The organism is Leifsonia sp. GW821-FHT13C09 (assembly GCF_058806435.1).
In genome coordinates, this window is the sequence record NZ_JBXAPS010000007.1 from 1 (window position 1) to 112,341 (window position 112,341).

A 112,341-nucleotide genomic window follows, 5' to 3' on the forward strand; every position below is an offset into this window, starting at 1 on the left:
TGGGGGGGTTGGGTTTGGGCGCCTAGGGGGTGGCGGGTTTGAGGGTGGTGCAGGGCGGGGTGGTGTGCCCCGCCGTGTCGGCGGCCCCCCCGTGCCGCCGGGTCAGGCGGGGATGAGCGTGTACTTCGTGCTCAGGTACTCGTGGATGCCTTCGAGTCCGCCCTCGCGGCCGAGGCCGGACTGCTTGACGCCGCCGAACGGTGCTGCGGCGTTGGAGACGAGCCCGGTGTTGAGGCCCATCATCCCGGTGTCCACGCGGTCGATCATGCGCTGGCCGCGCGCGAGGTCCTGGGTGAACACGTAACCGACCAGACCGTACTCGGTCTCGTTCGCGCGCGCCACGGCCTCCTCCTCGGTGGAGAAGGTCGTGATCGCCAGGATCGGGCCGAAGATCTCCTCGCGGAGGATCTCGCTGCCGGGCTGCACGTCGACGAGCACGGTCGGCTCGAAGAAGAAGCCGTCGCCCTCTGGGGCCTTTCCGCCGCTCAGGACGCGGGCGCCGCGGGACACGGCGTCCTCCACGAGCGCCGTCATCGAGGCGACCGCGCGGTCGTCGATGAGCGGGCCGATGGTGACGCCGGGCTCGCTGCCAGGGCCGATCTTCAGGGCGTCCACCTTCTCGGCGACGCGACGGGCGAACTCGTCCGCGACGTCCTCGTGGACGATGAAGCGGTTGGCCGCGGTGCAGGCCTGGCCGATGTTGCGGAACTTCGCGAGCATCGCGCCCTCGACGGCCTTGTCCAGGTCGGCGTCCTCGAAGACGACGAACGGGGCGTTGCCGCCGAGTTCCATCGACGTGCGCAGCACGTTCTGACCGGCCTGCGCGAGCAGGGCGCGGCCGACCGGCGTCGAGCCGGTGAACGACAGCTTGCGCAGGCGCGGGTCGGCGATGATCGGGGCGGAGACCGCACCCGACGTGTTCGTCTGCACGACGTTCACCACACCGGCGGGGACGCCGGCGTCGGCGAGCAGCTGCGCGAAGAACAGCGTGGTCAGCGGTGTCAGCTCGGCCGGCTTGACGACCACGGTGCAGCCCGCGGCGAGCGCCGGCGCGATCTTGCGCGTCGCCATCGCCAGTGGGAAGTTCCACGGCGTGATGAAGAACGACGGCCCGACGGGTCGCTGCGAGACGACCATCGTGCCGGTGCCCTCCGGGTTCTGGCCGTAGCGGCCGGCGATGCGCACGGCCTCCTCGGAGAACCAGCGCAGGAACTCGCCGCCGTAGGTGACCTCGCCGTTGGCCTCGGCCAGCGGCTTGCCCATCTCCAGCGTCATGAGCAGCGCGAAGTCCTCGCGGCGCTCCTGCAGCAGGTCGAACGCGCGGCGCAGGATCTCGGCGCGGGTGCGCGGCGGTGTCGCGGCCCAGGCGTCCTGCGCGGCCACGGCGGCGTCGAGGGCGCGGATGCCGTCCTCGGGGGTCGCGTTGGCGATGCGCTTGATGACGCGGCCGGTGGCCGGGTCCTGCACCTGGATCTGCTCGCGGGTGCCTGCCTCCCAGGCGCCGCCGATGAACAGGCCGTCGGGGACGCGGGCGAGAAGGTCGGCCTCGGCCGCGGTGAACTCGGCAGTGGTCACGGTGTCGACGGCGCTCATGCGTTGGCCACCGCCTCCGCGACGACGTCCAGCCCCTCGATGAGGAGGTGGTCCGGGATGCTCAGCGGCGGGAGGAAGCGGATCACGTTGCCGTAGGTGCCGCAGGTGAGCAGCACGACGCCGGCCGCGTGCGCGGCGGCGGCGACCTTCGCGGTCAGCGCGGCGTCCGGCTCGCCGGTCTCCGCGTCGACCAACTCGATGGCGACCATGGCGCCCTTGCCGCGCACCTCGGCGACGCGCGGGTCGGCGGCACGGAGGGCGCCGAGCTTCTCGAAGAGGATCTCGCCGATGGCGCGGGCGCGTGCGGCCAGGTCCTCCTGCTCGTAGGTCTCGATCGCGGCGAGCGCCGCGACACAGGCGAGCGGGTTGCCGCCGTAGGTGCCGCCGAGGCCGCCGACCTGCGGCGCGTCCATGATCTCGGCGCGGCCGGTGACCGCCGAGAGCGGGAGGCCGCCGGCGATGCCCTTGGCGGTGACGATCAGGTCGGGCACGATGCCGAACTGCTCGGAGGCGAACATGGTGCCGGTGCGGGCGAACCCGGTCTGCACCTCGTCGGCGATGAAGACGACGCCGTTCTCGTTCGCCCAGGCCTGGAGGGCCGGGAGGAAGCCGTCGGCCGGGACGATGAAGCCGCCCTCGCCCTGGATCGGCTCGATGATGATCGCGGCCAGGTTGGCCGCGCCGATCTGCTTCTCGATCATCGTGATGGCGCGCTTGGCCGCCTCGGCGCCGGTCAGGCCGCCGTCGCGCAGCGGGTAGCTGAGCGGGGCGCGGTAGATCTCGGGCGCGAACGGGCCGAAGCCGTTCTTGTACGGCTGGTTCTTGGCGGTGAGGCCCATCGTGAGGTTGGTGCGGCCGTGGTAGGCGTGGTCGAACGCGACGACGGCCTGCTTGCCGGTGTAGTGCCGCGCGATCTTGACCGCGTTCTCCACGGCCTCCGCACCGGAGTTGAACAGGGCGCTGCGCTTGGCGAAGTCGCCGGGGGTGAGGCGGTTGAGGGCCTCGGCGACGTCCACGTAGGAGTCGTACGGCGCGACGGTGAAGCAGGTGTGCGTGAAGGCGGCGACCTGGGCGGTCACGGCCTCGACGATGCGCGGGGCGGCGTTGCCCACGCCGGTGACGGCGATGCCGGAGCCGAAGTCGATCAGGGAATTGCCGTCGACGTCGACGAGCACACCCCCGCCGGCGGCGACGGTGTAGACGGGGATGGTGGCGCCGACGCCGGCCGCGACGGCCTGCGCCTTGCGCTCGGCGCGCTTGCGCGACTCGGGGCCGGGGATGGGGGTGACGAGCCGGCGCTCCTGCGGGAGCGAGGGTCCGCCGACGAGGGTTGCGGAGGCGGGGGAAACGATGGTCATGGCGGCATCGTAGGCAGCAGGGCGTTTCCCGCGCCTGGACGGGCCGTACAATTCGAACGTCAGGAATCGACACCCTGGCAGATGGAGTGCCCCGATGCCCGCGACCCTCGCCCAGCTGCTCGCCCGGCCCGAACTCGGCCTCCGCCTGGTCACCCCGGGCGACGTCGGCGAGCTGGACACCCCGCTGTCCTGGGCGCACAGCTCCGACCTCCCCGACCCGACGCCGTTCCTCTCGCCCGGCCAGGTGCTGCTCGTGACGGGGACGCCGGAGGATGTCGATCCGTACGTGTCCCGGCTGGTCGAGCACGGGATCGCCGGGCTGGGGTTCGGGACGGAGGTGGTGCGCGACACCCCGGAGCCGCTGGTGGAGGCGTGCGCGCGGCACGGCCTCCCGCTGTTCGAGGTGCCGTACCGGACGCCGTTCATCGCGGTGGCGCGCTTCGTCGCCGACCGGCTCGCCGCGGACGCCTACGCACGCAACACCTGGGCGCTGCGGGCCTCCCGGGCGATCTCGCTCGCGGCGCTGCGGCCGGACGCGCTCGGCGCGGTGCTCGCCGAGCTGGCCCGCCAGATCGACCGGCCGGTCGCGCTGATCGGGGCCGACGGTACGCTCGACCGGCTCGCGCCGGCGGGGGCGCTGGACGTGGCGGCGCGCGCGGTGCTGACGGGCGCGGCCGAGCCACTGCTGCGCAGCCGGCGCAGGGCGGCCGGCACGGCCGTGACGGACGCCGGGCCCTTCTCCCTGCAGACGCTGGGCGCGGCCGGGCGGCTCCGCGGGGTGCTCGCTGTCGGGTCGGAGGGGCTCGACCAGGCGGCCCAGCAGGTGGTGACGGGCGTCGTCGCGCTCGCCGGGCTGGCGCTGGAGCAGAGCAGGGCGACCGATGCGGCGCGGGCCCGGCTCCGCACGGCGGTGTGGCGGGCGCTCCTGGCCGGGGATGTCGCGCTGGCGGAGGCGGTGGCCGAGCCGGTGCTCGGTGCCTTGCCCGAGCAGCCGGCCCGCGTGACCGTGCTGCACGGGGCCGCGGGCGCCGCGGCGGCGGACTGGCTGGAGGCCGGCGGCGACGGGTTCTTCGCCCGCGACGGTCAGGAGCTCGTCGTCCTCGGGGCGACGCCGGAGGCGATCGCGGAACTGGCCGAGCGCTTCGAACTGCGCGGCGGGTCGTCCGCCCCCGTGGCGTTCGGGGCGCTGGCGGCGGGAGTGACGCAGGCTGGCGTGGCGGCACGCCGATCCACGCGGGACGAGCGCGTGCCGTCATTCGACGACGTGGCGGCGGCCGGGATGCTCGCGCTGCTGCAGACCCCGGACGCTCGCGCGGTCGCGGCGACCGCCCTCGCGCCGCTGTCGAAGGCCGACCCGGCGCTGCCCGGCATCCTCCGCACCTGGCTCGACGCGGACGGGGTGTACGACGTGGCCGCGCGGCGCCTCGGGATGCACCGGCACACGCTGCGGGCGCGGGTCGCAGACGCGGAGCGGCTGCTGGGTCGCGACCTCGGCGGGTTCGCGGCGCGCGCCGACCTGTACGCGGCCCTGCGCGCGGCGGAGTAACGCTCCGTTCGACAGCGGCTCGTGCTCGTCAGCGCCCAGTGCTCGACCGGGCTCAGTGCTCGACAGTGCCTAGTTCTCGACCGGGACGAGCGCGTCGGCGCCCAGCGTATTCGGCGCCAGCACGGCGTCCGTTGTGATGCGCCTGGCGGCGCGGAGGCGGGTCACGATGAGCGCTCCGGCGGCCGCCGCGGCGGCGATGAAGAACAGGGCCGCGATCGCCAGGTCCACCCACTGGCGCTTGGTGAAGCCCATGTGGTGGCCGACCGCCACCGTGGCCAGTCCGTGGTCGACGGCCGGGGTGGTCAGGGCCCCCAGCGCGACGGCAGCCACGACGAAAGCGAACCCGAACAACGACCAACCGATACTGCGCATAGTCCCATTCAAACCCACTGGATGTCCGGGACAACCCCGCCAGGCGGATCGTTATCGGTCGTTCAGGTAAGCACGGCTCGGCCCGGGTACGCGCGGAAACTCAGCGCAGCGCCAGGTCGCAGATCCGCCGGCAGAGCTCTGCATAGCCGATCCCGACGGCCGCGGCCGACTGCGGCAGGAGGCTGGTCGCGGTCAGGCCGGGCAGCGAATTGACCTCGATCGTCCACAGCACGCCGTGCCGGTCGAGCCGGAAATCGGTGCGGCTGTAGCCGGAGAGGCGCAGCGCCCGGTGCGCGGTCAGCGCGGCCGCCCTGGCCTCCGCCGCGATCTCGGCGGGCACGTCGGCCGGGAAGGTCTCCGCCACCGCGCCCGGCTGGTACTTGTCGCCGTACGAGAAGGCCGAGTCCGGGTCGACCGCGATCTCCCCCACGGCGAGCGCCTCGTCTCCGAGCACGCCGACCGTCAGCTCGCGGCCGGGCACGAAGCGTTCGAAGAGCACGGAGCCGAACGCCGCCGCACGCGTGACCGCGGCCTCCAGCTCGTCCGGGTCGCGCACGATGCTCAGCCCGACCGTGGAGCCCTGCGCGTTCGGCTTCACAACGACCGGGAGCCCGAGCTCCGCGGCTGCGGGGCCGGGCTCGAGCGGGTCCAGGACCCAGTCCGGTGTGCGGATCCCGGCCTGGAGCAGGACGCGCTTGGTGAGCTCCTTGTCCATCGCCAGCCCGCTGCCGAGCGGACCCGACCCGGTGTACGGGACGCCGGCGAGCTGGAGGAGCGCCTGCAGCTCCCCGTTCTCCCCGGAGCCGCCGTGCAGCGCGAGGAACACCAGGTCGACGCCGGCGACCTCCGCGGGCAGCCGCAGCGCGCTCCCGGCCCCGGCCAGCCGGGCGAGCGCCGTCGACTCGGGGGGCGCGACGCCCACCGCGCCGGTCAGGACGCGCCCCTCGGCCGCCGCGTCGAGGGCGCCGGAGGCCGTGTCCACGGCCAGCACCTCGTGACCGAGGCCGCGGAGCGCGCGCACCACCGGCGCCGCGCTCGCGATCGAGACATCCCGCTCCTCGCTGGAGCCTCCGAACAGCACTGCGATCCGCATCCCGCCACGCTACCCCGCACGCGCCCGGGCCGCCTCAGGCCTCGCGGGTGATGGAGACGGAGACGAAGAGCTCGGAGCCGGCCGCACCCGAGTAGACGCCGCGCAGCGGCGCGACGTCGGCGTAGTCGCGGCCGTGGCCGACGCGCACGTGCCGGTCGCCGATGTCGACGCCGTTGGTCGGGTCGTAGCCGTGCCAGCCGCCGCAGAACCACTCGACCCAGGCGTGCGACTCGCCGACCACCGTCTCGCCCACCGCCGCGTCGGCCTTCGGGTGCAGGTAGCCGGACACGTACCGGGCGGGGATGCCCTCCGAGCGCAGCGCCCCGATCGCGACGTGCGCGATGTCCTGGCAGACGCCGCTGCGCGACTCCCAGGCCTCCCGCGCGGTCGTGCGCACGCCGGTGACTCCGCTCTCGTACGTCATCGCCTCCCCGACCGCGACGGCGATGGCGTGCGCGACGGAGCACGGATCGGCGGCCGCTGACGCCGACGCCGCCGACGCCGCCGACGCCGCCAGGGCGGCCAGCGACGCGGGCGGCTCGGTCAGCGGCGTCTGCCTGAGCTGCTGCGCGCACTCCCCCGACCGTGCGACCGCCTCGGCCAGGGCCTCCCAGCCGAGCGGCTCCGGCGCATGCTCCGGGTCCAGGACCTCCACCAGGCTGGTCGCCGTGATCGTCAGCTCGCGGTGCGGGTTGAGCGCGTCGAACGCCAGGACGCGCGTGCCCCAGTAGTCGGTGTACTGGTGATGCGACGACACCGGCTGGACGTCGAGCGCGGAGTGCAGCACGAGCTGGCGGTCGCCGGAGGCCGGGAGCATCCGCGCCTCGTTGTAGGACGCCGACACCTCCGCTCCGTACCGGTAACCGGTCGAGTGGGTCACCCGCAGCCGCTTCATCCGCGCTCCCCCGTCCAGCTCGGCGCCGCGCTCTCCGGGAAGTAACGCCGGGTGATCGCGGACGTCGCCGCGCTGGTCGCCTCCTGGACGACGGACATGTGCGCGGGGAGGTCGTCCAGCACCTCCGCGACGGGCCGGAACTCCAGCTCGCTCTGCACCTGGCCGAGCAGCCGGACGGCACGGTCGGACACTCCCGCACGCTCGTGCCGCGGCTCGATGTCGCGCAGGCTCTCCACGGCGCGCGTGATCGCGTAGAGGATCGACCGCGGGAACAGCCGGTCGTGCAGCAGGAACTCCGCGGCGTTGCGCGTGGAGGGCACGCCGCGGTACGTGCGCAGGTACGCCTCGTACGCGCCGCAGGAGCGCAGGATGGTCGTCCAGCTCGGCCCGCTGGCCTCCGTCAGCGAGCGCGTCGCGAGCAGCCGGGCGGTCATGTCCGCGCGCTCCAGGCTGCGGCCGAGCGTGAAGAAGTGCCAGGCCTCGTCGCGGCTGGCGCCGGAGTCCATGATGCCGACGGCGAGCGCCGTGCGGTCGCGCACCCAGGTGAAGAACTCGTGCACCTTGTCGCTGCTCACCCGGCGCGGCACCCGCGCGGCCGTGGTGTTGAGGCATTCCCACAGCTCGGTCGAGACGATCTCCCTGGCGCGGCGGGCGTTCTCCCGGGCGGCGCCCAGCGAGTAGGCGATGGAGGCCGGGGTGCTCCGATCGACGGCGAGGAGACGCAGCACGTCCTCCCGGGCGATCGGCCCGGGCGTGGCGTCCGAGCCCATCACGCCGAGCAGCGACCGGCACGCGGTGTCCTCGTCGATCCAGGGGTCCTCCAGCAGCAGCTGGAGGTGAACGTCGAGGATGCGCGCTGTGCCGTCGCTGCGCTCGACGTAGCGGCCGATCCAGAACAGGGAGGAGGCGATCCGGCTGAGCATCACTGCGCCTCCGTCCGGAAGGGCTCGGCCTGCTGCTGTTGCTGCTGCTGGTCGGTGCGCGGCGCGTCCTCCCGCGAGTGGTCGGGCGCGGGCAGCGGAGGGGCCGCGGCCTGGTCGGCGACCAGGCCGGACACCCTCCGGGAGTCGACCGCCTGGACCGCGCCGATGGCGGGCACCCCCACCACCCAGGTGTCCTTCGAGCCGCCGCCCTGGCTGCTGTTCACCACGAGCTGCCCCTCCGCGAGCGCCACGCGCGTCAGGCCGCCGGGCAGCACCCAGACATCGCGCCCGTCGTTCACCGCGAACGGCCGCAGGTCGACGTGCCGCGGCCGCATCCCGTCGTCCACGAGCGTCGGGATGGTGGAGAGCTGCACGACAGGCTGGGCGATCCAGCCGCGCGGGTCGGCGATGAGCTGGGCCCGGAGCCGGGCCAGCTCCTTGCGGTCGGCGTCCGGCCCGATCACGAGCCCTTTGCCGCCCGAGCCGTCGACGGGCTTCACGACCAGCTCGTCCAGCCGGTCGAGCACCTCGGCCAGCGCCTCCGGCTCCTCCAGCCGCCAGGTGTCGACGTTCGGGAGGATCGGGTCCTCGGCCAGGTAGTAGCGGATCAGGTCGGGCAGGTAGGTGTAGACGAGCTTGTCGTCGGCGACGCCGTTGCCGACCGCGTTGGCGATCGTCACCGTGCCGAGCCGGGCGGCGAGCATCAGCCCGGGCGTCCCGAGCACGGAGTCGACCCGGAACTGCAGCGGGTCGAGGAAGTCGTCGTCGATCCGGCGGTAGATCACGTCGACGCGCTGCGGGCCGGAGGTGGTGCGCATCCACACCGAGCCGCCGGAGCAGAACAGGTCACGGCCCTCCACCAGCTCCACCCCCATCAGCCGGGCCAGGAGGGTGTGCTCGAAGTAGGCGGAGTTGTAGACGCCAGGGGTGAGCACGACGACGTTCGGGTTCTCCATGCCGCCCGGCGCGCTCGCCTTGAGCGCCTGGAGCAGCCGGTAGGGGTAGTCGCCGACCGGCCGCACGCGCATCGAGGTGAACAGCTCGGGCAGGGTCTGCGCCATGACGCGGCGGTTGGAGATCACGTAGGAGACGCCGCTCGGCACCCGGACGTTGTCCTCCAGCACCCGCCAGCCGCCCTGCTCGTCGCGGATCAGGTCGATGCCCGACACGTGGATGCGCACCCCGTTGGCGCTCTCCACCCCGGCGGCAGCACGGTGGAAGTGCGCGGATGAGGTGATCAGCCCGGCCGGGACGACGCCGTCGCGAACCGCGTTCTGGGCGCCGTAGACGTCGCTGAGGAACGCCTCCAGCGCGCGGACGCGCTGCTTCACGCCGCTCTCGATCCGCGACCACTCGGCCTGCTCGATGACGCGCGGGACCGCGTCGAGCGGGAAGGGCCGCTCCTCCCCGGCGAAGTCGAAGGTGACCCCCTGCGCGAGGTAGGAGCTGGCGAGCGCGTCGGTGCGGCCGCGGAGCTCCTCCTGCGTCAGTGCGGCCAGCGCCGCGAACAGCTCCCGGTAGGCGGGCCGGGTCCGCTCGGCGACGCTGCCGCGGACGTCGGCGAACATCTCGTCGAACGGCGTGGCCCGGCCGCGCCGGCGCCGCGCGGCCTGCGTGCCGTAGCCGCCGAACAGATCACCCATGGCAGGACGCTACCGAGCGCCCGTTACCCGCAGATTTCGCCACGTTTCGCCCACGTCACAACCTCGCGGTTCGAAGGCGGGGCCGGATTGCCGACAGAATGGGCGGATGAGCATTCCGATCTCCGGCACCCACTTCGGCCTGACCGCGGGCGACTACCACGCGACCATCGCGTCGGTGGGCGCCTCCCTGCGCACGCTGGAGTTCGACGGCAGGCCTCTGGTGGTCCCCTTCGACGCCGACGAGGTGCGGCCGGCGTTCCGCGGCGCGACCCTGGCGCCGTGGCCCAACCGGGTCGTCGACGGCCGGTATACGTTCGAGGGCGTCGAGCAGCAGCTCGCACTCACGGAGCCGACGCGTGGCCACGCCCTGCACGGCCTCGCCGCCTGGCTCGACTTCGCGGCCATCGACCGCTCCGCCGACAGCGTGACGCTCGCCGCGACGATCGAGGCGCAGGACGGCTACCCGCACCGGGTCGAGGTCGTCGTCGCGTTCGCTCTGGACGAGGACGGCCTGCACACCACCGTCACGGGCACCAACACGGGCACCTCCGCAGCGCCGTGGGGCACCGGCCCGCACCCGTACCTGGTCGCGGGCGAGGGCCGGGTGGACGACTGGACGCTCACGCTCCCCGCGGACCGGGTGCTCACGGTGACCGAGGACCGGCTGATCCCGGTGGGCCTCGCCGACGTGATGAACGGCCCCTTCGACTTCCGCGCGGCGCGCCCGATCGCCGACACGTTCATCGACCACGCCTTCACCGGGCTCCGCCGCGACGCCGACGGCACCGCGACGGTCGCACTGATCGCCCCGGAGGGCACCGGCGTCGCGATGACGTGGGATGCGGCGTGCCCGTGGGTGCAGGTGCACACGGCGGACCGTGAGATCCCGGAGCTGAACCGCCTCGGCCTGGCGGTCGAGCCGATGACCTGCCCGCCCGACGCGTACAACTCTGGGACGGACCTCATTGTGCTGGCGCCCGGGGAGTCGTCGGCGGCGGGGTGGACGATCCGGGCGCTCTAGCCCGCGGAGACGGCCGGCGCCTCCAGCTCGCGCGGGGAGCGCAGCCCTTGGACGACGAAGAGGACGCCGGTCAGCAGCAGCCCGGACGGGACCGCGACGAGCCCCCAGAGCCAGAGTCCGGGCATAGCGGGGAGCGGGATCCGGCTCACCACCATCACGACCGCCAGCATCAGCGCGACGGCCGGAAGCGCCCAGCGCGCCGGTCCCGTGACGACTCCGGCCCGGAACACGCTGACCGCGGAGACGACCAGCGCGGCCACCCGGACCAGCCCCACTGTCCAGAGCAGGATGCTCAGCACGGCGAGCAATCCGGTGTTCACGCCGACCGCGGTCAGGTTCAGCGAGACGTAGCCCGCAGACACGACGGTGGTCAGGGCGAAGAGGACGAGAGCGGCCCGTCCCGCGCGGGACGACCCGGCGATGCCACGCTCGCCGCGGACGCCGAAGCCCAGCAGGACGAACGCGATGACGAGAATCGCCGCAGACGCCGTCCCGAAGAAGGGCGTTCTGGCGAAGTACAGCCAGGAGCTGCCCGGCGGAGGGAAGACCCAGCCCACCTCCGCCACGATCGGCACCACCGTACCGAGGACGAGCCCCGCTCCGCCCCACGTCAGCGTGGTGCGCGACGCGCCCACCGGCTCATCCGTCACGATCCACTCCTTCGTCGATCCGAGCCGCGCGCAACGGCCCAGCGGACGCCCCACCCGCGGCACCCACCGAAGAGACTCTGCTTCAGCGCTCCCGAAACGTCAAGCACCATCACTTCTTTCGGCCCGAGCTGCGTGAGTTCCTTGGAAGACGGGCGATGCCCCCAGCGGAACCCGACCCGGCTGGGGGCATCGAAATGGCTGCACTAGGAGCAGCGTGGCGTCACGACGGAGGCGAGTACCCGTTCCCACCTTCCGTCAGCCACTGAGCCACCGGATCTTCACGGTGCTCGTGACTAGACGATACATGCTCGATGAGAGATTTCACAGACTCTGGCGATGCTATGCATGCATTAGAGGTGTCCCGGCGGCCGGGGCGCGCATCCCACGACGGTGCGCGTCCCGGCCGGCCGGTGGTGCGCGCGGCCATCCACGACTGGCCGCACGCGGTCTGAGGGGGCTGCGAGCAGCCCGCCGCCCGCTAGCTGTCTGCCGGCTGGAGCGCCGCCACGATCGCCGCGGCGGTCTCGCGGCCGACGCGGATCGCGCCGTCCACGTGCTGGTAGCCCTTGCCCGCCAGGTCGCTGCAGGAGAAGTGGATGGGCCCGACCGGCGTGCGCAGGTCCGCGCCGTAGCGCGCCAGGCCGCCCATGTCGAAGCTCGCCGCGTAGGCGCCGCGGGTCCACTCCTCGCTGCCCCAGTCGCTCTCGTAGTACACGACGGGGCTCAGCGCCTGCACGCCGTAGTAGTGCGACAGCGACTCCAGGATGCGCGCCTTGCGCTCCTCGGGGCTCAGCCGGAAGACGTCGTCGGCGGACTCGTCGGAGACGAAGCCGACCAGGGTGCCGCGCGGGTCGCCGTCGTAGCTGTTGTCGTAGGCCTCGTGCACCAGCTCGTACGGGCTGAAGGCGGTGCCGCTGTAGCCGAGGTCGCGCCAGAACGGCGTCTCGTAGACGGCGTGCACCTTGATGACGAAGCCCATCGACAGGTGCTGGTGCAGCTGCTGCTGGCGGCGCGGGAGCGGTGGCTCGTAGGAGATCCGGCTGATCAGCACGGGCGGCACGGCCAGGATCGCGAACCGGGCGTGCACCTCCAGGTCGTCGGTGATCGCGGTGACGCCGGAGCCCGTGCCCTCGGAGTCCCAGCGGAGGGTGCGCACCGGCGAGTTCAGGTGGACGTCGTCGCCCAGGCGGTCGGCGAGCAGCAGCGGCACCTGCTGGAGGCCGCCCTTCACCCGCTTGTCGAGGATGAAGTCGGCGTCCACCAGGTGGCTGAAGCTGCCGGCGCTGGCGGCCATGAGCAGGGCCTGCAGCGCGGAGAAGGCGTGCGCGGGCTTGGTGAGCATGGCGCCCGCGATGAACATGCCGATGTTGAGGCGGGCCTCCTCGTCGTCGGTCTGCGTCTCCAGCCAGCGGCGGAAGGAGATCTCGTCCAGCTCCTTGGCCTGCGGGTGCTCCCACGGCCGGTCGGGGTCGATCTCGGCGACGAGCGCGTCGAGGCGATCGATGAGGCCGACGATCTCCTGCTCGGTCGCCGGGGCGACGGGGAAGATCTCGCCCTCGAACGTGCGGCGGGCGCCGTTCTCGCCGAGGTAGATGTTGATGCCCTCGCGGTAGCGGGAGTAGGTCTCGAGTCCCAGTTCCTCCAGCGTGCCGATCAGGGCGTCCTGGTCGGGCGAGACCCACTGGCCGCCGATCTCCAGCGTCGCGCCGTCGATCTCGTCCGTCCAGAGCCGGCCGCCCACGCGGTCGCGGGCCTCCAGCACGGCGACGCTCAGGCCGGCCTTCGTCAGTTCCGTCGCGGCCGTGAGGCCGGAGGCTCCAGCGCCGACGATGACGACGTCACGTTCGATGCTGTTCATGGCTATCACTCCTCCATCGGGGTTCACGAGGATGCTAGGCGGGCGCGCCACCCCGCATGATGTACACGCTGGCGAAGGAGGGCGTCAACCCTCGACGAGATGTATGTTCTGCTCTGCGGCGCTCGCCTCCGCCGTGGCGGCGCCGGTCATCCGCAGGTAGACGATGAGCCAGCTGAAGACCAGGACGCCCGCCACGAGTTCGGCCGCCGTCAGCACGTAGTAGCCCACAGCGAAGAACACCAGCACGACCACGATCGTGGCGAAGAACACGTAGCCGAGCACGAAGAACGCGGCGGGCGCGGCCGGAAGGGCGGCGCGCACCCAGAACACGACGAGCGCGAAGACGACGACCATCCCGACCGCGGACACGTTGTGCAGGACGATCGAGACGTTCAGCGGGAAGATCCCCACGCAGGCCAGCAGCACGCCGATCAGGATGAGGCCGACCCGCACGCGCACGACCGCGGCCTTCCGCTTCGGGTCGGCGATGCCGCGCGCGTCCGTGGCGTACCGGGCGATGGCGGTCACGATCACGCCCGCGACGATGAGCGTCAGATTGAAGGTGAGCGAGGAGACGCTCTGCGACATCCCGAGCGCGCTCAGGTGCTTCATCCACCAGTGCGGGTCGGGCGCGCTGAGCATGGAGGCCAGGATCCCGACCACGGCGAACGCGGCGAGGACCGTGGACAGCCGCATCAGATCCATCCCGGCGGCCGAGAGGAAGACGGCGTACGCGGTCACCCCGGCGGCCGCGCCCGCTAGCGCCGTGGCGGAGAGGAAATAGACGGTCGCGTCCTGGAAGCCGTCCGCGAGCACGGCGCCGAGCACGAGCCAGCCGAGCAGGGCCAGGATGCCGTGGGCCAGCGCGATCGCGAACGTGTCGAAGATGTCGACGCCCGCGGCCCGGTGCGGCGGGCCGGCCGTCTGGAAGGGGGTGAGTCCTTCCCGCCGCCAGAGCCGGCCGACCACGTAGGCGACGAAGGCGATCACGCCGCCCGCGATCGCGACGAACTGCCCGACCGAGGCCGGCCCGGCGATCGGGAGGCTGCGCCCCCAGAACACGAGGAGCGCCACGAGGCCGGCGAGCACGAAGGCTGCGGCGCCGACCACGATCCCGGCCCCCTCGACCGTGAGCCGCGCGGGCGCGCTCAGGCCGCCGAACGTCGGCCGGACCCGATCCCTGGTGCTCATGACGATCACCTTCCGCACTCCCGCGCGCGACCCGGCCGGTCGACGTCGCGCACAATGTAACGCCGGAGCGCACCCCTCGGCTACAGCATCGTCGAGGGCGCGATTCGTGCCGAATGTGGGTTATCGCGGCGCCATTCACAACATTCGTGCGGAATCGCGGGGGCGCGATTCCCGTCAGCGCAGCAGGCCGAGGGTGCGGGCGGCGCTCACTGCGGCGGTGCGGGAGCCGACGTCGAGCTTGGTGAAGATGTGGACGAGGTGCGATTTCACTGTGGCCTCGGTGATGTGGAGGCGGGCGGCGATGTCGGTGTTGGACGCGCCCTCGGCGACGAGCTCCAGCACCTCCAGCTCGCGTGCGGAGAGGCTGGTCAACGGGGCGCGCATCCGGGCCATCAGGCGGCCCGCGATCACCGGGGCGAGCGCGCTCTCCCCCGCCGCGGCCGCGCGCACGGCGGCCACCAGCTCGTCGGGCGGGGCGTCCTTGAGCAGGTAGCCGCTCGCTCCGGCCTCGATGGCGTTGAGGATGTCGGCGTCGGTGTCGTAGTTGGTCAGCACCAGCACGTGCGGCGCGCGATCGAGCGCGCGGATGCGGCGGGTGGCGTCGGCGCCGCGCGGGCCGTCGGCGAACTGGAGGTCCATGAGCACCAGGTCGGGCGCGAGCTGTTCCGCGAGCAGCACGGCGTCGGCGGCGGTGGCGGCCTCCCGGATCACCTCCAGGTCGTCCTCGGCGTCCAGCAGCGCCCGGATGCCGGCGCGCACGACCGGGTGGTCGTCGGCGATGACGATGCGGATCATGCCTCGCCTCCCGTCGCACGCGTCGGCACGGTCACGGTCAGCCGGGTCCCGCGCCCCGGCGCGCTGTCGACGTCGAGGGCGCCGTCGAGTTGGGCGACCCGTTCGGCGATCGCGCGGAGGCCGAACGAGTCCGCACCGCCGGGGCCGGCCGCGACCGTTTCGGGGTCGAACCCCACTCCGTCGTCGGCGACGACCAGGACGGTGGCGTCACCGTCCGCCCGCACCGTCAACGACGCCCGGTCGGCGCGCGCGTGCTGCCGGACGTTCGCGATGGCGCCCTGGGCGATGCGCAGCAGGGCGGTCTGCAGGTCCATCGGCAGGTCGAGCGACGGCGGCGCGTCGACCTCCACGCGGAGGCCGCCGGGCGTCGACTGCGCCTCCCCCAGCCGGCGCAGGGCCTCGCCCAGGCCGGCGTCGAGCGCGGGCGGCGTCAGCGCGCGGATGAAGGCGCGGGTCTCGGCCAGGCTGTCGGCGGCGGTCTCCCGCGCCAGGCGGATGTGCTCGATGCCGGGGCGGCCGGGGTCGGCGCGCTCGGCCGCGTGCAGCAGGAGCTGGATGCTGGACAGCCCCTGCGCGACGGTGTCGTGGATCTCGCGGGCGAGCCGGGCGCGCTCGGCGAGGGCTCCCTGCTCGCGCTCGGTCTCGGCGAGGCGGTCGCGGGTGGAGAGCAGTTCGGAGAGAAGGGCCTCCCGCTCGGCGGCCTCCTGGGCGAGGGCGCGGTAGCCGAGGCCGAGCAGGATGGCGACGCCTGCGCCGATCACCGGGCCGATGACCACGCCGGCAGAGAAGCCCTGGTGGAGGCCGAGCGCGAGGATCGCGACCGCGGTCGTGGCCACGACGGCGACGGGTCCGAGCCGGCGCGGCAGCAGGTGCAGGAAGAGGAAGAACAGCGGGAACGACAGGTAGGCGGCCTCCGGCACCAGGATCACGAGGCCGACCCAGAGCAGCGCCAGCGTCGTCACCCAGATCGTCGCGGCGAGCCGGCGCCGCGGCTCCGGCACCCTGCGGACGAAGGCGCTCGAGACGTACACGGCGGCGAAGAGCACGACCAGGACGACACCGGCGACGGCGTCGGGAGGCGGCAGCGCGGGCAGCCGTACGAGCACGAGGACCAGCAGCCCCGCGATGAGCACGTGCAGCCCGACGCGCAGCCCGACGAAGACCGGGGTGAGGGCGCTGTGGGACATGACACGCCCAGCCTACGAAGCCTGCACCGGCTTCGGCATCAATGGAAAGTCGGAGAGCAGGTTCGACCGCATCGACGATGTGCGGGGCGACCGCCGCGAGAAGGCTGGAGTGGCCAGGGCGGAACCGCTCCGCCCCGCAGAAAGGACCCCTCGTGTTCGTCGCCTGGCGCGACCTCCGGCACGCCCGCGGCCGGTTCATCCTCATCGGCGGCGTCGTCGCCCTCATCACCGTGCTGGTCGGCTTCCTCGCCGGTCTCACCGGCGGCCTCGCCGCGCAGAACGTCTCCGCCGTGCTCGGCCTCCCCGGCGATCGGCTGGTGCTGCAGAAGCCCGCGGGAGGCGCGGCGGGCTTCAGCGAGTCCGCGCTGCCGCCGTCGACCCTCGACGCCTGGCGACGGGCCGACGGCGTGCAGGCCGCCGTGCCGGTCGGGATCGCGCAGTCGCGGGCGGCGAGCGACGGCGTGTCCGCGGGCGTCGCGCTCTTCGGCCTCACGGCCGACGCGGGCACCATGGGAGCGACCGCCCTCACCCGACTCGCACCCACCTCGGACGACGAGGTCGGACTCTCCGCCGGCGCCGCGAAAGACCTCCATGTCGCCGTCGGTGACACCGTCTCGATCCTCGGCGCCGACTACCGCGTCGCGACCGTCGGGGGCGACGCCTGGTACAGCCACACGCCCGTGGTCGCGCTGACCCCGGACGCCTGGACCGCGGCCGACAAGCGGATGGGCGGCGCCGGCGAGCCGACCGTCCTGGCCGTGTCCGGCAGCCCGCAGTGGGATGCCGTCGCGAGCCGCACCGGCACCTCCGCCCAGCCCGCCCTCCTGAGCCTCACCGCGCTGGAGACCTTCAAAAGCGAGATCGGCTCCCTCGGCCTCATGGTCGCGATGCTGTTCGGCATCTCGGCCCTGGTGGTCGGCGCCTTCTTCACGGTCTGGACGATGCAGCGCTCCGGCGACATCGCGGTGCTCAAGGCGCTCGGCGCCACGCGGCGGTCGCTCGTGGCCGACGCCCTGGGTCAGGCGCTGGTCGTGCTCGTCGCGGGGATCGGCGCGGGGATGCTCGTCGTCCTGGGCCTCGGCGCGCTCGCCTCCGGCGTGCTCCCCTTCCTCGTGTCGCCGCTCACCACGGCCGTCCCGGCCGTAGCCATGATCCTGCTGGGCCTCGCCGGGGCGGCCTTCGCGCTCCGCACCGTCACCTCCGCCGACCCCCTCACCGCACTCGGGAGCAACCGATGATCACCCTCGACGACGTCACCCTCACCTTCCCCGACGGAGCCTCCCGCGTCACCGCGGTCGATCACGTCACGCTGCACGGCCGCGCCGGTGTGGTCACCGGGATCACCGGGCCCTCCGGCTCCGGCAAGTCCAGCATCCTGGCGCTCGCCGCGACACTCATCCGCCCGGACTCGGGCCGGGTGCTGATCGGCGGGGAGGACGCGGCGACGCTGACGGCGGACGAGGCCACAAGCCTGCGCCGGGAGCGGATCGGGATCGTGTTCCAACAGTCGAACCTGCTGGCCTCCCTGACCGCACGCGAACAGCTGCAGGTGATGGGCGAGCTCGGCGGATCGCTGCGGCGGACCGCGCGCCAACAGGTGCGCAGGCGCGTGGACGAGCTGCTCGACGCGGTGGGACTGGGCGCGCACGCGGACAAGCGTCCCGCGCAGCTCTCCGGGGGCCAGCGCCAGCGGGTCGCCCTGGCGCGCGCACTGGTCCGCAGCCCGCAGGTGCTGCTGGTGGACGAGCCGACGAGCGCGCTCGACCAGGAGAGCGGCGCCGCCGTGATGGAGCTGATCGCGCGGCTGACCCACGAGCGCGGGACCGCCACCCTGTTGGTCACGCACGACCTCGTCCACTCGCCCGCGCTGGACGAGCTGGTGACGGTCGTGGACGGACGGGTGAGCGAGGTCGCGGGAACCCGTTGAGGCTCGTCGTCTACACTGCATGACCGTGCAGGTGGAGACGTGAGCGAGGTCAAGGGGCGGCACTCGGCCGATCCGGTGGTCGCGGCGCCCGTCCGCCGCAGGCGTCGCCGGAAGTCCCGGGCCAACGGCGGTGTCGTCGTCGGCGCGCTCGCGTTGTGCGTCGGGCTCGGGCTCACGCTGTTCGCGACCGGGCCGCACGTCGACGTGCTCGCCCTCCTGAGCACGCCGCAGGATACCGCCGGGCATACCCCGGGCGCGCGTCCCACGCAGACGGGCACGTCGTCCCGGCCGACTCCGGACACGGTGCCGGCCCCGGCGCCGACGATGGTCCCGCCGGACCCGGCAGTCGCGGTTCCGCCGGTGGCCGCCGTCACGCCCGCGCCGGCGGCTCCGCCGCCCGCCGCTGACGTTCAGGCCCCGGCGCCCGCTCCGGCTCCCGCTCCGGCTCCCGCCGCGCCCGCTGCGGGCAAGAGCGGCTCGGCTCCCGGGCACACGAAGTCACCGCATCCGTGAGCCGGGGCTGCGCCTCCCCGCGACCAGTTCGTCGCCCAGCGCGTCCACCGGCCCCACGATCACCGATTCCAGGCGTCGCACGACGTCGAGGTAGTCGCCCGTCCAGATGATCCGGACGGCCTGCGCGACGATCGGACCGGACCCGTCGCCCAGGTCGTCCGCGACGACGTCGGCCAGCCGGCGCCGGTCCTCCGGGTCCGGCGGCGTGGGTGCGGGGAGCGGCTCGCGCGCGACCAGGCTCGACGCCAGCTGCTCGTACCAGCCGTCGAGCCGGCCGAGGGAGTCCTCCAGCGACCGGCGGGCGCCCTCCCGACGTCGTCCTCGATCCTCGGCGCCGGCGACCTCCTGCCGCCGCCAGAGGTCGAGGATCGCGTCACTCGCCAGCCGGACGCCCGCGACGCCGCCGACCGACGCCGACACCTCGGCGAGCGGACGCTGCTTGCTGCCACGCTCGCCCAGGTAGGTGCGGAACGCGTCGTCGAGGCGGCGTGCGGCGGCGGCCGCCCGGAGCGCTTGCTGCTGGGGCTCGGGATGCCCGGGATGCTCGGCCGTGCTCGTGTCCCCGCGCCCGAGCCCGTAGGCGACCGTCGCGCCGAGGTAGCGCACGCTCTCCCGGTACGCGTCCGCCAGCGCCTGCCGGAGCGACGCCGCCGCTCCCCGCGGCCAGAAGAGCAGCCCGACGATCAGGCTGACCGCGCAGCCGAGCGCGATGTCCTCGATGCGGATCAGGCCGACCGTCCAGCCGGACGGCGCGATGAGGTTGAACAGCAGCACCAGCAGGATCGTGAACGCCGCCTGACCCGCGGCGAACGAGATCGCGGCGGGCGCGATGCCGGCCACCAGGACGGCGATCGGGAGCAGTATCCAGATCACGACGCGGTTGTCGCCGATCGCGAGCATCGCGAGCGCGCCGAGCAGCACACCGACCGCGGTGCCCACCACGCCGCGCAGCACGGTCTGGCCGGTGCTCAGCGCGTTCGAGCGGAGCACGGAGAGCGTGCCGAGCACGACCCAGAACGAGTGCTGCACGCCGGTCAGGTTGGCGAGCAGCACGGCGAGGCCGAGCGCGATCGCGCCGCGGACGCTGTTGCGCAGCCACACCGAGTTCCAGCCGAGGAACCCGCTCGCGCGCTCGGCTGCGGCTGCCACCGGCCCGGCCAGGTCGCCGGGCTGCCGGCCCATCAGGCGCTGCCACCAGGTGCGCCGCTCCGCGCGCGCCGTGAGCGCGATGTTCCCGGCCACCGTCTCGACCGCCTGGGCGAGCTCCTGCGCGCGGAAGCCCGGGTCGAGCCCGGTCACGACCTCCTCGGCGACCCGGCGGCCGCCGTCCGGGCCGGGCCCGACCGGCAGTGCCATGGTCGCCGCCTCCACGCCCGCGCGCGCCTCCACCAGCAGGGTGAGGGCGGCGTCCAGGGCGGCGGGATCGCCGGCGTGCTGCCCGAGCAGCCGCGCACCCTCTTCCAGCACCGCCGCAGACGTGCTCTTCACCTCGAACGCAGCGATATGCACGGGTCCGGGAGTCGCGGCCGTGATCTTGACGTGGTCGAACTGGGCGATCACCGAGTTCAGCCAGTTCAGCTCGTCCACCAGCCGCACGATCGTGCGCGCCGACGTGCTCAGGCCGGTCGGCCGGTACGGGGTGCGCAGGAACGCGGTGTGCAGGGCGTCGACGGCGGCGTCGGCCTCCGCGATGGCGCGATCGCGCTCGGCGGCGAGGTCCGGGCTGCCGGCGCGGAGCATCGCAGCGGCCTCGGCGCGCAACCGCGTCGCGAGCGCCCGGCAGGCGTCCACCGCGGGGGCACGCAACGGCTCACGTGCGGGCGCGGGCCAGAGCGCGACGATCGCGACGACCGCGACGACAGCCGCGATCCCCCAGCCGAGCAGGCGCGGCCCGATCGAGGCGACCGTCCCGGGGAGCGTCACCGGAAGGATGAACGCCAGCAGCAGCGAGGTGCCGGCCGACGCCGTGACCGAACTCACCGAGCCGGCGAAGAGCACGGCGACCGCCACGACAGCCATCGCGACGGCGGAGAGCCAGACCGGGCGCGACGCGAGGGTCCCGAGGCAGACGAGCACCGCACCGGCCACCGCGAGCGCGAGCTGGGCCTGGACGCGATCGACCAGCGGTCCGCTGAAGTCGACCAGCAGCAGCATCGCGAACGAGCCGAACGCGGCGAAGGTCGCGACCTGCCCGTCGTGGAGGACGAGGCTCCCGAACGCGAACAACACCGGCATGACGATCGCGGCACGGCCGGCGCGGCGCAGCGCCGCGAAGTCGGGGTCGTGCCGCTTCAGCCAGTCCGCCGCGCGCATCCGCCCTCCTCGCTCGTCACCGCACACCCTAGCCCGGCGCCCGCCGCCCGGCGGAGAGGGAGGTCAGCGGCCGGAGCCGCTCTGCTCTCGGGAGTCCGACGGGTCGCCCTGCGTGACCGGCGAACCGGCCGCCGACGGCGCGGGCGACGGCATCGGCTCGAAATGCGCGGGGGCCTTCTTCTGCGTCGACGACCCTGACGTGCCCTGGTCATCGCCCTTTCCCGCGCTCTGGCCGACGCTCTTGCCCGATTCGCCGGTGGTCGCGTCCTCGCCGACCGGTGCGAGCGTCCCGGACTGCGTCCCTGCGCCGCTCTGGGCTCCGGCGGCGGACGGTCTCTCCGCGCCGTCGTCCTTCCGGCCGCTCGACGACGGGGAGGCGGGGGTGCCCTGCGCGTCGCCGGCCTCGGAGGTCCCGGGGCGCTCCGTCGAGCCGGCGCGCCCTCCCGTGGGCTGCGTCGACCCGGTCCCACCGGCCGACGCGTGCTCCGGCTCGGCGGGCTCGGGGTGCGCCGCGGGCCCCGGGTGCGCCGGTAGCCGGACGAGCGTCGCCAGGCTCGAGAAGGCGTCGTCGACGACGGCGTGGAACGCCGGGCTCGCCGCCGCGGCGGACGCCCCTCCGGCGAGTGCCGCGGCCAGGAGGACCACCGTGGTCGTCCTCGCGCCTCGGCTGGCGAACCAGGACGAGCGGACCGGGCGGCGACCGGACATCAGCCGCGCGACGTCGCGCGACGGTGCAGGCGGCTCGGCGGCGGCCGTCGCCTGCAACTCCGTGAGGACGGCGGCAAGCGCGGGGTCCTCGCCCAGGCCCGCCTCCTCCAGAAGGCGCAGCACCGGGTCGTCGGCAGGATTCACGGTCATCGCACCTCCTCCCGTTCCCGGCCGGAGGGAACCCCGGCGTCGACCAGTGCGGCCGCCTCGTCGTCGCCCGCGACCTCCCGGCGCAGCGCGAGCAGGGCCCTCCGCTGGAGCTGCTTGATCGCCCCGGGACTGCGGCCCATGATCCGGGCGACCTCCTCGATGGTGAGATCCGCGAGGATGCGCAACGCGATGACCTCGCGGTACTCGGGGGTCAGCCGGCCGAGGAGTTCGGCGACCCCCGTCTCGCCGCGCACGACCTCGTCCTCGGCCGAGGGGGTGCTGCGCGTGTCGGAGAGCGGGTCGTAGGCGACGGCGAGAGGGACGCGCGCGCGGCGACGATGATGGTCGACCACCCGGGCATGCGCGATGGTGAAGAGCAGTGCGCGCAAGCCCTCCAGGCCGCCCGAGAGCGACTCCAGCTTCGGGTAGAGCGCGACGAAGACATCCTGCGTCACGGCCTCCGGGTCGTCCACCCCCTGCGAGCGGAGGTACGCCCGTACGGACGCCGCGTGCGTGCGGTAGGCGTCGGCGAACAGCGCAGCGGTACCGCCGGTGTCGCGGTGCGCGTGATCCTTCACGGGCGGGCCCTCACGCGGCCACTCTAGCGGTACCGGCCACTCCGACGGGAAGGGCCCGATCCCGGGGCTCAGCGCGACCCCGCCATCACCACCGCCCGCCGCGAGAACCCGAGCCCGCGGCAGGCGGCGGTCCATCGTCTACGCCTTCCGCCGACCCGCCGACGCCCCAGCCGGGCCGGTCGGGATCCGCGCGCCCCGGGGGGTCGGCGCTGCGGTTCCCTCCGGCCCGGCCGGGACTTCCGCGAAGCGGTCGCCGGTCGGAGCGGTGGTGCGGAGGAGATGGGCGGCGGACTTCACGGGGACGACCGAAGTCGCACAGCACGCCGCGATGGCACCCGTCCCGCGCGCCGTCGTCGCGGGGGAGGCGATGACGGCGGAGGTGGGGACGGGGGCCATGAGGGGCATCCAGGTCCTTCCTGAAGGGGGGTGCAGTCGGGGCCGGGGCCCCTCGCTGACTTAATCGCCGGGAGGGCGGAAAGGTTACGCGCCGGCGGAAGATTTTTCCCGCGAGCTGACCTGACCTGACCGGGCAGGGCTGGTCTACCGGGCGTCGCTCGCCGCCCGGTCGGCGTCCGCGTCCGCGCGGCGGGCGAACGCGAGGAGCCGCTGCTGCGACTCCGCGTACGAGGTCGCCACCGGAATGTCGCGCCCCTCGCGCACGGCTTCGGCGGCGTCCACCGCCGCGTCGATCGCCACCCGGTACGGCAGCGAGCCGGTGCTGACCCGGCGGACGCCGAGCACCTGGAGGTCGTCCAGCCCGAGGCCGGGCACGACCAGCACGTTCAGCGGCAGCGGGACGGCGGCGGCGAGCCGCTCGATGGTGGCCGGGTCGGTGACACCGGGGACGAAGATCCCGTCGGCGCCGGCGTCCGCGTACGCCGCGGCTCGCGACGCGACCGCCTCCACGGTGTCGTCCTCGTGGAACCAGTACGAGTCGACGCGGGCGTTGACGAACACGCCGGGCGCCTCCCGCTTGACCGCGGCGATCTTGGCCGCGGGGAGGCCCGGGTCGACCAGGTGACCGTCCCTGGAGTCCTCCAGGTTCACCCCGACCACGCCGTCCGCGGCGAGCGCGGCGACGAAGGCGGCCACCTCCGCGGGGTCGTCGCTGTAGCCGTCCTCGACGTCGGCGGTGACGAAGACGTCGAGCGTGGCGATCCGGCGGACGAGCGCGACGGTGGCGTCACGGCTGCCGCTGCCCGCGTCGGGACGCCCGGCTGACGCGTTCACGCCGAAGCTGGTCGTGCCGACGGCCGGAAACCCGGCGGCGGCGAAGGCGATGGCGGAGCCGGCGTCCCACGCGTTCGGCAGCAGGAGCGGCGGGTCGCCGTGGTGCAGGTCCCGGAACGCGACGAGGTCACGGACGGTCATGGGTGGGGCTCCCCTCGTTGGGTGGGAGGGTACTCCGGTGGGCCGGGGCTGCGATACCGGCCGCCCACGCAGTTCAGGATGACGTCGTCGACAGCTGCACAGCCGCCGCGGGATCCGCCGCCGCGGGTTCCGACACCTCCGAGCCGTCCACCGTGGCGAACGTCTCCGCGATCCAGTCCGCGATGATCCCCGCCACGTACGGCATGTTGTCGATGGAGATGTGCTCGGTGCCGCCCTCCGGGTCGTCGAAGACGCGCAGCTCGCGGCGCGGGCTGTTCACCGCCTGGTCGTAGGTCTCGTGGGCGTAGCGCACCGGGATCTGGCGGTCGCCGGCGCCGTGGGTGATCAGCAGGGGCACGGTGATCCGCTCGGCCACGCCGTTGAGGTGCATTCCTGCGGTCTTCTCGATGAAGGCCTCCATCGAGTCGACGCCCCAGACCCAGAACACGTGGTCCCAGTAGTGCGGGACCGGGTTCTCGCCCTCGCGGTTGCGGCGGGCCTCCTGCACGGCCGCCCAGTCGTGGTTGGCGCCCCAGGCGACGGCGAGCTTCAGCCGCTTCTCGAAGGCCGCGGCGCGCGGGGCGTAGTAGCCGCCGAGCGACCAGCCGACGATGCCGACGCGGTCGGTGTCGGCGCCGAGCTCGCCGGCGTTCGCCTCGATCCAGTCCACGATCGCCGCCGCCCACACCTCGGTGTCGTGCCGGGCGGTGAGACCGCGCAGGCGGAGCGCCTCCCCGGAGCCGGGGGTGTCGATCATCAGGGTGGAGATGCCGCGCTCCGCGAGCATGCGCGGGAAGCCGGAGTAGTACATCATCTCCTTGGTCGAGTCGAGACCGTTCCACTGGATGACCACGGGGTGCGGCCCGTCGCCGGGGGCGCGGTGGAAGTAGCCGGGCAGGGAGGAGCCCTCGTAGGGGACCTCGACCCGGGTGAGCGGGATCCGGCTCAGCTCGACGTGCTTCAGCAGGAGGTCGATCGACTTCTGGTACGCGGCGTTGCGGCCCTCCCAGCGCGGCGACTGCAGGCGCTCGGCCTGGGACGTGTAGAGCGACGCCCGGTAGTAGGTCTCCCCCGCGCCGATCCGGCGGCCGGCGGCCTCGTCGTCGGCCGCCTTCGCCACCAGACGGTCGGCGACGGCGGCCCAGGCGGCGTAGAGCTCGGCCGTTCCGGCGTCGTCGCCGTTCTGGGAGGCGAGCAGCACCGGCTTGCACGCCCGGTCCACCTCGTCGATGAAGCCGCCGTTGTTGAGGGTCGCGACGACGGCGAGGCTCCACACGTAGTTGGTGGGGAAGTACATGAACACGGGAGGACTCCTTACGTCGTCGTGATCGTGGCGCCGGCCGCGATGCGGTCGGCGAGGTGTTTGGCCCCGGCGGAGGAGACGAACCCTCCGTCGACGGGCAGGTCGACGCCGGTCAGGTAGGCCGCCGCGTCCGAAAGCAGGAACACGGCGACGCCGGCGACGTCCGCAGGCCGGCCGAGCCGCTCCAGGGGCGTCAGGTCGAGCTGGGCCGCGCGCATGGCGTCCGGCGCGTTCGCGGTCATGGGGGTCTCGATGAAACCGGGATGGATGGTGTTCACCCGGATGCCGCGCGGGCCGAACTCGGCGGCGGCGACCCGGGAGAGCCCGCGCAGGCCCCACTTGGAGGCGGTGTAGGCGGCGGTGTAGTGCCCGGTCAGCCCGGCGACCGAGCCGACGTTGACGATGGCCGACCCCGCGCCCATGAGCGGCGCGAGCGCGCGCATCCCGAGCATGGGGCCGGTGAGGTTGATCGCCAGGACGCGATCCCAATCGGCGCGCTCGGTCGCCGCGATGCCCGCACGGTGAGTGACGCCGGCGTTGTTGATCAGGCCGCGCAGGGGCGCCCCCGCGAGCGAGCGCGCGAGGTCTCCCGCGAGTTCCGTCCAGGCGTCCTCGTCGGTCACGTCCAGGCGGCGGAAGTCGATCCCCGCCGCGAGCGGGCCGTCGGGGTCGACCACATCGGTCGCGACGACGTTCGCGCCGAGCCCGGCCAGCAGGTCGGCCTCCGCCGCGCCCTGACCGCGGGCCGCGCCGGTGACGACGACCGTCGTGCCGTCGAGACCCGCGCCCCAACCGGCGGCGGACGTCATAGCGCGACCGGTTCTTCGCGCGTCCGGGCACGCGAGCGGACGCGCGCGGCCGGAAGCTCGGGCGCGGCCTCGGCGCCGCCGACCGCGCCGACCAGCTCGCCGATGCCCTCCACGACCATCCGCACGGTGTCGCCCTCGGCCAGCGGCGCCGGAGTGAGCTCGCCGCGGCGCCCCCAGAGCTCGGCCAGGCAGCCGCCGTTGCCGGTCGTCCCCGAGCCGAGGACGTCGCCGGGCACCACGCGCGAGTTGCGCGAGGCGTAGGCGATCAGCTCGGGGAACGGCCAGCCCATGTTCGACACCAGGTCGTGGCCGATCCGCTCGTCGTTCACGAAGACCTCCGCGCGGATCGCAAGGAAGCCGTCGCCGTCGAAGTATGGCTCGAGCTCGTCCGCGGTCACGATCCACGGGCCGAGGCTGGTGCCGAAGTCCTTGCCCTTGGCCGGGCCGAGGCGCACCTTCATCTCGCGGGACTGGAGGTCGCGGGCCGACCAGTCGTTCATGATCGTGTAGCCGAAGATGACCGACGCGGCGTCTGCGGGGGTCAGGTTCGCTCCACCCGCGCCGCCGACGACCGCGGCGACCTCCAGCTCGAAGTCGAGGCGGGCCGTGACGGGAGGCCGCACGGACTCACCGGGGCCGAGCACGGTGTGCGGGTTGGTGAAGTAGAACGTCGGCGCCTGGTACCACTCGGGCACCACCTCGCTCTTCCCGTCGACCGACGCGCTGACGCCCTCCACGTGCTCCTCGAAGGCCACGAAGTCCCGGATCGCGGCGGGAACGAGCGGCGCGAGCAGACGCACCTCGGCGAGCGCGATCCCGTCCTCGTCGCGCACGCGGGCGGAGACACGGTGCGCCTCGTCCAGCCCGCGCGCGAGCACGTCGGCGACGGTCAGGCCGTCGGGGAACGGGACGACCCGCACACCGATGACGAACCCCTCGCCCACGACTCCCTGCGGCGTGCTCCACCGTGCGATCCTCATGCCGGCTCCGCCATCCGATGGGCGATCCCGAAGATGAGCCCGGGGGCGTCGGCCTCCCGGTCGTGGTCGATCTGCCACTGGCCGAGCTGCACGGAGGCCTCCACGACGGCCTGGGCGCGGGCGACCCGGCGGGCGTGGAAGGCGTCCCACAGCGCGTCGTCGACGGTGTCGGCGGCGATCAGCAGCTCGGTCAGCACGAGCGCGTCCTCCAGGGCCTGCGCCGCGCCCTGCGCGATCGTGGGAGGGCAGCTGTGCGCGGCGTCGCCGATCACGACCGAGCGGCCGCGGTTCCACGGGGCGGGGACGACGTGCTGGGTGAACCAGGTGTAGTTGACGTGCGCGCCCGCCTGCAGGTCGGCGCGGATGTCGTTCCAGGGGCCGCCGTAGGCCTGCGACTCCTCCAGCATGATCGTCACCGCCTCCTCGTCGGTGAGCCCGACCCGCTCCTGCGCGGGCTCGACCAGGAAGGCGTACATGGTGTCCTCGCCGGTGGGGGTGTAGCCCGCGATGTAGACGGGGCCGCCGTAGTACAGCTCGCTGCGCTCGACGGACGCCGGGCGGGAGACGAACGAGCGCCAGATGCCCATGCCGGTCGGCTGGGGCTTGGTCTCGATGCCGATCAGCTCGCGCACGGCCGAGTTGAGGCCGTCCGCGCCGACCAGGAGGTCGTAGGTCCCGGCGGGGCTGCCGTCGACCTCCACGGCGACGCCGTCGGCGCTCTCCGAGACGCCGGTGACCTTCGCGCCGAACTGGACGGTCGCGCCCGCGGTCTCCGCGTGATCGAGCAGGATGCGCGCGAGGTCGGGACGGTACATGCCGCCGGTCGCCGGGTAGTCCGGTCCGCCGGTCTTCACCTCCGGCAGTTCGGCGACGACCGGCGCGTCCGGCCCGGGCGCCCGCAGCGTCAGGCCCTCGAAGAAGTAGCCCTTCGCCTGCACGTCGTCCCAGACGCCGAGCGTCCCGAACGCGCGCAGGGCGTTGCCCTGAAGCGTGATGCCCGAGCCGAGGGCGCTGAGCTCGGGCTTCGCCTCGAAGACGTCGACCTGGACTCCGGCCTTGGCGAGCTGGATGGCGGTGGCCAGACCGGCGACACCGCTTCCGGCGATCGCGACCTTGCTGACGGCGGTCATGTGGGAGAACCTCTCTGTTCTGCGGGATGCGTACTGCGCGCGACGCTACAGCAGCGCGATGGGGTTGACCGGCGAGCCGACGGCCCCCGTGATCGGGAGCGGCGGCGCCGAGAGGAGGAACTCGTAGCGCCCGAGCCGCAGGCACTCGTCCGCCAGCTGCTCCAGGTCCCACATCTCACCGATGGTGAGCCCGAGGTTCGGGATGACGACCTGGTGCAGCGGCTGGAAGGCCGGGACGTCGAACTCGTTCGGGCGCACCTCGAAGCCCCAGGTGTCGGTGGCGATCGCGGCGATCTCGGTGTCGTGCAGCCAGCCGGCGGTGGTCAGCGAAAGCCCGGGGGCGGGGCCGCCCGCGTACTCGCCCCAGCCGTCGCGGCGGGCGCGTGCGTACTGGCCGGTGCGCACCAGGACGATGTCTCCGGTGCGCACCGCGCTTGTCGCGCCCTGCGCCTCCACGCAGGAGCGGAGGTCGTCCGCGGTGATCGCGTAGCCGTCCTCGAGCTCGCCCGTCTCCGGTCGCAGGTGGCGGCCGACGTCGAGCAGCACGCCGCGCGACACGATGGCGTCCGCGGCGTTCTCGATGCCGGTGACCAGGTCGCCGTCGCTCGTCACCACGTCGCCCGCGCGGCGGCCGTTCCAGGCGTAGCCGTGGTCGAAGATGTGGCCGAGGCCGTCCCACTGGGTGGAGCACTGCAGCGGCATCGCGATCACGTCGTCCGCGCCGCCGATGCCGTGCGGGAAGCCCTGGTTGGCGCGCTCGGCGTCGGTGCCGGTGTCCAGCATCGTGTGCACCGGGTTGGTGCGCCGCCGCCAGCCCTTCTGCGGCCCGTTCATGTCGAACGGCTGCGACAGCGACACGGCGATGCCCTCGCGGACGAGGGCGGCCGCCCTCGTCCGCGTGGACGCGTCGATGAGGTTGAGCGTGCCCAGCACGTCGTCCTCACCCCAGCGTCCCCAGTTGCGGTAGGCCTCGGCCCGTGCGGCGATCTCCGCCTCCGGGTCCTGACGGTCCAGGTCGGCCGGGTCCTCGCTCGGTGCGGCCATGCTCGGTGCGGCCGTGTTCGGTGCGGCCATGCTCGGTGCGGCCCCGCTCGGCGCGGCCATCGTCAGCCGCGCCCCTGCACGGCGTACGGGTTGAGCAGCGCCTCCTTGATCTCGTCCGGCACGCCCTCCTCCGTCGCGCTCGGGCCGTCCGCGGGCGGGAAGGACTCCGTCATCGACATCGGCATGGCGCCGTTTCGGTAGAAGTTGCTCGACCCCAGCGACGGCTTCCAGGTGTTCGGCTGCCAGTCCGGCACATAGTTGCGGTAGCCGCCGGTGTTCAGCTCGATGCGGAGGCTCGAGGGCTCGCGATAGTAGAGGAAGGTCTGCTCGCCGATGCCGTGGATGGAGGGGCCGTACTCGATCGGGACGCCGTTCTCCATCAGAGTGTCGGCCGCGATCAGGAGCTCCTCGTAGGTGTCGACCCAGAACGCGTAGTGGTTGACCCGGCCCGCGGCGGTGGAGCCGTCGAGGACGACGCCCAGGTCGTGCGACTTCTCGTTGGTGGTGAGCACGGAGAAGATCGAGATCGGCGCCTCGTCGAGGACGGTGCGCGCCATGATGCGGAAGCCGAGCACGTCGTTGTACCACTGCGCGAAGGCGTCCACGTCGCTGGTCGCGATGGTCACGTGGTCGAGCTGGCGCGGGGCGCCGGCGACCTTGCTGCGCTTCTCCGGGCGGTCCGGGTAGATCGATGCGACGTGGCCGGGGGCCTGGTGGCGGGTGACGTCCCAGTGCAGGGTCATCGAGTGCCCCCACGGGCCGGTGAACCGGTAGGCCCGGCCGATCGCGTGCAGGTCCTCGATCCACTCGCCCTGGACGCCGGCGGCCTCCACGCGGGCCGCGGCCTCCTCGAGCGCTTCCGGGCTGGAGGTGCGCCACGCCATCGTCACGAGCGACGGCTGCGGGCCGGGTGACACGACGAGCGAGTAGGCGTAGTAGTCGCCCCAGCAGCGGAGGTACACCGAGCCGTCGATGCGGCCGACGACGGTGAGGCCGACGTGTTCCTCGTAGAACTTCACGGACGCCTCGACATCCGGGGACGTGATCTCCACATACGACAGGTGGGAGAGAAGCTTGATCATCCTTGATCCTTTCCAGACAGGGCGAATGTGATTGCCCGGTCTCTACTATCGAGATCGCGTCGGCATCAGGGAACCGCGTATCGGCTATGCCGGGAATCGATGAGACTGATTTCCTAGGTCGGCATCGTTCTTTCTTTCGTCGTAGTGCGGCGCAAGGTGGCCGTGCACGAGGCTCAAGTGATGCCTCGTTCTACCTTTTCCGCGCCGAGGTTGTGTCAGAATCAAGCATGGCTAGGGATTCCGCACTCCGATTCGGCGCGCAGACCGACGAGGTCATGAGCCTGCTGCGCGTGGTGAACCTCGTCCGGACCGGCGAGGCCGACACCCGCCCCGAGATCGGCCGGCTGACCGGGCTCGGCCGCGGCGTCGTCGCCCAGCGGGTCGAGGCGGCCATCGAGATGGGCTTCCTGGAGGACGGCGACTACGGCCCCTCGTCGGGCGGCCGCGCGCCGCGCACCCTCCGCTTCCGCGCCGACCGCGGCACCATCGTGATCTGCGCCCTCGGCGCCCTCCACATCCGCGTCGGCCTGGCCTCCCTCGACGGCGAGGTGCAGGCCGAGGCGCACTGCGCGTGGGACATCGGCCGCGGCCCGGCGGAGACCATCGACCGCGCGCTCGAGATGATCGACGAGCTCCTGGCGGCTCAGGCGCCGCGCCCGGTCTGGGCGGTCGCGGTCGGCGTGCCGGGGCCGGTGGACTTCGAGACCGGCTCCCCCGTCGCGCCGCCGATCATGCCGGGCTGGAACGGCTTCGACGTGCGGCGCCGCTTCGAGCAGCGCTTCGAGGCGCCGGTGTGGGTCGACAACGACGTGAACCTGCTGGCCCTGACGGAGCGCAGCCACCGCCGCGACGACAACGTGGACCTCATCTACTGCAAGGTCGGCAGCGGCATCGGCGCCGGCCTCGTCTCGCACGGCCGCATCCACCGCGGCGCGAACGGGGCGGCGGGTGACATCGGCCACGTACGGGTGCGCGACTCCACTGCCGTGTGCCGCTGCGGCAAGGTCGGCTGCCTGGAGGCCGAGGCGTCCGGCTGGGCGATCATGCGCGACGCGCAGCTCGCGCTCGACGAGGGCGCGGGCGGCATCCTCGCCGGCGTTGTCGAGCGTGGTGAGGCGATCACCCCGGAGGCCGTCGCGATCGCCGCGCAGGACGGCGACGCGCTCGCGATCTCGTTGGTCCAGCGCTCGGCCCGCCTGATCGGGGAGTCGATCGCCGCCCTGGTCAACATGTTCAACCCCGGCGTCATCGTCGTCGGTGGCGCGGTGTCGTCGGCCGGAGAGATCTTCCTCGCCGAGGTGCGGCAGCGGGTGTACGAGCTGTCGCTGCCGCTCGCGACGCGCGACCTGTCGATCGTGCGATCCATCGGGGACGAGCGGGAGCCGCTGCGCGGGGGCGCGGAACTGGCGATCGAGGAGCTGTTCGAGGTGACCTTCCCGCGCTGGTTCGCGGACGGGCGGCCGACGATCGAGCGGGTGAAAGGGGTGGCGGCCTGACGGGCGCGGACCCGCTCGAGTGCCGTCAGTAGCTGTCGTCGCGCTCTGCCAGGAAGCGGTCGCGCTGCTCCTCCTGCTCGCGGAGCAAGGCGTCGTACTCCTCTTCCAGCTCGCCGATCTTGCGGCCGGCGTACGCGACCGTCTCGTCAGCGGTGTCCGAGACGCGCTGAAGCTCCTGCCGGAACGCCGGGTCGTCGGCCACGCCTTCGCGAGCGCCGAGAGTGTAGAAGGTCTCGCGCACCTGGAACATCCGAGAGCGGTAGAGGCCGAGGTACTGGTCGGCCGTCTCGATTCTCCGCTGCGCCGTCCTGCGCTCCTGGTCGTGGGCGTCCTCCAGCTCGGACAGTGTTCGGTAGCTCACCATGCGATGCTGTTCACTCCTTCGGCATAGTCGCCCTGCGCCTTCAGCTCCTCGAGGCCGCGCTTCACGGTGTCCGCGACCGCGCCGGCGAGGACGGTGTTGCCGAGGTCGGCGCCACCGAAGGTGAGGCCGATGCCGGTGCTCGCCGGCACCACGATCGCGGACTCGCTGATCTTCACCTCGGCATTCTTGGCGTGGACGATCGGTGGCAGCAGGCTGTCCAGAAGCTGGACCGCTGCGCCGTGGACCAGGCCCTCGATCCAGTCCTGGACCTCGTGGACACCGGTCTGTATCTCGCGGTTGACGCCGTCGAAGAGCTCCTGCACGAAATCTGCGGGATCCATCATGCGACTCCCCTACCCGCCGAGTCCGAAGGTGACAGCCCACTGGGCGTCCTGCGCAAGGGTGTTGCGCACGGTCTGGGAGATGCCCTCACTGAGCTGGCCCACCCGCACGATGTGGCGGTCCACCCGCTCATCGACGGCGCGCACGACGTCCTTGTCGACGTTCTGGTGGACGTGCAGGCGGTGCCGATCGACGCAGCGCTCTATGTCATAGGCGGTGATCGTCGGAAGGACCGCGGCGGCGTTCTGCGCCGCCAGCAGTCCGTCCTCCATCCGCTGCACGATCCGTCCGTTGGCCCGCTTGATCTCCCGCAGCGCGACCGCGGTGCTGCCGATGCTCGCGGCGAGGCCGAAGGCGGCGACCGTGTTGACCGCCACCAGTGCCCCGGACACGTTCTTCGCCAGCGACCTCATCGCCGCCGGGTTGCGCGTGATACCCGCCAGCCCCAGCAGCAGAGGGGAGACAGCGTCCGATGACCCGGGAGCGAGCGTGTCCAACAGGTTCCCGAGGATGTCCTCCAGGCGACGGCCTTTCGCGCCGGCTCCGACGATAGAACCGTCCGGCGCGAACGTGAACGCGCCGTCCTTTCCGATGTTGTGATAGTCCAGTACGCCGCGGCCTGGCACGTCCGCGACGATGTCGGCGGCGCCCGTCCGGTGGGCGTAGAGGTTGCCGATCACGTCCCACTCGTTCACGTAGTTGTGCAGCCGCGTGCGGCCCGCGCGCTTCTCGGCCTCCAGCCGCTTCTTCGCCTCCGGCGACAACCACTCCCACGGGTCCGGCCCATTGAACGTCGTCGCGTCCCAGCCCTTCTCCGCGGCCACGAGCAACGCGAGGAACCCGCCCAGCGAATGCCCGGCGGTCGAAATGGACGCGTCGGGATGCGCCTCCTGCACCCGCTGCGCGAACCACTTCGCGTCGGCGACCTGACTCAGCGGGCCCTGCGTGCCGCCGACGATCGTCACGATGTCCTCCACGGCGTCGGCGCGATGATTCGGGTTCGTGCCGGCGTAGGAGACCACGATGTGGGAGAGGTCAGGGACACCGTTCACGAGCGGCGCGACCGCCATGGCCTGGAAGCCGTTGGCGGGGTGATCGGCGGTGTCGATCACCTGGTATCGCTGCTCGTGCCCCTCGGGGCCGGCCCTGAACCTTTCATCCTTGGCCAGCGGAGGGTCTTTGATCAATCGGTCCAGACGGTAGGCCTCGCTTGCAAGGTCCATGTATTCTTCGGCGGTCGTCACTCGAACACCTCCGATGTTCCGTCGCTGTAGACCACCATCAGTGGGAGACGCGGGGCGGGCGTCGGCGCGTCTGGGGGCTCGCCAGTGCCGCCAACGAACGCGGGACCGCTGTCGGGCCCGATGATCACGTAGTAGTCGCCGCCCTCCACTGTGGCCACGGCGTTCGCACACCAAGGCGCACCAAGCCCCGGTCTGCTGCCGTCCTGCGTGAACCGGACCTTCTCGACGTTCGGTTGGTACCTGTCGCGGAAGTAGAGCGCGGATGCTCTCTGCTGTTCCTTGACCGGGGGGTCTGGTGTCATGAGGCGATCTCCTATCAACGAACAGGCCGTCAGGCCGACAATCAGAGCAGCGGCCAGAAGGACGGTGCTCACCGCTCGAGTTAGTCGCTGTCGCGTCCCGCTCCCGCGATGCGCTTTCTTCATCCGAGTTGCGGCGGTCGTCACTCGATCACCTCCGACATCCCATCGCTGTAGACAACCGTCAGTGGAAGATGCGGAGCAGGCGTCGGCGCTTCAGGCGGCACGCCAGTCCCGCCAACGAACGATGGGCCGAGCGACGGGCTGATGATCACGTAATAGTCACTGCCCGCGACTGTCGCGATCGCATTTGCTCGCCACGATGCACCGAGCCCTGGCCGGCCGCCATCCTGCGTGAACCGGACCTTCTCGACGTTCGGCTGGTACCTGTCGCGGAAGTAGAACGCGGACGCACGCTGCTGCTCTTTGACGGGAGGGTCGGGTGTCATAAGCCGATTTCGTATCGGGGAACACGCCGTCAGACCGACGACCAGGACCGCGCCCAGCAGCACGGCGCTGACCACTCGAACCACCCGCATGTGCACCCCCTTCCGCGTCAATCGAAGAAACGCGAAATCACAGACAGACGGAGGTGATCCGTCTCACGGGAAGACGCGTCGTTCTACCCAACAGGACGCCTGGCGAGTGGAAGCGCGCGATCGGGCCGCGGGCCACGGGGGCATCGGCGACCGTCTCGGGCGCGCCTTCCCTGGGAATCAGCGGCAGTAAGAGTCGGGGGCGTTCCGGTGGTTCACACGAACGCCGGACCCGGTTCCGTCTCGATGATCACCCGGACGTTCACACCTACCCCTCCCCGCCGTAATACGGCCACGGCAGGAACCGCCGCTCCCCTCTCCGGTCCGGACCCTCCAGCGACACCTCCCCCGTCGCCGCCCACTCCACTCCGCGCGGGAACATGCGGATGAACTCGATGCGGCGGAAGGTGTCGATGTCGTGGCCGATCGTGATGGTGAAGGAGCGGCCGGCGCCGTACTCGTTGATCCAGGCGATCGGCTGGTCGGTGTTCATGCCGGGGAGGGCCGCGATGCCCTCGGTCGGGATCGCGACAGGGTAGTGCGACATCGGCCAAACGGGGGCTTTCTCGTAGGACTCCAGGTCGTCGTAGGTGGTGAGCAGCACCTGCGCGCCGTCGAGGAGTTCCACGCCGGTGAGGATGTCGTCGCCGGTGACCGTCCAGCGCGCGCTGATGCCGTCGGTGATCGCGTGGCGCGGCTCGACGGTGTCCAGCTGTGCCTCGCCCCACGGCCGCGGGCGGAGGCCGCCGGCCACGGTCAGGCGGGAGCCGCGCAGCGTGTTGTACTCGTCGGGGTAGCCCCAGTCGTCCTCCTGCGCGGCCGACCGTGGAACCAGACGATGCCCTTGCCGTCGTCCCGGACGAAGCGAAGCAGTGCCGCGTCGGTCTCCGGCCCGAAGCCGACGGCCTTGTCGTGGTAGCCGTCGTGGCCCTCGAAGACGACGATCACCACGTCGTACTTGTCGATGATGCCGGCCCCGAGCCCGCGCGGGTCCTCCACCACCCGGACGCGGAACCGACCGGTGTCCTCCAGCAGCGTCGTGATCCACTGGTTGTGCTGGCGGAAGCTGCGGTGCTCGTTGTCGTGCTCGCGGGTCATGTGGCCCGAGAGGATGAGCGCGCTGAGCCTCCCGGGGACATCGGGCACGGCCGTCAGTCCGCCTTGGTCGAGAACGCCGCGTCGAACGCCGCCGCGGGCGGGGTGATCGCGTTGAGCTCGCGCACGAAGGCAATGGCCTCCGGCGCGCCCTGGAGGCGGTCCATGCCGGCGTCCTCCCACTCGACCGAGGTCGGGCCGGTGTAGCCGATGAAATTGAGGGCGCGGAAGATCGGCTCCCACGGGACCTCGCCGTGCGCGGTGGACACGAACGTCCAGCCGCGGCGCGGGTTCGCCCAGGGCAGGTGCGAACCGAGGACGCCGTTGCGGCCGTCCAGGTTGGTGACCGACTCCTTCACGTGGACATGGAAGATGTGGTCGGCGAAGTCGAGCACGAACGCCACCGGGTCCAGCTGCTGCCACATGAAGTGCGACGGGTCGAAGTTGATGCCGAAGCTCTTCCGGTGGCCGATCGCCTCCAGCGTCGCCTTCGCCGTCCAGTAGTCGTAGGCGATCTCGGAGGGGTGCACCTCCAGCGCGAACCGGACGCCGACCTCCTCGAACACGTCGAGGATCGGGTGGAAGCGGTCGGCGAAGTCGCGGTAGCCGGCGCCGATCCACTCGTCGGAGGCGGGCGGGAACATCGCCACCGCCTTCCAGATGGAGGAGCCGGTGAAGCCGGTCACGGTCTTCACGCCGAGCGCGGCGGCCATCCGGGCGGTGAGCTTCAGCTCCTCGGCGGCCCGCTGCCGCACGCCCTCCGGGTCGCCGTCGCCCCACACCCGGTCGTTCAGGATGTCGCGGTGGCGCTCGTCGATCGGGTCGTCGCAGACGGCCTGGCCGGCGAGGTGGTTGGAGATCGTCCACACCTTCAGGCAGTTGCGCTCCAGGATGTCCCTCCGGGACTGCACGTAGGCGGCGTCGTCCCAGCGGGAGACGTCCAGGTGGTCGCCCCAGCAGGCGATCTCCAGGCCGTCGTAGCCCCACTCGCCGGCGAGCCTGGCCACCTCCTCGAACGGCAGGTCGGCCCACTGGCCGGTGAACAGGGTGATCGGTCGGGTCATCGTCGTCTCCTCTACACGTTCGCCGGAACCGCGGGCTCGGCCGCGACCGGCGCCTCGACCGCGACCGGAGCCTCGACCGCGACCGGAGCCTCGACCGCGACCCAGGCGGAGTCCTTGGCGGAACTCTCCTCGACAGCGGCGAGCACGCGCTGCACCGCCAGCCCGTCCGCGAAGCTGGGGTCGAGCTCCGTGCCGTGCGCGATCGCCGTCACGAAGTCCACCACCTGGTGCGAGAACCCGTGCTCGTAGCCGAGCATATGCCCGGGCGGCCACCAGGCCGACACATACGGATGCTCGGGCTCGGTGACCAGGATGGACGTGAAGCCCTGCAGCTCGGCGGGCGCCGTGCGGTCGTAGTAGCGCAGCTCGTTGAGCCGCTCCAGATCGAACGCCAGCGCGCCGTCCGTGCCGGACACCTCGATGGCGAGCGCGTTCTTGCGGCCGGTCGCGAACCGGGTGGCCTCGAACGAGACGAGCGCGCCGCCGTCGAGCCGGCCGGTGAAGATCGCGGCGTCGTCCACAGTCACCTCCCCGAGTTCGCCCGTGGCGCTGCCAGTGAAGCCCGAGCGCTCACCGAGGACGGGGCGCTGCGTCACGATCGTCTCGACGGTCCCGGAGACGCGCGTGACGCGCTCGCCGGTCACGAACTGGGTCAGGTCCACGATGTGGGCTCCGATGTCGCCGAGCGCGCCCGAGCCCGCGTGCTCCTTCTGGAGGCGCCAGCCGAGCGGCACGGACGGGTCGACCAGCCAGTCCTGGCGGTACGCGGCGCGGACCTGCCGCACCTCGCCGATGGTCCCGCGCGCGATCAGGTCCTGCAGCAGGGACACGGCGGGCACGCGGCGGTAGGTGAAGCCGACCATCGCGCGCACACCGCGCTCGGCCGCGCGCTCCGCGGCGGCTGCCATCGCCTCGGCCTCCTCGACCGAGTTGGCGAGCGGTTTCTCGCACAGGACGTGCTTGCCCGCGTCCAGGGCAGCGATCGCGATCTCGGCGTGCGAGTCGCCGGGCGTCACGATGTCGACCAGGTCGATGTCGTCGCGCGCGATCACCTCGCGCCAGTCGGTCGCGTGCTCGGCCCAGCCCCACTTGGCGGCTGCCCGAGCGACGGCCTGCTCGTTCCGGCCGACGACCACGGCGAGCTCCACGGCCTCCGGCAGGTCGAAGACCCGCGGCGCCTGTCGCCAGCCGACCGAGTGCGCAGCGCCCATGAAGCCGTAGCCGATCATGGCCACGCGGAGCGGGTGCCCGCTCTGATGACCTGCGGTCATGCGAGCACCAGCTCGCGCTCGACCGGGACCCGGTTGGTCACGTAGCGGCCGGGGCCGCCGTCGACGCCCGGCATGATCTGCATGTAGAGCAGGCGCATCGTGAGCACGACCTCCACGGTTAGCTTCTCGCCCGCCGCGGGCGCGTGGCCCAGCGGGATCACGACGTCCGGGCGGTCCGCCACGAACCAGAGCGTCTCGGACTGCTCGGGCAGCTCCTCGACGCGGTAGCTGCGGCCGTTCAACACGAACCGGAGGTCGTCGCGCGGGATAGCGACGCCGCCCACGGTCGCGGCGACGTCGTCCACGGCGGACAGCCAGAGGCTGCGGTACCAGGGCAGCTGCACCGAGACGGCGACGCCGTCGTCGGTGCGCCGGACGTCCTTCTCGGAGAACAGGGAGTTGTGAGTGGCCATCGGGTCCTCCTACTTGAACGTGTCCACGAACGTGTCGTGCGGCGCGGGAGGCTCCGGCTCCAGCTTCTGCACGGCCGACGGGCTGTACGGGTGGTTCTCGCTCGGCACGGGCTCGTCGGCCGGCGGCATGAACACCGGCTTGCCGTCGTCGCCGAAGTACATCAGGTCGAGGTCGAACGCGGCCTGGTTCTTCTCGCCGAAGCTCACCCAGTTCTCCTCGAACGGCGCCCGGGCGAGCTCGTAGCAGCGGAACTTCCAGATCCGCCACTCGCCGTCCTGACGCAGGAAGTCGATGGCGTACTTGCACCAGACCCAGTGCGCCCAGACCTTCTTGCCCTGCACCTCGCCGGGCGAGTACATGAAGTCGGGGCTGCCCTTGGCCACCTCCGGGTCGGTCAGGCCCGACTCGGTGCCGGCCATGATCCAGACTCCCTTGGCGGTCTCGCCGTCGCCCGCGACCTCGATCACGGGCGTGGTGGTGGCGTGCAGGATGAGCTTGCCCTCGGGAGACGGACGGCCGCGGTGATAGCGGGTGACGCTCTCCCAGGTCGTGTACTGGCCGGCGTTGGTGTACCGGGCGCGGATGCCCTCCGTGCCCTCCTTCACCCAGAGCGGGATGATCCGCTCGTCCTGGAAGGCGTTGTGCAGGAACATGTAGCGGTTGAACAGGTTCTCGATCTCGCCGCGGTCGGCCGCGCGGCGGGCGAGGCCGTGAGCGGCCGCGACCTCCTCGCGGAGTCGCGCTACCTCGGCGGCGAGCTCGGAGAGGGTCCCCTCGGTGACGGCGTCCGACATCTCGCTCGACACCGCCCTCAGGCCGGGACGCCGGCGACGGCGTCCTCGATCGTGCGCCGCATGAGCGCGTGCTGCCTCTTCACGAGGTCGATCGGGTCGGCCTCGCCCAGGTCCTGGAAGGCGTGGCCCTCCCACTCGCTGGAGAGGAACCCGCGGTAGCCGCCCTGGACGAACTGGCGCACGATGCGGGGGATGTCCATCGCGGGCTCCTGCCCGTCCGCGTCGATGTCGTAGAACTTGGCGTGCACGTGGAAGATCTGCGGCATGATGTCCAGCCACTCCTCCGGCGGCACCAGCCCGTGCATGTTGAACGCCAACCGGGTGAACGGCCCGAAGCCGACCGGGTCGACGCCCTCGCCGGTGAGGTAGTCCTCGAACTTCTGGTTTCGGACGTGCATCGGGGTCGGCTCGTGCCAGATCTCGTCCATGACCGCGAAGTGCTTCTCGTCCATCCCCATCTTCGCCAGCTGCGCGAGCAGCGTCGGCGACAGGCTGTGCATGGTCGACGAGAAGTCGGCGGTGAAGCCGAGCCGGTCGCTGCCGAGCTCCTCGTACAGCTCGCGGATGCCGACCACCTTGGGGTCGTTCGGACCCTGCGGCGCGTGGATCTCGTAGCCGAGCCGCTGGTCGTACTTCTCTGCCAGCGGCAGGAGGCTGCGCAGCAGCTCGCGGCCGGCCGAGCGGATGACCACCCGCTTGAAGCCGAGCGTGTGCGCGGTCTTCAGCTGGCGGGCGAGGAAGTCGTGCTCCTCGTCCGGCGTCATGTCGCGGTCCTTGCGGCGGCCCATGTCGAGGTTGGTGCCGACCGCGCTCGGCTCCAGGCCGTACTTCTCCAGGGAGTCGAACCAGAGCTTCACGAACTCGTCGTCCACGTCCGGGTAGGTGCGCAGCAGCTGGGCGATGTTGAACTCCACGCCAGGGCCGATCCCGTTCTCGGCCACCGCGGCGATCAGCGTCTCGGGGGTGTAGAGGCCGGCGGCGAACTCGCTGGTCATCGAGTAGAGCGTGGTGCCCGGCTCGATGCCGGTTCCGGCGATGCCGTCGTTGGTCGTGTCGCTCATGCCTTCGCTCCTTCGGTGCTGGGCAGCCAGTTCTTCAGCTGCGTGCGAGCCTCCGCTGCGTCGGTGACCATCCGGCTCCCGGCGTCCTGCGCGGCTGAGCGCTGCACGGCCTGCTCGTCACGGATGATCTCGAACGGCGACTGCCAGTAGTTCCAGTGCCAGCCCTCGTACTCGCTGGAGATCGCGCCGTTGTAGCCGTTGCGCACCAGCAGCGCGATCAGGTCGCGCACCGGGACGGACGGCTCCTCGCCGTTCTCGTCGATGCCGAAGAACTTGCCGTGCACGTGCTTGATCCAGGGCATGATCTCCAGCCAGTCGTCCACGCGCGCCGGGCCGAACAGGCCGGTGCCGTTGATGCCGAGGTCGATGCCCAGGTCCGGGCGGCCGTTCTGGGCGGCGAGGGCGATGAAGCGCCCGAAGCGCTGCCCGTGGTCGGCCTGGTCGGCGGGCGGCCCGGCCTCGTAGAACTCGTTCCACAGGTCGACGACCTTGCCCAGCAACTCGTCCGTGGCGCCGCGGCGGCGGTAGGCCTCCAGCAGCGACGGCGCGAAGCCGACGGTCGTGGCGCCCCAGTCGGCGGTGAAGCCGAGGAACGGCGAGCCCACCTCCTCGTAGCGGTCGCGGAGGGCGAGGATGCGCGGGTGCGACGCGTACTGGTCGGCGTGCACCTCCAGCGCGAGCGTGACACCGTACTGCTCCGCGATCGGCGCGAGCGCGGCCATCGAGTCCGGCGTGATCGAGATCTGCACGCGGGCGATCGGGAAACCGAGCTTGGCGGCCGCCTCGATCTGGCGCCGCATGTACTCGATCAGCTCGTCCTGGTTCAGCAGGCGGTCGCGGTGGATGCCGATGTCGGCGTTGATCGCGAGGGAGGTCGTCACCAGCCCGAGTTCGTCGACCAGGTCGCGGAACTTGCCGGCGAAGGCGTCGTCGATCGCGGGGAAGCCGCGGAAGCTGGAGAAGCCGATGATCTCCAGGCCCGGGCCGTAGCCTTCCGCGGCGACTTTGCGGATGAGGCCGTCGAGGTCGTACTCGCGGCCGTGGAAGGCGCGCGTGAAGCTGTAGAGGGTCACGCCCTGGATCGGCGATCCGAGGGTGGTTGCTGCTGCGGCGCTCATGCCGTCACCGCCTTCATGGTCTTGGTGTCGTGCTCCTCGATGTGGAGCACCTCGTCGTCGCCGATGACGATGTACGGGATGTACACGGTGAGGTCGACGGAGACCTCGTGCTCGCGGCCGTCCGCCGCCACCGGCAGGTCGCCGGACAGCACGGCCGAGTCGAGTGGGAACCACCACGACTCGGTGTCGTCCTTCATCTCCGCGAAGGTGCGCTCCTGTCCGTTGAGCTCCCAGCGGAGGGTCTCGGCCGGAGCGGGCACGCCGTCGATGGACAGGGAGGCGCCTGCGATGCAGGACGCCGGGAGCGCACGGTACCAGGGGATGCGCACGTCGACCGCGGCACGCGTGCCGGTGGTCCTGAGCGTTCCCTGCTCGATGATGCGATCGGGGATCACGAAGTCCTCCTTGACTACTTATTCCGTGTTTCTACACACTAATGTTGATTTGCTGCAAAAGACAAGACCTCGTCACCACGGGCGGCGAGTTCGCGCGCGATCCGGCGGGCGCCCTTCACCGCGAGCGCCACCGAGGTGAGCGTCGGATTGCAGGCCGTGGCCGTCGGGATGACGCCGTTGCCCGCGACGAAGACGCCGGGGGCGTCCCACACCTCGCTGTCGGGCCCGCACACGCTGCGGCCGTCGTCGGTCTCCCCCATCCGCACGCTGCCCTGGTAGTGCAGGGAGGCGCCGAGCGGCATGGTGAACGGCCGGTCGCCGATCGGGTCGCCGACCGCCTTCGCGAGCGTGACGATCTCGTCCTGCGCGCGTTCGACCGCCGCACGGTCGCGGTCGGTGAGCCGGTAGTGGATCCGCATGGCCGGCATCCCGTACCAGTCGCGCTCGTCGTCGCTGAACTCCAGGCGGTCGTCCCACTGCAGGTCCTTGGCGCAGAACAGGCCGAGGCCGACGATCGAGCCCGGCACCACCGGGTCGTCGTCCGCGAGCGGGATCGGCGAGGCGTCGAGCTGCATGACCTGGCCGTGGAACGGCACCGCGTCGGTGAACGGCACCCAACTGACGCCGCTCTGCTCGCTGATCGGGCCGTCGATCATCTCGTCGGCGCCGAAGCCTCCGGAGGTCGTGGCCTCCGACGCAGCCGCGGCCACCGCTGCGGCATCGCGGATGCGGGTGGCGTAGACGATCTGCGTCTGGTCGTTGAGCATCCGGCCGAGCGCGGCCGGGCGGATGCCGCTGGCCCATAGCACCTGCGGCGTACGGAGCGCGTCGGCGGCGACCACGACGAAGCGCGCGCGCACCGTGTGGACCTCGCCGGTGCGCCGGTCGCGGACCTCGACTCCCGCGGCGCGGCCGTCCTCCAGCAGCACCCGGGTGACGAGCGAGTCGTCGTACAGCGCGAAGCGCTCGTTGGCGCGGGTCGCGTCGCCGAACACCACGTCCGAACCCGACCACACCAGCCGGCCGTCGTCGCGGCGGTGCACCGCGAGCGGCATCCGCTGCACGCGCCGGGCGGCCGGCCTGCCGTCGTCCACGGCCGCCGCGAGGCGCTCGCGCACTAGCGCCGTGAACGGCGCGCCGTCGAAGGCGTCGGTGGTGACGCCGAGCAGCCGGTCCGCTTCATCGAGGAGGTCGTCCAGGTCGGGCAGGAACGCGATGCGCTCACTGTCGCCGGGTCGCGGGCAGGCGCCCGTCCAGTGCGCGCCCATCCCGCCGACGTTGCTGGAGAAGGCGACGACGGGCATCCCGTCCTCCCCGGGCTCCTGGAAGCCCTCCTCCAGCAGATAGGTGCCAGGCCGGGCGCGGCGCTGGCCGGCCGTCACGGCCCCGGGCGAGCTCACCGTGTCGGCGCCTGCGCCCGGACCCTCCGAGCGCTCCTGCGCGTCGGCGCGCGCCGCGGCGTCCTCGATGTTCTTGACGTGCGCGCCCGGCGGGTCGGAGACGGTGGGGCCGACCTCGAACAGCGCGATCGTCGCGCCGGGCGCCTCCTCGCTGAGGATGCGCGCGTAGGCCGCGCCGGTCGGCCCGCTGCCGACGATCGCGACGTCGACCGCCTCGGGATACCGGCTCATGCCGCGGCCGCCACTTCGCGGATGAGCGCGACGGAGGCCGCCGACTCCTGGGTCGGGTAGTACTCGAGCCCGATCGGGCCGCCGTAGCCGGAGGCGCGCAGGATGCCCAGCCGCTCCGCCCAGTCGAGGTGGCCCGATCCCGGCTCGCCGCGGCCCGGGGCGTCCGCGAGTTGCACGTAGGCGATCAGGTCGCCCGCGTTCGCCAGCTCCGCGGCCATGTCCTCGCCCTCGACGGCCGAGTGGTAGATGTCGTAGAGCACGCCGAAGAACGGCGAGTCGACGCCGCGCGCGACATACACGGCCTCCGCTGTGCGGTCGAGCAGGGAGCCCGGGTGGTCGACCCGGACGTTCACCGGCTCCAGTGCGAGCGTGATGCCCGACCCGTCGATCTGCGCGATGGCCTTCTGGTAGATCTCGATCAGCTTGTCCAGCTGGACCTGGCGCTTCCAGCCGCCGAAGCCCGTGCCGCTGCCGACGACGATGCGCGGGCAGCCGAGGTCCTGCGCGATGGCGACGCCCTCGTCGAGCTTGCGGTAGAACTCGGAGTGGTCCCATGGCGGGATCATGAACTGGGTGCGCGGTTCGGAGAGCTGGGCGGTGAGCGCCGTCCCGGTCTCCTCCAGGGCGGCCTTCAGCGCGGGGAGGTCCTTCGGCGTCGCCGGGGCGTCGACGCCGGTCGGGCCCCACATCTCCACGGCTGTGAAGCCCGCCGCCGCGGCCGCGCGCACGCGGTCGTGGTAGTCGCCGGCCTCGGTGAAGAGCAGTTCGATGTTGGGTGCGAGCTGGTACATGGTTCTCCTGTTCAGAACATCGGGTGGTCGTGGGCGGCATGCGCGGGAACCTGCTGCAGCACGTCCCAGTGCTCGACGATCCGGCCGTCCTCGAATCGGTAGATGTCCGCGACCGCGGCGTCCGGTGCGCCGGGTCGGGAAGCCTTGACGTGCACCATCGCGAAGTCGCCGTCGACGAGAATGCGCTGGAGCTCGAACCGCGCGTCCGGGCTGCCGTCGAACTTCGGCGTCAGCGCCGCCACCGCGGCAGCGGGGCCGTCAGGGATGTTCGGGTTGTGCTGCCGGTACTCGTCGGAGACCAGGAAGGCGAAAGCCTCGGCGACGCGCTTGCGCGTGTAGAAGAGGTCGCAGAAGCGCTCGAAGTCGGCGCGCCGGTCGGTCATGCCGGCTCCTTCCGCGAGACGAGGGTGACCGGCCCGAGCAGGCCGCTCGGGTCCTGCTGCGCGAAGGCGGAGAAGAAGTCGGGCTGGGCCTTGGCCAGCGTGTCGGTCACCTCGACCTCCAGGGTGTTCGTCGCGGCGAGGACGCCCTCCGGCACCTCGAAGACGTACGGCGGCGCGATCCGGGTGCCGAGGTGGACGCCGTTGAGCCGGACCGTCGCCAGCTCGAAGACCGCCCCGAGGTCGAGGGTGTGCGGGAGACCGGCGGCGGTCGCGTCGAACATCGCCGTGTAGCGGGCCGTGCCGCTGAACCGCGGCAGCAGGTCGGGATCGCTCAGCGGACGCAGCTCGCCCAGGGTCCGCCAGTCGGCGAACCCGGGCTCGCCCGCCGGCGCGAGCGCGACAGACCAGGCCGGCGCGAGCTCCGCCGTCGCCCCGCGTTCGGCGAACGGCTCGACCGGGAGGCCCTCCCACGCGGCGGGCGACCCCACCAGGAGCACCGTCGCGGCGCCGGGCGCAAGGTCCAGGTCCACCCGCGTGCCAGCGCGGCCGGTCGTGGCCGGCACCGCGGTCAGCGCGCCGGTGAAGGCGTCGAACGCCACGACCTCGCCAGCGCGCGGGAGGGTGGCTCCGCTGCGAACGCTGTCCCGCACCGACTCGTTCACCAGCATGATCGCGTCCGCGTCGCCGAGGTCGCGGCGCAGCACCCGCAGCGACGGCGCGGACCGTTCCAGCCGCACGGCGCGATCGGTCATCCCGGCCGCCGCGTCGACGAGGCGCTTCTGCGACACCTGCCGGAATCGGAGCCGCAGCGCGCCGGGGTCACCGCCTCCGGACACCTCCGGCACCGATCCGACGAAGACCACCGGCACCCCGGCGTCGTCGAGCCGCAGCAACTCGCGCGCGACGTGCTCCGGCACGAAGGCGCTGCCCGGCACGATCAGCGCGTCGTACGTCTCCGCGCCGAGGACCAGCTTGGAGCCGCCCACCCCGGCGTCGGGGAGCGCGTCGGCCGGCACGATGTCGGCGTCGAGCTGGGCCTCCATCAGCAGGCGCAGCGGATGCTCGGACGGCATCGCGTCGCCGAGCCACTCCGCGTCGGCGTGGTACAGCACTGCGAAGGGCGCCACGTGCACGCCGCCCTGCAGCAGGTGGCTGAGCCGGTTCGTGTACGCGCTGAGCAGGTGCTGGTACGGGTACTGCGGGTTCTGCCCCCGCGCGTAGAAGTGCGGCGGGCAGTCCGGGTCGGGGAACGGCGCGGGCGAGAACGCGTGCGGAACGACGTGCGTCACCCCGCGCACCAGAAGGTGGTTGGTGAGCCACGTGAACAGCCGGAGCCCGGCGTACCAGCCGTAGGCGCCGATCGTCTCGCACACCGACCTGCCCTGCTTGAGCGGGTCGAGGTGCGCGGCGGACGACGCGAGCTTGGCCAGGCCGAAGTGGAAGAACTCCCCCGCGGCCGCGCCGGACAGGTTGCCGAACGGCCCGCGCGAGAACCCGGGGACGACCTGGCCGCCGATGATGTCGACGCCCGCCATGTCCTGCCCCGCCATTGCCCGGAAGTAGTGCCCGGCGCCGGGTCCGAGCCGCGCGTGCGCGCCGTTGTCCTCGATGATGTGCCCGATGTACTCCACCCCGCGCTCGCGGCACCAGGCGCCGAGGCGGCGGCTGAAGTTCTCGGAGTACAGCCCGGAGACGGTGTCCATGTAGGCGTAGCGGACCTCCCGCTCGCGGCCCTGGGCCGGCCACCAGAGCAGCGGGAGGAGTGCGGCGGCGTCCGCGCCGAGACGCTCGGTGAGCCGCTCGGCGACAAGGTCGTTCCAGGGCAGCGGCACGGCCTTGCCGAGCGCCGAGTCGAAGTCGAAGGTGTCCGGGTCGTTGTAGAGGCCCGGCTCGTCGCTGAAGAATCCCGCGATCGTGTCTCCGAACTCGGCGGCATAGCGCGCGTGGACGGCCTCGTACACGGTGTCCACGAGCAGCTGCGTCGAGGCGCCGTCGAGGTAGTCGATGTGGCGCGCGTGCCGCTCGCTGCCGCCCTCCCCCAGCGACAGGAAGAACACGCGCCACCAGCCGTCCGGGATGTCCCAGTGCAGCACGCCGTCCGCGATGCGGTCGGTCAGGTCGACGGGGTCGCCGATCAGCTCGCCCGAGTCCTCGGCACGGGGGTAGGCCAGGACGCGGACAAGCTCGCCCGGGTCCTGGGCGGCCTCCGGCCCCCAGAACTTGCGGCGCTCCACGATGAAGGAGGCTCCGCGCGCCGGGCCGACCGCGTCGGTGTGCCGTTCACTGAGGAAGCGCCGCCGCAGCTCCGCGGGCGCGGACTCCACCGCACCGCCGGCGTGTCCGGTCGGGAACGTGTCGTCGTCGAAGAACCAGACCTTCATCCCGCGGCGCCGCGCGATCTCGAGCACGGCGTCCACGTCACGCCACCAGCCGTCGCCGAGGAACTCGGGATGCGGCCGGGCCTCCAGGATGACGGCGCCGATCCCGGCGTCGCCGATGCGCTCCATCTCCTCGCGGACCACCTCGATGGGCGCGCCCTTCTGCCAGAACAGCGGCATGATCGCGTTCGGGACGGCGCCGGCGACGGCGTCGCGGAGTCGGTCGAGGGTCATGCGGTGTGCTCCAATCGCAGGGTCAGCCGCTGCTCGCCGCTGCCGTCGCCGACGCTGACGGTGAAGTCGCCGGGCTCCAGGACGCGGCGCTCGCCGTCGGCCCAGAAGCGGAGGTCGTCGGCGTCGATCCGGAAGCCGACCCGGGTGGACTCGCCCGGTTGCAGGGTCACCCGGGTGAAGCCGCGCAGCCGGCGGACCGGCTGGCTGACGGAGGCCACGTCGTCGGTGACGAACAGCATCACGACGTCGTCGCCGGCCCGGTCGCCGGTGTTCCGCACGATGACGCTCGCCTCGACCCCGGCCTCCAGCTCGTCGGCGCGCACGACCTCGCGGGACAGCGCGAACCCGTCGAGCTCGAAGCGCGTGTAGCTGAGACCGTGCCCGAAGTCGAAGCGCGGGCCGAGGGGGAGGTCGAGGAACTTCGACGTGTAGTAGTCGTCGGTGTTGTTCGGTCCGGTGAGCTCCGCGATCGGGCCGCCGGCGAGCAGCGCGCCGCCGGTCCGCGGCGGCCGGGCGGTCCGCTCGTGGTCGTAGTGGATCGGCACCTGGCCGACCGCGCGCGGGAAGGTCATCGGCACGCGCCCGCCGGGGTTCGCCCGCCCGGAGAGGGTCGCGGCGATCGCCGCGGGCGCTTCCGTGCCGAGGTGCCAGACGCAGAGGAGGGCGTCGACGCGCTCCACCCAGTCCTCCACGACGAGCGGCCGCCCGGTCGCGAGCACGACCACCACGCGGGCGCCGGCGTCCGCCAGCGCGTGGATCAGCCGGCGTTGCGCCTCCGGGAGGGTGATGTCGGAGCGGGAGCTCGCCTCGCCCGAGATCCGACTCGGCTCGCCGACGGCCAGGACGACCAGGTCGGCTCCTGTGGCGTGCTCCACGGCCTCGGCCAGCGCGACGTCGGTCGCGTCGAAGAACCCGCAGCCCTCGACGACGTCCCAGTCGACGCCGGGCAGCTCGCTCCCGAGCGCGTCGGCCAGGCTCTCCCGCACCGGCGAGGCGAAGTGCTGCACCCACGCGCCGAGGTGGTCGAGGCTGCGCGCGTAGGGTCCGGCGAGCAGGATCCGGCCCGACGCCGGCAGCGGCAGCGCACCGCCGTTCGTCAGCAGCACGGTGCAGCGCTCGGCGGCCTGACGGGCGAGCTCGCGATAGCGCTGGGTGGCGGCGCCACCCGAGGCTTCGACGTACGGGTGCTCGAACAGACCGAGCCACTGCTTGAGCCGGAGCACCCGCCGCACCGCGTCATCCACGCGCGCGACCGACAGCTCGTCGGACGAGACCAGCGCCAGGCCGTCGGCATCGACCAGCAGAGAGCCGCCCATGATCACATCGACGCCGGCCTCGATCGCAGCGATCACCGCCCCGCGCTCGTCCGCGACGATGCCGTGGTTCACGAGCTGGGCCACGCCGTCGGCGTCGCCCACGACCACGCCGTCGAAGCCCCACTCCTCCTTCAGCACCCCGGTGAGCAGCTCGCGGTTGGCGTGCATCGGGATGCCGTTGAGCGCGTTGAAGGCGGCCATCACGGTCGCCGCCCCGGCCTCCACGCCCGCCCGGAAGGTCTCGAGGTAGGTCTCGCGCAGCCGGCGTCCGGAGACGTCGGTCGTGTTGTAGTCCCGTCCGGCCTCAGCGGCCCCATACGCGACGAAGTGCTTGAGGCAGGCGGCGAGCGCGTCGCCCGCGGCGAGGTCCCTGCCCTGATAGCCGGCGACCTTCGCGGCGGTGAACACAGAAGAGAGGTAGGAGTCCTCGCCGAAGCCCTCGACCACCCGTCCCCAGCGCGGATCGCGCGTCACGTCCGCCATCGGCGAGAACGTCCAGTTCACTCCGGCCGATCGCGCCTCGGTCGCGGAGACGCGGGCATCGAGCTCGGCCACCGCCGGGTCGAAGCTCGCGGCCTGCGCCAGCGGGGTCGGGAAGATCGTGAACTGCCCGTGGATGACGTCGAGCCCGACCAGCAGCGGGATGCCGAGTTCCGTCTCGTGCACTGCGATCCGCTGCGCGGCGTTCGTCTCCTCCGCGCTCGGCGGCCAGAACGTCGAGCCGATGCCGCGCCGGAGCAGGGCTTCGCGTTCGGCGGAGTCGGGCCGCCACACGATCTGGAGCTGGAGGAGCTTCTGCTCCCAGCTCATGCGCTCGACGAGTGCCTCGATGTCGACCGTCATCGCGCCTCCCCGTCGAGCGGGCGATACCGGAACCGCCTGAAGACGGCGTCGCCGTCGCCCGCGGCGAAAAGCGCGGGGCGGAGGCTCTTGAGGTCATTGATCGTCGCCGAGTGCGCCCCCGAGGTGTCGTAGCGGACCCCGTGCCGCGTCCACTCGCCGCCCGGACGGCGGTGCCAGCCGGTGACGATGTGGCGGTCGTTGCGGAGGCGGAGCTGGATGATGTCGCCGGGCGACGCGGGCTCACGCCAATGCGTGCGGACGCCGCCGGCGTAGCTCACCATCGCCGCGCCGTCCCAGCCCATTCCGTAGAACAGGCGGTCGTTGAAGTAGAGGAGCAGCCCTCCCGTCGCGCCCTCGCGCACCTCGACCTCCACCTCGACCTCGTAGGCCTCGTCCATCGCCCAGGTGGTCAGCGGCGAGCTGTCGGAGGGCGACGTGCCCTTCCCGCGGAGCACGAGGCCGGCAGCGAAGCGCGCGCGGCCCTGCTCGTCGGGGCCCGGATTGTCGAAGACCCAGCGCTCGCCCCAGGCCGCGGCGGCGAAGTCGTCGGAGGGGGCGGGGACGGCGACCGGGGCGGAGGTTCCGGCCGGCTTCGCGAGCGGTGCACCGAGGTCGGAGGCGCCGGCCACCGGCCAACCGTCCTCCGTCCAGTGGATCGGTTCGAGCAGCGCCTGCCGCCCGAGCGTCCGGAAACCGTTCGCGTAGCCGTGCGACACCATCCACCAGGAGCCGTCCGGCGCGTCCAGGATCGTCGCGTGCCCGCGCGACCACCACGCCTCACCGTCCGACCAGGTGCGGGCGATCGGGTTGCCCGGCGCGTTCTCCCAGGGACCGTGGATGGAACGCGAGCGCGCCACGATCACCATGTGACCGGTGGCCGGCCCGCCCGTGCCGCCGACCGCGCTGACCAGGTAGAACCAGTCGCTGCGGCGGAACAGCTTCGGACCCTCCAGCGCGTACGCCTCGGTGATCCACTCGTCCGGGTACCGCCAGCCGTCGTAGACCTGCTCCAGCGGCGTCACGGCGCGCAGACCGTCCGGGCTCAGCCGGCAGCGGCGGATGCCGCTGACGAAGAGGTAGCGCTCGCCGTCCTCCCCCACCGCGTGGCCGGGATCGATCGCGCCGGAGACCCCCGTGAACACCGGTTCGCACCACGGCCCCTCCGGGCTGTCGGCGTGGGTCACCCAGATCTGCGGCTCGGCGATCGCGTCCGACCAGGCGCTCGGGATGAACGGGATGTAGAGATAGAAGCGGCCGTCGTGCTCGATGAAGTCGGGCGCGAACACGGTGGTGAGCGGACGCTCCAGCGCGCACGTCACGAACGTCCAGTTGACCAGGTCCGGCGAGCGCCAGACCGTCAGCCCGGGCGACGCGTCGAACGACGAGTACGTCAGGTAGTACTCGTCACCCACCCGCAGAACTGCCGGGTCGGGCCGGTCGCCCGGCAGCACGGGGTTGCGGAAGGTCCCGTCCCCGAGGTCGGGAGCGGACCGTGGAGCGTCGGTCATCGTCAGCCCTTGAGCCCGCCCGCGTAGCCCTGGATGAACTTCTTCTGCGCGAAGGCGTAGAACGCCAGGATCGGGATCATCGAGACGATCACCACGGCGAAGATCAGGTTCCACTGCGACACCAGTGAGCCCACGTAGCTGTACATCACGACGGGAAGGGTCTGCCAGGGCGTCCCGTTCAGGAAGATCAGCGATGTGAAGAAGTCGTTCCAGACGATGAGCCCGGCGAGGATCGCGACGGTGCCGGTGGCGGGCGACATCAGCGGGAACACGACCTTCCAGAACACCTGGTACCGGTTGGCGCCGTCGATGACCGCGGCCTCCTCGTACTCGGGCGTCAGGTTGCGGAAGAAGTTCGCGTACAGGAAGACCGACAGCGGCAGCAGCATCCCGGTGTAGATCAGGACCATGCCCCACGGGTTGCCGACCAGTCCGACCGTCCGCGCGCCGATGTAGAGCGGCAGGGTGCCGAGCTGCGTGGGCAGGATGATCGCCGTCAGGAACAGGTAGTACGAGCGCCGGCTCCATTTACTGGTCGACCGCGCGATGCCGTAGGCGGCGACCGAGCCGAGGGCGACCAGCAGCACGATGGAACCGGCGGTGATGATGACGCTGGAGAACAGGCCGGCCCAGATGTTCCCCGAGGCGGACGACGCGGGCGAGAGCAGCTGGATGAAGTTGTCGAACGTCGGGCTCGTCGGCGGTGCGACGGCGGCCGAGTCCAGGATCTGCGGGAGCGTCTTCAGCGACCCCACCAGCAGGATCCAGAACGGCAGCAGCATGATCGCCGCGGCGATCAGCGTGATGATCTCGATGGTGAGCGTCTTCTTGGTGTAACGGAACACGGTTCACGCCTCCCTGGCGGAGCGGTCGCGGGTCGCCCACTGCTGTGCGACGGAGAAGAGGAGGATGAGGAGGCTCAGCACGAGCGCCAGCGCCGCGCCGAAGCCGAACTCCTGATAGGTGAACGCCTGCTGGTAGACCTCCAGCGCCAGCGTCTGGGTGGCGCCGGCGGGGCCGCCGCCGGTGAGGGCGACCACCTGGTCGAAGACCCGGAGGCCCTGGATGAGCGAGAGCGTGGTGGCGATGGCGACGGAGGGCTGGATCATCGGGAGGACCACGTAGCGGAACCGGCGGAAGGTGCTGGCGCCGTCGAGCGCGGCGGCCTCCTCCATCTCGATCGGGACGGTCGCAAGACCGGCGAGGTAGATCACCATGACGAAGCCGATGTTCTGCCAGACCATCACGATCAGCACGCACCAGATGGCGAGCGTCGGGTCGGCGAGCCAGTTCTGCTTCGGGATTCCGACGCCGGGCAGCGCCTGGTTCAGCGGACCGTTGTAGTCGAAGATGAACTTCCAGATGTACGAGACGGCGATGGGGCTGACGACCACCGGCATGAAGATCAGCGTCCGCAGCACGTACCGCGACTTCAGGGTGCGGTTGAGCGCCAGTGCGAACAGCAGGCCGAGGACGTTCGTGAAGATCAGGAAGCCGAACGCCAGGAACAGCGTGTGCCAGAGCGAGCCGATCAGCTCCGGCGTCTGGAAGATCTTGACGAAGTTCTGGAGGCCGACGAAGTCGAACGGACCGAGACCCGACCAGTTCGTGAAGGCGAAGAAGCCGCCGGCGACCGTGGTCAGGTAGATCACCACGACCATCAGCACGAGGGCGGGGAGGGCCCACCACCAGCTGCCGAGCCGCACCTGGTACGCCTTCGTGCGGGGCGCGCGGCGCGGCGCCCGCACCTCGGTCTGCGTCTTGGTCATCGTCCGCACCTCTGACTGCGTCGTCATCGATTCGTTCCTTTCATACCGGTTCGGGCGGCCGGCTCGCGAGGAACCGACCGCCCGGGGGTCCGGGTTCAACCCCAGTCGGTGTCCATCTGCTGGAGCACCTGCTTGACGGTCATCTGACCGGTCAGGATGCCCTGCACGCCGTTGCCGAGGTCGGTGTAGATCTTCGCGTTCGGCCACTCCGTGGGGGCGTAGCCGCGCACATCGTTCTTGGCGAGCTGGCCCTGGATCCCGGCGTACTGCGGCAGCAGCGTTGAGGTCTTGCTCGCGTTCGCCGGGATCGTGCCGACGAGCTTGGAGTACGCCTCCTGACCCTTGTCGGAGATGATGTACTTCAGGAACTCCTCGGCGAGCTTGGGGCTCTTGGTCTTGGCGCTGGCCGTGACGCCCTGGTCTTCGCTCAGCGACAGGTACGTCTTGCTGCCCTGGGGCGCTCCGACCGGGAGCGTGATGAGCTTGACGTGACCTCCGGCGGCCTGCATGATCTGCTCGGCCGCGGCGCTCGGGGCGAAGAAGCCGAGGATCTTGCCCGACGACGCCCCGTTGGTGAGGGCGTCGAAGCCGGCGCTGGTCGCGCCATCCTGGAAGCAGCCCGCGTCGTACAGCTTCTTGATCGACTCGAGCGCGGTCGTCCAGCCCTTGGTGCCGGCGAAGGTCACCTTGTTCTTGGCGCGGTCGGCGTTCCAGTTCTTGTTCGGGCCGTAGACCGTGGAGGTCGCCAGCGCGACGGCGAGGATGCCGTTGTTCTGAAAGGTCGAACCGGCGAGGCCGTAGACGGTCTTGCCGGCGGCGCGGGCCTTGCCGCACTGGGCGATGATGTCGTCGAGGCTGGTCGTGGCGTCGATGTTGACGCCGATCGACTTCGCGAGCTCGTCGTTGTAGATGACGCCGTTGAGCTGGGTGCCGAGCGGGACCCCGTAGGTCTTGCCGTTGTAGGTCCAGAGGCTCTTGGCGGCCTCCGGGATCTTCGAGGTGAGCCCCGGGTCGTTGAGCTCGAGCACGAGCCCGGACTTGGCGAACGGGATGACCGACTGCGCCTGGCCGGTGCCGCCCTCCGCATAGAAGGTGTCGGGAGCGTTGCCGCCCTGGACGCGCGTGGCGATCGTGGTGCCGTAGCTCTGCGTGGGCAGGTTCTCGGTCGTGACGGTGACGCCCTTGTTGTCGGCCATGAACGCGTTGGCGAGGCCGGTGTACGCGGCCTTGTCCTGGTCGTTCGTCGCACCGAAGGCGAACGTGATCGTCTGCGGCTCCTTGCCGGACGACGTCCCCGTGCCGGAGCACCCGGCGAGCAGGAGTCCGGCGGTGACCGGGATGGCGAGCCAGGCGAGCCGAGCGGTGCGGCTCCTGGGTGTGTGCTTCATCGGATTGACCTCTTCTAAGACTTCTTTGTCGGGGAGGCGGCGGCTGTGTCGCCGGCCTCGGGGGCAGTTTCGAGTGTCGCAGCGGTAAAGCAGATAAACAACGGTAGTTCTGCTTATCCCAGACATAAGCTGGGTCGATACGCGATCGAGACACCGGCCGCTGCCCCGCCCCTCGGGCGCGTGGTTATAGTGAATTCGCCCGGCTCCGCGTAGGAAAGGATCACATCGTCGTGACCGATTACCCGTTGATGTCGCGGCTCGACCTCAACCTGCTGATCGCCCTGGACGCCCTCCTCACCGAGCGGAGCGTGACCCGCGCGGCCGAGCGCCTGCGGCTCAGCCAGCCAGCCCTGAGCGCCTCGCTCGCGCGGCTGCGCATCCACTTCAACGACCCGATCCTGGCCCGCCGCGGCAACACCTACGAGCTCACCCCGCTGGCCCTGCGGCTGGCCGACCACACCACGATCGCGCTCGACGCCGCCCGGCGGGTGTTCGAGAGCCAGGCGACCTGGGACCCGTCGGAGTCGGTCCGGCAGTTCTCGATCTACGGCTCCGACTACGGCTTCACGACGATCGGCCGGGTCGTCTCCGAGCTCGCCGCCGAGCAGGCGCCCGGCGTGCACTTCCGCTTCATGCTGCACAACCCGACCGTGGTCGAGGACGCCGCGAACCGGCTGCGGTCGGTGGACGGCATGGTCATCCCGCACGGCTTCCTCACCGAGTTACCGTTCGTCGACCTCTGGCAGGACGACTGGATCGCGATCGTGGCCGAGGAGAACGACGAGGTCGGCGACGCTCTTTCCCGCGAGGAGATGTCGAAGCTCCCCTGGGTGATGAACTACCAGTCCCGCTCGGCGTTCACGTCCGCAGAGCGGCAGGTGCAGCAGCTGGGGGTCGAGCCGAACGTGGAGGTCGTGGTCGAGAGCTTCATGGCGATCCCGCACTTCATCGCAGGCACCCGGCGGGTCGGCATCATCCACTCGGCGCTGTTCCCGCTGGCGAAGCGCGCGGCGGCGGTCCGCTCCGTGGGCCTCCCGTTCGAGCCGACGCCGATCGTGAACGCGTTGTGGTACCACCCGGTGCACAGCCACGACCCGGAGCACACCTGGATGCGGGCGCTCTTCGAGGAGGCCGGCCGCATCGTCGGGGCGGGCGACCACAGCTGAGGCGGAGGGCTTACCTCACCAGCGATCCCCGATCCAGCCCGCGATGGCGTCGAGGGTGCGCGCCGCGCCGGGATGCGACGGCTCGTTGATGTGCAGCGGCAGGGCGCGCAGGTCCGGTTCGGTTCCGTCATCCGCGCGCCGCCGCGGGTTCCACCGCACGCATGCTCGCCCGGATCAGGTCGTGCTGCTTGCGCACGAGCAGCAGCGGGTCGACCTCCCCGAGCTCCGCGAACGCGTGGCCCTCCCACTCGCTCGACCAGTAGCCGCGGTAGCCTCCCGCCACGAACACCTTCACCAGCTCCGGGTAGTCGATCGCCGGCTCCTGGCCGTGCTCGTCGATGTCGTAGAACTTGGCGTGCACGTGCAGGATCTGCGGCATGATGTCCGACCACTCGTGCGGGTCGACGTGGCCGTGCATGTTGAAGGCCAGGTGGGCGAACGCGCCGAGGCGGCCCGGGTCGAAGCCGCGGCCGTTCAGGTAGCCGATGAACTCCTGCTGCCGGTCGCGCATCGAGGCGTCGGTCGCCCAGATCTCCTGGAGGCGCAACACCTCGTCGTCGCCGAGCCCGGCCCGGCGCACGGCGCGCAGCAGCGTGGGCGACATGGCGTGCATGGTGGACGAGAAGTCGGCGACGAAGCCGAGCAGCGGCGAGTCCAGCTCGGCGTAGACGTCGCGCACCTTCACGATCTCCGGGGAGTTCGGCCCCAGCGGCGCGTGGATCTCGTAGGCCAGCTTCAGCTCCAGCTCCTCGGCGACGGGCAGCAGGCGGCGCAGGAGGTCCGGCTTCGCCGACTGGATGCGCACCAGCGGGAAGCCGAGCTTCTTCGCGCCGCGGAACAGCAGGTCGCTGAACTCGAATTCCTCGTCGGGCGTCATGTCGCGGTCGCGCCGCCGGCCCATGTCGAGGTTCGCCCCGAACGAGCTGGCGTCGAAGCCGTGCCGGTCGAAGGCCTCCCGCCATGTGGCGACGAACGCGTCGGACACCGCGGGGTAGGTCGGCAGCACCTGGGACGCCACGATCTCGATCCCCGGGCCGATGCCGAGCTCGGCCACCCGGTCGAGCAGGCCGTCGAAGTCGAACCAGCCGGCTCGGAACTCGGCGCTCGCGGAGTACAGGGTGAGGCCCAGCTTGAACGGGTCGGCGTCCGTCGCCTCCGGCGCGGGCGGCACGTCGGTGACGAGCGCGGGCGGTGCGGCATCGTGATCGGTCGCGGTGAGCGTCAGCCGCTGGTGGACGACGTTGGGCACGTAGAGGCCCGGGCCGCCGTCCTGACCGGGAGCGATCTGCATGTACGGCAAGCGCAGCTCACCGTGCAGCTCGACGTCGTGCGTCTCGCCCAGCGCGACCGGCGCGTCGCGCCGCACGATCAGCAGCGGGTGCGACTGCAGGTACCAGAGCACGTCGCTCTGCTCCGGGAGGTCGGCGATCGCGTAGCGCACGCCGTCCAGCTCGAACGTAAGGTCCTCCTCCGGCACCTCCACGCCGTCGAGCGTGAGCCGGAGGGTGCCGACCGACGAGAGCCACAGGCTGCGGTACCAGGGGATGGTGAGCGCGAGCGCGAGGCCGTCGGGGTGGACGCGCAGGCTCGCGTCGTCGATGAGTCCGTTGGGCATGGTCAGTTCCTGTCTGCGAGCGCCGGGTCGGCGGCCGCGCGTTCGGCGGCGGCCGCGCGTTCGGCGGCGATGGTGCGGATGAGGGCGTGCTGCCGGCGCAGCTGGTCGGGCGCGCGGTAGGGCTCGTGATGGCCCTCGTACTCGCTGGAAAGCCAGCCGGTGTAGCCGGAGTCCACGACCACGTCGAGGATCTCCCGCCAGGGGATGTAGTGGTCGACCAGGTCGTCGTCCACCTCGTAGAACTTGGCCTGGAAGTAGACCGTGTGCTCCATCACGTCGGCCAGGTCGGAGACCGGCACGAACGGCACCACCGGCGGCCGGGCCGAGCCGTCGCCCATGCGGAAGGAGGCGCTGCCGCCCCGGCGCGGGTACGGCGACAGCTCGAAGACGCCGGTGTCGATGAGGAGGCCGAAGTGCTCGGAGCCGGTGCGCTCCTTGAAGTCGATGTACTCCTCGACCACCGGGGACTTGATGACGGTCGGCCAGTGGATCTCGGGGCAGATGACGATGTCGAGGTCGGCGGCGAGCTGCAGGTTGCGCTCCACGGCCTCCTGCCAGATCGGGTCGACCCGCAGGTCCTCGGAGATGACGCCGATCTTCGGCCGCAGGAACGAGAACCCGAGGGTGGAGGCCAGCCGGAGGTCGAGCTCCAGCTGCGCCGCGCCCTCCTGGACGGTCATGCCGCGGCCCGGGAAGCGCCGGGTGTCGAGCCACGAGCCGTAGAGCGTCGGCGTGAGCCCGAGCCTCTCGTTGCGGGCGAACCAGGCGTCGACCCAGGCGGTGGACGGGTTCGGGTAGTCCTCGACGTGGCCCTCGCCGAGGATCTCGAGGCCGGTCGCGCCGAGATCGGCGACGTCCTCGACGCACTCCTCGACGGTCATCGTCACGCCGATGTCGTCGGTGTACGAGTACAGCGACACGCCGAGGCCGAAGGGCGGATTCCGGGTGGTCACAGCACGATCACCGCCTTCCGCGACGCGGTCCAGATGGAGGGCTGGAGCTCCTCGGGGATGTACGACATCCGCAGCCGCAGCTCCAGTGCGACGTTGTGGATGCCACGGGCGAGGCCGCCGGCGCGCGAGACCGTCAGCACGGCGGCGTGGCCGAGCGGCCAGCGGGCGTCTGCCGACTCCTGGAGCTCGGCGAACGAGTACTCCGCCACGGTGTCGTGGCCGGCCGGCAGCGTCCAGCGGATGCCGTCGCCGTCGAACCGCTCGCCGTCGACCGTCACGGTGGGCTTCTCGATGAGGTTCGCCCAAAGCCCGCGGTAGTAGGGGCTGCGGACGCGCAGCTGGAACCCGGTGCGCGCGCCCTCGGGCCCGACATTGCGGAAGCCGGAGGTCTGTATCAACTGCTCTTCGAGCATGTCGTCCTCGATTCTGTGGTGGGTGTTCCAGGTCAGTTCCGCGTCTCGGCGGATGCCTCCGCGGTGAGCCGCGCCGCGGCCTCCCGGGCGCCGCGGACTGCGATGGCGACGCTCATCAGCGTGGGGTTCATGGTCGTGGCGGTGGGGATGAGCGCGTTGCCTCCGACGATGAGGTTCTGGTAGCCCCACACCCGGGAGTACGGGTCGGCCACCGAAGTGCCGTCGTCCTCCGCGCCCATCCGCATGGTGCCCTGATAGTGGAGGCTGGACCCGTTCGGCAGCAGGCGCGGCTCGGCGACGAAGGTGCCCAGCGCGTTCCCGGCGCGGCGCAGGCGCTCCGTGGCCTCCGCGATCTCGGCCTGCTCGCTGTCGGTGAGCGCGTACTCGATGGTCAGGTTGGGGAGGCCGCGGTAGTCGGGCTCGGCGTCGTCGAAGGTCACCGCGTCCTCGAAGCGCGGCTGCTTGCGCATCCCGTAGCCCATGTTCACGTAGCCCCAGCGGTTGCCCGCGGCCGGGTGCTCGGGGTCGAGCTGGAACGGCGGATTCTCCGCGTACATCACCTGCAGCGAGTACGGGTGACCCGGCTCGGAGAACGGGATGCGGTTCACCGCGGCGACCGGGTCGGCCGCGTTGAGCGCACGGCGGGCGAGCTCGCGATCGAGGTCCGCCTCGGTCGCGTACCGGGCCATCCCCTCGGGGTCGAGCGCGACGGTCGAGATCACGACCGGGTGTTCGGTGAGGTAGTGCCCCAGAGCGCGCGGGCGGATGCCGGAGGCCCAGAGCAGCTGCGGCGAGCGGAAGGCATCGGCCGCGACGACGACGAGGTCGGCCGCGACCGAGTAGACCTCCTGGCTGCGCAGGTCCTCCACGGTGACACCAGTGATGCGGCCGTCCTCGTGGTCGATACGGCGCACGAGCGAGAGGTCGCGCAGCTCGAACCGGTCGGCCAGGCCGCTCTCCGGGTCGAGCAACGGGCCGAGCACGACGTCGGCTCCGCCCCAGCGCATGGTGCCGTCCGGCTGCGGGTCGCCCGCGACCGGCAGAGTGCTCGGGCCGTAGCCGTCCGGCAGCTCGCTCCCGAACTCCTCCGCCAGCAGCGACCGGATCGCCGCGCCGATCTCCGAGTCGGCGAACGCCGCGGTCTGCACGTGCAGCAGCCGGGCGGCCTCCGCGATCAGCTCCTCCCACTCGGCGTCGGAGATGAACGGGATGCGCTCACTGAACGACGGGCTCGGCGTCGCGCACGTCCAGTGCGCGCCCATCCCGCCGACGTTGGTGGAAGCCGCCGCGGCCGGGAAGCCCGGCGCGTGCGCCGAGCCTGCGCCGCCGAAGTCGAGCAGGTGCGTCCCGCCGCGGGCGGTGAACATGCCCTCCACGACGACCGACGACGGGATGCCGAGCGATTCGCGGAAGGCACCCGCCTGCGGCCCCTGCGACAACTCGCGGGCGCGCTCCTTCTCGACCGGGTCCGGGATGTTGCGCACGTTCTCGCCGGCGATCGCGGTGAGCTGCGGTCCGGCCTCGAACATCACCACGCGGGCGTCGGGGACGGCTTCGAGCAGCAGCCGCGCGTAGGCGGAGCCGATCGGGCCGCTGCCGACGACGGCGACGGCGACGGTGGGGACGGTGTTCGTCGGGGAGGGGTTCATGGTGCACTCCTGCGGTCTCTCAGGTGGGTCAGGCGGGGATGGACTCGGCGGCGCCGCGCAGCGCGCCTGGGTCGTCGGACAGTCGGCGATTCGGCAGCAGGATCGACGCGACGACTCCGACGAGGTAGGTCGCGGCGAGCGCCACGAACACCGGGACGAAGACGCTCTGGTAGACCCGGGCGATCTCCTGCTGGAGCGCCGGGCTCTGCGCGTGGGCGATGGCGGGCGTCAGAGTCGCGGCGTCGAGTCCGGCCGGGAGCAGCGCGGCGACGCCCGCTCCGATCAGGCCGCCGATCAACGCCGTGGCGACGGTCGCGCCGACCTGGCGGACGAGGTTCACGCTCGCCGTGATCGAGCCCGTCTCCGCGCGCGGCACCGCGCTCTGCACGACAGCGACGATGAGGCTCATGAACGCGCCCGTCCCGAGGCCGACGACGGCCATCGCGAGCGTCGGCGCCCAGAGCGGAGCGCCGGCGGGCAGCAGCGCCATGGCGCCGAGGCCGGCCGCGCCGAGGACGGTGCCGGCCAGCGGGTACACCCGGTAGTGGCCGGTGCGGCTGACCAGCCATCCGGTGGCGAGGTTGCTCACCAGCATCCCGAACACGGTCGCGATCGGCACCAGCCCCGAGACGGTCGCGCTCGTCCGGTACGCCATCTGGAAGTAGGTGGGCAGGTAGGAGGTGATCGAGAACAGCCCGACGCCGACGATGGCCGAGATGACGGTCCCGGTGGCGACCGTGCGGTCGGCGAAGTGGGAGAGGTCCACGAGCGGCTCGGCGACCCGGAACTCCACGACGAAGAAGACAGCGAGCGCGACCGCCGCGACGACGAAGGCGATGAGCGCGGACGTCGGCCGCGCCGGGTCCCCCGCCTCGGTGGCGGCGAGCACGAGCGCCACTAGTCCGGTGGTGAGCGCGATCGCCCCGGCGACGTCGAAACCGCCGCGCCGCCCGGGCTCGAGATGCGGCACGGCGACGATCGCGAGCGCGAGCGCGGCGACGCCCACCGGGGCGTTGATCCAGAACACCCACGGCCAGCCCCAGGTGTCGGTGATGATGCCGCCGAGCACCGGTCCGATCAGGATCGCGATCGGGAAGGCCGCGCCGATGATCGCCAGGAACTTCGGCCGCTGACGCGGCGTGGTGGTCTCCGCGATGATCGTCTGCGACATCAGCTGGAGGCCGGCCGAGCTCATCCCCTGGACGACGCGGGCGACGATCAGCCAGACGATGCCGTTCGCGAAGCCGCACGCCACCGACGCGAGCACGAACACGGTCACCGAGCTGAGGAAGACGGCACGCGGCCCGATCCGGTCGCCGAGCTTGCCGAGGATCGGCAGCAGGACGGTGATGGCGAGGGTGTAGCCGACGACGATCCAGCTCATGTGCTCGAGCGCGCCGAGCTGGCCGGCGACCGTCGCGATCGCCGTGCTCACGACGGTGTTGTCGAGCGCCCCGAGGAAGGAGACGGCGAGGAGGGAGGTGACGAGGAGGCGGAACCTCAAGGGCGAGAGCGGCATACGCGAGACCCGAACGATCGGGTGATCGACGCGACGGTTTGTGCCCTCGCCCGCGGCTTTACGGTGAGGAACGGGCGCAAGGCCCCGACGTCATGGTCAGTCTAAGACAGACTTACGCCTTTTTTCAACCTAAGAATCCCTCCACGATTCGTGCCGAATGTCGACTCTCGGCGCGCGAAAAGGCGACATTCGGCACGAATCTGCGAGCGCGTCAGGCGCGCGCTCACGGCGTGGCGGTCGGGACAGGGGTCGGCGTGTCCGTCGGCGAGGGCGTGCTGGTGGGCTGCGGCGCGGGCGAGACGGTCGGCGCGGGCGCTGGCGCGGGAGCGGGAGCAGGCGTGCCGCCGGGGCCTGCTGTCGGGGCGGACGTGCTGCCCGGCGCGTCGGAGCCGGTCGGCGCAGGCGAGGGAACCGGCGCCGGCACGGACGACGCCCCGCTTCCCGTCACCGGCACGGCGGCCGGATCGTGGGCGATGATGTCCTTCAGCTCCTTCTCGTACACGAGCAGTTGCGCTTGCAGCGCCGACAACCCGAGCCCCTGGAGGTTGTGCGAGAACGCCATGATCTTCGCCCACAGCGCGGCGATCCTGCTCATGGTGGCCGTGTCGGGCTGACCGCTCACCGTCACCACCAGCTGGTTCGCGAGGGCGGCGGTCATGCAGTCGACGCAGCCGTAGTTCGCGGCCACCGACAGGTTCTGCGGGACCACGACATGCGTCTCGCCGACGAGGATCACCACCTGGAAGGCCACCGCGACGGTCGTGCAGCCCGAGCAGTGCGCGAACGCGTAGGCGGAGTTGGTGTTGAGCGCCGACTGGCCGCCGGTCACCCAGACCAGGGCGAAGGCGACGTCGTACAGCGTCGACCCGTTCGTGGTGTTCACTGCCAGGGCCTGGTTGTCACCGGGACGCGGCGGGGCCGGCTTGTTGAACGGGAAGACCCAGGACGGAGACCGGCCGTCGCGCGGGACCAGGACCATCGCGAGCTGCGGATGGTCGGCGGTCGGACGCGCGCCGCCTCCCGGCCAGATCGTCTGAACGGACCCCGTCGAGCCGGCGGACAGCGTGCCCGATCGGGAGCCGGACTGGTAGGCCGCGGGCGCGAGGATGTCGCTGAGCGTCCCGCGCTCGTACGACTGGATGGGCCGATACGTCTGCGGCGCCGGCCACCAGGCGAAGGCGAGGCCGCCGATCATCGCCAGCACGAGGGCGGCCGCGACGCCGCGGCGCACCGGCCTCCCGCGCGTGCCCGTCCAGAGCCGGACGAGGCCGGTCCGGGCCAGCCGGACCAGGATGTAGAGGGTGCCGAGGATCGGCAGGGCTGTCGCGAGCATGAGGACCAGCTGCGCCGCCCCGGCGGTCGCGTCGCCGCGGCCGAACTCCAGCGCGAGCGCGTGGCCCCGCTCGGCCAGCGCGGCCCAGGCGGTGGCGAGCACCCGCGGGAGCGTCAGCACCATCGTCACCAGCGAGAACAGCAGCATGGGGACGACGACGAGCACCCAGACACTGACGACGGCCCGCGCCCACGGCCGGAGCGTCCGGGACTCCGGACGGCGCCAGCGCCACGGCAGCAGGCCGAGCAGGGTCGGGCCGATGCGCTGGAAGAGGTCGGGCACACCGGTCAGGTCCGCCAGGACGTGGTACCCGTCGAACCGCACGGTCGGCAGCAGCTGGTGGACCATCTGCAGGAGCTGGGTGAGCACGACGAGCAGCAAGGCGTCCCAGCGCGTCGCGAACCAGACGCCCACAATGGCGACGGCGACGATCGCGTTGAAGTACAGGCCGCCGAGGTCTGTGCGGACGCGACCGACCCGTCCCAGCCGGTACGAGTCGGTGACGTCGGTGAAGAACGCCGGCCAGAACAGGTAGAGCCCCATCCCCATCCGGCCCGGGGTCGCGCCGCCGTAACGCGCGCCCGCAGCGTGGCCGAATTCGTGGAAGCCCGCCGACAGGACCGTCACGGCGACGATCAGCAGGAGGACGCCCGGGTCCTGGAACGCATGGTAGGTCGCCGCGGCCAACCCCTGCACCATCAACAGCCACCAGCACGCCGCGACGAACAGGCAGATCACCGGCACGACGACCAGCGGATGGAACAGCCGGGCGAACGGCGCGGTGAGCCGCCGGGTGCGTTCCGGATCGGTGATCTCCTTCCGCAGCCGCAGCCCGAGCAGCGGCGACGACCTCTTGACCTCCGGCTCGCCGCCGTCCGCGCGCGTGAGCAGGCCCAGCGGACGCAGCGACGAGTCGACCAGCTGCGCGACGTCGTCGGGACGGATGACGCGGCCCGCGCGTTCGCTCACGCGCTCCGCGATCTCCCCGATGTCGCGCGTGCCGTCGACCTCGTCGAGGATCGCGTAGAGCAGGGGCGTGAGCTGGAGGACCTGACCGTCGCCGCGGCGGGCGAGCGACGGCGGCTCGCGGTAGCCCGAACCCCGCATGGCACCGATCAGCTGGACGCCGTTGGCGCGTGCGAGCACCTCGGTGGAGCGGTCGGCGGTCCCCCGGGCCGGCGCAGCCTCCTGCTGCGCCGACCCGGCCTCCTGCGCCGCCCGCCCGTCCTGCTCGGCCGGCGGCTTCGATGCGATCGTCACAGCGGTGCGCTACTGCTGCGCAGGCGGCTGTCCGGTGGTCGGCGCGGGCGCCTGCCCGATGTTCGACTGCTGCCCCGCGGTGGCGTCCGCCGAACCGGTGATGTTCTGGTTGATCGCGGCGTCCTGGTGCGACACGGCCGCCGCCTGGCTGTCGATCGAGCCGATGTTGGCGGCCACGCTGGCGTCGATCGGCGCCGCGACGTTCGCGTTCGCGGCGACAGCGCCGTTGATCGGGGCCGCGATGTGGGCGTCGGCTGCGGCGTTGATGTTCACGTTCAGGAGGTTCCCGTCGGTGATCGAGCCCGGCGTCGACGTGGCCGCCGGAGCCGGCGTCGTCGTGTCCGCCGTCGGAGCCATGTTGCTCACCTGCTGGGAGTTGGCCACCGCGTCCGCCGCGATGCCCTGCTGGATGCCCGCGCTCTGGTCGGCGCCCGCGACGGCCGTCGAGCCGGCAGAGAGCACGTTGGCGCCCGCCGAGGCCTCGATCGGGGCCGCGACGTTGGCGTTGGCCGCGACACCGAGGTCGACGGGGGCGACCAGGCCGAGCCCGAGGTTCAGGTCGGCGTTGAGGTCGAGGATGGACGCCACCTCTTTGTCGGGAAGGGGGGTTGCGCCTTCGGCCGCGAGCTCCTCCGCGGAGAGCGGCTGCGGTTCCAGAGTGCTGTCGTCGTTCATGGGAGGCTCCTCTCCGGCGCGGGACGCGCCGATCTCTGCGGACGCTACGACCGCCCTTCGCCCGCAGGAAGGCCGTTTACCTCCGGCGGCCGCTGTGGTACCCGCTGGCCCGCGCGCACAGAGGACGGCCCCGGCATCCACTGGACACCGGGGCCGCCTTGCGCGCTACGCGCACGTCACGCTCTCACTTGAGCGCCGCGATGATCCCGTTCACGTCCGGCGTGCCCCAGCCGGTCGGGCGGTCCCAGCCCGCCGTCGCCGAGTAGCCGCCGCTGTACGTCGGGGTCGTGTTGCTGCCGACCGTCACGTCGTAGAGCAGGCCCTTCGACGCCCAGCTCTTCGCCTGCTGGCCGACGTTGCCGACCGTGTGCCCGACGGCCTGGATGGTGTCCGCCGTCAGGGCCGCCCACTGCGGCGAGCCCGCCGACGTGCCTCCGAAGAAGTAGAGGCCGTTGTTCGCGCCGCCCAGGAAGCCGAGGTACGTGAGCACCCCGGTGTAGACGCTGGCGTTGTAGGCGACGTCGGAGCCGCCCTTCGCCGTGAACAGGCTCGGCGCGCCGCCGGTCTCGCCGATAACGCCGAAGGCGCAGGTCAGCGGGCAGTTCGCGTAGTCGCCCCAGACCGTCTCGCGCGGCTGGTTCAGCCCGCTGCCCGCCCACAGGTTCGTGCCGCCCACCGAGGTCACGTTCGGGTCGGAGGCCGGGAAGGCGTAGTTCGGGAAGCCGGCGCCGTTGTCGGAGCCGCTGTCGCCGGAGGACGCGAAGAGCGACATCCCCTGCGACGCGCCCTTCACGAACGCCTTCTCGCCCTGGCTGGTCTGACCGTTGTTGGCGTTCGGCGACGCGATCAGGTTGTCCGCCTCGCCGAAGCTCATCGACAGCACGTTGCCGAGCTTGTTGTCCACCGCGTACTTGATCGCGTTGTCGATCGTCGCCCCGCGGTCGTTCGCCGCCACCACGAGCGCGATGTTCGCGCCCGGCGCCACCGCGTGCGCCCACTGGACGTCCAGGGAGGTCTCCTCCGCCCAGCCGGTCTGCGTGCCCTTGCCGGTCCAGGTCGGCTTGCCGCCCGGGTAGTAGACCGTCAGGTTCGGCGTCGGGAGACCGAACGCGCCGGAGAAGGCCGCCAGGTCCGACTGAACCGTCGGGCTGCCGAACGCGTCGACGATGACGACGGTCTGCCCGGTGCCCGCGGGGACGCCGTTGATCGTGGCCGGGATGTCGTACGCCGCCCGGATGCTGCTCGGGGTCTGGCAGGCGACGCGGCCGGCGGTCTGCGCCAGGCACTGGGCCGGCGTGAGCGACGGAGTGACGGCGCTGGTGGAGAGTCCGGCCTTCTCGACGATCGGATGGACGCTGTAGACGCCGCTGGTGTCGGGGGTCGCGGCGCTGGGTGTGGCCGCGGACGCCGGTGCCGTCACTGCCACCGCGAGCGCTGCGGCTCCGGCGATAGCGAGGCCGAGTGAGACGAACGACGAACGTTTCATGGTGCTCCCTTGTCCCGCCGCCGCTCCAGCGCGACGGCCCGAGTAGAAACATATGCCGCGTCCCGCACCCAGGGATAGAACGACCTGTCTGAGGTTTCTCTCAGACTTGGGCGCCGCGATTCGTGACGAATGTCGACTCTCGCGCGGCGTAAGGCGACATTCGGCTCGAATGTTGGCGGGCGGCCGTGGGACCGGTCACTTGACGGGACGGCGCGCGTGCGGCAACATCGTCGCCACCGGGGTCGACTCCCGACCGCCCGACCGGCATCCACTCCACTCCAGATCGACGAGGATCACATGCGCAGCAGAATGTTGACGTCAACATTGCAGAGAACCACTCGAAAAGGCCTCATCGCACTCGCGGTGTCCGGCGCGCTCGCCCTGACCGGGATCGGCGTCGCCTCCCCGGCGCTCGCCACCCAGCCCCAGCCCTCGAAGGGCCCGGGCACCTCCGAGTTCAAGGGCGTGAACTGGGCCGACCCGCGGGACAACTACGCCAGCGACGCCGTCGTCCCGACCGGGCTCAGCACCTCCGACAGCTACGGCCAGGTGCTCGCCGCGTCCGAGCGCATCCTCGGCGGGTTCGAGCACAACCTCGGCGCCAACACCGTGCGGCTGCCGATCAACCCTGCCAGCGTGGGCACGGCCTGGTGGAGCTCCTATCGGGCCACGATCGACGCCGCCGCAGCGCGAGGCGACAAGGTCATCCTCAGCTATTGGGAGTCCGACACCAGCAAGGACGGTCTGATCGACGACATCCCCGCCTGGAAGGCGATGTGGGACACCGTCGTCGGCGAGTTCCAGCACACCCCGAACGTCTACTTCGAGCCGATGAACGAGCCGCACGGCTACACGCTCGACCAGTGGGTCACCGTCACCTCGCAGTGGCTGGCCGACCACCGGCAGGTCCCCCGCAACCGGGTCGTCATCAGCGGCACCGGGTACAACGACAACGTCGTCGGGGTCGGCGACGCGCCGCAGCTCAAAGGCACCCTGCTGTCGCTGCACTTCTACGGCTACTGGTCGAACCACACCACCGAGGCGGAGTGGACCGCCGACCTCGCGGGACGGATCGGGGCCTACACCGGCCGCACCATCATCGACGAGGCCGGCTCGCCCATGACGATCGGACTCAACTACGGGGCCCACAACGGGAACGTCTACACCTCCTACCTCGCCGCGGTGACCGACTTCGCCCGGCAGAACCGGATGGGCATCGTCTACTGGCCGGGCCTGCGCGCCGGCGACTCGTACTCGATCGAGTCCCTGCAGCCGGACGGCACCCTCGCCGACAACAGCGCCTCGGGAGTCGCGCAGCTGAAGTGGGGCTACGGCTACGGCGACCAGGAGCCGGTCAACGACCTCCCCGCCGCTCCCCCCGGTCAGGCGCTCGTCGGCCAGGCCTCCGGCCGCTGCGTCGACGTCCCGGGCTTCAGCACGACGCCGGGGACCGCGCTCGACCTCTGGGACTGCAACGGCGGAGGGAACCAGACCTGGAACCTGACCGCCGATCAGCAGCTGACGATCTACGGGAACCTCTGCATGCAGGCCGGCACGGACGGCGCCACCGCGGCCGCCGGCGACCGGGTCGTGATCGCGGACTGCACCGGAGCCGCCGTCCAGCACTGGAACGCGAACCCGAACGGCACCTTCACCCCGGCCGCCGCGCCGGCGCTCTGCCTCGACGCGTCCGGCGCCGGGACCGGCAACGGCACCGCGGTCGACCTGTGGCACTGCAACGGGGCGCCGAACCAGGTGTGGACCCGGAAGTAGCACGCAACGACTCGTGCCGAATGTCGGCTCTCGCGCGGCGAGAGGCGACATTCGGCACGAATGCGGAGGCTCTACGACCTCAGCGGTGGCACTCGCCGGAGCCGGTGTCGGCGTAGTTCAGCACCGACGCCGGCTGGCCGGCTCCGGCGAGCGCCGGAGTGTACGAGTACGAGTAGCCGTGCTGCTTCAGCGTGAACTTCATCGTGCCGTAGCCCTGGTCGAAGCCGGTCAGCACGTTCGCGTTCGCGTAGCTGCCGTCCGCGTTCTTCGCGAGGGTGTCGAGCGCCTCGCCTCCGGTGCCGATGATGAACTCCGGGATGCCGCGCTTCGGGTCGTACTGGCCGGCGGGGTTCATCGGCTTGAGGTGCGCGTAGGCGTGCTCGTGGCCGTTCAGCACCAGCGTGGCGTGGTTGGCGTAGAGCAGCTTCCACCAGGCGCCCGCAACCTGGCCCTCTTGGCCTCCCGCGCCCGGGTCGCCCGCGCCGACCGTCGCCGTGGAGGCCGTGGTCGCGCTGAACGTCGGCTGGTGCCAGTACGCGATCGTGCACTGCTGCTGGTTGCTCTTCAGGTCGCTCGCCAGCCAGGTCGTCTCCTGCGCGAGAAGGCCTCCGTCGGTGGTCGAGCAGTCCTTGGCGAAGGCCGCGGAGTTGCACTCGACGTTCAGCGAGATGATGTGCCAGTTGCCCAGGTTGTACGAGTACCAGCCCTGGTTCGCGCTGGTGTCGTCGCCCGCCTGGCCCGACGTGTTCGGGGTGCCGCTCTGGTCGTGGCCGTTGAAGTAGGCGAAGTAGCCGTTGCCGTTCTGGCCGGCCTCGTTGTCGCCCTTCTTCGTGTACGAGTAGTACTCGTGATTGCCCGGCGCCGGCTTCTCCAGGAACTTCAGGCCGCCCCAGGCCTGCTCGAAGGAGCCCTCGAAGTCGCTCAGCTTGCCGACCTGGTACTGCTCGTCGCCGAGGAGCGCGACCGCGTCCGGCTTCATCGCGTCCGCCTGCTTGGCGGTCGCGAACTCGGCGTCGTAGCCCCCGAGGGTCGGGCTGCCGCACTTGAGGCCGGCCGGGTTGGCCGCGTTGTCGCTGTCGTTCGGCTCGCACGCGATGTCGCCCACGGCGGCGAGCGTGAAGGTCTTGTCGTCGTGCGTCTTGTCGTCGTGCGCCTTGTCATCGTGCGCCGTGACGGCCGAGGCGTACGGCCAGCCGTTGTCGATGACGGGCGCGGCCACGGCCGCAGCCGTGCCGAGGAACGTCGCGGCGACGACGCCGACGGCGATCAGTGAGAGTGTGCGGGTTCTGAAACGCATGGAGATCCTCCTGAAACTGGTGAGCCGCCCCCTGGACAGCTGTGAGCCTCGGAGCGCCGGGCGTCACGTCGGTGAACCAGTGCCGACCGGTCGGTGAACCCTTTCTGCGGACTCTCACAGAAACGCGCCGGACGCATCCGGAACGCCCAGCGAGTCGGCTGGTCACTGCGCGCGGCAACGGGGGTAGCGTGACCGGCGTGCACCAGAACCACGAGCATTCAGCGCAGAAGCTGGCCGAGCGGAGCAGCCCCCCGCCCCGGAGGCCCGACCATCGGCAGCGACTGCTGTTCGGGGCCTCCCTGGCCGCGCTCGGCGTCGTCTTCGGGGACATCGGCACCAGCCCGCTCTACGCGCTGAAGACGGTCTTCCTGCTCGACAACGGCGCGGTACGTGCGCAGCAGGACGACGTGTTCGGGGTCATCTCGCTCATCTTCTGGAGCGTGACGATCATCGTCTCCATCAAGTACATCGGGATCCTGATGCGCGCCGACAACGACGGCGAGGGCGGCGTGATGGCCCTGGCGGCGCTGGCGCAGCGCCTCTACGCGACGAAGGCGGGGAAGGCCGGCACGCTGCTGGTCGTCGGCATCGTCGGCGTCTCGCTCTTCTACGGCGACTCGATCATCACGCCCGCGATCTCGGTGTTGTCCGCTGTCGAGGGCCTCCACGTCACCGTGCCGGCGATCTCGCACCTGGTCATCCCCATCGCGGCCGTTATCCTGATCGCACTTTTCGTGGTGCAGAAGTTCGGCACCGGGAAGGTCGGCGTGCTGTTCGGGCCGGTCATGGTCCTGTGGTTCGTCGTGATCGGGGTGGCCGGGCTCGTGATGGTCGTCCAGTACCCGGCCGTGCTGCTCGGGCTGTCGCCGACGTACGCCTTCGCCTTCCTCGTCAGCAAGCCGCTGATCGCGTTCGTGGCGCTCGGCGCGGTGGTCCTGGTCATCACCGGAGCGGAGGCCCTCTACGCGGACATGGGCCACTTCGGCCGGGCGCCGATCAGCCGGGCCTGGTTCTTCCTGGTGTTCCCGGCGCTGACGCTCAACTACCTCGGCCAGGCCGCCCTGGTGCTCAACAATCCGGCGGCCAGAGCGAACCCCTTCTTCCTGCTCATCCCGGAGTGGGGCCGGCTCCCGGTCGTCATCCTGGCGACGGCGGCGACGGTGATCGCGAGCCAGGCGGTGATCTCCGGCGCCTACTCGCTCTCCCGCCAGGCCGTGCAGCTCGGGTTGCTGCCGCCGCTGACCGTCAAGCAGACCTCCCAGCACGAGGGCGGCCAGGTCTATCTGCCGGCGGTCAACCTCCTGCTGTTCATCGGCGTCATGGCCGTCATGCTCTCGTTCGGCTCGTCCGACCGGCTGTCGACGGCGTACGGCATCTCGGTCACCGGCGCGCTGGTCGTGGACACCGTGCTGCTGCTGCTCGTCGCACGGCCGCTCTGGCACTGGGCGCCGTGGAAGATCGTGCTCGCCGCCGTGGCCTTCGGCGGCCTCGAGCTCAGCTTCCTGGCCGGCAACCTCTCCAAGATCATCAACGGCGGCTGGGTGCCGCTGCTGATCGCCGGCGTCGTGATCCTCGTGATGACGACGTGGCGCCGGGGGCGTGCGCTGGTGCAGGCCGACCGCCTGAAGAAGGAAGGCTCGATGGCGGACTTCATCGAGGAGATCCGCAAGCAGAACCTCGCCCGGGTGCCGGGCATCGCGATCTTCCCGCACCCGAACAAGGCCACCACCCCGCTGGCGCTGCGCGCCAACGTCAAACACAACCACGTCCTCCACGAGCACGTGATCATCGTGGGCGTCAGCACCGCGCAGGTGCCGCACGTGCCGGCCGCGGACGCCTTCGACTACGACCCGCTCGGCTACGCCGACGACGGCATCGAGTTCCTGCACATCACGTTCGGCTTCTCTGACGAGCCGGACATCCCGCGCGCACTCCGCGCCGCGGTGCGGGAGGGCGTCCTTCCGCTGGACTCGGCGAACTTCAAGCAGGCGTCCTACTTCATCTCCCGCGGCGCGATCCGCATCACCCGGAAGGACAGCATGGTGCCGTGGCGCCGGTCGCTGTTCATCGCGCTCGCCCACAACGCCGCCAACCCGGCGGCGCGGTTCGGGCTGCCGGCGTTGCGGACGGTCACGATGGGCAGCGACGTCGAGATCTGAGGCGTCGCGGGCTCAGCTCTTCGCCGCCGCGCGGATCACCTCCGCGATCTCCGCGTGCCGCGGGATGAACGCCGTGTGGGACCCGTCGATGCACCGCGTGGGGCAAGAGCCGACCGCTACTCGGCTTCGCCGGTCTCCGCGTCCAGCTCCGTGCGCACCTCGTGCTCGACCAGCACGGGCACGAAGTCGCGCACGGCCGCGTCCTCGTACTGCTCGTAGCGCTGCTCTACCAGCTGGTCGATCTCCTCCTTCGGCACCTCAGGGAACCGATTGCTGAGCCGCTCGGCAGCGTGCTCGAGTGCCACGGCTTCGTCCTGCAGACCCGCACCCTGGGTGCGCTTGTCGTGTTCGCTCGTCATGCCGCGATTGTCCGCCCGGCAGCCGAAAAGGCAAGTGAACGCCTGCCGAACGAGCGGCCGCTACGCCGCGAAGACCGTCCTCCCGGCCACGATCGTCTCGACCACGCGCGCTCGGAGCAGGGACGTGGCGCCCTCCGCGAAGACGTCGGAGTCGAGCACCGCGAGGTCGGCCGCGTACCCCGGCGCGATCCGCCCGCGCCAGTCGCCGTCGCCCACCGACGCCGCCGCGTCCCGCGTCGCGTGCGCCACCGCCCGCTCCAGCGGCAGCGCGTACTGCGGGTGCACCGCAGGGACGGACGGGTCGAGCGCGGAGGCGCGGGTGGAGGCCACGTAGAGGTTCGCGAGCGCCTGGTGCGGCGCGGTCGGCGAGTCCGTCGAGAAGGCGAGGAGCGCGCCGGCATCCTCGTACTCCGGCCACGGGAACGCCCGCTCGACCCGCTCGTCGCCCAGCATCTCGGCCCAGTTCTCGAAGATCGCCGGGTCGGAGTGCACCGGCTGCATCGAGGCTGTGACGCCGAGACGCGCCATCCGCTCCGCCGTCCCTGGGGCGGCGTACTCGAGGTGCTCGATGCGGTGCCGGCGCGGACGATCGCCGTTGACGGCGACCGCGTGCTCGAGCGCGTCGAGGGCGAGCTGACTCGCGTAGTCGCCGATCGCGTGCTGAGCGATCTGAAGGCCGGCCGCGTCCGCCGCGGCGACGACCGGGGCCAGCCGTTCGAGCGGCCAGATCGGGTCGGCGTTGCTCCCGTCCGCGTAAGGCTGTCGCATCGCCGCCGTGCAGGCGTCGATCACGCCGTCCAGGATGAGCTTGATGCCGACCACGCGCAGCCACGGCGTCGCCGGCTCGGCGGCGAGCTGCGCCGCCCGCTCGACCTGCGCCAGGTTCGCCGCGTCGTCCCCGGTGTTCGTGATCAGCCAGTGCGCCGCGACGCGGAGCGGGAGCTCTCCGCCGCGCCGCTCCTGCGCGCGCTTCAGCGCGGCGAGACCGAACTCGTCGAACGCCATGTCGACCACGCCGGCGACCCCGGTCGCGAGATAGGCGTCGATGGTGCGCTCGACGTGCGCGTCGCGGTCGGCGTCGGTGGTGGCCGCGTCGCGCTGCGCCCAGGCGTACTGCGTCGCCGCTGTCTCCAGCAGCAGGCCGGTCGGCTCGCCGTCCGCGTCGCGCACGATCTCGCCGCCGATCGGGTCGGGGGTGTCGCGGGTGATGCCGAGTTCGGCGAGCGCCGCGCTGTTCACCCAGCAGGAGTGGTAGTCGTTGGCGTCCAAGTACACCGGGAGGTCCGGGAGCACCGCGTCGATCATCGCCGCGGTCGGGGCCCCGCCCGGGATCGCGTCGAACAGCCAGCCACGCCCGCGCAGCGCGGTCGCGTCGGGCTGCGCCTCGCGGGCCTCCACCAGCAGCCGGAGGATGCCGTCGAGGTCGCGCGCGTCGGTCAGGTAGACCTGGCCGAGCGCGGCGCCCATCATCAGCAGGTGGGTGTGCGCGTCGGTGATCGCGGGGAGGACGAGCCGGCCCTCCAGGTCGACGGTGCGGTCGGCGGCGGGCGTCGCGCCGTCCTCCCCCACCCAGGTGATCGTGTCGCCGGTCACGGCGAACGCGCTCGCCCAGGCGGAGTCCGGATCCGCGTCCGCGGTGAAGACGCGGCCGTTGCGGTAGAGCGTGGTCGGGTTGCGGTCGGTCACAGCCGGCCCTCCTTTCCGAGCCGGGTCCGGCTCAACAGTGAATAGATCGACGCGCTCACGGTCATCCCGACCGGCACGGACAGGTCGATGTGCCCGATAGCTCCCGAGATCGCCCCCGTCCAGACGTCGGTCGACAGGCACAGCGCCGTCGCGACGCCGCCGACCACCAGAGCGGTGATGCCCGGGACGCTCCAGCCGCCGGTGTACCAGAACCGGCCTCCCCGCCGGTCGTCGAACAGGTCGAGGCCGTCGTAGACGTTGCGGCGCCGGATCACATCGACCACGAAGATCGCCATCGCCGGCCCGGACACCACGACCAGGAACTGCAGCAGCAGATTGGCGGCCTCCAGGAGGCTGGACGACAGCACCAGGTAGATGGTCAGCGCCGTCCCGACGACGCCGACGATGATCGCGGCCGGGATGCGCTTGAGCTTGAACCCGATCGCCTGCAGCGACATGCTGGAGGAGTAGGCGGTCATCGCGTTGAGCGCGATCGTGTTCACGATGACGCCGATGACCAGCAGCGGCCCCATCCAGCCCGGGAGCAGGTCGAACAGCGCGACGTCGATCCCCGCGTCGAAAGCACCCGACTTCAGCCCGGTCGCCAGCAGGACGCCGACGATCGTGAACACCACGAACGGGAGGGCACCGCCGAGCGCCGTCGCCGCCGCGATGTGCGACGCCTTGGTCGAGCGCGGCAGGTAGCGGGCGAGGTCCGGGCTGTTGATGAACGACAGCGGCGAGGAGGCGAGGATGGTGAACCCGACCGTGATCGCCGACCAGAGCGCGATCCCGCTCAGCGGGTGCGCGGCCGTGTAGCCCCAGTTCACCGTCGGCAGGATGAACAGCGAGACGCCCACGAAGATCACGAACAGCAGGACCGCCATGACCGGGTAGACGCGCAGGATGAGCGCGTGCCCGAAGATCGCCACCGCGATGGTCACCGCCGAGACCACGATCGTCACGCCGATCGGCACCCAGACCGGATCGCTCAGCCCGACCCGCCGCAGCAGGTCCGCGCCCATGAAGGACGACGCCAGCCAGGTCAGCGCGAGGAAGACCGCGCCGATGAACCAGCCGACGAACGCGACGAACAGCTTGTTGCCGATGATCCCGTACATGGCGCGGGTCACCACCGAGCCCGAGGTGCCGGAGGCCGGTCCGCTGGCGGCGATGATGCCAGGGAACACCCAGAGCAGTGCGGTGGCCATGATCACGAGGACCGCCTGCCAGATCTCCAGGCCGAGGAGGATCAGCGTCGCGCCGATCGTGAAGTTGAGGATGCTCACCCCGGGCGCCGCCCAGACGAAGAACAGGTCGCGGGCCCGGCCGTGCCGGTCGGCGTCGCCGATGACCTCGATCCCGCGGGTCTCGGGTTGGGTGGACACATCCACGAATTCTTCGGCGCCGATCCGTTCTCCGGTCATGGCGTTCCTTTCGACTCAGCTCCATTGCTATTGGTCAGGTGCCCAATTGGCTATTGGTCAGTCATTCAATAGCATGGGAGTCATGGAGTCAAGAGCGACGTCCGAGAACGCCTCCCGTCAGGCGGAGGCGCAGCAGGCGGCCACGAGCCAGCCCCGCTCGCGCAAGCCCGCCGAGGAGCGCCGCGAGGAGATCCTCGCCGCGGCCGCCGAGATCGCGATCGAGGAGGGCCTGGAGCGGATCACTCTCCGCGCCGTCGCCGCCCGGCTCGGGGTGCGGCCCGGACTCATCTCGCACTACTTCCCTGCGGCAGAAGACCTGGTCGACGAGGCGTTCGCGCGCGCGGCGACGATCGAGCGCGAGCGCTTCTTCCCGACCGAGGGCCCGCCGCTGGAGCGGCTCGCGCACTTCGTCCAGCACATCGACTCCGGGGCGTCGTGGCCGCTGGCCCGGCTGTGGCTGAACGCTCGCCACCTCTCCCGCTTCACCCCGTCCCTGGAGGAGACGCTGCGCGAGCAGGACGCCCTCGACCGCTCCCGGCTGCGAGCCATCGTGGAGGAGGGCGTGGACGCGGGGGTGTTCGCCGACGTCGACCCCGAATGGGCAAGCATCCGCATCCTGATCGCCGTCGACGGCAGCGGCTCGTACGTCAACAGCGCCGGCGACCTCAGCAACCCCGCCCAGGTGCGCTTCGTCGCGGACGTGGTGGAGTGGACGCTGGGACTGGAGGCGGGGGCGCTGGGCACGACGGCGTGACGTCCGCGGGCCGCGTCCGTGCCGGCCGGCTCTGGCGATTTCTCGACTCGGTCCAGATGTGCTTGCTCCCCAGCAACTAATTGTTGTTATCGTGTCCTCACCGCACTCACACGCTTTACCCGAAGGGCGTCTGGAAAAATGAGCACCGTGGTCGACCAGGTTCCGGCCTACCCTCTCCCGCAGACGCCACCGCGCGACTCCCCTCAGGCCGGCCTGGGGCGCCCGACCGTCACCGCGTTCGTCGACGGCGTGTCCGGCCACAACGACCGCGCGCGCCGGGCCACCATCGACCTCGCGAAGACACTGGGCCGGCGGATCGAGGCGAAGGTCGCCGTGATCGGCGAAGGCGCGTCCCAGGGGCAGAGCCTCGGCTGGCGGGCCGCCCTCCACCAGGCGCAGCCCGAGCTCGACGCCCTGGCCGAGACGACGGAGCACTCCCTGCGGACCGCCGCCTTCAGCGCCTTCTGCCTGACCAGGAACGCGGCCGCCCTCGCCACCCTCCCCGCGGTCGCCCGCGCCCACCCGGACGCCGCAATCGTGTGGCTGGGCGCGCACCCCTGCCTGCACACCCCCACGACCACCCGCACCGGCGACCTCAGCGGGATGGCGCTCGGCGCCGCGACCGGACTGTGGCAGTCCGGCCACGGCGGCGAACTCGCCCTGTCGAACGTGGTGCTGGTCGGCGCCCGCGACCTCGACCAGGCCGAGAGGCACATCATCGCCAACTCCCCCATCCGCAACGTCCCGGCCGGCCCGCGGATGCAGGAGGAGCTGGCCGCGACGATCGCCGGCCGCGAGGTGTTCGTGCACTTCTCGGCCGACGTCCTGCAGCCCGGCATCGTCCTCACCGACTACCAGATCGCGAACGGCCTGACCATCGACAACGTCGTGACCACGGCCCGCACCCTGGCCGGCGAGCGCGTGATCGGCCTCCAGCTCAGCGAACTCGAGCACGACCCGACCGACCGCTTCAACACGTCGGCGCAGCTCGTGGTGGAAATGCTGTCGCCGCTGCTGCCGCGAAGTTGACGGGCGACGCGCCCCTACCGCGCCAGGCGACGCGAATAGCGGCTGAGCTGGATGGCGGACGTGAGCACATACACCAGTAGGAACGGCGCCATGCCGACTGCGGCAGATGCGAGCACTCCCAGCGCATAGGCCACCGACGCCGCAGGTGTCAGGAGGAGCGCGGCGCAGGCGTATCCGATCGCGGCGACGACCCACGCGACGACCCACGTCGACATGATGACCGCGAAGAGTCGACCGGGAGTGACTGGGCGACCCCGACCGAACCACCGACGATCAGGTTTCAAGCTGACAAGCGCAACAACGGTCGCGACCGCGCTGAAGCTGAACCACAGAACGGCTACGACTGCGGCGAAAAAGACCTGGATGAGCGCGACGATCACCACCATTGGCGCGGTGACGGCAAGAGGTACACCGATCGCCTCGCCTGTCCGGAAGCCTTTCGGAGACGTTGTCGAGATGGGGCTGTCCCTTCCTAGGTGAGGACCGTCACGTTGCTCATGTGCTGGGCGAACAAGTACCAGTTCGCGGTTGCCCCCGTCAGGTAGGCGGGTCGACCCACGCCTGTGGGATTGTCATTGACGATGTACCCGTAGACCCGAAGCGTGTATGTGGACTCGCCAGGCTTTTGGAAGAAGTCGAACGAGATCCAACTTCCGAGTCCGTCCACGTGACCACGTGCCGCATCGAAGATGAAGCCCCAGGCGTGGTGCCCCGGAATCGGGCGATAGTCCTCGTTTCTGAACGTGCAAGCGAACGACCAGGGTCCGACAGTCAGTGGAAGGCTCTGGCCCGCGCCAGGGAAGTTACGGGGCGCTCCCGGGACAGGAAACGAGCAATTGAAGCACCCGTGAAGCGCGAGCCGCGCCACTTCAGGAGTCGTGCTTCCAATCCCGTAGTCATTCAGGTAGTCCCAGGCCGGGTCCGCGATCACGGGATAGGTCGTCTGAGCAGTTATGTCCACCCGCTGCACGAGATCGCTTCCGTCGAACTCATACCGGCTCGGAAGCTCGATCCCGTTGGCATCTCGAGCCCACGGCGCACGGATGAAGAGACCCGCCCCATCGACTTGGTCGACGAAAAAGCTTCCATCAGCACGCGAGTCAATGCTCGTCATGTTCAGCGGAAGAGCGACCCTGAACGAATCCAGTTCGCTCTTACTCACCGCTGCGAAGATGATTTGAGCGCCTGCAGGCGTCGGTTTTGCGTAGACCGCAGCAGTCGCGTCGGCATTGGAGTAAACCGAGTAGGCTCCGACTCTCTCGACGAAAGAAACCGAGCTATCCAGAGCCACCGCCGTCTCTGTCTTGAACTCTTCGGCCGACACCGTGAAACGCTGAGGTTTAAGCATCCGCGACCTGGCCCCTGGATCCGGCGAGCTTCGTTCCAGCGTGACTTCGTCGGATGTCGGCGTCTCTTTGTCCGGAGCGAGCGCGCTCATCATCGACATGGGATCCAGCAGGTCAGCAGGCTCGGCGGCGTTCGCGCTCACCGCAAATCCGCCGACAGAAGTCAACGCGAGTGCTGACGCGAGAAGAAGGCTCGAAAGCGAACGGGTAGCAGGAAACGACACTGGTGCTCCGATAGCGAGCTCTGGGCATCTCCCGAGCTGTCACTTTCGGCACGCTATCGGTCTGACATACACATTTTCGATTTTGCAAGAGCAATGTTCGGCTGAGCAACGCCTTTCTTAACATTCCTAATCACCCGCGCAACGCCTCGGCAGCCGCTGCTGCCCAGGGGCCTAGCGAAGGGGAGCGCGAGATGCTGTCGCCGCTGCTGCCGCGGCCGTAGCTGTGGTGCCCGGCTGATTTTCGCGCCCCGGGTGATGCGCAGGGCGATGTGCGTCTACGCGGGTCGCCCGTCTCGGCCTCCTCACTGGCGGAAGCCGCTTCCACGCGTGGCCGAGGATCGAATCGGGGGCGTTATCCTCGCCCGATGGGAAACGACGCGACGGGCACCATTCTGCTGACTTTGACGGTCGGCCTGCTCGCCCCAGCCGGTCTCACAGCTGCGGTGCTGGGGAGGTTGTGGTGGACGTCGTCTCGATCGCGACGACGCTCTCGGGCGTCGTGACCTGATTTCGATACGGGCGTCGCTGCCGCCGCGGGCTCGGCCGGGCAGCAGCGACGCGCCACTCAGGCGAACGTCGTCACTCCGCGGCGATCCCCTCCCCACCTGCAGCACCCGGCACAACCACGGACCCCACGCTCGTCAGCCCGCCGCCGGCGTTCACCCGGAACCCGTCGACCGCTCCGTCCTTTCCGGTCTGGACGTAGAGGAACCCGCCGTCCCCGGTGACAGTCGCGTCGACCGTCCCCGCGCCGGTAGCCGTGTTCCCGAGGGCCGTCAGTGCGCCCGCGCCCGGGTCGAGGTACCCGGACACCGTGCCGCTTCCGGCGTTGGAGGCGTAGAACGCCGCGCCGTCGCGTGCGATCCAGCATGTCGCCGCCTGTCCCGTCGCGGCGTTCGCGATCGGGGTGACGACGCCGCTCGGCGCGAGGGCGAACGTGGCCACGGAGTTCGTGCCCGCCTCGGCCACCACCAGGTGGCCGCCCGCGTCGAACGAGACGGCGAACGGCACCGCGCCCGGCTCGACGTTGGTCACGGGATGCTGCGACAGGCCGCCCAGCCGGTCGACGCCGAACACGTCGATCGCGCTGCCGTTGCCCTTGGTGGTGACGACGATCTGCGACCCGTCCGGGGTGAACGCCACCTGCCCCGGCGTGTGCGTGAACTCCGGCGTGAGGGTCGGGTCGAGTCCGAGCGGGCGGTTCCAGACCGGGATGCGGACCAGGAAGCCGGCCACCCGGACGAAGCCCTGCACCGCGCCTCCCGCGCGCGCGTTAAGCACGTAGACCAGGCCGCCGTGCGCGGTCACGCTGACCGGGAAGCTCCCGCCCGATCCGATGACCTCCCGGCGGACGAGCTGGTCCCCGTGCACGGCGAAGACCGTCACCGTGTTACTCCCGGCGTTGACCGCGTAGAGGAGGCCGCGGTCGAGGAGGAGCGAGCCTTGCGACGCGAGGTGGTCCACGACCGCGCCCGTGAGCGCGCCGCCGAGGCCGCCGGTCGGGTACGTCCCGGCCTGGTGCAGCGAGCCGTCCGCCGCGCGATCGTAGGCGACGACGGCGTTGCCCGCGAGCCCGTCGGTCTGGACGAACACCGCCGAACCGGTGCCTGCGGAGTCCGGGAGGCCGCCGTCGACCGGGGGCGCGGCGAGGGCGGGCCCCGCGAAGAGGGCCGTCGCGGCGACGGCGACCGCCGACGCGAGAGCGAGACGAAGTGGTGTTCTCATGATTCTCCTTCGATCCTTCGGTTCGGCGCCGAGGCGCCCTGACCGAGCGCGGCACTGCACGGCGCGCTCGAGGGGTGAGTGTCGCGCCGGCTGCGGATGCTTACCTGCTCGACCGGAAGTTCCGCGCGGCCCTACGATCGAGCCATGGGTGTCGACGCGGTGCCGGAGCGCTGGCGCCCCACGGACGACGACCGCGCCGAGACGGACGAGTGGCGGCGGACGCTGACGGCCGGCGGCGCGGTGCAGCGCTCGGCCGAGGCACGCCTTTACGAGCTGCTGCTGCGCGTGGCGCGCGGCGAGGTTCGCCGTCGGTCGGCCTCGCTGCCGTTCGCCGGGCCGGAGCTCGACGACATCGCGCATCAGGCCGCGGCCGACGCGGTCCTCGGCGTCCTGCGCCGCCTGCACGAGTTCCGCGGCGAGAGCCGGTTCACGACCTGGGCGTACACGTTCGCGATCTTCGAGGTCTCGACGAAGATCGGCCGGCACTACTGGCAGCGCCGGACGCTCTCCCTCGACGCGGCCGGCTGGGACCGCCTCCCCGACCGGCTGGGCATCTCGCCGGAGGAGGCCGGGACGGCGGCCGAACTGCTCGCGGCGCTGCGGCACGCCATCGACACCGTGCTCACCCGCAGGCAGCGCGAGGTGCTGCTCGCCGTCGTGGTGGAGGGCGTCCCGCTCGAGGCGCTCGCGGTCGCGCGCAGGACCACTCGCGGGGCGCTGTACAAGGTCCTCTTCGACGCGCGAAGGAAGTTGCGGCGCTACCTTGTCACTAATCACTATCTGGACGACGACGGCGAGGAGGTGACATGAGCGCGCGATCCCGGATCGGGGTCTTCCTGAGCACGGACCCGCGCGACGCGGGCTGCGCGGAGACGATGTCGCTGATGCACGTCTTCGCCGAGCTCGTGCTGGCCGGACGCGACGCCGCGGCACGCTACCCGGGCGTCGCCCTCCACCTGAAGCGATGCGCGGCGTGCGGCGACGACTACGCCGGCCTGCTGGCGGCGCTGGGCGGCTAGCATCGCCGACCGACCCGTCGACCCGCTCCCGCGCCCTGCGCCGCTGCGGTCGCAGGGCTCCGGCCCGTCAGTCCCCGGGCCGCCCTGTGGAGGCGCGGACGACCAGCCTCGTCGGGAGGTCCACGCGCGCCAGGTCCGCGGCGTCCGGCGCGACGGCCCGACCGCCGCGCGCCTCGGCCGCGGACAGCAGCAGGCGCACGGCCGCGCCGCCCATCTCGGCTATCGGTTGGCGGATCGTCGTGAGCGCGGGCGAGCTCCAACTCGCCTCTGGCACGTCGTCGAATCCCACCACGCTGAGGTCGTCCGGCACGCGCAGCCCGGCCGCCTTCGCCGCGTCGTAGACACCGATCGCCATCAGGTCCGAGCAGGCGAATACCGCCGTCGGGCGTTCCGGGCCCATCAGCACCGGTGCGATGGCGGCCGCGGCGCGCCCGCGGTCCCAGTCGCCGTGCACGACCACGGGGGCCGCGACTCCCTGGACTTCCAGGGCCGAGCGGAACCCGTCGATCCGCGCGCGGCTGTACAGGTGCGTGCGGTCGCCGCCGACCACGGCGAAGCGACGATGACCGAGGGACAGCAGATGCTCCGCCGCGGCGCGCCCGCCGTCCCAGTTGGTCACGCCCACGCGCATCGACGGCGCACTCGGCTCGCTCATCGGGGTGACCAGCACAACCGGGATGCGGGCCGCCTCCAGCGCCGCGAAGTGGCTCGGCGCGGGGTCGACCAGCACCACGATCGCACCCCGCGACGGCCGCCGCAGCAGGCGGGAGACCCAGTTGCCGTCCCCGCGGGCGACCGTGATGACCACATCGACATTCGCGGCCGTCGCGGCCTCCTCGACGCCGGTGAGGACGCCGTTCGCCCAGGTTCCGTGGACGTGGTTGACGACCAGGTCGATCATCGCCGGGGCGTCGGCGTCGGGCGCGTTCGCCCTCGGGGTCCGCGCATAACCGACGGCACGCACCGCCTCCATCACCCGGTCGCGCATCCCCGGCGACACGTCGGTGCCGCCGCGCAGCACCTTCGACACTGTCGGGACGCTCGTCCCGGCCATTCCCGCGACGTCGGAGAGTGTCGGCCGCTCCCGGCGGAGACCCTCGCTCGTCATGCCGGGAAGCATAACAGTCGTCGGGCAAGGTTGCGCAAACTTTCGTGAGTTGAAAAGTATTGCGGGCCGTCGTGTTTTGCTGCAAGCATGACCAAACCGTCCTCTCCGGCGCTGAAATTTGCGCAAATTCGGAGATTCCGGACGGGGCCACCTCTCCGGGTGTTCGACGAAGAAAGCCGCCGGAAGACGCTTCCGGCCGATGGAGGAGAAGACACGCATGACGAACGGCCTGCTCTCGGGAACCGTCTCCCGGCGAGGATTACTCGCCGGCACAGGAGGACTCGCCGTCCTCGCCGCTCTCGCCGCCTGCAGCTCGCCCGGCGGCACGTCGACCTCGACGCTCAAGTTCTGGAACATGCCGTGGGGAGGCACCGCCTTCTCGCCGCTGGACAAGAAGATCACGCTCGCCTACAAGCCCGCGAGCGGCCTCCCGCCGGCCGGCTACCAGGCGGTGCAGTGGTCCAACTTCACGACGACGTTCGCATCCGCCCTCGCCTCGAACACCGGTCCGGCGGTCAGCAGCGGCGCAGGCACGCAGGCCTTCCAGTTCGCGGAGAAGAACTACATCGCCTACGCCGACTCCCTGTTCGACTCCTGGAAGAGCAATGGCATGCTCGACGACTTCCTGCCGGGCGTCCTCGACACGATGAAGACGAGCAAGGGCTACGTCGCCGTCCCCTACAACCTCGACATGCGCGTCCTCTGGTACCGCAAGTCCCTGCTCGAGAAGGCGGGCGTCGAGCCGCCGACCGACTGGCAGTCGTACCTCGACGTCTGCGCGGCGCTCAAGAAGATCGGCGTCTACGGCTTCGGGATCGCCTCCGGTGCGCAGGGCAATGGCTTCCAGGTGCTGACCGGACTGCTGATCAACAACGGCGGCGGCCTCTTCAACGCCGACCAGAAGCCGGACTGTGTGACACCGGCCAACATCGAGGCGCTCGAGTTCGTCGTCGAGATGGTCCGCAAGGGCTACATGGACCCGGGGAGCGTCAGCTACTCGACGACCAACGCGCAGAGCCAGTGGAAGGCGGGGAAGTTCGGGATGGGCTTCGAGAGCCCCGGTCTCGCACAGGTGCTCGGCGGTCCGCTGGTGCAGGACATGGCCGTCTCCGACCCGCTCACCGGCGCTCGCGGCGGCAAAGGCGCGCTGTACTTCCCGAACAACATCATGATGTACAAGCACACCCCGAGCCAGAAGGGCTCCGAGGACTTCCTGACCTACTACTACAAGAACATGGCTCCGCTCTGGACCCAGAACACCGGCATCGGCCTCCCCGTGCTGAAGTCCATCGCGGCGACCAAGGAGTTCCAGGCCGACCCCAACGCGGTCACGATGATCGAGAAGTGGCAGCCCATCTGCAAGACCTGGGCCGCCCCCGGAGGCGACGCGCTGTTCGCGGACGTGACCCTGGTCGACAGCACGCCGGCGATGAGCACATGGGCGCAGAGCGTGCTGTCGCAGAAGGCCACCCCCAAGGAGTCCCTGCAGACCCTGCAGAAGACCCTGACCTCGCAGCAGAAGTAGCTCATGGCCACCCCATCGACACTGGAGTCGGTCCGGCGCGCGCGCCGCGGCGTCGCGGTCGCGGGCCGCGGCCGGCCCGGCACGCGCCCGCCCGGCCGCCTGAGCTCGAGCGCGCTCACGCTCGTGCTCTTCGCGGCCCCGGCCGTCCTGCTGCTCCTGCTGCTCAACCTCTACCCCGTGCTGTACGCGGCCCAGCAGTCCCTGCGCAACGGCGACCTCGTCGACCCCGGCACGTTCGTCGGTCTGCAGAACTACGCCACCGTGCTGACCTCCCCGGAGTTCTGGCACGCGGCGTGGTTCACGGTCGTCTTCACGGTCGTCGGCGTTCTCGGGAGCTGGCTCATCGGCCTCGGCCTGGCGCTGCTGCTGCGCACGCGCGTCCCGGCGAACGGCATTCTCAAGGTCCTGCTGCTGCTCCCGTGGGTCGTGCCGATCGTCGTCTCCTCCACCTCGTGGAACTGGCTGGTCGCCACCCCGCAGAGCCCGCTGCCGCTGCTCGCGAAGGCGCTGGGCTTCGGGGACGTGCTCTTCCTCGCCGACCCGCTGCTCGCACAGGTCACCGTCTGCGTCTTCAAGGTCTGGGTCAGCTTCCCGTTCATGATGATGATGATGTCCTCGGCCCTCGCCTCGGTCGACACGACCGTGTACGAGGCGTCCCGGGTGGACGGCGCGTCGCGCTGGAAGACCTTCCGGTTCATCACGCTGCCGATGATCTCGCGATCCACGTACATCAGCTGGATCCTCATGACGATCTTCTGCGTCAACGACTTCCCGACGATCTTCCTGCTCACCGGCGGAGGACCGGTGAACTCCACCCAGACCCTCGTGGTGCTCGCGTACACGACGGTCTTCCAGAACTTCCAGACCGGTCCCGGTGTCGCGATCGCCTTCCTGATGACGGTCGTGCTCGTCATCGTCAGCGTCACCCTCTACCGGCAGATCCGAAAGGCGGCCATCGAATGACGGCATTGGCCCAGCAGACCGCACCGGCACGGCAGCCCTCGCCCGCGCCGGCCCGGCGTCCCCGGCCCGAGGGCGACCGGGGCCGCTGGTGGCGGTTCTGCGTCCTCGCCGTCGTCACGGCGATCGACCTCGTCCCGCTCGCGGCCGTCGTGCTGCTCTCGCTGCAGCCGGGGCTCGGCAGCTCCGCGACCGGCGCGACGCTCGACAACTTCGTGACCGTCGTCACCTCGACCGACCTCGGCGTCTGGGTGGCCAACAGCCTGGTCGTCACGCTCGCGACCGTGGTCGTCGCCGTCGTCATCGCCGCGCCGGCCGGCTACGTGCTCTCGCGCGGCCGCGGGCGGCTGGTGGCCGGCTTCTCGCTCACCCTGTTCGTGATCCAGTCGCTGCCGGTGGTGACGGCGGTCATCCCGCTGTTCATCCTGTTCGCGAACATCGGACTGGTGGACACCCTCGGCGGCGTCGTGATCCTGTACGTGGGCGGGACGATGTCCGTCGCGATCTGGATGATGGCGGCCTACTTCGACTCCATCCCGATCAGCCTCGAGGAGGCCGCCTGGATGGACGGCTGCTCGGTCTTCGGCAGCTTCTCGCGCGTGGTGCTGCGCAACTCGCTGCCCGGGGTGCTCTCGACGGCGATCTTCGCGTTCCTGCTGGCCTGGAACGACTACCTGGTGGCGGTGATCTTCCTCCGCTCGGACCAGAACTTCACCCTGCCGATCGGCCTGCAGACCTTCTTCCAGCAGAACCAGACCGACTGGGGCCCGGTGATGAGCGTCGCAGTGGTGATGATGATCCCGCCGATCGTCGTGTTCGCGGTGCTGAACCGGTACTTCAGCGTGGGCGGCATCGGGGGGTCGCTGGCGGGGCGGTGACGACAGCGCCGGGCGGCGAGAATCCTCGGTTTCGCCCCCACCAACCTGTGGATTGACTGATCGCGCGTCACTGCTCTGACGTGCGGCACTCCTCTCTACGCCGGGAGAAACCGGCGGTCCGGCTCTGCCGACGGCTTCCGCCGGCGCAGGCGGGACATCACCCGAGGAGTCAGCCGCCCATGAGAACGATGAGCCCCCGCATCGTCCCACGTCATCGAGCACGCGCCGCGCGCCGGCGCGCGCGAGCCGTCGTCGCGATCGCGACGGCGGCCGCGTTCGTCTGCGCCGGTGCGATCGTGGCGGCCGCCGGCCCCGCCGACGCTCCCGCGCGGGCCGCGACCGCCTCGGCCTGCGGGATGGCCACCACTGCCGGCACGGGCGTCTACGCGAGCTCGCTGTGCTGGCTCGACCTGAGCGGCTACAACAGCGTCCAGGCCACCTCCGCGGCCGGCGAGCCGATGACGGAGACTCTGCCCGGAGGGTATACGGCCACCTTCACCTTGAACGTGTCCGGGCAGTCGGTGGCTCCCTCGGCGCTGCCCAGCTACAGCGCGGCCTATCTGGGCAACGGGGCCTACGGTGGCGTGCCCGGCCAGCCGGCCCTGTACCAGCAGCAGGGCCCCGCGAAAAATCCCGCGGGCAACCGGACGGTCGTGACGATCTCCAACGTCGCCGTCACCGACCGGTTCGGCACCGCCGTCAGCGACTTCTCGCTGGTGAGCGCGGACGCCGAGAGCACCGACTACCCGGTCTCCGTGACGTACCCGGAGTCGATCTCCTGGACCGCGAGCACGCCGCTGTCCTCGATCCAGGCGCTCGGCAACGCCTGCGGCGGTGGTTTCACCGGTGCGGGGACGACGACGGTCACCTGCACCGGCGGCGGCGCCGGGAGCCTGCAGGCGAAGACCGGGACGCCCATCGTCGCCGCCACCGCCCCGGCGACATTGCAGGCGACCCTGCAGGCGTCGACTTCCAGGCAGGCCGTGGCATTCGGGTTCCTGTTCGAGAACATCACCCTGACGAAGCAGATCGTGAGCGGGACGCCCGGCGACTCGTTCACGGTGTCGGTCTCCGACGGCGGAGGGAACGTGCTGGGCAGCGCCACGACGGCCGGCGCCTCGTCGGCGACCACCGGCTCGGTGTACCTCATCGGGAACGTCGCCGGCTCCTCCTTCACCATGAAGGAGACCGCCGCGGCGGGGAGCCTGATCGACTACGCCCAGAGCTGGTCCTGCACCGGCACGCCCAGCGCGTCCGGGGTTCAGCCGGCGCTTCCGGCCGGCGCCGCCGGAGCGAGCGCGACCGTGAGCCTGCTGCCCGGCCAGTCCGTGAACTGCACGCTCACCAACACGGCCCTCACCGCCGCGGTGACGCTCACCAAACGCTGGGTCGGCGCGCTCGCCGGCTCCACCGCGGCGCTGACGATCGGCGGCGCGGCCGTGACCGGCGCGGTGAGCAGGACCTCGACCGCGGGGACCGGCGCGAACCCTGACACGGCGAACGTCGCCACCGCGACCGCCAACCTGGGCAGCACCGTCACCCTTGCGGAGGCCATGGGCGGCACGGCCGCGACCTACGCCGCCAGCTACACGTGCACCCAGGCCGGCACCGGCTGGACGGCCACCGGAGCGACCTTCACCATGCCGAACGCGGCGGGCACGGTGAGCTGCGTCGTCTCCAACGCCAGCACCGGGCAGACGGTCCAGGTGGACAAGACCTGGATCGTCAAGACCCCGGGCGGGACGGTCGTCGGCACGTACGACATCCCGGCGCGCGGGACGGACACGGCGCCGACCCCGCCGGCCGGCTTCTCCGCGGCCCCGACGCTCACCGGGCAGGCGTCGCCGTCGTTCGGCGGCACCTACGGAGGCTACGTCGTCGGCCAGTCGGTGAGCGTGGGCGAGACCTCCGTCGCGGTCCCGCCGGGCTGCACCCTGTCGTCCGCGGCGCTCACCGCGGTGAACGGCGCCGCCCTCGGCACGCCCGCGGCGCTGCCGTACGCCGGCTCCCTCAGCGCGACGCCGACGCCGAACACCTTCACGATCACCAACACCGTCACCTGCACGCAGACGCTCACGCTCGTGAAGCAGGTCGCCTTCGGCAGCGTCGCCCCCACCGCCTGGACGCTCACTGCGACCGGCCCCGGCGGAGCGCTGCCCGGCCCGAGCGGGACGACCGGAACCGGAGCCACCACGAACGTGGGCATCACCCCGGGCGTGGCCTACGCGCTCGCGGAGTCCTCCAGCGCACCGGGCGCGCAGAACTACGTGCCCACCGCCGCTGGCTGGACCTGCGCCGCCGGAGCGACCTCCGTGCCCGTCACCGGCGGGGCGGTCACGGTCGGCTACGGGCAGGCGGTCACCTGCACGATCACGAACACGACGGCGACGATCACGCTGCTCAAGCACATCCAGAGCCCGGACGGCGGACTGACCGCCGGGCAGTTCACGCTCACCATCGCACCGCCCGCCGCGCTCGGCGGCGCGACCTCCTTCGCCGGAGCGGAGACCACCACGACCGCGAACACCGTCGAGGTGAAGCCCGGCACGAGCTACACCCTGACCGAGCAGGCGCTGTCGTCCACGACCGCCTACCTCGCCCTCGGGCTGCAGCAGTCCACCGACGGCGGCGGCACCTGGACGGCGGTCTCCGGAAACCAGGTGACCGCCCCGCCCGGGACCCAGCAGCTCTACCGGTTCGTCAACCAAGCCGTCCCGACCATCGCGCTGCCGCTCACCGGCGGGCTGGGGACGGACGTCATCGGTTTCTCCGCACTCGGCCTCCTGACCGCCGCGGCCGTGCTCCTCGCGGCGCAGACGCTCCGGCGAGGCCGAGCCCGACGCCCCCGAGCCCGGCGAGCCTGACCACCCCATCCCACCCCCAACGATCCCGACCCGAGGAAGAACAGGAAACCCACCCATGAACACCGCACTCACCCGTCCCCGGAGGCGCCTGATCGGCGCCCTCCTGAGCGCCGGCGCTCTCGCACTGGCCGGCGTCGCCGCCCTCGCCGGACCCGCCGACGCCGCCACCGGCAACGTCCCGGCCGGCCCCTACACGCTCACCATCACCAAGCTGGCGAACCCGGCCTCCGGCGGCACCCCGGCCAACGGGACGCAGCAGAACGTGAGCAGCCTCACCCCGATTCCCGGCGTCGTGTTCAGCGTCGCGCCCGTGAACGGCGTCGACCTGACCACCGCCGCCGGCTGGACCACCGCGGCCGGCCTCACGGTGAACGCCTCCGGCCAGGTCGTGAACGGCAGCACCACCTACACCACCGGGACCGCCGCGCCCCTGACCGCGACGAACGCGAGCGGAGTCACGACGTACACGACCTCCACGCCCGCCGTCTACGAGGTGACCGAGACGAGCGCCCCGGCCGGCACCGAACTGGGCCAGCCGTTCCTCGTCACCCTGCCGCTGCCGCAGAGCAACACCTGGCTCAGCAACGTCTACGTCTACCCGAAGAACACGGTGCAGGGCGCACCGGTCAAGAGCGTGGACGACACCGGCGCCTACGGTCTCGGCTCGACGGTCAAATGGTCGGTCGCCGCGACGGTCCCCAACCAGAAGTCGGGCGACCCGCTGACCCAGTTCACGATCGCCGATGTCCTGGACACGCGGCTCACCCCGCCGACTCCGGCGAGCGTCACCGTCTCGCTGGCGTCGTCGACGGGCACCGCGATCCCGCTCCCGGCGGCCGACTACACGGTCGGCGTCTCCGGTCAGACGGTCACGGTGACCTTCACCCCGGCCGGGTTGACCCTCCTGACCGCGAACCCGGGCGCCGTCGTCACCGCGAAGATCCCGACGGTCGTCAACGCGGTCGGCACCGGCACGATCCAGAACATCGCCAACCAGACCATCCAGTCCTCGACCACGCAGCCGATCACGACACCGTCGAACACCGTGCAGGACACCTGGGGCGACGTCACCCTGCGCAAGGTCGACCCCAGCGGCAACACCCTCTCCGGCGCGCAGTTCCAGGTGTTCACCTCCTCGGCCGACGCCGGCAGCCTGACGAGCCCGGTGTCGGTGGGCGGCGTCACGACGTTCACGTCGGATTCCAGCGGCACGGTCGCCATCAACGGCCTCAAGGCCCAGGTGGACGGCACGGGCGCCGACCTGACCTACTTCCTCGTGGAGACCCAGGCCCCCGCCGGGTACACGATCGCTCCGGCTTTCGCCCAGACCGCCGGCGGCTATGCGGTGACCGTCGCACCGGGCAGCAGCGCCAACCCGACGATCACCGTCACCGACCCGCAGGCGCCGCCGATCGCCCTCCCGCTGACCGGCTCCACCGGCACCGCCGTGTTCCTCGTGGGCGGCCTCGCCCTTCTGGCGCTCGCCGTGGCCGCAGGAATCCTCGTCGTCCGTCGCCGCCGGGTCGACGCCGACGACGTGACGGCCGGCGCTGCCCAGCAGTAGCCGTCCACCGTGGAGGTGGCGCGGCGGGGAGGCTGACCCGCCCGCCGCCTCCACACCTTTCTCCCCCCCGAACGACTCAGGAGCGACCCCGATGACCTCCGCACAACAGCCGCTCGGCCGTCGCGCCCGCCGCCGCTGGCGGCTCTCCCCCCTCTCGGCGGCGATCGCCGTCCTCAGCGTGCTCGGCGTGAGCGTCGCCCTGTACCCGTCGGCGGCGAGCTGGTTCACCGCCATCCAGCAGGCCCAGCAGATCGCGAAGTACGGCGACGCCGTGAAGGTCCTCGGGCCGGCGAGCCGCGCGGCCGCGCTGGCGCAGGCCCACGCCTACAACGCCGCCCTGCAGAGCGGCGCGGCCGTGCAGGCGGACGAGCGCATCCCGGTCGCCACCGGCGCCCAACTCCCCCGCGGTTTCGACTATGACCGGCTGCTCGCCGCCGACCCCTACGGGCTCATGGGCCGCATCGTCATCCCGTCGATCGGCGCCGACCTCCCGATCTACCATGGCACCGGCGACACCACCCTCGCCCAGGGCGTCGGGCACCTCGAGGGCAGCTCGCTGCCGGTCGGCGGCCCGGGCACCCATGCCGTGCTTGCCGGCCATCGCGGGCTCGCGTCCGCGACCCTGTTCACCAACCTGGACCAGGTGGTCGACGGCGACACCTTCTCGCTCTACGTCTTCGGCGAGACGCTGACCTACCGGGTGTTCGACATCAAGGTCGTCGACCCCGACCAGACCAAGACCCTCGACCCGGTGCCGGGAAAGGACCTGGTCACCCTCGTCACGTGCACCCCGATCGGGATCAACAGCCAGCGCATCCTGGTCACCGGTGAGCGCGTGACCCCGACGCCGGCGACCGCGGTCGCCGCCGGAGCCCGGCCGGCAGCCGGCCCGGGGCTCCCGTGGTGGACGGTCGTCCTCGCGGCCACGGTCGCTGCCGCAGCCGCGTACGTCTGGTGGTCGGGGCGACCCCTCCGCCTACGCCGGCGCGCCTCCGCGGGCCAGGGTTCGGCCGCCGTAATGATGCCGGCCGGAGTCCCGAGGACCGCGCGTGGCTGAGTCGCGACACCGGCGCAGACGCCGCCCTCTCGGACCCGTCCGTATCGCCCTCGTCGGAGTGCTCTGCGCCGCGGCGGTCATCGGCGGTGGCTGGTCGGTCTCGACCGTCCTCAGCGAGCAGAGCTATCCGAAGGACATGCTCGGCTCCCCGGTGATCCTGCCGCAACCGTCCAGAGCCGTGCAGGAGAAGACCGACGCGGTCGCGCAGGTCGCGGGCAGAACCCTGCACGTCCCCGCCACCGGCCTGACGGTGCCGCTCGGCGAGCTCAACGAGGTGGACGGCGTCATCGACCCGCCCGGCTTCTCCTCGGCCTACCTCGTCCGCAACTACGGCGCCGACCCATCCCACGCCGCGACCGGCACGGTGTTCGTCGTGATGCACTCCTGCCGAGGCGGAGCGGTCTGCCCGGGGAACTACCTCATCGACGTGGACGCCGCCACCTCCTCGGTGAAGGCCGGGGCCGACGTCTATGTCGCCGGCCTCCATTACCGGGTCACCGGATCGCAGAAGGTCCCCAAGCCGGACGTCCACGCGAGCACCGGGATCTGGGCGAACGCGCCGGGCCGGCTCGTCCTCCTGACCTGCCTGCAGGTCCCCGACGGAACCGAGTCCGTCGACAACCTGGTCATCACGGCGCAGCTCGTCGGCTGAGCACGATCCGCCGACGAGCGGCCGACCCGGCTTTTCACCCGGACTTGGCCGTCAGGATCGCCCGCGAGCCACGTCTTCGCAGGTGGAGGGCCGAGTCGGCGAGCGAGCAGGACGAAGGTGACGAGGGTGGAATTCGAGTGGCCGAACCCCGGCGAGATCGTGGCGTGGGCAGCCGGGGAGCACGCGATCAGCGGCATGGTCATCGACCGGGACAGGGCGCTGGGGCTGGTGTGCCTCCTGCTGGACCCCGCGTCGGATGCCCACGCCTGGGTGCCCGTGCGCCAGTGCACACCTGTCGCAGCCTCCGGTACGCCGGTCGTCCACCCGGCGTACCGGCGGGCGCTGGACGACGCCGCGCGGACGGTGGCGACCGTCGTGGCCTCCTACGCGATGGCCGGCGACCTGAGGCGCTGCGCCGGGGCCAGCAGGGCCTACGGGGCGCTGCTGCATCTGATCGACCTGGCGCGCCTCTGAGCGTGCGCCAGGTCACAGCTCCACATCGAGAAGACGATCGAGGTACTCGGGGATCGTGGACTCCTCCAGCTGCGCGCGACGGCTCAGTTCGCGCAAAGCCTCGAGCGACACCGCGATCAACTCCAGCGGCGTCGCCGGCTCGGGTTCCGGCAGAGGGAGTCGAAGGAGCCGGACATCGTCCAGGAACTCCACGCACTCCTCCGGGAACACGCCCTGGACGCCGTCCCGGAGATAGACCTGGGCGGACGCGGAACGCAGGCGAAGGCGGAGCTCCTCCTCGCTCATCCCGCAGAAGCCGGCCAGCCGGGAGAGTGCGACGAAGTCGGGCATCTTCTCGATGTACTCCGCCGTGATCACGCCGCGCAGCCGTTGCCGTGCCACGTGCGGCGTCGGCGGCCGCGGGCTGAAGTCCTTTCCGACCAAGGCCAGGTGGCCCCGTCCGATGCGTCTCACCGCTCTCCTTCTTCCTCCCCGCGATGGTCAAGAGAGCGCAATCGGCTCGAAATGACGCGGCTGCGCCCGCGAGAATTCGGGCCGTAACGGCGCGTCATCGTTCGCGCCTCCCGGACTCCCCCAGAGGGAGGCCCGCACCCGTCCAGCCTCCTCAGCTGCCACCTGGAGGCCGATCGCTTTGTCCCGCCCGAACGACGACGAACCCGCTGTCGCCGCCCGATCCGACGCCGACCTGCTGTCCGCGACACGCGCCGGCAGCACAGCGGCCTACTCGGAGCTGTGGCGCCGCCACTACCGCGCCGGTCTCGTCGTCGCGCGCTCGTTCACCGCGACCTTCGATCCGGACGACCTGGTCTCGGAGTCCTTCGCGCGGATCTACGCGACGATCTCCCGGGGCGGCGGACCGACGACCGGCTTCCGGCCCTACCTCTTCACGACGATCAGGAACACGGCCAGAGGCTGGGGCCGGGCGGCCCGGGAGATCCCGCTCGAGAACCTGGATGTGTTCGAGGACGAGCGTTTCTCGGAGCAGGAGCAGCTGGACTCCCTCAACAGATCGCTGGCCGCTCAAGCGTTCCGGCAGCTCCCGGACAAGTGGCAGGAGGTCCTCTGGTACACCGAGGTGGAGTCGATGCCGCCGCGGGAGGTCGCACCGCTTCTCGGGATGACCCCCAACGCGGTCGCCGCGCTGGCCTACCGCGCCAGGGAGGGGCTGCGGGCGTCGTGGATCCAGACCCATCTGGCGAGCGTTCCGGAGCGTTCCGAGCATCGCTGGGCGATCGAGCACCTCGGCGCTGGAACGCGCGGACGGCTGACCAGGAATGCGCAGCGCCGTCTCGACCGGCACCTCGAGAGCTGCCCCGACTGCGCGCTCATCGCCGAGGAGGCCGGCGAAGCGAACCGCAGCCTCGGCTTCGTGCTCCTCCCGCTGATCGCCGGCGTCGGCGGGGCGGCCGCCTACACGAGCTGGCTGGCGACCTCGACCGCCGCGCCGGCCTCGGCCGAGCCGCTCGCCGCCGGCGGCGGCGCGCACACCGCACGCGCCCGCGCGGCGAGCCACGGCGCCGCATCGGTCGCCCTGATCACGGCCGCCGCAGCCGTCGCCGCAGCCGTCTTCGCGGCGGCGCTCACCGTCGTACCACCCGGGCAGCTCGGGATCTCGCCCTCCGCGAGCGGCGTCCATCAGCCTGCTGCGAGCGGGCTGCCTGCGCCTGCTGCGAGCGCGGCGCCGACGCCTCCCCCGCCGTCGGTGTCGGCTCCCCCTGCGTCAGCACCGGCTCCCGCGCCGTCCGCGCCGGCTCCCACACCGTCACCGGAGCCTGCCTCGCCCGTCTCGCAGGTTGCGGCCTTTCCCGCGCCCGCTGCGCCGATCGCGGAGCTCGCGGCGGGCGCGGCACAGCCGCACGCTACGCCCCCGTCAGCAGCGGTCCTGGCTCCGCCGACCATTCTCGAGTCGACGGTGGATGCCCCGGCCGACGCGCTCCGGATTTCGGGCACCACGGCCCCGGGTGCCACTGTCGCTGTCGCGATCGCTGCCGGCGGCGGGACGGGAGCCGCGCAGCTCGAAGCGCGCGCCGACTCCAGCGCGTCGGGAGCGTGGGCCGTGACCGTCGACCTCTCTACCCTGAGCGGCGGGACGTTCGTCGTCTCCGCGGTCGCGTCGCTCGACGCGCGGACCAGCCTGCCGGCCACGACGACCTTCAGCGTGAAGCGCCTCCTGAGCAGCCCGCGGATCACACTCGTCGACTCGGGCGACGGACTCCTCTTCCCACTCCTCCAGGGAACCGCGCTCCCCGGGGCCGACGTCGTCGTGACGGCCGGCGGAATCGACAGCACGACGACGGCAGACGCTTCCGGGAAGTGGGCCCTCGAGCTCGACCGCGGGATCGTCACCGGGTCCAACGTGATCCGTGTCCGCCAGCAGGTGGGCGGTACCACCTCGGCGGCGGCGGAGACCACCGTCGAGCTGCGCGCCCCGTCCGTGTCAGCGACGATCAATGCGGGCACGGAGGTCGTCACGGTGACCGGCGACCCGGGCGCGACGATCTCCGTCGCCGTGGGTCTCGGCGGGTGGCAGTCCGAGACGCTCGACTCCGGGGGTTCCTTCGTCGTGGCGTTCCCGAGTGCGCCGTCGGCCCTTCCCGGGGTGATCCGGGTGCGCTACTCGGTCGCCGACCGGCGGGGGCTCCTCGTCACCACGACCGCCCCTCCCGCGGACGGCGCGTCCGGCGGCGCAAGCCCCGCCCGCCCCGGCGACTGAGCCGGCCGGTTCCTCTCCGCGGATGGTCAGGGGATGGCGATCGTCATCCCCTCCGCCGGCGACGCCGGATGGACGGCCGTGTTGTGCTGCGCGGCGTCGATCGCCGCGTCGATGTGCAGGAGGCGACCATCTCCCTCCCACGGGCAGACCGGGCACTGGGACCAGAAGACACGCCCATCGCGGAGGACGTCCGCCGGTCCGGCGCACCCGGCCGAGCCGTCGCCCGGATCGGCTGCGTCGTCGTCGACGGGACGCCATCGCTCGAGGATGCGGACCCTCATGCTCGTCGACGCTCGGCTACTGGTCGCGGGTGCCGAAACGGGCGACCCACTCGGAGTAGGTGTGATCCCCGCCGATCGGGCACTCGCACGAGATCAGCACCCACTCCCCCGACACGTGGCCGAGGACGCGCTCGACGTGACGGACTGCGACGGTCTCGTGATTCTCGTTGGCCATGAACTCTCTCCCGCGTCGGCACCCGACTGGGATGGCGCCGACACGAAGGAGAGCGCCCCCACGGCCGGGAATGACGCGCGGACGCGCGAATCCTCTGGCGGCCGCGGGGAGGGACGGCCGACCCGGTGGAGGTCGCTGATTTTCACCCGAGGATCACCCCGCAGGAGGGATGACCGACTCGTCGGCCTTTCCTAGCCTGGGTGGATGCGGATTCTCGGTGTGGACCTCGCGCGGGGTCTCGCCCTGATCGCTGTGTTCGTGGCGCACACGGCCCCGGTCGGGCCGCTCTCCCCGCTCCCCCAGCGGTGGCTGCTGTACGCCGACGACATCGCGGCGCCGCTGTTCACGCTCCTGTTCGGCGTCTCGGCCGGACTGGCCGCGCGAGCGGCCCTGCGCGACGGTGTGAGCCGGGCACGGTTTCGGCTCTTCTTCGCGCTGCGGGCCGGCATGCTGATCGTCTTCGGGCTGCTCGCGGACCTCATCCAACCCGCCGTCATCCCGATCCTCCACTACCTCGGCGCTGTGGGTCTCGTGCTCCTCCCTGTGCTGTACCTCCGCGCACGGTGGTTGCTCATGCTCACGATCGCCGCGATCACGGTTAGCGCGGTCGCCAAACCGTTCGCGGCCGACGTGCAGCTCGGCCTGCAGCTGCAGGCCTACCGCGGTGGAGGCTGGGTGGAGAGCTCGGCGGCGACCCTGGTCGGCTTCCTGTTCACCGACTACGGCTACCGGGTCAGCGGGCTCCTGGCGTTCGCGCTGGCGGGCCTGGCGGTCGGCCGGCTCGCCCTCCGCGGCTGGGCGCGCGTGTCGGGCCTCTTCGTTGCCGGGTCGGTGCTCACCGTGGCAGCGCTGGCCGCGTCCTCCCTCACCGGGGTGACGGCCGACGCCTACGCAGGCACCGGTCCTGAGCTGGTGAAGGCGCTCGGGCTGGCGTGCGCCGGCCTTGCCGTGGGCTGCGCCCTGGCCGCCTCACCGCTGCGCCGGGCGCTCGCTCCCGTGTCGACGCTCGGCACGGTCACGCTCACCTTCTACCTCGCCCACATCCTCGTCCTCGCCGCCTGGTGGCACCTCACCCACCTCCCGGACGACTCGTGGAAGATGGTGCTGGCCCTCACGCTCGCGTCGCTGGTCGGCGCCTGGCTGATCCGGCGCCGGTGGCGTCGCGGCCCGGCCGAGTGGTTGGTGCAACGGGTCGGAACGATCCCGACAACGGGACGGCAGCCCCGCCGGCGCACCCTCGTCCCCGAGCCCTGAACGGCCGCCGGGTCGTCGCGGGCGATCGGACGGGGATGCCATCGGCCCCCTGACCGCGGAGCCGCGCGGACCGTAGCATGGCGCGCGAGGGAAGGTGGTCTCATGAAGGCGATCGTCGTCGACGACAGGGCCCGCGGAACGGCGGGGATCCGGCTCGCGGACCTGCCGGAGCCCACCCCCGCGATCAACGACGTGATCGTCGAGGTCCGCGCGGCCGGCTACGTGCCGACCGAGGTGGGCTGGGCGTCGACGTGGACCGACCGCGCCGGCCGGGACCGCTCGCCGGCCGTCCTCGGGCACGAGTTGGCCGGTGTGGTCAGCGCGCTCGGCTACGGCACGACGGGTCTCACCATCGGGCAGCGCGTGTTCGGGATCACGGACTGGCACCGCGACGGCACCCTGGCCGAGTTCGTCGCCGTCGAGTCCCGCAACCTCGCTCCGCTTCCCGGCGACGTCGGCTTCACGGTCGGCGCGAGCCTGCCAATCTCGGGCCTCACGGCGTGGCAGGGCCTGTTCGACCATGGCCGGCTCGCGTCCGGCCAGACGGTGCTCGCGCACGGCGCCGCCGGCGCGGTCGGCACGATGGTCACCCAGCTCGCCCGGGAGGCCGGCGCCCACGTCATCGGCACGGGCCGCGCCGCCGACCGGGAGAAGGCGCTCGACTTCGGCGCGCACGAGTTCGTCGACCTCGCCGCCGACACCCTCGAGGACGTCGGACAGGTCGACCTCGTGTTCGACGTGATCGGCGGCACGATCCAGGAACGGTCCGCGCGTCTGATCCGCCCGGGCGGCACACTGGTCACCGTCACCGGACTGGCCGCAGAGCGACCGAAGGACGGCCGGTCGATCGACTTCGTGGTCGAGTCGATCCCCGCGCAGCTGGTGGAGATCGTCCAGCGCGTGCGCGACGGGCGACTGCGCACCAACATCGGCGACGTCGCGCCCCTGGCCGACGCGGTCGCCGCGCTCGACCCGAGCGGGCGGCGCACGGGCAAGACCGTCATCGAGGTCCCGGCCGGCGCGGTTCGGTAGTTTCCCGTGTCGTGGCGGCAATCACGCTACGACGCCGCGCGGCGCGTTCTCCGTCTACCCCGACGTGAGCGGCCTCCTTGGCCGGGAGTGCTGAGGCGCGACCTAGCCGCTTGCACGCACGCTCGCCGGCAGGCCGCCCGCGGGAAAGCCTTGGAAGGTGACCGGCCGCCGGAAGCGATCGATGGCCGCGGTGCCAACCGACGTGCTCCGCGCGTCGGTGCTGGCCGGGTATGGTCCGCCGTGCGTCATCGCCGGGGAGACGGCGACGCCCGTCGGCCAGCCGTTCCAGACCAGGCGGCCGCTGTTCCGGGCCGCCTCGGCGATCAGCGCAGGCAGACCGTCGTCAGTGGCCGACTCGGCGTGCACCGTCGAGGTGAGCGTCCCCCCGATCGCGCGCGACGCGCCCGGCAGCCTCGCTGTGTCGTCGTACGAGACCACGAGGGCGCTGGGGCCGAAACGCTCCTCGCCGAGCGACGCGACATCGCCCACCAAGACATCGAGGCTCGTCGCGTAGAGGCTAGGCGTCGCGGCGTCGGCCCGGGCCGATCCGTCCAGCACCGTCCGCACCCCGGGATGACCGTCGAAGCGAGGGGCGAGCGCCTCATAGCCGCTCGCGATGCGCTCGCTCAGCATCGGTGCCGGCTCCCGGGCCGCGAGCGCCTCCACGACCGCAGCCGCGAAGGTTTCACCGTCGGGCACGAACACGATGCCAGGCTTCGTGCAGAACTGGCCGGCCCCGAGCGTGAACGAGGCGGCGAAGCCTTCGGCGATCGCCGTCAGCCGCGACTCCGCGGCCTCGCGCGTGACGTAGACCGGGTTCACGGAGCCGAGCTCCCCGAAGAACGGGATGGGCTGCCGCCGCCGAGCGGCTAGGTCGAAGAGCGCCCGGCCGCCCGCGAGCGACCCCGTGAAGCCGACCGCTGCGATGGCGGGATGTTGCACGAGGGCCGTCCCGGCGTCGAAGCCTTCGACCAGCCCGAACACGCCGGCCGGCAGGCCCGCCGCGGCCACCGCGTCGGCGATGTGCCGCGCGGTCGCGCGTGAGAGCTCCGGGTGGCCGGGATGCGCCTTGAGCACCACCGGGCAGCCGGCGGCCAGAGCCGAGGCCGTGTCGCCGCCGGCGACGCTGAACGCGAACGGGAAGTTGCTGGCGGCGAAGACTGCGACCGGCCCGAGCGGCACCAGGTACCGGCGCAGCTCCATGAACCCCGCGGGATGGTCGGCTACGACGGCGGGCACCCCGGAGAGGAGTTCCGCGAACGCGCGCAGCTGTCCGGTCGTCCGCGCGACCTCGCCGGTCAGGCGTTCCGCCCCGAGGTGCGTCTCCCGGTCGGCGAGCGCGACGAGGGCGTCCCGGTCTCCGTCGAGCCGATCGGCGATGCCCCGCAGCAGGGCGGCCCGCGCCGCCGGAGGCGTATCGGCCAAGACTGGCGCGGCCGCGGCCGCCCGCGAGGAGGCCGTCTCGACATCCAACCCCGTCATCGCTCCTCCAGGAAGTTCCAGGTATCCCGCCCCGTCGCCACCGGATTCGTCAGCGAGGCGACGTCCTGCACCGCGACGGTCACCCGATCGCCTACACGCAGAGTGAAGTCGTCCGGCGGGACGATCCCGGTGCCGGTGGAGAGCCACGCGCCGTCCGGGAAGTTCTCCGCCCGGAACAGGTACTCGACCAACTCCGTCAGCGGGCGCGCCAGCGACTCCGTGGACGTGGTGTCCTCGAAGACCGTGCCGCCGTCGCGCTCGATCCGGAGGCGGATCTCCAGCGCGGCCGGGTCGACCTCCCACGCCGGCCGAATGGCCGGAGCGATCGCGCATGCGCCGGCGAACACCTTCGCCTGCGGCAGGTAGAGCGGATTCTCGCCCTCCAGCGAGCGCGAGCTCATGTCGTTGCAGACGCCGAAGCCGACGATCTCGCCGAAGCGGTTGGCGACGACCGCGAGCTCGGGCTCCGGCACGTCCCAGCGGGAGTCCTCGCGGATGGCGACGGGCTCCCCCTCTGTGACGACGCGCCACGCGGGCGACTTGAAGAACAGCTCTGGGCGCTCGGCGGCGTAGACCCGGTCGTAGATGTCCGGGTCGGCCGACTCGCCCATCCGGGCGGTGCGGGAGCGCACGTAGGTGACGCCGCTCGCCCACACCTCGGTGCGCCCATCGAGCGGAGCCGCGGCGTCCCCCGGCTCGGCGGGCCGCAGGTCGCCCGAGAGGAGGGCGCGGAGCTCGGCCAGCGGCAGCTGGAGGAGTTCGGCCATCGACGAGACAGGGACGAGCCGGAGCCCGTCCTCGCGCTCGACGACGACGCGGCCGTCGGAACAGCGGTACAGGTGCATCGGGGACTCCTCAGTGCGTCGGGACCAGCGGGCGGTTGAAGTACGAGCGCGCGTCCGGCGGACGGATGTCGGCCACCGCGTCGTCGAAGATCCGCATCGGGTGGGCGCGATACGGGTGCTCGGCGATCGCTTCCAGATCCAGCTCGATGCCCAGGCCGATGCCCTCGGGGATGAGGATGTCGCCCTCGTCGGTCAGCGTCAGCGCCTCATTCGAGATGTCGCCGCGCCACGGCACGTCGGACGCCATGATCTCCAGGTACCGGAAGTTGGGCAGCACCGCTCCCAGCTGGAGGGTCGCCGCCGTGCTGAGCGGGCCGGAGGGGTTGTGCGGGGCGAACGGGACGTAACGCGCTGCCGCGAGGGTGGAGAGGAACACCAGTTCGGACAGGCCGCCGGCGTGCGTCACGTCCGGCTGGATGTAGTCGACCGCCCCGCGCTCCAGCACCGGCAGGAAGGCGTTCCGGCCGAACCAGCGCTCCCCCGCCGCGATGGGGACCGGCGACTTGGAGCGGATCTCGACCAGCGCGTCGATGCTGTCGGGCGGACTCGGCTCCTCGAAGAACACGGGCTGGAATCGTTCGAGCTCGCGTGCCACCCGGATGGCGGTCGGCACGTCGAACCGGCCGTGCCCTTCGATGAAGAGCTCGACATCGTCGCCGACAGCGGCGCGCACGGCGGCCACCGGCTCGAGCATGCGGCGCAGGTCCCCGGCGCCGACGGTCAGGTCGGCGGCCTCGAACGGGTCCCACTTGAGCCCGCGGAAGCCCTGGGCGACGGTGGCGACCGCGGCCTCGGCGAAGTCGTCCGGCGTGCGCGCACCGGAGTACCAGCCGTTCGCGTACGCCCGGACCCGGTCGCGGGTCTGCCCGCCGAGCATCCGGTGCACGGGGACGCCGAGCGACCGCGCCGACACGTCCCACATCGCCATCTCGAGCGCGCTCAGCGCGGTCATCGTCACGGGGCCGCCGCGCCAGTAGGCGTCGCGGTTGAGCTGGTAGATCGTCTGCGCGATCCGGGTCGGGTCGGCGCCGATGACCCGTTCCTCGAGCAGCCGGATGGCGCCGAGGACGGCGTGCTCCTGCCCCTCCAGCGTGGCCTCGGCGACTCCGGTTATTCCCTCGTCGGTGCCGAGCCGCACGAAGACGAGGTTCGTGCGGTAGAAGTCGACCACGACTGTTTCAAGACTGATGATCTTCATGTGCTGGTGCGTTATCCCTTCACAGCGCCGGCGGTCATCCCGCTGACGACGTAGCGTTGTGCGAACAGGTAGAAAGCGACGGCGGGCAGCGTGAACACCAGCGCGACGGCCATGATGCTCTGGATCGAGGTGTCCTGCTCGCCGATGAATCCGGCGACGCCGACCGAGGCCGGCTGCAGCCCCTTGTCGAAGACGAAGGTCACGGCGAACACGTACTCGTTCCAGGCGCTGAAGAACGCGATCACCGCCGATGCGGCCACCGCCGGGGCGATGAGCGGCAGGATGACCCGGCTCAGCGCGGTGAACGGCCGGCCGCCGTCCACGCGGACGGCCTCGTCGAGCTCCCGGGGGACCCCGTCGATCGCTCCCTTCAGGATCAGCGCCACGACCGGAAGCGCGAAGGCCGTGTCGGCGAGGATCAGACCCTGCAGCGAGTTGAGCAGGTCGAACCGGCGGAAGATCGAGAACAGCGGGACGACCAGCAGCGCCTCCGGGAGCATCTGCGTGAACAGCAAGGCGAGCCCGACGGCGAGCTTCCCGCGGAAGGAGAACCGCGAGAGCGCGTAGCCGAGCGGGATGCCGAGTCCGACGGAGAGCACGGTCGTGCCCGCCGCCACGATCAGGCTGTTGACCAACCAGCCGAGCACCTGGCCGTCGGCGAAGACGTCGCCGAAGACGCCGAGCCGGCCGAAATCGGGCAGGAGGGCGGTCCCGCCGCCGTAGAGCTGGGCGTCGGGCGTCAACGCGGTGACGAACATCCAGTACACCGGGAAGACCGCCAGGCCGAGGACGACCAGGACCGCGATCATCCGTGCGGTCACCCCGAGACGTCGTGAGGTTCGCATCATGCCTCCCTGGCCACGGCGCGCGCGACGAATCTGCTGCCGACGATGACGATCGCCGCGATCACGATGCCGACCATGCCGATCGCCGCCGCGACGCCGAGCTGCTTGGACTCGAACGCCTGCGAGTAGAGGTCGATGACCAGCGTCCGCGTCGACCCGAGCGGGCCGCCGCGCGTCATCAGCCAGATCAGCTCGAACCGGCGCAGCGACCAGATCGTCATCAGCACCGCGACGAGGCCGACGGTGGGCTTGAGGACCTGCCAGGTGACGACGCGGAACACCGTCCACCGGCCGGCGCCGTCCATCTGTGCCGCTTCGACGAGCTCCTGCGGAACGGACTGGAGCGCCGAGAGGAGCACGACGGCTACGAACGGAACGAGCTGCCAGATCGTGGTGAGCAGGATCGCCGCGAGCGCCAGCCGCGGGTTGTCCAGAGCGCCGCTCTGACCCGGGTCGATCCCCACCGCGCGCAGCAGCTTGGTCAGTACGCCGAACTGCGGGTTGAACATCCAGGTCGCGATCAGGGCGACGGCGATCCCGGGCGCGGCCCACGGGATCGTGACCAGCGAGCGGGCGACGGCCCGGCCCGGGAAGCGCCCATTGAGCAGCAGGGCAACCAGCAGGCCGAGCCCGACGGCTCCCCCGACGCAGCACACGACGTAGACCGCGGTCGTCAGCAGCGTCCGCTGGAACTCCGGATCGGCGAACACCCGCTGGTAGTTCGCCAGACCGACCCACACACTCGCGGTCGGGTTGAGCAGCGTTGTCCTGGTGAAGCTGAGGTACACCTCCTGGAGCAGCGGGACGAGCTGGAACACGACGACGTAGAGCGCCGCAGGCGCGAGGAAGAGGTACGGGGTCCAGGCGCTGCCGATGACACGGCGGCGCCGGCGGGCGGACAGCGGGCCGGCCGGTGGGCGCGGGTCCGCGCCCGGGGCGTGCGCGGGGTGCGGGGGCCGCGCCTCGCGGCGCGGCCCCGTCGTGGTCGTCACTGCCCGACCAGCTCCTGCGCCTGCTTCTGGGCGGTCTGCATCGCGGACTTCATGTCCTTCTGACCCTGCAGCGCGGACAGTACCTGGGTCACGACGATGTGGCGGATGTCCGGGGTCTGCGCCCCGAAGCCGAGGACGATCTGCGGCACGCCAGAGTCGGTCAGGCCGTCGAGGACCGGCAGGAACGGGTACTTCTGCAGGCTCGCCTCGCTGCGCTTCGTCGGGGTCGCGACGCTGCTGGCGCCGAGGACCTCCTGCAGCTTCACCTGCTGCGCCGGCTTGAGCAGCCAGTGGATGAAGTCGAGCGCGGCGTCCTTGTGCTTGCTGTTGGCGTTGACCACGATGGGCGCGAGCAGCGCGCCCTGCTTCTTCACCGGGAACGGGATCCGGGCGACCGAGAACTTCAGCTGCGGGTTCGCGGCGGTGGTCGCCGTCGCATAGCCGCCGTTGTTGAGCTCCATCCCGACTTTGCCGTTCGCGAACATCTTGCGGAAGGTCGCCGCGTCGGCGCCCTTCGGGATCACGTTCGCGTCGTAGAGCTTCTGGTACGCCTCCAGCCCCTTGATGACGTTCGGCGAGTCGATCGTGAGCTTCTTGCCGTCGGACCAGTTGCCGCCGAAGCCGAGGACGTAGTTGAAGATGTCCTGCCACACTCCGGCCTCCTCGGCCTGCGTCTGGCGGAACGCGAGACCGTAGGTGTCGCCCGCGGTCAGGCTCTTGGCGGTCTGCATGAACTCGTCGAACGTCGTGGGCGGAGTCGGGATCAGGCTGGCGTTGTAGAACATGCCGTAGTTCGCGTCCTCGAACACGACGCCGTAGCGGTGACCGTCGACGGTCAGGTACTTGTCAGGACCCGCGATGAGGTGGAGGGCCTTGGCGTCGATCTTGTCGTCGAGCGGCTCCAGGAGGTTCGACCCGGCGGCGGCCTCGAACTCCGGCATGTCGAAGCGGACCAGGTCGGGGCCTTCCCCGCCGCCCATCTGGGTCAGCACGGTCTGCCCGAATGTCGGGTACGGGACGGACGCCGGCTTGACCGTGACGATCTTCTGGCTGGCGTTGTACTCGTCGATGAGCTTCTGGAGGCCGGGTCCGCGCCCGGGGTCGCCGAGGGTCGACGCGGCGAAGGTGATCGTCGCGGGCTTCGGCGTGCTCGCGCCGGCCGTGCTGCTCGGCGTCGCGGACGAGCAGCCGGCCAGCGCGATCGCGCCGGCGGCGAGCGTTGCGATCAGGCCGAGGGCCCGCCCGCGGCGATGGGGACGTGATTGCATTGCCTACTCCTTCGTAAACGTAAGGATCGGGAGAGGATCCGAATTAATAGGAATAATAGTAACAATACGTCTAAACGCAAATTGGCTCGGGAGTCACCCCCCGGGCGGATAAGGTCCATTCATGGCAGATCTGCACGCGGAGCTCGTGGAAAAGCTCGGGCTCCGCATCGTCCGCGGCGACTACCCCCCGGGCAGCCGCATCGACATCGAGGCGCTGGAACCCGAGTTCCGGGTCAGCAAGACGGCGATCCGAGAGGCTCTCCGCGTGATCCGCGAGAAGGGCCTGATCGACTCCTGGCCCAAACGCGGCACGATCGTGACGAACCGCGACAACTGGAAACTCCTCGACAGCGACGTGATGCTCTGGCGCCGCGAGGCGCGCAGGGACGACGACCGTCTGCTCGCCGAGCTCTCCCAGCTCCGAGACGTCATCGAGCCCGCGGCGGCGCGCCTCGCCGCCGAGTTCCGCGACGACTCCGATGTCGACGCGCTCCGCTCGGCGTTCGCGGCCTTCGAGTCGGCCGGACGGAACGCGTCGCGTCTCGCCGAGGCGGACCGCGACTTCCACCTGACGCTGCTGCACGCCACCCACAACGAGCTGATGGTGCGACTGGACGTGGTCGTCATCCACGCTCTCGACGCCCGCAACCGCATCCAGCACCACCCTGGCGCCGACTGGCTCGACCCGGTCCCGGATCACAAAGCCGTGCTGGACGCCGTGGCCGCGGGCGACCCGGTCGCCGCGGAGCGCGCCATGCGGCACGCCATCCGCGAGTCCGACCTCGACCTGCGCGGCGGGGAGCCGCCCTTCGACGGCTCCCCCGCCGGCTGACCCTACGGGACCAGGTACCCCGCCGCCCGGTACAGCTCGTACCATTCCGGCCGCGTCAGCGGCAGCTCCGAGCCCTGGGCGGCGGCGGCCACCCGCGACGGCGTCGTGGTGCCGAGGACGACCTGCATCCGCGCCGGGTGGCGAGTGATCCACGCGACCGCGATGGCCTCGGCGGGGACGTCGTACTTCTGGGCCAGCCGGTCTACGACCGCGTTGAGCTCCGGGTAGCGGTCCGAGCCGAGGAACGGGCCGTCGAAGAAGCCCGCCTGGAACGGTGACCAGGCCTGCACCGTGATGTCGTGCAGGCGGCAATAGTCGAGGATGCCGTAGTCGCGGCTGATCGACTGGTCGAGCGCCTGCATGTTGGAGGCCACGCCCTGGGCGATGATCGGCGCGTGCGTGATGGAGAGCTGCAGCTGGTTGGCGACGAGCGGCTGGGTCACGTAGCGGCGCAGCAGGTCGATCTGGCCGGGCGTGTGGTTGGAGACGCCGAACGCCCGGACCTTGCCGGAGGACGACAGCTCGTCGAAGGCGCGCGCGACCTCCTCCGGCTCCACCAGGGCGTCGGGACGGTGCAGCAGGAGGATGTCGAGGTAGTCCGTGCCCAGCGCCTCCAGGCTGCCGTTCACCGACTCCAGGATGTGCTCGGCCGAGAAGTCGAAGTAGGGGCCGTCGGGCACGATGCCCGCCTTGGACTGGATGACGAACTCCTCGCGCTCGGCGGAGCTCAGCTTCATCGCCTCGGCGAACCGGCGCTCGCAGCCGTGCAGCGGCGAGCCGTAGACGTCGGCGTGGTCGAGGAAGTTGATGCCGGCGTCGCGGGCGGTCCGCACCAGCGTGCGCACCTCCTCGTCGGACTTGTCCTGGATGCGCATCAGGCCGAGCACCACATTGGGCGCGGTGATCTCGGTGCCGGGCAACGTGAACGTTCGCACGGGTCGTCCCTTCTGTCGGAGCGGTGGAGGCACGCCCGCAAGGACGCGCCTCCCACGCTACGGAGACGGCATTCGGAAGTCCAACAACTCTTGTCTCTGCCAGTGATGAGCGGGGTCGATCAAACCGCAGGGCGAAACGTTTCGTGCACGCGCGTCGCTCGATTATGCTGGGCGCTGTGACGACCTACAAGGACATCCAACGGGCCACCGGACTGTCGCTCGCCACGATCTCCAAGTACTTCAACGGGCGCACCGTGCTCGAAGCGAACCGCGAGGCCATCGAGACCGCCGCGCGGGAGCTCGACTTCCGGCCGAATCAGTTCGCCCGCACGCTGCGCTCCCGCCGGTCGAGGACGGTCGGCGTGCTGCTGCCGGCCCTCGACAACGACTTCCACCTCACCATCATCGCCGGGGTCGAAGAGGCCCTTCGGCCGCACGGGATCAGCGTCATCGTGGCCGCGAGCCCCGACCCGCGCGACGAGACCGTGGAGCTGCTGATGGGGCGGATGGTCGACGGGATCGTGGCGATCACGTCGCCGCACGACGTGCCGGCGCTCACGGCCGCCGCCGAGCAGGTGCCGGTCGTGATGGTCGACTGGTTCATCGACGACATCCGCGCCGACGGCGTCTTCCTCGACAACGAGGCCGCCGGCGCCCTGGGCGCGCGGCACCTCCTGGACCACGGTCATCGCCGGATCGGGTTCATCGGCGGCGACCCGGTGGCCTCCTCGATGCGCCTGCGCACGAACGGATTCGTCGGCGCCCTGGCCTCGGACGGGGTCGAGGCCGATCCCGCGTTGCAGCGCCTGGTGCCGCTGACCGTCGACGCGGGCTATCGCGCGGCCCAGGAGCTGCTGGCCCTCCGGCCGCGCCCGACCGCAGTCTTCACGGCCAACTACGAGCTCACCCTGGGCGCGGTGACCGCCATCAACGACTCCGGCCTCCGCATCGGAAAGGACATCTCGGTCGTCGGCTTCGACAGTCGCGAGCTGGCGCAGGCGCTCGTGCCGAAGCTGACGGTCATCGTCCAGCCGACGCGGGAGATCGCCCAGCACGCCGCCCGCCTGATCGCCGACGACATCGAGTCGGCGGACGAGCGCCCGGCCCCGCGCATCGAATACCTCCCCGCGCAGCTGATCCCGGGCGGCTCCGTCCTCCGCCTCGACGAGTGAACGACCGCCTCGGTCAGCGCAGGCCGACCGTGAGGAGGAGGTTGCCGTACAGGCGCTCGTCGCCGGTCGCGATGACCACGCCGACGTCGGGCGAGCGCACCCGTTCGTAGAAGGCGAACCGGTCGACCCGCTCGACCGGCACGCCGTCGCCGAGGATCGTCGCGTACTCCTCCTGGGCCGGGGCGGCCACACCCTCCGGGGTCCGCATCACCGTCGCGGCTTCGACGTTGACCGTGGTGAGCACGGCCTCGAGCACCGAGGTGACGTCGAGCAGGCCGGGCCGCAGATTCAGATGGATCAGCCGGACGCCGGGACCCGTCGCGGTGAGGTACGGATAGTTCCCGTCGGCGATGAGCACACCGGAGCCGTGCCCGGACGACGCCAGCGCCTCCAGCAGGGGCGGATGGACGAGAGGGCCGGTGATCATGCGTTCGCCTCCACAGCCTCGCGGTCGGCGGCGTAGCCGTCCCAGCCCGGGATCGTGCCGTCGACGTCCCAGAGTTCGAGCCAGCTCGCCGCGCCGGGCCACAGGAACACCTGGCCTTTGATGAGGCGGTTGTTCCGCTCCGCGGACCGCAGCAGTTCGAGCTCGGCAGGGGTCAGCGGGTCTTCCACGACGGCCCGCAGGTTGGCGGCGTACTGCGCCTCCTTGACCGAGAACGGGATCGGCACCTGACCGCGCTGCACCGCCCACTTCAGGCAGACCAGAGCCGGGTGCACGCCATGCGCGCGGGCGATCGACACCACGACGGGGTGCTCCAGGTCGGAGACGTCCGCGTCCTCGCGGTCACGCTCCGGACGCGACGGCGAACCCAGCGGTGAATACCCCACCGGCTGGATGCCGTGGTCCAGGCAGAACCGGAACAGCTCGGGCTGCTGGAAGCACGGGTGCAGCTCCATCTCGTTCAGAGCGGGAGCGATCCGCGCGTCGGCGAGGATCGCGCTGAGCTTCGGGATGGTGACGTTCGACGTCCCGAGATGGCGCACCACCCCCTCGTCGACGAGCTCCTCCAGGGCGTGCCACAGCGCCATGAACTCCTCGTGGATGTACGGACGTGCGTTCGGATCCCGGTCCGTCGCGTCCGCGAAGGGCGCGTGATGGTTCGGGAACGGCCAGTGCACGAACACCGCGTCGAGCACGTCGAGCCGCAGGTCCCGCAGCGACCGCCGGACCGAGGCGACGGCCGCGGCGGGCTCGTGCGCGTCGTTCCACACCTTCGACATGACGAAGAGCTCGTCCCGGGAGACTCCGCCGGTGATGGCCTCCTCCAGGACGGCGCCAACTTCCGCCTCGTTGCCGTAGACCGCGGCACAGTCGATCAGGCGATAACCGGCCCGGATGGCGCCGCCGACCGCGGCGGCGACCTGTTCCGGACCGTAGTGGTCGGAACCGAACGTCCCCATGCCGATCGCGGGCATCGCGGCCCCGCTCGCGAGAGTCCGGGTCGGGACGCTGTCGATCGTGGTCATGTCTGGTTTCTCCGTTTCGATGGGAAGGGGCGCTGGGTCGGTGCGGGCATCTGTTCAGCCCAGCCGGACCAGTGCTTTGACGACGTCCCCGCGGTCGATCGCCTCGAAGGCGGAGGCGATGTCGGGAAGGTCGACGCGGTGCGTGACGAGCGCGTCGAGTCCGAGGGCGCCCGACTCGACGAGCCGCACCACCCCGGGCAGCACCGCGGTCTCGTTGGTCGACGCCACCCGCAGGTCGACGTCGCGCGGCGCTGCCATGAGATCCAGGACCGCAGCGTCCTCCGGCGCGCTGTAGACGATGAGCCGGCCGCCGGGGCGCACCCAGCCGAGCCCGCTGCCGACCATCGACGCCTGCCCCGAGGCCTCGAACACCACGTCCGCGTCGCGGCGGCGGCCGAGCTCTGAGGCGGCATCCTCGGCGAGGAGCGTCTCGGTGGCTCCGGCGAGCGCCGCCGACCCCAGCCGCTCGGCGCGCCGGCCCACGCCGACGACCCGCGCGGCGCCGAGCAGCGACGCGAACCGCATCAGCGAGAGCCCGGCGACGCCCGTTCCGACGACGACGACCGTCGCGCCCACCAGGTCCTCGCGGCAGATCACGCTGAATGTCTCGCTGAGGCTGATCGCAAGGGCGGCGGACAGCGGATCGGTGCCGGGCTCCAGCCGCACCCACGGGGTGGCGGTCGCGGCGGTGTCGCGGTCCTCCGCCTCCGCCCGGAGGTCGCGGACGACCCCGCGCTCCGCGAACCCGCCCCAGTGCATCGCGAGCGGCGCAACCTCCGGCGCGTAGGCGGCGGGCCGCGTGACGAGATCGCCGACGGCGAGGTGGCGCACGCCGGAGCCGACCGCGGTCACGCGGCCCACCGACTCGTGGCCCAGGATGCTCGGGTAGGAGACCCCGCCGCGGAAGGTGCCGGCCCGGAGCATCCGGTCGGTGCTGGAGCACACTCCGCACCAGAGCAGTTCCACCTCGGCGTCGTAGTCGCCGATCCGGGGGTCGGGCACCTCCACGACCGCGCCGCTGCCCGGGCCGTCCATCACGTACGCTCGCATCGCTAGATGTTCAGTCCGTGGAAGAAGTCGATGCGCGTCTCCGGTGCGTCCGGCTCCAGTTCGATCCGGACGACGGCGCCGCCCGGCCCGGTCGTCTCGGAGGCGGGGAGCACGACCTCCAGGTGCTCGTCGGTCCTGGTCCACTCGGGGCGTTCGCTCGAGCCCAGCACGCGCACGTCCACGATGGGGCGGTCGAGGAACCGGCTGCCCGAGCCGAAGCTGCGCACCCGCATCCGGCCGTCCTCCGGGCGGACGAGCCCGATCGCGTAGACGTAGCGGTGGCCCACCTCGGTCATCGTCGTGAAGCGGAGGTCCTCGGCCGTGTACACGGCTGCGGCCTCGTCCGTGAACGACCCGGCGGCGGGGACCGTCGGTCCCTCGCCGTAGACGACCCACGGGCTCGAGCCGTAGATCGCCTCGCCGTGAACGGCCAGCCAGTCGCCCACCGCCTCCAGGAGCGCCGCCTCCTCCTCGGGGATCGTGCCATCGGGCCGCGGGCCGACGTTGAGCAGCAGGTTGCCGTTCTTGGCGACCACGTCGACGAGCTCCTGGATCAGCTCCGATGCGCTCTTGTAGTCGTGGCCCTCCACCCAGCTCCAGGAGGTCCGGGACACCGACGTGTCGTTCTGCCAGACGTCGGCGCGGATGCCGCCCATCGTCCCGCGCTCGACGTCGAGCACCGCCGACCCCGGAGCGAACGACTCCCACTTGTAGTTGATGACGACCTCGCGGCCCCACTCCGCGGCCCGGTTGTAGTAGTAGGCGGCGAGGCGGCGGAGGTACGGCTCGAACGACGGCTCCTCGATCCCGGTGTCGAAGTACAGGATCTGCGGCCGGTAGGAGTCGATGATCTCGACGGTGCGCAGCAGCCAGTCCTCGAGGAACCGCTCGGTCGGGTTCATCTCCTTGCGCAGCGCCGGGCCGTAGAGGTCGGCATAGGCGGGATCGCGCACGTCGGAGTCGAACTCCGCCCCGCCGTTCATGAAGAACCAGTGCTCCGCGCGGTGGCTGGAGGCTCCGGCGATCAACCACGACCGGTCCACAGCAGACAGCAGGTCCCCCATCACGTCACGCTGCGGACCGATCGCGGTCGCCTTCCAGCGCGAGCGCGCCGTCTCGTACATCGCATAGCCGTCGTGGTGCTCGGCCACGGGCACCACGAACTGCGCCCCGGCCCGCTTGAACAGGGCGACCCAGTCCTCGGGGTCGAACCGCTCCATCCGGAAGTGCGGGAGGAAGTCCTTGTAGCCGAAGCGGTCCTGCGGGCCGTAGGTCGCCACGTGGTGCTCGAAGGTGGGCGTCCCGCGCCGGTACATCGTCCGCGGATACCATTCGTTACCGAACGCCGGAACCGAGAACGCGCCCCAGTGCAGGAAGATGCCGAATCGGGCGTCGCGGTACCACTGCGGGACGCGATACCGGGACAGTGACTCCCAGGTCGCCTCGTACGGGCCGGCGTCGATGACGGCGTCGACCAGCGCGAGGGCCGCGCGGTTGTCCGAGACGTCGACGGGCGCGGGCAGGGTCGAGGGGTCGAGGGGTTCGAGGTTCACAGCTCTCCGTCCGTCGCGGCTCACCGGCCGCCGAAGGCGCCCGCGCCGATCGCGGCCACCAGTTGTCTCTGAGCGAAAGCGACCACGATCACCACAGGGGCGATCGTCATCACGCACGCCGCCATCAGCAGCTGCCATTGCGTCCCGGTCTGGGTGGTGAAGCCGGCGATCCCGATCGGGATCGTCCACTTCTCCGCGCTGTTGAGGATGATCAGCGGCCACAGGAAGCTGTTCCAGCTGCCCAGGAAGGCGAAGATCGCCAGCACCGACAGCGCGGGCCGCACGAGCGGTACGATCACGCTGATCAGGATGCGCCAGGTGGACGCGCCGTCGAGCCGGGCGGCCTCCTCCAGCTCGGCCGGGATCTGGAGCATGAACTGGCGCAGCAGGAACGCTCCGAACGCGCCGAACAGCCCCGGCAGGATCAGCGCCACCCACGTGTCGGCGAGCCCCGCCTGGTCGAAGCCGAGGAACAGCGGCACCACGGCGACCTCGCTCGGCAGCGTCAGCGTGATCACGAACAGCAGGAAGACGGCGCTCCGCCCGGGGAACCGCAAGCGTGCGAAGGCGAAAGCGGTGAGCGTCGCCACCACGAGGGTCAGCACCGTCGAGATGGCGGCGACGATCAGGCTGTTCATCAGGAGGCGGCCGAAGTCGACCTCGGTCCAGGCGTCGACGAAGTTCGACCAGAGCACCTGCGAGCCGATGAAGCTGATCTGCGCGCCGAAGACCTCGTTCGCCGGCTTCAGCGCCGTGAAGACCGTCCAGATCAACGGGAACGAGAACACGATCGCGAAGAGCCACGCGACCGCGGTATTGGCGGCGAATCCGACGGCACGCCCGCGGCGGCGCCAGGGCGACCCGGAGGCCGGTTGCCGGAGCTCAGTCATAGTGGACCCACTTCCTCTGCCCCCAGAGCTGGAACAGCGTGAAGATCGCGATGATCACGAACAGAACGGTGGCGATCGCCGACGCGTACCCGAGTTCGTTGTTCGTGAACGCGGTCTGGTAGAGGTACAGCATGATCGTCATGGTGCTGTTGCCCGGCCCCCCGCCGGTGATGACGTAGGCCTGGGCGAACGTCTGCCACGCGCCGATCACCGTCAGCACCGTCGTGAAGAACAGGGCGGGACTGACCAGCGGCAGGGTGATCGAGAAGAGCCGCCGGAACCGCCCGGCGCCGTCGATCCTGGACGCCGCGATGACGTCAGGGCTGATCGAGTCCAGCCCGGCGCCCAGCACGATCATGTTGTAGCCGAACGACTGCCACAGCGAGACCCCGATCACGGTGGCCAGCGCCCAGTTCCCGTCGCTGAGCCACGGGATCGGGCCGAGACCGATGGCCCCCAGGAACTCGTTGACGGCGCCGTCCTTCTGGAACAGCAGTCGGAAGACCGCGGCGTTCGCGACCATCGGCGACAGAGCCGGGATCAGGAAGATGACGCGGAGCCAGTTGCGCCCGGCGATGCGGGTCTTCAGCCACAGCGCCATCGCCAGCGAGATCGCGATGTTCGCCGGCACGTAGACG

The 112,341-nt window shown here is 71.4% G+C and carries 105 protein-coding genes (1 of these 105 only partly in view); 26 read left to right on the top strand and 79 right to left on the bottom strand.

The annotated features are described in order from the left end of the window. Positions 1-102 precede the first annotated feature (102 nt). Complete coding sequence (locus AC1ROW_RS18425) at positions 103-1,593, bottom strand: NAD-dependent succinate-semialdehyde dehydrogenase (RefSeq protein WP_493020520.1); 1,491 nt, start codon at positions 1,591-1,593, stop codon at positions 103-105. Further along, positions 1,590-2,951 carry a 4-aminobutyrate--2-oxoglutarate transaminase gene (gene gabT / locus AC1ROW_RS18430; protein WP_493020522.1) on the bottom strand — a complete coding sequence of 454 codons (1,362 nt, stop codon included), beginning with the start codon at positions 2,949-2,951 and terminating at the stop codon, positions 1,590-1,592. Before gabT ends, AC1ROW_RS18425 begins: the two co-directional genes overlap by 4 nt. Before the next feature lie 94 nt (positions 2,952-3,045). Here gabT and AC1ROW_RS18435 point away from each other — a divergent pair, with 94 nt between their 5' ends. Beyond that, positions 3,046-4,497: a PucR family transcriptional regulator gene (locus AC1ROW_RS18435; protein ID WP_493020524.1), complete on the top strand. Its 1,452-nt coding sequence runs from the start codon at positions 3,046-3,048 to the stop codon at positions 4,495-4,497. A 69-nt stretch (positions 4,498-4,566) separates the two neighbouring features. On the opposite strand, the gene AC1ROW_RS18440 is transcribed toward AC1ROW_RS18435, so the two are convergent. From AC1ROW_RS18440 to AC1ROW_RS18460, 5 genes are all read right to left on the bottom strand, one after another. Continuing rightward, positions 4,567-4,869 (bottom strand): hypothetical protein, encoded by a 303-nt coding sequence (locus AC1ROW_RS18440; RefSeq protein ID WP_493020526.1) that lies wholly within the window; start codon positions 4,867-4,869, stop codon positions 4,567-4,569. 100 nt (positions 4,870-4,969) lie between these two features. Continuing rightward, positions 4,970-5,962 carry a D-alanine--D-alanine ligase family protein gene (locus AC1ROW_RS18445; protein ID WP_493020528.1) on the bottom strand — a complete coding sequence of 331 codons (993 nt, stop codon included), beginning with the start codon at positions 5,960-5,962 and terminating at the stop codon, positions 4,970-4,972. Positions 5,963-5,996: 34 nt separating this feature from the next. Continuing rightward, the gene (locus AC1ROW_RS18450) at positions 5,997-6,857 is read right to left on the bottom strand and encodes a transglutaminase family protein (protein WP_493020530.1); all 861 of its coding nucleotides are present in this window, start codon (positions 6,855-6,857) and stop codon (positions 5,997-5,999) included. Then, positions 6,854-7,780, bottom strand: coding sequence for an alpha-E domain-containing protein (locus tag AC1ROW_RS18455; RefSeq protein ID WP_493020532.1), 927 nt, complete (start codon positions 7,778-7,780; stop codon positions 6,854-6,856). The genes AC1ROW_RS18450 and AC1ROW_RS18455 overlap by 4 nt, the downstream gene beginning before the upstream one ends. Then, entirely contained in the window at positions 7,780-9,423 is a 1,644-nt protein-coding gene (locus AC1ROW_RS18460) for a circularly permuted type 2 ATP-grasp protein (RefSeq protein WP_493020534.1), read from the bottom strand. Before AC1ROW_RS18460 ends, AC1ROW_RS18455 begins: the two co-directional genes overlap by 1 nt. Positions 9,424-9,529: 106 nt before the next feature. On the opposite strand from AC1ROW_RS18460, the gene AC1ROW_RS18465 reads away from it, so the two are divergent. Further along, positions 9,530-10,444: an aldose 1-epimerase family protein gene (locus AC1ROW_RS18465; RefSeq protein ID WP_493020536.1), complete on the top strand. Its 915-nt coding sequence runs from the start codon at positions 9,530-9,532 to the stop codon at positions 10,442-10,444. On the opposite strand, the gene AC1ROW_RS18470 is transcribed toward AC1ROW_RS18465, so the two are convergent. The 5 genes from AC1ROW_RS18470 to AC1ROW_RS18490 all read right to left on the bottom strand — a co-directional run bounded on the left by AC1ROW_RS18470 (position 10,441) and on the right by AC1ROW_RS18490 (position 16,125). Further along, positions 10,441-11,094 (bottom strand): hypothetical protein, encoded by a 654-nt coding sequence (locus AC1ROW_RS18470; protein WP_493020538.1) that lies wholly within the window; start codon positions 11,092-11,094, stop codon positions 10,441-10,443. The two genes, AC1ROW_RS18465 and AC1ROW_RS18470, sit on opposite strands and share 4 nt — an antisense overlap. Positions 11,095-11,572: 478 nt before the next feature. Next, positions 11,573-12,952 carry a flavin monoamine oxidase family protein gene (locus AC1ROW_RS18475; protein ID WP_493020540.1) on the bottom strand — a complete coding sequence of 460 codons (1,380 nt, stop codon included), beginning with the start codon at positions 12,950-12,952 and terminating at the stop codon, positions 11,573-11,575. 84 nt (positions 12,953-13,036) lie between these two features. Beyond that, positions 13,037-14,143 (bottom strand): DUF998 domain-containing protein, encoded by a 1,107-nt coding sequence (locus AC1ROW_RS18480; RefSeq protein ID WP_493020542.1) that lies wholly within the window; start codon positions 14,141-14,143, stop codon positions 13,037-13,039. A 174-nt stretch (positions 14,144-14,317) separates the two neighbouring features. Next, entirely contained in the window at positions 14,318-14,938 is a 621-nt protein-coding gene (locus AC1ROW_RS18485) for a response regulator (protein ID WP_493020544.1), read from the bottom strand. Continuing rightward, positions 14,935-16,125 (bottom strand): sensor histidine kinase, encoded by a 1,191-nt coding sequence (locus tag AC1ROW_RS18490; protein WP_493020546.1) that lies wholly within the window; start codon positions 16,123-16,125, stop codon positions 14,935-14,937. Before AC1ROW_RS18490 ends, AC1ROW_RS18485 begins: the two co-directional genes overlap by 4 nt. Positions 16,126-16,277: 152 nt before the next feature. Between AC1ROW_RS18490 and AC1ROW_RS18495 the strand changes: the two genes are divergently transcribed. From AC1ROW_RS18495 to AC1ROW_RS18505, 3 genes are read left to right on the top strand one after another with little or no spacing between them, the layout of a single operon-like run. Next, complete coding sequence (locus AC1ROW_RS18495; protein ID WP_493020548.1) at positions 16,278-17,363, top strand: ABC transporter permease; 1,086 nt, start codon at positions 16,278-16,280, stop codon at positions 17,361-17,363. Further along, positions 17,360-18,052 (top strand): ABC transporter ATP-binding protein, encoded by a 693-nt coding sequence (locus AC1ROW_RS18500; protein ID WP_493020550.1) that lies wholly within the window; start codon positions 17,360-17,362, stop codon positions 18,050-18,052. Before AC1ROW_RS18495 ends, AC1ROW_RS18500 begins: the two co-directional genes overlap by 4 nt. 39 nt (positions 18,053-18,091) lie before the next feature. Beyond that, positions 18,092-18,565, top strand: a complete 474-nt coding sequence (locus AC1ROW_RS18505; protein ID WP_493020552.1) for a hypothetical protein — start codon at positions 18,092-18,094, stop codon at positions 18,563-18,565. On the opposite strand, the gene AC1ROW_RS18510 is transcribed toward AC1ROW_RS18505, so the two are convergent. From AC1ROW_RS18510 to AC1ROW_RS18560, 11 genes are all read right to left on the bottom strand, one after another. After that, positions 18,551-20,878 carry an FUSC family protein gene (locus tag AC1ROW_RS18510; protein ID WP_493020554.1) on the bottom strand — a complete coding sequence of 776 codons (2,328 nt, stop codon included), beginning with the start codon at positions 20,876-20,878 and terminating at the stop codon, positions 18,551-18,553. The two genes, AC1ROW_RS18505 and AC1ROW_RS18510, sit on opposite strands and share 15 nt — an antisense overlap. 63 nt (positions 20,879-20,941) lie before the next feature. Further along, a complete protein-coding gene (locus tag AC1ROW_RS18515; protein WP_493020556.1) occupies positions 20,942-21,736 on the bottom strand; it encodes a hypothetical protein in 795 nt (264 codons plus the stop codon). After that, positions 21,733-22,314: an RNA polymerase sigma factor gene (locus tag AC1ROW_RS18520; protein ID WP_493020558.1), complete on the bottom strand. Its 582-nt coding sequence runs from the start codon at positions 22,312-22,314 to the stop codon at positions 21,733-21,735. The genes AC1ROW_RS18515 and AC1ROW_RS18520 overlap by 4 nt, the downstream gene beginning before the upstream one ends. 138 nt (positions 22,315-22,452) lie before the next feature. Beyond that, positions 22,453-22,719 (bottom strand): hypothetical protein, encoded by a 267-nt coding sequence (locus AC1ROW_RS18525; RefSeq protein ID WP_493020560.1) that lies wholly within the window; start codon positions 22,717-22,719, stop codon positions 22,453-22,455. 135 nt (positions 22,720-22,854) lie between these two features. Further along, positions 22,855-23,685 carry an isocitrate lyase/PEP mutase family protein gene (locus tag AC1ROW_RS18530; RefSeq protein ID WP_493020562.1) on the bottom strand — a complete coding sequence of 277 codons (831 nt, stop codon included), beginning with the start codon at positions 23,683-23,685 and terminating at the stop codon, positions 22,855-22,857. Positions 23,686-23,758: 73 nt separating this feature from the next. Further along, positions 23,759-24,982, bottom strand: coding sequence for an alpha/beta hydrolase family protein (locus tag AC1ROW_RS18535; RefSeq protein ID WP_493020846.1), 1,224 nt, complete (start codon positions 24,980-24,982; stop codon positions 23,759-23,761). Between the two features lie 17 nt (positions 24,983-24,999). After that, a complete protein-coding gene (locus AC1ROW_RS18540; RefSeq protein ID WP_493020564.1) occupies positions 25,000-25,797 on the bottom strand; it encodes an SDR family NAD(P)-dependent oxidoreductase in 798 nt (265 codons plus the stop codon). Then, positions 25,794-26,777 carry a fumarylacetoacetate hydrolase family protein gene (locus tag AC1ROW_RS18545; RefSeq protein ID WP_493020566.1) on the bottom strand — a complete coding sequence of 328 codons (984 nt, stop codon included), beginning with the start codon at positions 26,775-26,777 and terminating at the stop codon, positions 25,794-25,796. Before AC1ROW_RS18545 ends, AC1ROW_RS18540 begins: the two co-directional genes overlap by 4 nt. Continuing rightward, a complete protein-coding gene (locus tag AC1ROW_RS18550; protein ID WP_493020568.1) occupies positions 26,774-27,907 on the bottom strand; it encodes an FAD-dependent monooxygenase in 1,134 nt (377 codons plus the stop codon). Before AC1ROW_RS18550 ends, AC1ROW_RS18545 begins: the two co-directional genes overlap by 4 nt. A gap of 45 nt (positions 27,908-27,952) precedes the next feature. Continuing rightward, entirely contained in the window at positions 27,953-28,981 is a 1,029-nt protein-coding gene (locus AC1ROW_RS18555; RefSeq protein ID WP_493020570.1) for a cyclase family protein, read from the bottom strand. A 32-nt stretch (positions 28,982-29,013) separates the two neighbouring features. After that, positions 29,014-30,033: a VOC family protein gene (locus tag AC1ROW_RS18560; protein ID WP_493020572.1), complete on the bottom strand. Its 1,020-nt coding sequence runs from the start codon at positions 30,031-30,033 to the stop codon at positions 29,014-29,016. A 227-nt stretch (positions 30,034-30,260) separates the two neighbouring features. Between AC1ROW_RS18560 and AC1ROW_RS18565 the strand changes: the two genes are divergently transcribed. Further along, positions 30,261-31,529: an ROK family protein gene (locus tag AC1ROW_RS18565; RefSeq protein WP_493020574.1), complete on the top strand. Its 1,269-nt coding sequence runs from the start codon at positions 30,261-30,263 to the stop codon at positions 31,527-31,529. A 25-nt stretch (positions 31,530-31,554) separates the two neighbouring features. Here AC1ROW_RS18565 and AC1ROW_RS18570 read toward each other — a convergent pair whose 3' ends face one another. The 23 genes from AC1ROW_RS18570 to AC1ROW_RS18680 form a co-directional block, all read right to left on the bottom strand. Next, a complete protein-coding gene (locus AC1ROW_RS18570; protein ID WP_493020576.1) occupies positions 31,555-31,890 on the bottom strand; it encodes a hypothetical protein in 336 nt (111 codons plus the stop codon). Further along, positions 31,887-32,237 (bottom strand): hypothetical protein, encoded by a 351-nt coding sequence (locus tag AC1ROW_RS18575; protein WP_493020578.1) that lies wholly within the window; start codon positions 32,235-32,237, stop codon positions 31,887-31,889. The genes AC1ROW_RS18570 and AC1ROW_RS18575 overlap by 4 nt, the downstream gene beginning before the upstream one ends. Positions 32,238-32,246: 9 nt before the next feature. After that, the gene (locus AC1ROW_RS18580; RefSeq protein WP_493020580.1) at positions 32,247-33,479 is read right to left on the bottom strand and encodes a Tle-like phospholipase domain-containing protein; all 1,233 of its coding nucleotides are present in this window, start codon (positions 33,477-33,479) and stop codon (positions 32,247-32,249) included. Then, complete coding sequence (locus AC1ROW_RS18585) at positions 33,476-33,781, bottom strand: hypothetical protein (RefSeq protein WP_493020582.1); 306 nt, start codon at positions 33,779-33,781, stop codon at positions 33,476-33,478. Before AC1ROW_RS18585 ends, AC1ROW_RS18580 begins: the two co-directional genes overlap by 4 nt. 140 nt (positions 33,782-33,921) lie before the next feature. Further along, on the bottom strand, positions 33,922-34,317 hold the full coding sequence (locus AC1ROW_RS18590) for a hypothetical protein (protein ID WP_493020584.1): 396 nt from the start codon (positions 34,315-34,317) through the stop codon (positions 33,922-33,924). A 265-nt stretch (positions 34,318-34,582) separates the two neighbouring features. Beyond that, on the bottom strand, positions 34,583-35,068 hold the full coding sequence (locus tag AC1ROW_RS18595) for a ThuA domain-containing protein (RefSeq protein ID WP_493020586.1): 486 nt from the start codon (positions 35,066-35,068) through the stop codon (positions 34,583-34,585). A 2-nt stretch (positions 35,069-35,070) separates the two neighbouring features. Further along, positions 35,071-35,460, bottom strand: a complete 390-nt coding sequence (locus AC1ROW_RS18600) for a hypothetical protein (RefSeq protein ID WP_493020588.1) — start codon at positions 35,458-35,460, stop codon at positions 35,071-35,073. Between the two features lie 5 nt (positions 35,461-35,465). After that, entirely contained in the window at positions 35,466-36,473 is a 1,008-nt protein-coding gene (locus AC1ROW_RS18605; protein WP_493020590.1) for a sugar phosphate isomerase/epimerase family protein, read from the bottom strand. 11 nt (positions 36,474-36,484) lie between these two features. Beyond that, entirely contained in the window at positions 36,485-37,702 is a 1,218-nt protein-coding gene (locus AC1ROW_RS18610) for a Gfo/Idh/MocA family protein (protein WP_493020848.1), read from the bottom strand. A gap of 38 nt (positions 37,703-37,740) precedes the next feature. Further along, the gene (locus AC1ROW_RS18615) at positions 37,741-38,157 is read right to left on the bottom strand and encodes a C-glycoside deglycosidase beta subunit domain-containing protein (protein WP_493020592.1); all 417 of its coding nucleotides are present in this window, start codon (positions 38,155-38,157) and stop codon (positions 37,741-37,743) included. A 9-nt stretch (positions 38,158-38,166) separates the two neighbouring features. Further along, a complete protein-coding gene (locus tag AC1ROW_RS18620) occupies positions 38,167-38,952 on the bottom strand; it encodes a nuclear transport factor 2 family protein (protein WP_493020594.1) in 786 nt (261 codons plus the stop codon). A gap of 17 nt (positions 38,953-38,969) precedes the next feature. Beyond that, positions 38,970-40,013 carry a sugar phosphate isomerase/epimerase family protein gene (locus AC1ROW_RS18625; RefSeq protein ID WP_493020596.1) on the bottom strand — a complete coding sequence of 348 codons (1,044 nt, stop codon included), beginning with the start codon at positions 40,011-40,013 and terminating at the stop codon, positions 38,970-38,972. Beyond that, complete coding sequence (locus tag AC1ROW_RS18630) at positions 40,010-41,131, bottom strand: sugar phosphate isomerase/epimerase family protein (RefSeq protein ID WP_493020598.1); 1,122 nt, start codon at positions 41,129-41,131, stop codon at positions 40,010-40,012. Before AC1ROW_RS18630 ends, AC1ROW_RS18625 begins: the two co-directional genes overlap by 4 nt. After that, complete coding sequence (locus tag AC1ROW_RS18635) at positions 41,128-41,526, bottom strand: C-glycoside deglycosidase beta subunit domain-containing protein (RefSeq protein ID WP_431347238.1); 399 nt, start codon at positions 41,524-41,526, stop codon at positions 41,128-41,130. Before AC1ROW_RS18635 ends, AC1ROW_RS18630 begins: the two co-directional genes overlap by 4 nt. Positions 41,527-41,564: 38 nt before the next feature. After that, the gene (gene carA / locus AC1ROW_RS18640; protein ID WP_493020601.1) at positions 41,565-43,157 is read right to left on the bottom strand and encodes a c-glycoside 3-oxidase CarA; all 1,593 of its coding nucleotides are present in this window, start codon (positions 43,155-43,157) and stop codon (positions 41,565-41,567) included. Continuing rightward, positions 43,154-43,948 (bottom strand): TIM barrel protein, encoded by a 795-nt coding sequence (locus tag AC1ROW_RS18645; protein ID WP_493020603.1) that lies wholly within the window; start codon positions 43,946-43,948, stop codon positions 43,154-43,156. Before AC1ROW_RS18645 ends, carA begins: the two co-directional genes overlap by 4 nt. An 11-nt stretch (positions 43,949-43,959) precedes the next feature. Beyond that, complete coding sequence (locus AC1ROW_RS18650) at positions 43,960-44,331, bottom strand: nuclear transport factor 2 family protein (RefSeq protein ID WP_493020605.1); 372 nt, start codon at positions 44,329-44,331, stop codon at positions 43,960-43,962. Beyond that, positions 44,328-46,943, bottom strand: a complete 2,616-nt coding sequence (locus AC1ROW_RS18655; protein ID WP_493020607.1) for a glycosyl hydrolase family 2 protein — start codon at positions 46,941-46,943, stop codon at positions 44,328-44,330. The genes AC1ROW_RS18650 and AC1ROW_RS18655 overlap by 4 nt, the downstream gene beginning before the upstream one ends. Further along, complete coding sequence (locus AC1ROW_RS18660) at positions 46,940-49,102, bottom strand: glycoside hydrolase family 3 N-terminal domain-containing protein (RefSeq protein WP_493020609.1); 2,163 nt, start codon at positions 49,100-49,102, stop codon at positions 46,940-46,942. Before AC1ROW_RS18660 ends, AC1ROW_RS18655 begins: the two co-directional genes overlap by 4 nt. Continuing rightward, positions 49,099-50,610: a family 43 glycosylhydrolase gene (locus AC1ROW_RS18665; RefSeq protein ID WP_493020611.1), complete on the bottom strand. Its 1,512-nt coding sequence runs from the start codon at positions 50,608-50,610 to the stop codon at positions 49,099-49,101. The genes AC1ROW_RS18660 and AC1ROW_RS18665 overlap by 4 nt, the downstream gene beginning before the upstream one ends. 2 nt (positions 50,611-50,612) lie before the next feature. Beyond that, positions 50,613-51,455, bottom strand: coding sequence for a carbohydrate ABC transporter permease (locus AC1ROW_RS18670; RefSeq protein ID WP_493020613.1), 843 nt, complete (start codon positions 51,453-51,455; stop codon positions 50,613-50,615). A gap of 3 nt (positions 51,456-51,458) precedes the next feature. Next, positions 51,459-52,406 carry a carbohydrate ABC transporter permease gene (locus AC1ROW_RS18675; RefSeq protein WP_493020615.1) on the bottom strand — a complete coding sequence of 316 codons (948 nt, stop codon included), beginning with the start codon at positions 52,404-52,406 and terminating at the stop codon, positions 51,459-51,461. A gap of 68 nt (positions 52,407-52,474) precedes the next feature. Further along, complete coding sequence (locus AC1ROW_RS18680; RefSeq protein WP_493020617.1) at positions 52,475-53,767, bottom strand: ABC transporter substrate-binding protein; 1,293 nt, start codon at positions 53,765-53,767, stop codon at positions 52,475-52,477. A 230-nt stretch (positions 53,768-53,997) separates the two neighbouring features. Between AC1ROW_RS18680 and AC1ROW_RS18685 the strand changes: the two genes are divergently transcribed. Then, positions 53,998-54,933 (top strand): LysR family transcriptional regulator, encoded by a 936-nt coding sequence (locus AC1ROW_RS18685; RefSeq protein ID WP_493020619.1) that lies wholly within the window; start codon positions 53,998-54,000, stop codon positions 54,931-54,933. A gap of 15 nt (positions 54,934-54,948) precedes the next feature. Here AC1ROW_RS18685 and AC1ROW_RS18690 read toward each other — a convergent pair whose 3' ends face one another. The 9 genes from AC1ROW_RS18690 to AC1ROW_RS18730 form a co-directional block, all read right to left on the bottom strand. Then, on the bottom strand, positions 54,949-55,092 hold the full coding sequence (locus AC1ROW_RS18690; protein ID WP_493020621.1) for a hypothetical protein: 144 nt from the start codon (positions 55,090-55,092) through the stop codon (positions 54,949-54,951). After that, a complete protein-coding gene (locus AC1ROW_RS18695) occupies positions 55,061-56,548 on the bottom strand; it encodes a C-glycoside deglycosidase beta subunit domain-containing protein (RefSeq protein WP_493020623.1) in 1,488 nt (495 codons plus the stop codon). Before AC1ROW_RS18695 ends, AC1ROW_RS18690 begins: the two co-directional genes overlap by 32 nt. A gap of 2 nt (positions 56,549-56,550) precedes the next feature. Continuing rightward, positions 56,551-57,501: a sugar phosphate isomerase/epimerase family protein gene (locus tag AC1ROW_RS18700; RefSeq protein WP_493020625.1), complete on the bottom strand. Its 951-nt coding sequence runs from the start codon at positions 57,499-57,501 to the stop codon at positions 56,551-56,553. Further along, entirely contained in the window at positions 57,498-57,914 is a 417-nt protein-coding gene (locus AC1ROW_RS18705) for a C-glycoside deglycosidase beta subunit domain-containing protein (protein WP_493020627.1), read from the bottom strand. The genes AC1ROW_RS18700 and AC1ROW_RS18705 overlap by 4 nt, the downstream gene beginning before the upstream one ends. Positions 57,915-57,946: 32 nt before the next feature. Then, positions 57,947-59,563 (bottom strand): GMC oxidoreductase, encoded by a 1,617-nt coding sequence (locus AC1ROW_RS18710; RefSeq protein WP_493020629.1) that lies wholly within the window; start codon positions 59,561-59,563, stop codon positions 57,947-57,949. A gap of 28 nt (positions 59,564-59,591) precedes the next feature. After that, a complete protein-coding gene (locus AC1ROW_RS18715; protein WP_493020631.1) occupies positions 59,592-61,082 on the bottom strand; it encodes an MFS transporter in 1,491 nt (496 codons plus the stop codon). A gap of 223 nt (positions 61,083-61,305) precedes the next feature. Beyond that, positions 61,306-63,675: a hypothetical protein gene (locus AC1ROW_RS18720; protein ID WP_493020633.1), complete on the bottom strand. Its 2,370-nt coding sequence runs from the start codon at positions 63,673-63,675 to the stop codon at positions 61,306-61,308. 9 nt (positions 63,676-63,684) lie between these two features. Beyond that, positions 63,685-64,350, bottom strand: coding sequence for a peptidoglycan-binding protein (locus AC1ROW_RS18725; RefSeq protein ID WP_493020635.1), 666 nt, complete (start codon positions 64,348-64,350; stop codon positions 63,685-63,687). 184 nt (positions 64,351-64,534) lie between these two features. Next, positions 64,535-65,836, bottom strand: a complete 1,302-nt coding sequence (locus tag AC1ROW_RS18730; protein WP_493020637.1) for a S53 family peptidase — start codon at positions 65,834-65,836, stop codon at positions 64,535-64,537. A 324-nt stretch (positions 65,837-66,160) separates the two neighbouring features. On the opposite strand from AC1ROW_RS18730, the gene AC1ROW_RS18735 reads away from it, so the two are divergent. Then, positions 66,161-67,609 carry a ricin-type beta-trefoil lectin domain protein gene (locus AC1ROW_RS18735; protein ID WP_493020639.1) on the top strand — a complete coding sequence of 483 codons (1,449 nt, stop codon included), beginning with the start codon at positions 66,161-66,163 and terminating at the stop codon, positions 67,607-67,609. Between the two features lie 79 nt (positions 67,610-67,688). On the opposite strand, the gene AC1ROW_RS18740 is transcribed toward AC1ROW_RS18735, so the two are convergent. Beyond that, a complete protein-coding gene (locus tag AC1ROW_RS18740; protein WP_493020641.1) occupies positions 67,689-68,906 on the bottom strand; it encodes a metallophosphoesterase family protein in 1,218 nt (405 codons plus the stop codon). 197 nt (positions 68,907-69,103) lie between these two features. Here AC1ROW_RS18740 and AC1ROW_RS18745 point away from each other — a divergent pair, with 197 nt between their 5' ends. Further along, complete coding sequence (locus AC1ROW_RS18745) at positions 69,104-71,065, top strand: potassium transporter Kup (protein ID WP_493020643.1); 1,962 nt, start codon at positions 69,104-69,106, stop codon at positions 71,063-71,065. Between the two features lie 116 nt (positions 71,066-71,181). Here AC1ROW_RS18745 and AC1ROW_RS18750 read toward each other — a convergent pair whose 3' ends face one another. The 3 genes from AC1ROW_RS18750 to AC1ROW_RS18760 are packed head-to-tail and all read right to left on the bottom strand — an operon-like array spanning position 71,182 to position 74,537. Further along, the gene (locus AC1ROW_RS18750) at positions 71,182-71,424 is read right to left on the bottom strand and encodes a three-helix bundle dimerization domain-containing protein (RefSeq protein ID WP_493020645.1); all 243 of its coding nucleotides are present in this window, start codon (positions 71,422-71,424) and stop codon (positions 71,182-71,184) included. Positions 71,425-71,484: 60 nt separating this feature from the next. Then, the gene (locus AC1ROW_RS18755; RefSeq protein WP_493020647.1) at positions 71,485-73,110 is read right to left on the bottom strand and encodes an amidohydrolase; all 1,626 of its coding nucleotides are present in this window, start codon (positions 73,108-73,110) and stop codon (positions 71,485-71,487) included. Then, positions 73,107-74,537: a purine-cytosine permease family protein gene (locus tag AC1ROW_RS18760; protein ID WP_493020649.1), complete on the bottom strand. Its 1,431-nt coding sequence runs from the start codon at positions 74,535-74,537 to the stop codon at positions 73,107-73,109. The genes AC1ROW_RS18755 and AC1ROW_RS18760 overlap by 4 nt, the downstream gene beginning before the upstream one ends. An 82-nt stretch (positions 74,538-74,619) precedes the next feature. Between AC1ROW_RS18760 and AC1ROW_RS18765 the strand changes: the two genes are divergently transcribed. Both AC1ROW_RS18765 and AC1ROW_RS18770 read left to right on the top strand, forming a co-directional pair. Then, complete coding sequence (locus AC1ROW_RS18765) at positions 74,620-75,291, top strand: TetR/AcrR family transcriptional regulator (protein WP_493020651.1); 672 nt, start codon at positions 74,620-74,622, stop codon at positions 75,289-75,291. A 138-nt stretch (positions 75,292-75,429) separates the two neighbouring features. Then, a complete protein-coding gene (locus AC1ROW_RS18770) occupies positions 75,430-76,320 on the top strand; it encodes an arginase family protein (protein WP_493020653.1) in 891 nt (296 codons plus the stop codon). A gap of 14 nt (positions 76,321-76,334) precedes the next feature. Here the strand turns inward: AC1ROW_RS18770 and AC1ROW_RS18775 are convergent, their stop codons facing one another. The 3 genes from AC1ROW_RS18775 to AC1ROW_RS18785 all read right to left on the bottom strand — a co-directional run bounded on the left by AC1ROW_RS18775 (position 76,335) and on the right by AC1ROW_RS18785 (position 79,615). Then, positions 76,335-76,706 (bottom strand): hypothetical protein, encoded by a 372-nt coding sequence (locus tag AC1ROW_RS18775; protein ID WP_493020655.1) that lies wholly within the window; start codon positions 76,704-76,706, stop codon positions 76,335-76,337. An 86-nt stretch (positions 76,707-76,792) separates the two neighbouring features. Then, positions 76,793-77,809 (bottom strand): hypothetical protein, encoded by a 1,017-nt coding sequence (locus AC1ROW_RS18780; protein ID WP_493020657.1) that lies wholly within the window; start codon positions 77,807-77,809, stop codon positions 76,793-76,795. Between the two features lie 660 nt (positions 77,810-78,469). Then, positions 78,470-79,615, bottom strand: a complete 1,146-nt coding sequence (locus AC1ROW_RS18785; protein WP_493020659.1) for a lactonase family protein — start codon at positions 79,613-79,615, stop codon at positions 78,470-78,472. A 144-nt stretch (positions 79,616-79,759) separates the two neighbouring features. Here AC1ROW_RS18785 and AC1ROW_RS18790 point away from each other — a divergent pair, with 144 nt between their 5' ends. Both AC1ROW_RS18790 and AC1ROW_RS18795 read left to right on the top strand, forming a co-directional pair. Further along, a complete protein-coding gene (locus AC1ROW_RS18790; protein ID WP_493020661.1) occupies positions 79,760-80,425 on the top strand; it encodes a sigma-70 family RNA polymerase sigma factor in 666 nt (221 codons plus the stop codon). Next, the gene (locus AC1ROW_RS18795) at positions 80,422-80,634 is read left to right on the top strand and encodes a hypothetical protein (protein ID WP_493020663.1); all 213 of its coding nucleotides are present in this window, start codon (positions 80,422-80,424) and stop codon (positions 80,632-80,634) included. Before AC1ROW_RS18790 ends, AC1ROW_RS18795 begins: the two co-directional genes overlap by 4 nt. A gap of 67 nt (positions 80,635-80,701) precedes the next feature. Here the strand turns inward: AC1ROW_RS18795 and AC1ROW_RS18800 are convergent, their stop codons facing one another. Beyond that, positions 80,702-81,742, bottom strand: coding sequence for a LacI family DNA-binding transcriptional regulator (locus tag AC1ROW_RS18800; protein ID WP_493020665.1), 1,041 nt, complete (start codon positions 81,740-81,742; stop codon positions 80,702-80,704). A gap of 217 nt (positions 81,743-81,959) precedes the next feature. On the opposite strand from AC1ROW_RS18800, the gene AC1ROW_RS18805 reads away from it, so the two are divergent. The 8 genes from AC1ROW_RS18805 to AC1ROW_RS18840 all read left to right on the top strand — a co-directional run bounded on the left by AC1ROW_RS18805 (position 81,960) and on the right by AC1ROW_RS18840 (position 91,716). Then, entirely contained in the window at positions 81,960-83,267 is a 1,308-nt protein-coding gene (locus AC1ROW_RS18805) for an ABC transporter substrate-binding protein (RefSeq protein ID WP_493020667.1), read from the top strand. 3 nt (positions 83,268-83,270) lie between these two features. Beyond that, the gene (locus AC1ROW_RS18810; protein ID WP_493020669.1) at positions 83,271-84,230 is read left to right on the top strand and encodes a carbohydrate ABC transporter permease; all 960 of its coding nucleotides are present in this window, start codon (positions 83,271-83,273) and stop codon (positions 84,228-84,230) included. Further along, positions 84,227-85,105 (top strand): carbohydrate ABC transporter permease, encoded by an 879-nt coding sequence (locus AC1ROW_RS18815; RefSeq protein ID WP_493020671.1) that lies wholly within the window; start codon positions 84,227-84,229, stop codon positions 85,103-85,105. The genes AC1ROW_RS18810 and AC1ROW_RS18815 overlap by 4 nt, the downstream gene beginning before the upstream one ends. A 179-nt stretch (positions 85,106-85,284) precedes the next feature. Further along, positions 85,285-87,969, top strand: a complete 2,685-nt coding sequence (locus AC1ROW_RS18820; protein ID WP_493020673.1) for a hypothetical protein — start codon at positions 85,285-85,287, stop codon at positions 87,967-87,969. A gap of 55 nt (positions 87,970-88,024) precedes the next feature. Next, positions 88,025-89,533 carry a SpaH/EbpB family LPXTG-anchored major pilin gene (locus AC1ROW_RS18825; RefSeq protein WP_493020675.1) on the top strand — a complete coding sequence of 503 codons (1,509 nt, stop codon included), beginning with the start codon at positions 88,025-88,027 and terminating at the stop codon, positions 89,531-89,533. 91 nt (positions 89,534-89,624) lie between these two features. Next, a complete protein-coding gene (locus AC1ROW_RS18830; RefSeq protein ID WP_493020677.1) occupies positions 89,625-90,590 on the top strand; it encodes a class C sortase in 966 nt (321 codons plus the stop codon). Further along, the gene (locus tag AC1ROW_RS18835) at positions 90,583-91,242 is read left to right on the top strand and encodes a sortase family protein (protein ID WP_493020679.1); all 660 of its coding nucleotides are present in this window, start codon (positions 90,583-90,585) and stop codon (positions 91,240-91,242) included. Before AC1ROW_RS18830 ends, AC1ROW_RS18835 begins: the two co-directional genes overlap by 8 nt. Positions 91,243-91,368: 126 nt before the next feature. Further along, entirely contained in the window at positions 91,369-91,716 is a 348-nt protein-coding gene (locus AC1ROW_RS18840) for a hypothetical protein (RefSeq protein ID WP_493020681.1), read from the top strand. A 12-nt stretch (positions 91,717-91,728) separates the two neighbouring features. On the opposite strand, the gene AC1ROW_RS18845 is transcribed toward AC1ROW_RS18840, so the two are convergent. Further along, positions 91,729-92,169 (bottom strand): hypothetical protein, encoded by a 441-nt coding sequence (locus tag AC1ROW_RS18845; RefSeq protein WP_493020683.1) that lies wholly within the window; start codon positions 92,167-92,169, stop codon positions 91,729-91,731. Positions 92,170-92,347: 178 nt separating this feature from the next. On the opposite strand from AC1ROW_RS18845, the gene AC1ROW_RS18850 reads away from it, so the two are divergent. Next, a complete protein-coding gene (locus AC1ROW_RS18850) occupies positions 92,348-94,429 on the top strand; it encodes a sigma-70 family RNA polymerase sigma factor (RefSeq protein ID WP_493020685.1) in 2,082 nt (693 codons plus the stop codon). A 26-nt stretch (positions 94,430-94,455) separates the two neighbouring features. On the opposite strand, the gene AC1ROW_RS18855 is transcribed toward AC1ROW_RS18850, so the two are convergent. After that, on the bottom strand, positions 94,456-94,710 hold the full coding sequence (locus AC1ROW_RS18855) for a hypothetical protein (protein ID WP_493020687.1): 255 nt from the start codon (positions 94,708-94,710) through the stop codon (positions 94,456-94,458). Between the two features lie 16 nt (positions 94,711-94,726). Further along, a complete protein-coding gene (locus tag AC1ROW_RS18860; protein ID WP_493020689.1) occupies positions 94,727-94,885 on the bottom strand; it encodes a hypothetical protein in 159 nt (52 codons plus the stop codon). 204 nt (positions 94,886-95,089) lie between these two features. Here AC1ROW_RS18860 and AC1ROW_RS18865 point away from each other — a divergent pair, with 204 nt between their 5' ends. Both AC1ROW_RS18865 and AC1ROW_RS18870 read left to right on the top strand, forming a co-directional pair. Beyond that, the gene (locus AC1ROW_RS18865) at positions 95,090-96,139 is read left to right on the top strand and encodes an acyltransferase family protein (RefSeq protein ID WP_493020691.1); all 1,050 of its coding nucleotides are present in this window, start codon (positions 95,090-95,092) and stop codon (positions 96,137-96,139) included. Positions 96,140-96,241: 102 nt separating this feature from the next. Then, positions 96,242-97,171, top strand: a complete 930-nt coding sequence (locus AC1ROW_RS18870; protein WP_493020693.1) for an NADP-dependent oxidoreductase — start codon at positions 96,242-96,244, stop codon at positions 97,169-97,171. Positions 97,172-97,273: 102 nt separating this feature from the next. Here AC1ROW_RS18870 and AC1ROW_RS18875 read toward each other — a convergent pair whose 3' ends face one another. The 6 genes from AC1ROW_RS18875 to AC1ROW_RS18900 are packed head-to-tail and all read right to left on the bottom strand — an operon-like array spanning position 97,274 to position 103,801. Further along, positions 97,274-98,653 carry an aldehyde dehydrogenase (NADP(+)) gene (locus tag AC1ROW_RS18875; protein WP_493020695.1) on the bottom strand — a complete coding sequence of 460 codons (1,380 nt, stop codon included), beginning with the start codon at positions 98,651-98,653 and terminating at the stop codon, positions 97,274-97,276. Then, positions 98,650-99,498, bottom strand: coding sequence for a fumarylacetoacetate hydrolase family protein (locus AC1ROW_RS18880; protein WP_493020697.1), 849 nt, complete (start codon positions 99,496-99,498; stop codon positions 98,650-98,652). Before AC1ROW_RS18880 ends, AC1ROW_RS18875 begins: the two co-directional genes overlap by 4 nt. A 10-nt stretch (positions 99,499-99,508) precedes the next feature. After that, positions 99,509-100,696, bottom strand: a complete 1,188-nt coding sequence (locus AC1ROW_RS18885; RefSeq protein ID WP_493020699.1) for a mandelate racemase/muconate lactonizing enzyme family protein — start codon at positions 100,694-100,696, stop codon at positions 99,509-99,511. A gap of 11 nt (positions 100,697-100,707) precedes the next feature. Next, positions 100,708-101,541, bottom strand: coding sequence for a carbohydrate ABC transporter permease (locus AC1ROW_RS18890; protein WP_493020701.1), 834 nt, complete (start codon positions 101,539-101,541; stop codon positions 100,708-100,710). Continuing rightward, the gene (locus tag AC1ROW_RS18895; protein WP_493020703.1) at positions 101,541-102,533 is read right to left on the bottom strand and encodes a carbohydrate ABC transporter permease; all 993 of its coding nucleotides are present in this window, start codon (positions 102,531-102,533) and stop codon (positions 101,541-101,543) included. Before AC1ROW_RS18895 ends, AC1ROW_RS18890 begins: the two co-directional genes overlap by 1 nt. After that, the gene (locus AC1ROW_RS18900) at positions 102,530-103,801 is read right to left on the bottom strand and encodes an ABC transporter substrate-binding protein (protein ID WP_493020705.1); all 1,272 of its coding nucleotides are present in this window, start codon (positions 103,799-103,801) and stop codon (positions 102,530-102,532) included. The genes AC1ROW_RS18895 and AC1ROW_RS18900 overlap by 4 nt, the downstream gene beginning before the upstream one ends. A gap of 121 nt (positions 103,802-103,922) precedes the next feature. Between AC1ROW_RS18900 and AC1ROW_RS18905 the strand changes: the two genes are divergently transcribed. Next, a complete protein-coding gene (locus AC1ROW_RS18905; protein WP_493020707.1) occupies positions 103,923-104,633 on the top strand; it encodes a FadR/GntR family transcriptional regulator in 711 nt (236 codons plus the stop codon). Positions 104,634-104,635: 2 nt separating this feature from the next. On the opposite strand, the gene AC1ROW_RS18910 is transcribed toward AC1ROW_RS18905, so the two are convergent. After that, entirely contained in the window at positions 104,636-105,568 is a 933-nt protein-coding gene (locus AC1ROW_RS18910) for an aldo/keto reductase (RefSeq protein ID WP_493020709.1), read from the bottom strand. A 176-nt stretch (positions 105,569-105,744) separates the two neighbouring features. Between AC1ROW_RS18910 and AC1ROW_RS18915 the strand changes: the two genes are divergently transcribed. Next, positions 105,745-106,740 (top strand): LacI family DNA-binding transcriptional regulator, encoded by a 996-nt coding sequence (locus AC1ROW_RS18915; RefSeq protein ID WP_493020711.1) that lies wholly within the window; start codon positions 105,745-105,747, stop codon positions 106,738-106,740. Positions 106,741-106,753: 13 nt separating this feature from the next. Here the strand turns inward: AC1ROW_RS18915 and AC1ROW_RS18920 are convergent, their stop codons facing one another. The 6 genes in view from AC1ROW_RS18920 to AC1ROW_RS18945 are tightly spaced (at most 54 nt apart) and all read right to left on the bottom strand, a layout consistent with a single transcriptional unit that may run on beyond the window. Next, positions 106,754-107,167, bottom strand: a complete 414-nt coding sequence (locus AC1ROW_RS18920; RefSeq protein ID WP_493020713.1) for an RbsD/FucU family protein — start codon at positions 107,165-107,167, stop codon at positions 106,754-106,756. Then, on the bottom strand, positions 107,164-108,210 hold the full coding sequence (locus AC1ROW_RS18925; protein ID WP_493020715.1) for an aldo/keto reductase: 1,047 nt from the start codon (positions 108,208-108,210) through the stop codon (positions 107,164-107,166). The genes AC1ROW_RS18920 and AC1ROW_RS18925 overlap by 4 nt, the downstream gene beginning before the upstream one ends. A gap of 54 nt (positions 108,211-108,264) precedes the next feature. Next, positions 108,265-109,260, bottom strand: a complete 996-nt coding sequence (locus AC1ROW_RS18930; protein WP_493020717.1) for a zinc-binding dehydrogenase — start codon at positions 109,258-109,260, stop codon at positions 108,265-108,267. 2 nt (positions 109,261-109,262) lie between these two features. Beyond that, on the bottom strand, positions 109,263-110,813 hold the full coding sequence (locus tag AC1ROW_RS18935) for an alpha-L-fucosidase (RefSeq protein WP_493020719.1): 1,551 nt from the start codon (positions 110,811-110,813) through the stop codon (positions 109,263-109,265). A 20-nt stretch (positions 110,814-110,833) separates the two neighbouring features. Further along, positions 110,834-111,703, bottom strand: a complete 870-nt coding sequence (locus AC1ROW_RS18940; protein ID WP_493020721.1) for a carbohydrate ABC transporter permease — start codon at positions 111,701-111,703, stop codon at positions 110,834-110,836. Further along, positions 111,696-112,341, bottom strand: the 3' portion of a protein-coding gene (locus AC1ROW_RS18945) for a carbohydrate ABC transporter permease (RefSeq protein ID WP_493020723.1). 314 nt of this gene lie beyond the right edge of the window; only the last 646 of its 960 coding nucleotides appear in the window; its start codon lies off the right edge, out of view — the gene reads right to left on this strand; it ends in the stop codon at positions 111,696-111,698. The genes AC1ROW_RS18940 and AC1ROW_RS18945 overlap by 8 nt, the downstream gene beginning before the upstream one ends.

Bases quoted from the DNA above. Each gene is read 5' to 3' on its own strand.
- AC1ROW_RS18425 (WP_493020520.1), bottom strand. From the start codon at position 1,593: ATGAGCGCCGTCGACACCGTGACCACTGCCGAGTTCACCGCGGCCGAG.
- gabT (WP_493020522.1), bottom strand. From the start codon at position 2,951: ATGACCATCGTTTCCCCCGCCTCCGCAACCCTCGTCGGCGGACCCTCG.
- AC1ROW_RS18435 (WP_493020524.1), top strand. From the start codon at position 3,046: ATGCCCGCGACCCTCGCCCAGCTGCTCGCCCGGCCCGAACTCGGCCTC.
- AC1ROW_RS18440 (WP_493020526.1), bottom strand. From the start codon at position 4,869: ATGCGCAGTATCGGTTGGTCGTTGTTCGGGTTCGCTTTCGTCGTGGCT.
- AC1ROW_RS18445 (WP_493020528.1), bottom strand. From the start codon at position 5,962: ATGCGGATCGCAGTGCTGTTCGGAGGCTCCAGCGAGGAGCGGGATGTC.
- AC1ROW_RS18450 (WP_493020530.1), bottom strand. From the start codon at position 6,857: ATGAAGCGGCTGCGGGTGACCCACTCGACCGGTTACCGGTACGGAGCG.
- AC1ROW_RS18455 (WP_493020532.1), bottom strand. From the start codon at position 7,780: ATGCTCAGCCGGATCGCCTCCTCCCTGTTCTGGATCGGCCGCTACGTC.
- AC1ROW_RS18460 (WP_493020534.1), bottom strand. From the start codon at position 9,423: ATGGGTGATCTGTTCGGCGGCTACGGCACGCAGGCCGCGCGGCGCCGG.
- AC1ROW_RS18465 (WP_493020536.1), top strand. From the start codon at position 9,530: ATGAGCATTCCGATCTCCGGCACCCACTTCGGCCTGACCGCGGGCGAC.
- AC1ROW_RS18475 (WP_493020540.1), bottom strand. From the start codon at position 12,952: ATGAACAGCATCGAACGTGACGTCGTCATCGTCGGCGCTGGAGCCTCC.
- AC1ROW_RS18480 (WP_493020542.1), bottom strand. From the start codon at position 14,143: ATGAGCACCAGGGATCGGGTCCGGCCGACGTTCGGCGGCCTGAGCGCG.
- AC1ROW_RS18485 (WP_493020544.1), bottom strand. From the start codon at position 14,938: ATGATCCGCATCGTCATCGCCGACGACCACCCGGTCGTGCGCGCCGGC.
- AC1ROW_RS18490 (WP_493020546.1), bottom strand. From the start codon at position 16,125: ATGTCCCACAGCGCCCTCACCCCGGTCTTCGTCGGGCTGCGCGTCGGG.
- AC1ROW_RS18500 (WP_493020550.1), top strand. From the start codon at position 17,360: ATGATCACCCTCGACGACGTCACCCTCACCTTCCCCGACGGAGCCTCC.
- AC1ROW_RS18510 (WP_493020554.1), bottom strand. From the start codon at position 20,878: ATGCGCGCGGCGGACTGGCTGAAGCGGCACGACCCCGACTTCGCGGCG.
- AC1ROW_RS18515 (WP_493020556.1), bottom strand. From the start codon at position 21,736: ATGACCGTGAATCCTGCCGACGACCCGGTGCTGCGCCTTCTGGAGGAG.
- AC1ROW_RS18525 (WP_493020560.1), bottom strand. From the start codon at position 22,719: ATGCCCCTCATGGCCCCCGTCCCCACCTCCGCCGTCATCGCCTCCCCC.
- AC1ROW_RS18530 (WP_493020562.1), bottom strand. From the start codon at position 23,685: ATGACCGTCCGTGACCTCGTCGCGTTCCGGGACCTGCACCACGGCGAC.
- AC1ROW_RS18535 (WP_493020846.1), bottom strand. From the start codon at position 24,982: ATGTACTTCCCCACCAACTACGTGTGGAGCCTCGCCGTCGTCGCGACC.
- AC1ROW_RS18540 (WP_493020564.1), bottom strand. From the start codon at position 25,797: ATGACGTCCGCCGCCGGTTGGGGCGCGGGTCTCGACGGCACGACGGTC.
- AC1ROW_RS18545 (WP_493020566.1), bottom strand. From the start codon at position 26,777: ATGAGGATCGCACGGTGGAGCACGCCGCAGGGAGTCGTGGGCGAGGGG.
- AC1ROW_RS18550 (WP_493020568.1), bottom strand. From the start codon at position 27,907: ATGACCGCCGTCAGCAAGGTCGCGATCGCCGGAAGCGGTGTCGCCGGT.
- AC1ROW_RS18555 (WP_493020570.1), bottom strand. From the start codon at position 28,981: ATGGCCGCACCGAACACGGCCGCACCGAGCATGGCCGCACCGAGCGAG.
- AC1ROW_RS18560 (WP_493020572.1), bottom strand. From the start codon at position 30,033: ATGATCAAGCTTCTCTCCCACCTGTCGTATGTGGAGATCACGTCCCCG.
- AC1ROW_RS18565 (WP_493020574.1), top strand. From the start codon at position 30,261: ATGGCTAGGGATTCCGCACTCCGATTCGGCGCGCAGACCGACGAGGTC.
- AC1ROW_RS18575 (WP_493020578.1), bottom strand. From the start codon at position 32,237: ATGATGGATCCCGCAGATTTCGTGCAGGAGCTCTTCGACGGCGTCAAC.
- AC1ROW_RS18585 (WP_493020582.1), bottom strand. From the start codon at position 33,781: ATGACACCAGACCCCCCGGTCAAGGAACAGCAGAGAGCATCCGCGCTC.
- AC1ROW_RS18590 (WP_493020584.1), bottom strand. From the start codon at position 34,317: ATGCGGGTGGTTCGAGTGGTCAGCGCCGTGCTGCTGGGCGCGGTCCTG.
- AC1ROW_RS18605 (WP_493020590.1), bottom strand. From the start codon at position 36,473: ATGACCCGACCGATCACCCTGTTCACCGGCCAGTGGGCCGACCTGCCG.
- AC1ROW_RS18610 (WP_493020848.1), bottom strand. From the start codon at position 37,702: ATGATCGGCTACGGCTTCATGGGCGCTGCGCACTCGGTCGGCTGGCGA.
- AC1ROW_RS18615 (WP_493020592.1), bottom strand. From the start codon at position 38,157: ATGGCCACTCACAACTCCCTGTTCTCCGAGAAGGACGTCCGGCGCACC.
- AC1ROW_RS18620 (WP_493020594.1), bottom strand. From the start codon at position 38,952: ATGTCGGACGCCGTCACCGAGGGGACCCTCTCCGAGCTCGCCGCCGAG.
- AC1ROW_RS18625 (WP_493020596.1), bottom strand. From the start codon at position 40,013: ATGAGCGACACGACCAACGACGGCATCGCCGGAACCGGCATCGAGCCG.
- AC1ROW_RS18630 (WP_493020598.1), bottom strand. From the start codon at position 41,131: ATGAGCGCCGCAGCAGCAACCACCCTCGGATCGCCGATCCAGGGCGTG.
- carA (WP_493020601.1), bottom strand. From the start codon at position 43,157: ATGAGCCGGTATCCCGAGGCGGTCGACGTCGCGATCGTCGGCAGCGGG.
- AC1ROW_RS18645 (WP_493020603.1), bottom strand. From the start codon at position 43,948: ATGTACCAGCTCGCACCCAACATCGAACTGCTCTTCACCGAGGCCGGC.
- AC1ROW_RS18650 (WP_493020605.1), bottom strand. From the start codon at position 44,331: ATGACCGACCGGCGCGCCGACTTCGAGCGCTTCTGCGACCTCTTCTAC.
- AC1ROW_RS18655 (WP_493020607.1), bottom strand. From the start codon at position 46,943: ATGACCCTCGACCGACTCCGCGACGCCGTCGCCGGCGCCGTCCCGAAC.
- AC1ROW_RS18660 (WP_493020609.1), bottom strand. From the start codon at position 49,102: ATGACGGTCGACATCGAGGCACTCGTCGAGCGCATGAGCTGGGAGCAG.
- AC1ROW_RS18665 (WP_493020611.1), bottom strand. From the start codon at position 50,610: ATGACCGACGCTCCACGGTCCGCTCCCGACCTCGGGGACGGGACCTTC.
- AC1ROW_RS18675 (WP_493020615.1), bottom strand. From the start codon at position 52,406: ATGACGACGCAGTCAGAGGTGCGGACGATGACCAAGACGCAGACCGAG.
- AC1ROW_RS18680 (WP_493020617.1), bottom strand. From the start codon at position 53,767: ATGAAGCACACACCCAGGAGCCGCACCGCTCGGCTCGCCTGGCTCGCC.
- AC1ROW_RS18695 (WP_493020623.1), bottom strand. From the start codon at position 56,548: ATGCCCAACGGACTCATCGACGACGCGAGCCTGCGCGTCCACCCCGAC.
- AC1ROW_RS18705 (WP_493020627.1), bottom strand. From the start codon at position 57,914: ATGCTCGAAGAGCAGTTGATACAGACCTCCGGCTTCCGCAATGTCGGG.
- AC1ROW_RS18710 (WP_493020629.1), bottom strand. From the start codon at position 59,563: ATGAACCCCTCCCCGACGAACACCGTCCCCACCGTCGCCGTCGCCGTC.
- AC1ROW_RS18715 (WP_493020631.1), bottom strand. From the start codon at position 61,082: ATGCCGCTCTCGCCCTTGAGGTTCCGCCTCCTCGTCACCTCCCTCCTC.
- AC1ROW_RS18725 (WP_493020635.1), bottom strand. From the start codon at position 64,350: ATGAACGACGACAGCACTCTGGAACCGCAGCCGCTCTCCGCGGAGGAG.
- AC1ROW_RS18730 (WP_493020637.1), bottom strand. From the start codon at position 65,836: ATGAAACGTTCGTCGTTCGTCTCACTCGGCCTCGCTATCGCCGGAGCC.
- AC1ROW_RS18740 (WP_493020641.1), bottom strand. From the start codon at position 68,906: ATGCGTTTCAGAACCCGCACACTCTCACTGATCGCCGTCGGCGTCGTC.
- AC1ROW_RS18750 (WP_493020645.1), bottom strand. From the start codon at position 71,424: ATGACGAGCGAACACGACAAGCGCACCCAGGGTGCGGGTCTGCAGGAC.
- AC1ROW_RS18760 (WP_493020649.1), bottom strand. From the start codon at position 74,537: ATGACCGGAGAACGGATCGGCGCCGAAGAATTCGTGGATGTGTCCACC.
- AC1ROW_RS18765 (WP_493020651.1), top strand. From the start codon at position 74,620: ATGGAGTCAAGAGCGACGTCCGAGAACGCCTCCCGTCAGGCGGAGGCG.
- AC1ROW_RS18770 (WP_493020653.1), top strand. From the start codon at position 75,430: ATGAGCACCGTGGTCGACCAGGTTCCGGCCTACCCTCTCCCGCAGACG.
- AC1ROW_RS18775 (WP_493020655.1), bottom strand. From the start codon at position 76,706: ATGGTGGTGATCGTCGCGCTCATCCAGGTCTTTTTCGCCGCAGTCGTA.
- AC1ROW_RS18785 (WP_493020659.1), bottom strand. From the start codon at position 79,615: ATGAGAACACCACTTCGTCTCGCTCTCGCGTCGGCGGTCGCCGTCGCC.
- AC1ROW_RS18790 (WP_493020661.1), top strand. From the start codon at position 79,760: ATGGGTGTCGACGCGGTGCCGGAGCGCTGGCGCCCCACGGACGACGAC.
- AC1ROW_RS18795 (WP_493020663.1), top strand. From the start codon at position 80,422: ATGAGCGCGCGATCCCGGATCGGGGTCTTCCTGAGCACGGACCCGCGC.
- AC1ROW_RS18800 (WP_493020665.1), bottom strand. From the start codon at position 81,742: ATGACGAGCGAGGGTCTCCGCCGGGAGCGGCCGACACTCTCCGACGTC.
- AC1ROW_RS18805 (WP_493020667.1), top strand. From the start codon at position 81,960: ATGACGAACGGCCTGCTCTCGGGAACCGTCTCCCGGCGAGGATTACTC.
- AC1ROW_RS18810 (WP_493020669.1), top strand. From the start codon at position 83,271: ATGGCCACCCCATCGACACTGGAGTCGGTCCGGCGCGCGCGCCGCGGC.
- AC1ROW_RS18815 (WP_493020671.1), top strand. From the start codon at position 84,227: ATGACGGCATTGGCCCAGCAGACCGCACCGGCACGGCAGCCCTCGCCC.
- AC1ROW_RS18820 (WP_493020673.1), top strand. From the start codon at position 85,285: ATGAGAACGATGAGCCCCCGCATCGTCCCACGTCATCGAGCACGCGCC.
- AC1ROW_RS18825 (WP_493020675.1), top strand. From the start codon at position 88,025: ATGAACACCGCACTCACCCGTCCCCGGAGGCGCCTGATCGGCGCCCTC.
- AC1ROW_RS18830 (WP_493020677.1), top strand. From the start codon at position 89,625: ATGACCTCCGCACAACAGCCGCTCGGCCGTCGCGCCCGCCGCCGCTGG.
- AC1ROW_RS18855 (WP_493020687.1), bottom strand. From the start codon at position 94,710: ATGAGGGTCCGCATCCTCGAGCGATGGCGTCCCGTCGACGACGACGCA.
- AC1ROW_RS18860 (WP_493020689.1), bottom strand. From the start codon at position 94,885: ATGGCCAACGAGAATCACGAGACCGTCGCAGTCCGTCACGTCGAGCGC.
- AC1ROW_RS18865 (WP_493020691.1), top strand. From the start codon at position 95,090: ATGCGGATTCTCGGTGTGGACCTCGCGCGGGGTCTCGCCCTGATCGCT.
- AC1ROW_RS18870 (WP_493020693.1), top strand. From the start codon at position 96,242: ATGAAGGCGATCGTCGTCGACGACAGGGCCCGCGGAACGGCGGGGATC.
- AC1ROW_RS18875 (WP_493020695.1), bottom strand. From the start codon at position 98,653: ATGACGGGGTTGGATGTCGAGACGGCCTCCTCGCGGGCGGCCGCGGCC.
- AC1ROW_RS18880 (WP_493020697.1), bottom strand. From the start codon at position 99,498: ATGCACCTGTACCGCTGTTCCGACGGCCGCGTCGTCGTCGAGCGCGAG.
- AC1ROW_RS18885 (WP_493020699.1), bottom strand. From the start codon at position 100,696: ATGAAGATCATCAGTCTTGAAACAGTCGTGGTCGACTTCTACCGCACG.
- AC1ROW_RS18890 (WP_493020701.1), bottom strand. From the start codon at position 101,541: ATGCGAACCTCACGACGTCTCGGGGTGACCGCACGGATGATCGCGGTC.
- AC1ROW_RS18900 (WP_493020705.1), bottom strand. From the start codon at position 103,801: ATGCAATCACGTCCCCATCGCCGCGGGCGGGCCCTCGGCCTGATCGCA.
- AC1ROW_RS18905 (WP_493020707.1), top strand. From the start codon at position 103,923: ATGGCAGATCTGCACGCGGAGCTCGTGGAAAAGCTCGGGCTCCGCATC.
- AC1ROW_RS18920 (WP_493020713.1), bottom strand. From the start codon at position 107,167: ATGATCACCGGCCCTCTCGTCCATCCGCCCCTGCTGGAGGCGCTGGCG.
- AC1ROW_RS18925 (WP_493020715.1), bottom strand. From the start codon at position 108,210: ATGACCACGATCGACAGCGTCCCGACCCGGACTCTCGCGAGCGGGGCC.
- AC1ROW_RS18930 (WP_493020717.1), bottom strand. From the start codon at position 109,260: ATGCGAGCGTACGTGATGGACGGCCCGGGCAGCGGCGCGGTCGTGGAG.
- AC1ROW_RS18940 (WP_493020721.1), bottom strand. From the start codon at position 111,703: ATGACTGAGCTCCGGCAACCGGCCTCCGGGTCGCCCTGGCGCCGCCGC.